General features: G+C 68.1%; 88 protein-coding genes (2 of these 88 running past the window's edge). 33 read left to right on the top strand and 55 right to left on the bottom strand.

Going from position 1 to position 115,343, the window contains the following annotated elements; translation table 11 throughout:
• Window positions 1–927, bottom strand: the 5' portion of a protein-coding gene (alr, locus tag IG65_RS0104300; protein WP_231509049.1) for an alanine racemase. It extends 216 nt beyond the left edge of the window; only the first 927 of its 1,143 coding nucleotides appear in the window; it begins with the start codon at window positions 925–927; its stop codon lies beyond the left edge, outside the window.
• A 161-nt stretch (window positions 928–1,088) separates the two neighbouring features.
• On the opposite strand from alr, the gene IG65_RS0104295 reads away from it, so the two are divergent.
• On the top strand, window positions 1,089–1,907 hold the full coding sequence (locus IG65_RS0104295; RefSeq protein WP_030513498.1) for an SDR family oxidoreductase: 819 nt from the start codon (window positions 1,089–1,091) through the stop codon (window positions 1,905–1,907).
• A 92-nt stretch (window positions 1,908–1,999) separates the two neighbouring features.
• On the opposite strand, the gene IG65_RS0104290 is transcribed toward IG65_RS0104295, so the two are convergent.
• Entirely contained in the window at window positions 2,000–3,484 is a 1,485-nt protein-coding gene (locus IG65_RS0104290) for an NAD(P)H-hydrate dehydratase (RefSeq protein ID WP_030513497.1), read from the bottom strand.
• 189 nt (window positions 3,485–3,673) lie between these two features.
• Between IG65_RS0104290 and IG65_RS0104285 the strand changes: the two genes are divergently transcribed.
• Window positions 3,674–4,105, top strand: coding sequence for a cupredoxin family copper-binding protein (locus tag IG65_RS0104285; RefSeq protein WP_030513496.1), 432 nt, complete (start codon window positions 3,674–3,676; stop codon window positions 4,103–4,105).
• Here the strand turns inward: IG65_RS0104285 and IG65_RS0104280 are convergent.
• Window positions 4,092–4,583, bottom strand: coding sequence for a MarR family winged helix-turn-helix transcriptional regulator (locus IG65_RS0104280; RefSeq protein WP_051755315.1), 492 nt, complete (start codon window positions 4,581–4,583; stop codon window positions 4,092–4,094). The genes IG65_RS0104285 and IG65_RS0104280 overlap by 14 nt on opposite strands.
• A 135-nt stretch (window positions 4,584–4,718) precedes the next feature.
• On the opposite strand from IG65_RS0104280, the gene IG65_RS0104275 reads away from it, so the two are divergent.
• Window positions 4,719–5,909: an MFS transporter gene (locus tag IG65_RS0104275; protein WP_030513494.1), complete on the top strand. Its 1,191-nt coding sequence runs from the start codon at window positions 4,719–4,721 to the stop codon at window positions 5,907–5,909.
• A 15-nt stretch (window positions 5,910–5,924) separates the two neighbouring features.
• Here IG65_RS0104275 and glmS read toward each other — a convergent pair whose 3' ends face one another.
• Entirely contained in the window at window positions 5,925–7,793 is a 1,869-nt protein-coding gene (glmS, locus tag IG65_RS0104270) for a glutamine--fructose-6-phosphate transaminase (isomerizing) (protein ID WP_030513493.1), read from the bottom strand.
• Between the two features lie 130 nt (window positions 7,794–7,923).
• On the opposite strand from glmS, the gene IG65_RS0104265 reads away from it, so the two are divergent.
• The 3 genes from IG65_RS0104265 (at window position 7,924) to IG65_RS0104255 (ending at window position 9,728) form a co-directional block, all read left to right on the top strand.
• Complete coding sequence (locus IG65_RS0104265) at window positions 7,924–8,790, top strand: dienelactone hydrolase family protein (protein ID WP_030513492.1); 867 nt, start codon at window positions 7,924–7,926, stop codon at window positions 8,788–8,790.
• Between the two features lie 99 nt (window positions 8,791–8,889).
• On the top strand, window positions 8,890–9,417 hold the full coding sequence (locus tag IG65_RS0104260) for a YbaB/EbfC family nucleoid-associated protein (RefSeq protein ID WP_030513491.1): 528 nt from the start codon (window positions 8,890–8,892) through the stop codon (window positions 9,415–9,417).
• Complete coding sequence (locus tag IG65_RS0104255; RefSeq protein ID WP_030513490.1) at window positions 9,414–9,728, top strand: WXG100 family type VII secretion target; 315 nt, start codon at window positions 9,414–9,416, stop codon at window positions 9,726–9,728. Before IG65_RS0104260 ends, IG65_RS0104255 begins: the two co-directional genes overlap by 4 nt.
• Here IG65_RS0104255 and IG65_RS37580 read toward each other — a convergent pair.
• Window positions 9,634–10,638, bottom strand: a complete 1,005-nt coding sequence (locus tag IG65_RS37580) for a hypothetical protein (protein WP_156055479.1) — start codon at window positions 10,636–10,638, stop codon at window positions 9,634–9,636. The genes IG65_RS0104255 and IG65_RS37580 overlap by 95 nt on opposite strands.
• 2,796 nt (window positions 10,639–13,434) lie before the next feature.
• Here IG65_RS37580 and IG65_RS37575 point away from each other — a divergent pair.
• The 4 genes from IG65_RS37575 (at window position 13,435) to IG65_RS0104235 (ending at window position 19,076) form a co-directional block, all read left to right on the top strand.
• Window positions 13,435–16,788, top strand: coding sequence for an ADP-ribosyltransferase (locus IG65_RS37575; protein WP_197039780.1), 3,354 nt, complete (start codon window positions 13,435–13,437; stop codon window positions 16,786–16,788).
• Window positions 16,789–17,395: 607 nt separating this feature from the next.
• A complete protein-coding gene (locus tag IG65_RS0104245) occupies window positions 17,396–17,785 on the top strand; it encodes a hypothetical protein (RefSeq protein WP_063833534.1) in 390 nt (129 codons plus the stop codon).
• A gap of 12 nt (window positions 17,786–17,797) precedes the next feature.
• Window positions 17,798–18,100 carry a hypothetical protein gene (locus IG65_RS0104240; RefSeq protein WP_030513487.1) on the top strand — a complete coding sequence of 101 codons (303 nt, stop codon included), beginning with the start codon at window positions 17,798–17,800 and terminating at the stop codon, window positions 18,098–18,100.
• Window positions 18,101–18,341: 241 nt separating this feature from the next.
• Complete coding sequence (locus IG65_RS0104235; RefSeq protein WP_156055477.1) at window positions 18,342–19,076, top strand: hypothetical protein; 735 nt, start codon at window positions 18,342–18,344, stop codon at window positions 19,074–19,076.
• Between the two features lie 622 nt (window positions 19,077–19,698).
• Here the strand turns inward: IG65_RS0104235 and IG65_RS0104230 are convergent.
• The 5 genes from IG65_RS0104230 to IG65_RS0104210 all read right to left on the bottom strand — a co-directional run bounded on the left by IG65_RS0104230 (window position 19,699) and on the right by IG65_RS0104210 (window position 22,895).
• On the bottom strand, window positions 19,699–20,025 hold the full coding sequence (locus IG65_RS0104230; protein ID WP_030513485.1) for a hypothetical protein: 327 nt from the start codon (window positions 20,023–20,025) through the stop codon (window positions 19,699–19,701).
• Window positions 20,026–20,058: 33 nt separating this feature from the next.
• Window positions 20,059–21,726: a WXG100 family type VII secretion target gene (locus IG65_RS0104225; protein ID WP_030513484.1), complete on the bottom strand. Its 1,668-nt coding sequence runs from the start codon at window positions 21,724–21,726 to the stop codon at window positions 20,059–20,061.
• Between the two features lie 40 nt (window positions 21,727–21,766).
• Complete coding sequence (locus IG65_RS0104220) at window positions 21,767–22,117, bottom strand: hypothetical protein (protein ID WP_030513483.1); 351 nt, start codon at window positions 22,115–22,117, stop codon at window positions 21,767–21,769.
• 123 nt (window positions 22,118–22,240) lie between these two features.
• Entirely contained in the window at window positions 22,241–22,549 is a 309-nt protein-coding gene (locus tag IG65_RS0104215; protein ID WP_030513482.1) for a DUF6802 family protein, read from the bottom strand.
• A 154-nt stretch (window positions 22,550–22,703) separates the two neighbouring features.
• Complete coding sequence (locus IG65_RS0104210) at window positions 22,704–22,895, bottom strand: PspC domain-containing protein (RefSeq protein ID WP_030513481.1); 192 nt, start codon at window positions 22,893–22,895, stop codon at window positions 22,704–22,706.
• Between the two features lie 147 nt (window positions 22,896–23,042).
• On the opposite strand from IG65_RS0104210, the gene IG65_RS0104205 reads away from it, so the two are divergent.
• Both IG65_RS0104205 and IG65_RS0104200 read left to right on the top strand, forming a co-directional pair.
• On the top strand, window positions 23,043–24,704 hold the full coding sequence (locus IG65_RS0104205; RefSeq protein WP_030513480.1) for an ABC-F family ATP-binding cassette domain-containing protein: 1,662 nt from the start codon (window positions 23,043–23,045) through the stop codon (window positions 24,702–24,704).
• A 59-nt stretch (window positions 24,705–24,763) separates the two neighbouring features.
• Complete coding sequence (locus tag IG65_RS0104200; protein WP_030513479.1) at window positions 24,764–25,198, top strand: hypothetical protein; 435 nt, start codon at window positions 24,764–24,766, stop codon at window positions 25,196–25,198.
• Window positions 25,199–25,211: 13 nt separating this feature from the next.
• Here IG65_RS0104200 and IG65_RS35695 read toward each other — a convergent pair whose 3' ends face one another.
• From IG65_RS35695 to IG65_RS0104160, 8 genes are all read right to left on the bottom strand, one after another.
• On the bottom strand, window positions 25,212–26,231 hold the full coding sequence (locus tag IG65_RS35695) for a hypothetical protein (RefSeq protein WP_051755311.1): 1,020 nt from the start codon (window positions 26,229–26,231) through the stop codon (window positions 25,212–25,214).
• Window positions 26,218–27,591 carry a hypothetical protein gene (locus IG65_RS0104190; RefSeq protein ID WP_030513477.1) on the bottom strand — a complete coding sequence of 458 codons (1,374 nt, stop codon included), beginning with the start codon at window positions 27,589–27,591 and terminating at the stop codon, window positions 26,218–26,220. The genes IG65_RS35695 and IG65_RS0104190 overlap by 14 nt, the downstream gene beginning before the upstream one ends.
• Window positions 27,588–27,995 (bottom strand): hypothetical protein, encoded by a 408-nt coding sequence (locus IG65_RS0104185; protein WP_231509047.1) that lies wholly within the window; start codon window positions 27,993–27,995, stop codon window positions 27,588–27,590. Before IG65_RS0104185 ends, IG65_RS0104190 begins: the two co-directional genes overlap by 4 nt.
• A gap of 302 nt (window positions 27,996–28,297) precedes the next feature.
• Complete coding sequence (gene glmM / locus IG65_RS0104180; protein WP_030513475.1) at window positions 28,298–29,665, bottom strand: phosphoglucosamine mutase; 1,368 nt, start codon at window positions 29,663–29,665, stop codon at window positions 28,298–28,300.
• Window positions 29,666–29,870: 205 nt separating this feature from the next.
• Window positions 29,871–30,383 (bottom strand): 30S ribosomal protein S9, encoded by a 513-nt coding sequence (gene rpsI, locus IG65_RS0104175; protein WP_030513474.1) that lies wholly within the window; start codon window positions 30,381–30,383, stop codon window positions 29,871–29,873.
• A complete protein-coding gene (rplM, locus tag IG65_RS0104170) occupies window positions 30,380–30,823 on the bottom strand; it encodes a 50S ribosomal protein L13 (protein WP_030513473.1) in 444 nt (147 codons plus the stop codon). The genes rpsI and rplM overlap by 4 nt, the downstream gene beginning before the upstream one ends.
• A gap of 176 nt (window positions 30,824–30,999) precedes the next feature.
• The gene (locus tag IG65_RS38900; RefSeq protein ID WP_030513472.1) at window positions 31,000–32,760 is read right to left on the bottom strand and encodes a hypothetical protein; all 1,761 of its coding nucleotides are present in this window, start codon (window positions 32,758–32,760) and stop codon (window positions 31,000–31,002) included.
• An 85-nt stretch (window positions 32,761–32,845) separates the two neighbouring features.
• Complete coding sequence (locus tag IG65_RS0104160; RefSeq protein ID WP_030513471.1) at window positions 32,846–35,467, bottom strand: FHA domain-containing protein; 2,622 nt, start codon at window positions 35,465–35,467, stop codon at window positions 32,846–32,848.
• Between the two features lie 111 nt (window positions 35,468–35,578).
• Here IG65_RS0104160 and IG65_RS0104155 point away from each other — a divergent pair, with 111 nt between their 5' ends.
• Window positions 35,579–37,024: a metallopeptidase gene (locus tag IG65_RS0104155; RefSeq protein ID WP_030513470.1), complete on the top strand. Its 1,446-nt coding sequence runs from the start codon at window positions 35,579–35,581 to the stop codon at window positions 37,022–37,024.
• 35 nt (window positions 37,025–37,059) lie between these two features.
• Here the strand turns inward: IG65_RS0104155 and IG65_RS0104150 are convergent, their stop codons facing one another.
• Window positions 37,060–38,358, bottom strand: a complete 1,299-nt coding sequence (locus IG65_RS0104150; protein WP_036523107.1) for an FHA domain-containing protein — start codon at window positions 38,356–38,358, stop codon at window positions 37,060–37,062.
• A 153-nt stretch (window positions 38,359–38,511) separates the two neighbouring features.
• Here IG65_RS0104150 and IG65_RS0104145 point away from each other — a divergent pair, with 153 nt between their 5' ends.
• From IG65_RS0104145 to IG65_RS0104115, 7 genes are all read left to right on the top strand, one after another.
• Complete coding sequence (locus tag IG65_RS0104145) at window positions 38,512–39,711, top strand: hypothetical protein (RefSeq protein WP_030513468.1); 1,200 nt, start codon at window positions 38,512–38,514, stop codon at window positions 39,709–39,711.
• A 75-nt stretch (window positions 39,712–39,786) separates the two neighbouring features.
• Window positions 39,787–41,205, top strand: coding sequence for a type VII secretion-associated protein (locus IG65_RS0104140; RefSeq protein ID WP_030513467.1), 1,419 nt, complete (start codon window positions 39,787–39,789; stop codon window positions 41,203–41,205).
• Window positions 41,206–41,345: 140 nt separating this feature from the next.
• Window positions 41,346–42,554 (top strand): hypothetical protein, encoded by a 1,209-nt coding sequence (locus IG65_RS0104135; RefSeq protein WP_030513466.1) that lies wholly within the window; start codon window positions 41,346–41,348, stop codon window positions 42,552–42,554.
• Window positions 42,551–43,795 (top strand): hypothetical protein, encoded by a 1,245-nt coding sequence (locus IG65_RS0104130; RefSeq protein ID WP_030513465.1) that lies wholly within the window; start codon window positions 42,551–42,553, stop codon window positions 43,793–43,795. The genes IG65_RS0104135 and IG65_RS0104130 overlap by 4 nt, the downstream gene beginning before the upstream one ends.
• A gap of 76 nt (window positions 43,796–43,871) precedes the next feature.
• Entirely contained in the window at window positions 43,872–45,482 is a 1,611-nt protein-coding gene (locus tag IG65_RS0104125; RefSeq protein ID WP_030513464.1) for a serine/threonine-protein kinase, read from the top strand.
• Between the two features lie 99 nt (window positions 45,483–45,581).
• A complete protein-coding gene (locus tag IG65_RS0104120; RefSeq protein WP_156055476.1) occupies window positions 45,582–46,802 on the top strand; it encodes a hypothetical protein in 1,221 nt (406 codons plus the stop codon).
• A gap of 12 nt (window positions 46,803–46,814) precedes the next feature.
• Complete coding sequence (locus tag IG65_RS0104115) at window positions 46,815–48,005, top strand: hypothetical protein (protein WP_156055475.1); 1,191 nt, start codon at window positions 46,815–46,817, stop codon at window positions 48,003–48,005.
• A 101-nt stretch (window positions 48,006–48,106) separates the two neighbouring features.
• Here the strand turns inward: IG65_RS0104115 and IG65_RS0104110 are convergent, their stop codons facing one another.
• The 3 genes from IG65_RS0104110 to IG65_RS0104100 all read right to left on the bottom strand — a co-directional run bounded on the left by IG65_RS0104110 (window position 48,107) and on the right by IG65_RS0104100 (window position 53,268).
• Window positions 48,107–48,412, bottom strand: coding sequence for a WXG100 family type VII secretion target (locus tag IG65_RS0104110; protein ID WP_030513461.1), 306 nt, complete (start codon window positions 48,410–48,412; stop codon window positions 48,107–48,109).
• 58 nt (window positions 48,413–48,470) lie between these two features.
• Complete coding sequence (locus IG65_RS34350; protein ID WP_036523104.1) at window positions 48,471–48,785, bottom strand: WXG100 family type VII secretion target; 315 nt, start codon at window positions 48,783–48,785, stop codon at window positions 48,471–48,473.
• 436 nt (window positions 48,786–49,221) lie between these two features.
• Window positions 49,222–53,268, bottom strand: a complete 4,047-nt coding sequence (locus tag IG65_RS0104100; protein WP_030513460.1) for a type VII secretion protein EccC — start codon at window positions 53,266–53,268, stop codon at window positions 49,222–49,224.
• Between the two features lie 159 nt (window positions 53,269–53,427).
• Between IG65_RS0104100 and eccD (IG65_RS0104095) the strand changes: the two genes are divergently transcribed.
• Both eccD (IG65_RS0104095) and mycP (IG65_RS0104090) read left to right on the top strand, forming a co-directional pair.
• A complete protein-coding gene (gene eccD, locus IG65_RS0104095; protein WP_030513459.1) occupies window positions 53,428–54,894 on the top strand; it encodes a type VII secretion integral membrane protein EccD in 1,467 nt (488 codons plus the stop codon).
• A gap of 7 nt (window positions 54,895–54,901) precedes the next feature.
• A complete protein-coding gene (gene mycP / locus IG65_RS0104090; protein WP_231509046.1) occupies window positions 54,902–56,317 on the top strand; it encodes a type VII secretion-associated serine protease mycosin in 1,416 nt (471 codons plus the stop codon).
• Window positions 56,318–56,320: 3 nt separating this feature from the next.
• Here the strand turns inward: mycP (IG65_RS0104090) and IG65_RS0104085 are convergent, their stop codons facing one another.
• Window positions 56,321–56,863, bottom strand: coding sequence for a pyridoxamine 5'-phosphate oxidase family protein (locus IG65_RS0104085; RefSeq protein WP_030513457.1), 543 nt, complete (start codon window positions 56,861–56,863; stop codon window positions 56,321–56,323).
• Window positions 56,864–57,072: 209 nt separating this feature from the next.
• On the opposite strand from IG65_RS0104085, the gene IG65_RS0104075 reads away from it, so the two are divergent.
• On the top strand, window positions 57,073–58,347 hold the full coding sequence (locus tag IG65_RS0104075; RefSeq protein ID WP_030513456.1) for an MFS transporter: 1,275 nt from the start codon (window positions 57,073–57,075) through the stop codon (window positions 58,345–58,347).
• Between the two features lie 9 nt (window positions 58,348–58,356).
• Here the strand turns inward: IG65_RS0104075 and eccB (IG65_RS0104070) are convergent, their stop codons facing one another.
• Entirely contained in the window at window positions 58,357–59,940 is a 1,584-nt protein-coding gene (eccB, locus tag IG65_RS0104070; RefSeq protein WP_324190373.1) for a type VII secretion protein EccB, read from the bottom strand.
• A 38-nt stretch (window positions 59,941–59,978) separates the two neighbouring features.
• Here eccB (IG65_RS0104070) and eccE (IG65_RS0104065) point away from each other — a divergent pair, with 38 nt between their 5' ends.
• Window positions 59,979–61,655: a type VII secretion protein EccE gene (eccE, locus tag IG65_RS0104065; protein ID WP_051755310.1), complete on the top strand. Its 1,677-nt coding sequence runs from the start codon at window positions 59,979–59,981 to the stop codon at window positions 61,653–61,655.
• A 61-nt stretch (window positions 61,656–61,716) separates the two neighbouring features.
• On the opposite strand, the gene IG65_RS0104060 is transcribed toward eccE (IG65_RS0104065), so the two are convergent.
• Window positions 61,717–62,277, bottom strand: coding sequence for an NADPH-dependent FMN reductase (locus IG65_RS0104060; protein ID WP_030513453.1), 561 nt, complete (start codon window positions 62,275–62,277; stop codon window positions 61,717–61,719).
• 121 nt (window positions 62,278–62,398) lie between these two features.
• Between IG65_RS0104060 and IG65_RS0104055 the strand changes: the two genes are divergently transcribed.
• The gene (locus IG65_RS0104055) at window positions 62,399–63,442 is read left to right on the top strand and encodes a GAF domain-containing protein (protein ID WP_231509045.1); all 1,044 of its coding nucleotides are present in this window, start codon (window positions 62,399–62,401) and stop codon (window positions 63,440–63,442) included.
• A 14-nt stretch (window positions 63,443–63,456) separates the two neighbouring features.
• Here IG65_RS0104055 and IG65_RS0104050 read toward each other — a convergent pair whose 3' ends face one another.
• Complete coding sequence (locus IG65_RS0104050) at window positions 63,457–64,266, bottom strand: S-methyl-5'-thioadenosine phosphorylase (protein WP_030513451.1); 810 nt, start codon at window positions 64,264–64,266, stop codon at window positions 63,457–63,459.
• Window positions 64,267–64,365: 99 nt separating this feature from the next.
• On the opposite strand from IG65_RS0104050, the gene IG65_RS0104045 reads away from it, so the two are divergent.
• Window positions 64,366–64,749 (top strand): metal-sensitive transcriptional regulator, encoded by a 384-nt coding sequence (locus IG65_RS0104045; RefSeq protein WP_369801459.1) that lies wholly within the window; start codon window positions 64,366–64,368, stop codon window positions 64,747–64,749.
• Window positions 64,750–64,824: 75 nt separating this feature from the next.
• Here IG65_RS0104045 and IG65_RS0104040 read toward each other — a convergent pair whose 3' ends face one another.
• Entirely contained in the window at window positions 64,825–65,670 is an 846-nt protein-coding gene (locus IG65_RS0104040) for an LLM class F420-dependent oxidoreductase (protein WP_030513449.1), read from the bottom strand.
• A gap of 168 nt (window positions 65,671–65,838) precedes the next feature.
• Between IG65_RS0104040 and IG65_RS0104035 the strand changes: the two genes are divergently transcribed.
• Window positions 65,839–66,291, top strand: coding sequence for an Hsp20/alpha crystallin family protein (locus IG65_RS0104035; protein ID WP_030513448.1), 453 nt, complete (start codon window positions 65,839–65,841; stop codon window positions 66,289–66,291).
• 246 nt (window positions 66,292–66,537) lie between these two features.
• On the opposite strand, the gene truA is transcribed toward IG65_RS0104035, so the two are convergent.
• The 9 genes from truA to IG65_RS0103990 all read right to left on the bottom strand — a co-directional run bounded on the left by truA (window position 66,538) and on the right by IG65_RS0103990 (window position 72,953).
• The gene (gene truA, locus IG65_RS0104030; RefSeq protein WP_051755305.1) at window positions 66,538–67,437 is read right to left on the bottom strand and encodes a tRNA pseudouridine(38-40) synthase TruA; all 900 of its coding nucleotides are present in this window, start codon (window positions 67,435–67,437) and stop codon (window positions 66,538–66,540) included.
• Between the two features lie 105 nt (window positions 67,438–67,542).
• Window positions 67,543–68,076, bottom strand: coding sequence for a 50S ribosomal protein L17 (gene rplQ, locus IG65_RS0104025; RefSeq protein WP_030513446.1), 534 nt, complete (start codon window positions 68,074–68,076; stop codon window positions 67,543–67,545).
• Window positions 68,077–68,125: 49 nt separating this feature from the next.
• Window positions 68,126–69,184 carry a DNA-directed RNA polymerase subunit alpha gene (locus IG65_RS0104020; RefSeq protein ID WP_030513445.1) on the bottom strand — a complete coding sequence of 353 codons (1,059 nt, stop codon included), beginning with the start codon at window positions 69,182–69,184 and terminating at the stop codon, window positions 68,126–68,128.
• A gap of 97 nt (window positions 69,185–69,281) precedes the next feature.
• Window positions 69,282–69,887 carry a 30S ribosomal protein S4 gene (gene rpsD / locus IG65_RS0104015; protein ID WP_030513444.1) on the bottom strand — a complete coding sequence of 202 codons (606 nt, stop codon included), beginning with the start codon at window positions 69,885–69,887 and terminating at the stop codon, window positions 69,282–69,284.
• Between the two features lie 21 nt (window positions 69,888–69,908).
• On the bottom strand, window positions 69,909–70,322 hold the full coding sequence (gene rpsK, locus IG65_RS0104010; RefSeq protein WP_025347281.1) for a 30S ribosomal protein S11: 414 nt from the start codon (window positions 70,320–70,322) through the stop codon (window positions 69,909–69,911).
• Window positions 70,323–70,331: 9 nt separating this feature from the next.
• Entirely contained in the window at window positions 70,332–70,703 is a 372-nt protein-coding gene (gene rpsM / locus IG65_RS0104005) for a 30S ribosomal protein S13 (RefSeq protein ID WP_030513443.1), read from the bottom strand.
• A gap of 223 nt (window positions 70,704–70,926) precedes the next feature.
• A complete protein-coding gene (gene rpmJ, locus IG65_RS0104000) occupies window positions 70,927–71,040 on the bottom strand; it encodes a 50S ribosomal protein L36 (RefSeq protein ID WP_025347279.1) in 114 nt (37 codons plus the stop codon).
• A gap of 157 nt (window positions 71,041–71,197) precedes the next feature.
• Window positions 71,198–71,419, bottom strand: coding sequence for a translation initiation factor IF-1 (gene infA, locus IG65_RS0103995; protein WP_003886926.1), 222 nt, complete (start codon window positions 71,417–71,419; stop codon window positions 71,198–71,200).
• 247 nt (window positions 71,420–71,666) lie between these two features.
• Window positions 71,667–72,953 carry an MFS transporter gene (locus IG65_RS0103990; RefSeq protein WP_030513442.1) on the bottom strand — a complete coding sequence of 429 codons (1,287 nt, stop codon included), beginning with the start codon at window positions 72,951–72,953 and terminating at the stop codon, window positions 71,667–71,669.
• A 264-nt stretch (window positions 72,954–73,217) separates the two neighbouring features.
• On the opposite strand from IG65_RS0103990, the gene IG65_RS39735 reads away from it, so the two are divergent.
• The gene (locus IG65_RS39735) at window positions 73,218–76,259 is read left to right on the top strand and encodes an AAA family ATPase (RefSeq protein ID WP_369801458.1); all 3,042 of its coding nucleotides are present in this window, start codon (window positions 73,218–73,220) and stop codon (window positions 76,257–76,259) included.
• Here IG65_RS39735 and IG65_RS0103975 read toward each other — a convergent pair.
• Window positions 76,253–77,245, bottom strand: coding sequence for a GlxA family transcriptional regulator (locus IG65_RS0103975; RefSeq protein WP_036523099.1), 993 nt, complete (start codon window positions 77,243–77,245; stop codon window positions 76,253–76,255). The genes IG65_RS39735 and IG65_RS0103975 overlap by 7 nt on opposite strands.
• A gap of 109 nt (window positions 77,246–77,354) precedes the next feature.
• Between IG65_RS0103975 and IG65_RS0103970 the strand changes: the two genes are divergently transcribed.
• Entirely contained in the window at window positions 77,355–77,873 is a 519-nt protein-coding gene (locus IG65_RS0103970) for a hypothetical protein (RefSeq protein WP_156055474.1), read from the top strand.
• Window positions 77,874–77,879: 6 nt separating this feature from the next.
• Here the strand turns inward: IG65_RS0103970 and IG65_RS34340 are convergent, their stop codons facing one another.
• On the bottom strand, window positions 77,880–78,401 hold the full coding sequence (locus tag IG65_RS34340; RefSeq protein ID WP_231509044.1) for a DUF4254 domain-containing protein: 522 nt from the start codon (window positions 78,399–78,401) through the stop codon (window positions 77,880–77,882).
• A 151-nt stretch (window positions 78,402–78,552) separates the two neighbouring features.
• On the opposite strand from IG65_RS34340, the gene IG65_RS0103960 reads away from it, so the two are divergent.
• The gene (locus tag IG65_RS0103960) at window positions 78,553–79,392 is read left to right on the top strand and encodes a GntR family transcriptional regulator (RefSeq protein WP_051755303.1); all 840 of its coding nucleotides are present in this window, start codon (window positions 78,553–78,555) and stop codon (window positions 79,390–79,392) included.
• Window positions 79,389–79,973 (top strand): GNAT family N-acetyltransferase, encoded by a 585-nt coding sequence (locus IG65_RS0103955; RefSeq protein WP_051755301.1) that lies wholly within the window; start codon window positions 79,389–79,391, stop codon window positions 79,971–79,973. Before IG65_RS0103960 ends, IG65_RS0103955 begins: the two co-directional genes overlap by 4 nt.
• A gap of 2 nt (window positions 79,974–79,975) precedes the next feature.
• Here the strand turns inward: IG65_RS0103955 and IG65_RS0103950 are convergent, their stop codons facing one another.
• Genes IG65_RS0103950 through eccD (IG65_RS0103940) form a run of 3 tightly spaced genes read right to left on the bottom strand, consistent with a single transcriptional unit; the run spans window position 79,976 to window position 87,032 of the window.
• A complete protein-coding gene (locus tag IG65_RS0103950; RefSeq protein WP_030513435.1) occupies window positions 79,976–84,058 on the bottom strand; it encodes a type VII secretion protein EccC in 4,083 nt (1,360 codons plus the stop codon).
• Window positions 84,059–84,060: 2 nt separating this feature from the next.
• Complete coding sequence (gene mycP / locus IG65_RS0103945) at window positions 84,061–85,554, bottom strand: type VII secretion-associated serine protease mycosin (RefSeq protein ID WP_081879244.1); 1,494 nt, start codon at window positions 85,552–85,554, stop codon at window positions 84,061–84,063.
• 8 nt (window positions 85,555–85,562) lie between these two features.
• Entirely contained in the window at window positions 85,563–87,032 is a 1,470-nt protein-coding gene (gene eccD / locus IG65_RS0103940) for a type VII secretion integral membrane protein EccD (protein WP_030513433.1), read from the bottom strand.
• 129 nt (window positions 87,033–87,161) lie between these two features.
• Between eccD (IG65_RS0103940) and eccA the strand changes: the two genes are divergently transcribed.
• Complete coding sequence (gene eccA / locus IG65_RS0103935; RefSeq protein ID WP_030513432.1) at window positions 87,162–88,979, top strand: type VII secretion AAA-ATPase EccA; 1,818 nt, start codon at window positions 87,162–87,164, stop codon at window positions 88,977–88,979.
• Window positions 88,980–89,028: 49 nt separating this feature from the next.
• On the opposite strand, the gene eccB (IG65_RS0103930) is transcribed toward eccA, so the two are convergent.
• A complete protein-coding gene (eccB, locus tag IG65_RS0103930) occupies window positions 89,029–90,537 on the bottom strand; it encodes a type VII secretion protein EccB (RefSeq protein ID WP_036523096.1) in 1,509 nt (502 codons plus the stop codon).
• Window positions 90,538–90,741: 204 nt separating this feature from the next.
• Here eccB (IG65_RS0103930) and eccE (IG65_RS0103925) point away from each other — a divergent pair, with 204 nt between their 5' ends.
• Window positions 90,742–92,418 (top strand): type VII secretion protein EccE, encoded by a 1,677-nt coding sequence (eccE, locus tag IG65_RS0103925; protein WP_036523289.1) that lies wholly within the window; start codon window positions 90,742–90,744, stop codon window positions 92,416–92,418.
• Between the two features lie 124 nt (window positions 92,419–92,542).
• On the opposite strand, the gene IG65_RS0103920 is transcribed toward eccE (IG65_RS0103925), so the two are convergent.
• The 13 genes from IG65_RS0103920 to IG65_RS34330 form a co-directional block, all read right to left on the bottom strand.
• Window positions 92,543–92,854, bottom strand: a complete 312-nt coding sequence (locus IG65_RS0103920) for a WXG100 family type VII secretion target (RefSeq protein WP_030513429.1) — start codon at window positions 92,852–92,854, stop codon at window positions 92,543–92,545.
• 49 nt (window positions 92,855–92,903) lie between these two features.
• The gene (locus tag IG65_RS0103915; protein WP_030513428.1) at window positions 92,904–93,239 is read right to left on the bottom strand and encodes a WXG100 family type VII secretion target; all 336 of its coding nucleotides are present in this window, start codon (window positions 93,237–93,239) and stop codon (window positions 92,904–92,906) included.
• 78 nt (window positions 93,240–93,317) lie between these two features.
• Complete coding sequence (locus IG65_RS0103910; RefSeq protein ID WP_030513427.1) at window positions 93,318–94,106, bottom strand: ESX secretion-associated protein EspG; 789 nt, start codon at window positions 94,104–94,106, stop codon at window positions 93,318–93,320.
• 8 nt (window positions 94,107–94,114) lie between these two features.
• Entirely contained in the window at window positions 94,115–95,083 is a 969-nt protein-coding gene (locus tag IG65_RS0103905; RefSeq protein ID WP_030513426.1) for a PPE domain-containing protein, read from the bottom strand.
• Window positions 95,084–95,098: 15 nt separating this feature from the next.
• The gene (locus IG65_RS0103900; RefSeq protein WP_030513425.1) at window positions 95,099–95,395 is read right to left on the bottom strand and encodes a PE family protein; all 297 of its coding nucleotides are present in this window, start codon (window positions 95,393–95,395) and stop codon (window positions 95,099–95,101) included.
• Window positions 95,396–95,404: 9 nt separating this feature from the next.
• The gene (locus IG65_RS0103895) at window positions 95,405–96,796 is read right to left on the bottom strand and encodes a hypothetical protein (RefSeq protein ID WP_156055473.1); all 1,392 of its coding nucleotides are present in this window, start codon (window positions 96,794–96,796) and stop codon (window positions 95,405–95,407) included.
• Window positions 96,793–97,107 (bottom strand): type VII secretion target, encoded by a 315-nt coding sequence (locus tag IG65_RS0103890; RefSeq protein ID WP_030513423.1) that lies wholly within the window; start codon window positions 97,105–97,107, stop codon window positions 96,793–96,795. The genes IG65_RS0103895 and IG65_RS0103890 overlap by 4 nt, the downstream gene beginning before the upstream one ends.
• A 124-nt stretch (window positions 97,108–97,231) precedes the next feature.
• Window positions 97,232–97,573, bottom strand: a complete 342-nt coding sequence (locus IG65_RS0103885; RefSeq protein ID WP_227462745.1) for a YbaB/EbfC family nucleoid-associated protein — start codon at window positions 97,571–97,573, stop codon at window positions 97,232–97,234.
• Window positions 97,574–97,611: 38 nt separating this feature from the next.
• Window positions 97,612–97,932: a hypothetical protein gene (locus IG65_RS0103880; protein WP_030513421.1), complete on the bottom strand. Its 321-nt coding sequence runs from the start codon at window positions 97,930–97,932 to the stop codon at window positions 97,612–97,614.
• A 47-nt stretch (window positions 97,933–97,979) separates the two neighbouring features.
• The gene (locus IG65_RS35690) at window positions 97,980–98,792 is read right to left on the bottom strand and encodes an ESX secretion-associated protein EspG (protein ID WP_030513420.1); all 813 of its coding nucleotides are present in this window, start codon (window positions 98,790–98,792) and stop codon (window positions 97,980–97,982) included.
• On the bottom strand, window positions 98,789–100,738 hold the full coding sequence (locus IG65_RS37570) for a hypothetical protein (protein WP_030513419.1): 1,950 nt from the start codon (window positions 100,736–100,738) through the stop codon (window positions 98,789–98,791). The genes IG65_RS35690 and IG65_RS37570 overlap by 4 nt, the downstream gene beginning before the upstream one ends.
• A gap of 196 nt (window positions 100,739–100,934) precedes the next feature.
• Window positions 100,935–102,551 (bottom strand): hypothetical protein, encoded by a 1,617-nt coding sequence (locus tag IG65_RS0103865; RefSeq protein WP_369801457.1) that lies wholly within the window; start codon window positions 102,549–102,551, stop codon window positions 100,935–100,937.
• A gap of 100 nt (window positions 102,552–102,651) precedes the next feature.
• On the bottom strand, window positions 102,652–115,343 hold the 3' portion of the coding sequence (locus tag IG65_RS34330) for a hypothetical protein (protein WP_036523092.1). Its footprint extends 6,040 nt past the window's final position; 12,692 of the gene's 18,732 nt are visible here — the last part of the coding sequence; its start codon lies beyond the right edge, outside the window; its stop codon occupies window positions 102,652–102,654.

The raw sequence follows: 115,343 nt of genomic DNA, 5'->3' as shown, positions 1-115,343 counted from the left end.
GTTCGGATACTCCGCATCCCCGATCCGTAGCGCGATCCGACCGCCCAGGCCGCGCGGCACGCCGTCGGCGTAACCGGCCGGAATCAGTGCCACCGTGGTGTCGTGCGGCGCGATCCACTCGTGCCCGTAGGACACGCCCTCGCCCTGCGCCACCCGTTTGACCAGGGCGACCCGGGCTCGGAAGGTCATGGCCGGGCGCAGGCCGAAGTCGGAGATCTCCGGAATCGGACTCAGGCCGTAGACGGCGATACCGGGCCGCACCATGTCGAACGCCAGATCGGGCCGGGTGAGCGTGGCCGCGGAGTTGGCCAGGTGCACCACCTCGGGCTGCAGCCCGTAGTCCTTGGCGAGGGCGATGGCCTCGACGAATCTGTCCCGCTGCACGTCGATGATCGGATGCTGCGGCTGATCGGCGTGGGCGAGGTGGGAGAACATCGCCCGCAGATGCACCACGCGCTCGGCGACCAGCTCCTGCAGCAGGGTCAGCACGTGCGGATACTCCGTGGAGGAGACGCCGTTGCGGTTCAGGCCGGTATCGAGCTTCAGCGTGACGGTCGCGGTGGTTCCGGTCGCCCGCGCCGCGCGCTCCACCGCCCGCAGGTGGGCGGTCGAGGAGACTCCGATCTCGATATCGGCGGCGATCGCGGCGGCGTAATCCGCGTCGGAGGTGTTGAGCCAGCTGAGGATGGGCGCGGTGATACCGGCCGCGCGCAACTCCAGCGCCTCGGGAATGGTGGTCACGCCGAGTTCGGCCGCGCCCGCGGCCAATGCCGCGCGGGCGACCTGCACCGCTCCGTGGTTGTAGGCGTCGGCTTTCACCACCACCATCACCGCGGCATCGCCCGCGTGTTCGCGCAGTATCCGCACGTTGTGTGCGATGGCATCCAGATCGACGACGGTCTCCACCTGCGGATCAGCGCTACTCACGGCTACCGATCCTGCCACGCGGCGCGCCGCGCCCACCCGGCGCGCCCGGGTGATATCGGATCGAGCCGAAATCAACCCTTGCTTGGAGTGCACTCCAGCTCATTAGCGTGGTTCACGCGGGCATACGCCGCCCGCCACCACCCATCGACCAGAGGGGTTTCATGAGCAAGGTTTGGTTCATCACCGGCGTCTCGCGCGGATTCGGCTGCGAATGGGCTCTGGCGGCCCTCGAGCGCGGCGACCGGGTCGCCGGAACCGCGCGCAAGCTGGAGACACTCGACGACATCATCGCCGCCTACCCCGACACCTTCCTGCCGCTGCAACTCGACGTCACCGACCGCGCGGGCGACTTCGCGGCGGTCGCGGAGGCCGCCGAGCGGTTCGGCCGCCTGGACGTCGTGGTCAACAACGCCGGGTACGGCCATTTCGGCATGATCGAGGAACTGACCGAAGAGGAGATCCGCGCTCAGCTCGAGACCAACGTCTTCGGGGCGCTGTGGGTCACCCAGGCGGCGCTGCCGATTCTGCGCGAGCAGGGCAGCGGGCACATCATCCAGGTGTCGAGCATCGGCGGGATCAGCGCCTTCCCGAATCTGGGCGCCTATCACGCGTCGAAGTGGGCGCTCGAGGGGTTCTCGCAGTCGCTGGCGCAGGAGGTCGCCGGTTTCGGCATCCACGTCACATTGATCGAGCCGGGCGGCTTCAGCACCGATTGGGCCGGCCCGTCGTCGGTGCACAGCACGGAAAACCCCGCCTACGACGAGGTGCGGGCGGCGCGCACTCGGACCCGTTCGGCCCAGCAGCCCGGCGAGCCGACGGCCACGCGGGCGGCGATCCTGGCCGTGGTCGACGCCGACAAGCCGCCCTTGCGGCTGTTCCTGGGGACCGCACCGCTGCAGATCGCGACCGCCGACTACGAGTCGCGACTGTCGACCTGGCGCGAATGGGAGTCGGTCACGCGGGCCGCCCAGGGCGACTGACCGGGCACGTACCGGGAGGACCGGGGCTGTCGGCGCTTCGGTCCCGGCACCCGGCCGTCCACCGTGGTTCCGCCGTGGCGAAGATGGCGCGGTCAGAACGAATCGGCCGGCAGTCCGTCCGCGGCATCGGCGAGACTACGCAGGGTCCGCACCGCGGCTCGTAGGTGATGCAGCAGCGGAGTGGCCGAAATGGGCGCTGCCGCATCACTGTCGGCATGGGCGGCGAGATTCGCGGCGAGGGCGTGGACACGCGCGGCGGCCGCCGCCGCCCACCCCTGGTCCCGTCCCGCCGCCAGCAGTGCGCCGATGACGCCGGACAGTACGTCCCCGGCGCCCGCGGTGGCCGCCCAGGAACCACCCGCCTCGTTGACCAGCGTCGGCTCGCCGGGGGTGGCGACCAGCGTGGACCGCCCCTTCAGCAGGACCGTGACCTGCCACTTCTCGGCGAGTTCGCGCACCGCCGCCACCCGGTCGGGGCCGAGTTCACGGCCGGTCAGACGCGCGAATTCGCCTGCGTGCGGGGTCAATACGGTCGGTGCGCCGCGACCGGTGACCAGCTCCGGCGTGGCGGCCAGCAGAGTCAACCCGTCGGCGTCGATCACCACGGGCAGATCGGTGGCCAGGACTTCCGCCAGGCGCTCGCGCGCGGCGTCGTCGGTACCCGCCCCGGGCCCGAACACCCAGGACTGCACTCGCCCGGTTCCGGAAATATTCTCGGCCGCAATGACTTCCGGGAATTGCGCGAGCACCTGCGCGGCCGCGGTTCCGGCGTAGCGGACCATGCCGGAGGTGGCGGCCACCGCGGCGCCGGTACACAACACCGCGGCACCGGGATAGGTGCCGCTGCCGGCGTGGATGCCGGTGACACCCTGCGTGTATTTGTCGTCGTGCGGTCCGGGCACCGGCCAGTCGCGACCGATCGACACCGGCTCCAACGCGGCCAGCTGCGGCTCGGGCAGGCGTAAACCGATGGGAACCAGCTGAATTCGCCCACACCACGGCGCGGCCAGCGCGTGCACCGGTTTGTACGAACCGAAGGTGACCGTCACCGCGGCCTGTACCGCCGGGCCGTCCACCGCACCGGTATTCGGATCGACACCGCTCGGCAGGTCGGCGGCGACGATCGGCGCCTCGATCGCCGCCACCAACTCGGCGGCCCGGGGTCGCAGCGCACCCCGGCCGGAGATTCCGATGATGCCGTCGACCACCAGGTCCGGCGTGCCGAGCAGTTCGGCGGCCGATCCCGCACCGGCCTCACGAATCCGGCCGCCCGCCCGGCGCAGCGCGGCGAGTCCTTCCGCATGCGCTCGCTCGGGCGACAACAGCACGGCCGTCACCGCCGCCCCGCGCCGGCGCAGCGCCGCGCCCGCCCAGAGCGCATCGCCGCCGTTGTCCCCCGATCCGACGAGCAGTGTCACCGACCGCCCGGCGACGCCGCCGGTCCGTTCCCGCAGTTCGGCCGCAACCACATTCGCCAATCCGTACGCGGCACGGCGCATCGGCACCCCCGCGGCGACCCGCTCGAACAGTTCGGCTTCGGCAGCTCGCACCTCGTCGACGGTGAAATATCCCCGCAGGGCCGGTGCCATCATTCGCCTCCTCGTAGGGATCGCACAGGGATCGCGCTCGAATCGGAACCTCCAGCAGATTACGCCCGGGATCTCCGGTTCCCGCATGCCCGCGGCCCTGCCGCCGGTTGCGACGCGGCCGGAATCGCACGCGGGTGCCGCGAACCGGACGCCACCATTCGGACTAGGCTCGTGATCATGGCCCACAGCACCGTACGCAGCCGCGCAGCGCGTCTCCTCCCGATCGCCGGAGCGCTGGTGGCTGCCGTGCTGATGGCCGGATGTGGTTCGAACACAACAACATCCACTCCCACGACCACGACCGCGGCCACGCCGCCGGGTACCGCGGCTGCCTCGCCGACCTCGGCCCAACCGGCCTCGGTCACCGTGCGCGTCGAGGATATGAAGTTTTCCCCCGACGCCGTCACGGTCCAGGCGGGCGACACCGTCACCTGGAAGTTCTCCGACAAGGTGCCCCATGCCGTGCAGGGCATCGGCGATGCGGCGATGGGCATCAACAGCCCGATCTTCACCGGCGGCGAGTGGAGCCATACCTTCGCCGTGCCCGGCGTCTACCGCTACCTGTGCCCGCTGCATCCCGAAATGCGCGGCACCGTCACGGTGCGGTAGTCGCGACGCCGTCTCCTACCCGCATCTCGCGGCGGTTCAACGCCTCCACGGCCGTCACCAGTGGGGCGAGTTCGGGATCGGCCGCGGCCTCGCGGAGCGCCTGCGACAGAGCGGCGTCGTTGGTGGGCCGCGCCTGTTCGAGGAGGGCAAGACCCGCGGGCGTGACGTCGGTATAGATGCCCCGGCGGTCGTCCGGGCACAGATAACGCTGCAGGAGACCGCGGTCCTCGAGCCGGGTCACCAGCCGCGTGGTCGCGCTCTGACTCAGCGCCACCGAGTCGGCGACCTGGTTCATCCGCAGATGGCCACCGGGCCCGTCGTGTTGCCGGCTCAGCACGGTGAGAAGTGAGTATTCGCGCACGCTGAGCTCGTGGCCGGCCTGCAGGGCGCGTTCGATCCGCGCCTCGATCCGGTCGTGCAGCACCGAGAGCGCATACCAGCCATCCGCCAATCCGGTCAGCGCGGCTTCCGCGGTCATCGGCCCTCCTCATGTCGTCGCCGTCCCCAGGATAACGCGCTCCCGCAATAGCGGGCGCTTGCAATTAACACGCGTATGCAATTATTGTCGACGCCTGTAATGCCCGACTACAACACCGTGTGGAGGCCTGCACCCATGCCACTCGCACTTCTCGCCCTCACCCTCGGCGCATTCGCCATCGGGACGACCGAATTCATCGTGGTCGGATTGCTGCCCGGGGTCGCGGACAGTTACGCGGTCTCGATCCCGACCGCCGGTTGGCTGGTCACCGGCTACGCCCTCGGCGTGCTCGTCGGCGCGCCGGTGATGACCGGACTCGGCACGCGGGTATCCCGCAAGCGCATGCTGCTGATCAGCCTGCTGCTGTTGATCGCCGGCAACGCATTGTCAGCTGCCGCACCGACTTTCGGCTTGATGCTGACCGGCCGCATCATCGCCTCACTGGCGCACGGCGCCTTCTTCGGCATCGGTGCGGTGGTCGCCGGATCGCTCGTCGCCCCGGACCGCCGCGCCGGTGCGATCGCCATGATGTTCACCGGGCTCACCGTCGCGACCGTGGTCGGCGTTCCGCTGAGCACTCTGCTGGGGCAGCATTTCGGTTGGCGGCTCGCCTTCGCGCTGGTCGCCGCCGTCGGCGCGCTCGCCTTCGCCGGAGTGCTGGCGCTGGTGCCCGATCGGCCCGCACCGCGCGACGCCCGGTTCACCCGGGAGCTGGCGGTTCTGCGCAATCCGCAGGTACTGCTCGCGATGGCGATGACCGTGCTCGGCTTCGGCGGTGTCTTCGCCGCCATCACCTACCTCGCGCCGATGATGACCGAGGTCACCGGATTCGCCGAAACCTCGGTCACCTGGATCATGGTGTTGTTCGGCCTCGGATTCCTGATCGGCAATCTGGTCGGCGGCCGCTACGCCGACCGCCACCTGCTGCCGATGCTCTACATCACGCTGGCGGCGCTGGCCGTCGTCCTGGCCCTGTTCACCCTCACCTCACACAACAAGGTCGCGGCGGCGATCACCGTTGTCCTGATCGGAGCGCTGGGCTTCGCCACCGTGCCGCCGCTGCAGAAGCGGGTTCTCGATCAGGCCGCCGCGGCGCCGACGCTGGCCTCCGCGCTGAATATCGGGGCTTTCAACCTGGGCAACGCGCTCGCCGCATGGCTCGGCGGATCGGTCATCGCCGCGGGTTTCGGTTACACGAGCCCCAGCTGGGTCGGCGTGGTCCTGGCCACGAGCGCACTCGGCTTGGCCGTCTGGTCGGGCGCACTGGAACGTCGCACGACACGCTCCAGCACGGCGCCCGAAGAGCTTGTGGCAGTGGGAGATTGACCGGCGCGCCCGCCGCTATTCGACGGTGACCGACTTCGCGAGGTTGCGTGGTTTGTCGATGTCGTAGCCGCGGGTCTGCGCCACCTCGGCGGCGAAGATCTGCAGCGGCACGGTCGACAGCAGCGGCTGGAAGAGGGTCGGGGCGGCCGGGATCTCGATCAGATGATCGGCGAACGGGCGGACCGTGTCGTCGCCCTCCTCCGCGATCACGATGGTGCGGGCACCGCGGGCCTGGATCTCCCGGATGTTGCTGAGCAACTTCGAATGCAGCACCGCGCGTCCCTTCGGGGAGGGCATCACCACGATCACCGGCAGGCCCTCCTCGATCAGCGCGATCGGGCCGTGCTTGAGCTCACCGGCGGCGAAACCCTCGGCGTGCATGTAGGCGAGCTCTTTGAGTTTGAGCGCACCCTCCAGCGCGACCGGGTAGCCGACGTGGCGGCCGAGGAACAGCACCGTCGACTGATGCGCGAACCGGCGGGCGATCTCGCGCACCTGCGGCGCGGTCTCGAGCACCCGCTCCACCAGCTTCGGCATGGCCTCCAGCTCGCCGAATTCGCGGGCCACCTCGTCCGGATACTTGGTGCCGCGCGCCTGCGCGAGGGCAAGGCCCACAAGGTAATTCGCGGTGATCTGGGCGAGGAAGGCCTTGGTCGAGGCGACCCCGATCTCCGGGCCCGTGCGGGTGTAGACCACGGCATCGGATTCACGCGGAATCTGAGCGCCGTTGGTGTTGCAGATGGCGAGCACGCGCGCCTTCTGCTCCTTGGCGTGACGCACCGCCTCCAGCGTGTCGGCCGTCTCACCGGACTGCGAGATCGCGACCACCAGCGTGGACCGGTCCAGGACCGGGTCGCGGTAGCGGAATTCACTGGCCAGCTCCACCTCGACCGGAACCCGGGTCCAATGTTCGATCGCGTACTTGGCCAGCAGTCCGGCATGATACGAACTGCCGCAGGCCACCACGAACACCTTGTCGAATTCGCGAAGTTCCTGATCGGCGAGGCGCTGCTCGTCCAGCACGATGCGGCCGTTGTCGAAATGGCCCATCAGCGTCTCGGCCACCCCGGCGGGCTGCTCCTCGATCTCCTTGAGCATGAAGTAGTCGTGGCCGCCCTTCTCGGCGGCGGCCAGATCCCAGTCGATGATGAACGGCCGGGTCCGCGCGCCCTCGGTGGCGCCGGCGAAGTCGGTGACCACATAGCTGTCCGCGGTGATGACCACGGCTTGGTCCTGACCGAGCTCGACCGCTTCGCGCGTGTGCTCGATGAACGCCGTCACATCCGAGGCGATGAACATCTCCCCCTTGCCCACACCGACCACCAGCGGCGTCGAGCGACGCGCGGCCACGATCGTGCCCGGATGATCGGCATGCGTGAACACCAGCGTGAACGCGCCCTCGAGCCGGCGCAGGACGGCCAGCGCGCTGCCGACGAAATCGCCGGCCGTGGGTCCGGCCGCATAGGCTTGGGCGACCAGGTGCACGGCGACCTCGGTGTCGGTATCGCTGCGCAGTTCGACCCCGGCCTCCTCGAGTTCGCGCCGCAGCGGGGCGAAGTTCTCGATGATGCCGTTGTGCACGACCGCGACCCGGCCCGCGAGGTCGCGATGGGGATGCGCGTTGCGGTCGGTGGGCGCGCCGTGCGTGGCCCACCGCGTATGTCCCATACCGGTCGTACCGGCGAACGCGGCGGGCCCGGCCTCGGCCAGCTCGGCCTCCAGATTGGCCAGCCGACCGGCCTTGCGCTCCACCGCGATAGTGCCCGCGCCGTCCAGGATCGCCACGCCAGCGGAGTCGTAGCCCCGGTACTCCATGCGGCGCAGTGCGTCCACGACGACGCCGAGCGCGTCCCGGTACCCGACGTAGCCAACGATTCCGCACATGGTGTCCCAGCCTACTTGGGCCGCGTGGACACGCGAATCGGCCTGCTATCGAAGCAGGTGGGGGCGTGTCCGGGCCGCTCCGTTCGTGACAGTGCCGCATTCCGGGCGACTCTCGGTAGAGTTCACCCCCGTGTCGGTGTCTGTGAAATCGCTTCTGAGCATTCTGACCAGCCCTGGTCCGCACCGGGTGATGCGCGGCAACCTCGGCATCGCCGGGCAGCCCGGCGTGGTGTACACCCCCGAAGAGGGCCACAACCTGCCCGCGGTCGTCTTCGGACACGGCTGGCTCGCCGGCGCCGGCAACTATCGCCGACTGCTCGAACACCTCGCGTCCTGGGGTTTCGTCGCCGCCGCACCCGACACCGAACGCGGCCCGCTGCCCTCGCACCTGAATCTGGCCACCGACCTGCTGACCACGCTCGACATCTGCGCGGGCGTGCGGCTGGGCAGCGGCGCGATCAGTGTGCACCCGGACAAGCTCGCCCTGGCAGGGCACGGGATGGGCGCGGGCGCCGCCGTCATCGCCGCCTCGCAGCGCAAGGTCGGCGCCGTGGCGGCCCTCTATCCGGCGCCCACCGCCCCGAGCGCGGAAGCGCTGGCCCCCCGGATCGACACCCCGGCCCTCATCGTCGCCGGCGGTGTCGACATCTCCACCGGCAACTGCACCGCGCAGGCCCTCGCCGCCGCCTGGGGCGGGCCGATGTCCCTGCGCACCGTCGACAAGGCCACCCACAACGGCATCGTCGAGGGCCGCCGCGCCCTCGCCGCCCTCGGCGCCGCCAAGTACGAACCCAAGACCGAACGCATCACCCGAGCCCTCCTGGTCGGCTACCTCAGCTACCAACTCCTGGGCGACAAGAAATACCAGCCCTTCGCCGACCCGGAAGCCGACATCCCCCACACCTCGGCCGTCGACCCCCAAGCCACCGAAGAGCCAGAGCCCGAACACGTTTCGCCCTTGCAGCTCGTGCAGGTAGCCCGCGCCCTGCGCAAGTAGAAGGCCGTCGCCCGGGAGCGCACGAGAACGGTGGGAACCGATCGTCGCCGGGCCGCGTCGGATATGTTGACGGCTGGTTTTCGACGGAGGGGTGGACAGATGGCGGACGCCGAGCAGGAGGCCGCGCGGGCGCGGAACGAGGCGTTGCGACTGGAGGTCGATTCCCTTCTGGCGACCTTCGAACAGCAGAAGCGCGAACTCGCCGACGTACAGGAGCGGTTGGCCGCCACGACCGCCGAGGCCTGGTCCGCGGACAATCTGGTCCGGGTCGTCGCCAATGTCGCGGGCGTGGTGGTGGAGGTCCATCTGGAGCCCGAGGCGTTCAAGCGGTCGACCCCGGAGAAACTCGGCAGGTCGATGGCCGAGGCCGCACAGGCCGCCGCTCGCCGGGCCGGCGAGTTGTCGCAGCAGGCGCTGGCGCCTATCCAGGAGGTCGCCGGTGACGTGCCCGACCTCTCCGACATCCTCCCGGGTGCGCCCAGCATCAAGGATCTGATGAACACCCTGCTGCCCGATCCGGCGGGAAGCGCACCGGCGCAACGGGGCTCGTCGGAGCCGGGGGCGTTCGACGACGAGGACGAGGACGACTACTACCGCAACCGCGGCTACCTGCGGGGGGAGCGATGAGCGCGTTCAAGGTCGATCCGGCCGCTCTGCGGGCGACCGAGCCCCGGTACAACGACGTTTCGGACCGGGTGATCACCGCGGTGCAGAACCTGAAGCGGATCGTCGAGGCCGAGGGCGAATGCTGGGGAGACGACGAAATCGGCGAGAAATTCGCGAAGGGGTACGTCGATCCCGCCGGTAAGGCCGTCACGACCGGCAGTAATCTCGGCGCGATCCTCACCAGCATGGCGGGCAATATGCGCTCCGCGGCCGAAACGCTGCAGGCGCAGGACCAAGCCAACGCCGGCGCGATCGCCCAGACCCAATTCTGATTCCGCGCCGCACATGGGCATCGAAATCCCCACCGAACTGCAGTGGGTCGCGAAATATGTTGTGGGTGCCGGTGATTGGCCCAAGGGTGACGAGACCGCGATGCGGCGGCTCGCCCACGGCTGGGACCAGCTCGCCGACGCCCTGACCGAAATTCAGACCGACGCGGGTTCGGTCACCACCTCCGCTTTGGCCGCCGTCGACGGGAAGACCCACGAGGCGATCAAGGAGTTCTGGGATCAGGTCGCGGGCGACAAAGGCCTGTGGCCGGGGCTGATCGAGGAAGTCAAGGGCCTGAGCAAGGACCTCGACGACACCGCCACCGATATCGAACATACGAAATACGTCATCATCGCGACCCTGGTGATCTTCGCGATTCAGATGATCCAGGCGATCGCCACGGCATGTACGGGTATCGGCGCCCCCGCCGCCGCGGCGGAGGAGGCTGCGGCGCAGGTCGCCGCGCGCCTGACCATCCGCCAGATCATCAAGTGGCTGATCCAGAAGATTTCCACCCGGGCGCTGGCCAAGGCCGCGCTCATCGGTGTGGCGCAGGGCGCCGGTGTCGACGCGGGCGCGAGTCTGCTGCAGATGGCGCAGGGCAAGCGCGGCGGCTTCACCGGCGAGGAAGTGAAAGGGCTGGTCGCCGAGAGCGTTTCGGGCGCCGTCGGTGGTGCGGTAGGCGCGAAGCTGGGCTCCGATGGCCTGGCCGAGGGGCTCGTCGACAAGGCCGGGTCGACTGCCGGAAAGTTCGCCGCGCGCACGGCCGCCGATGCTGTCGGTGGCGCGGCCGGATCGGTTGCCGGAACCGCCGCGAGCGTCCCGTTCGGCGGGAAATTCGAGGTCGACCCGACCACACTCGCGACATCGTCGGTCGCCGGGGCGGCTCAGGGTGCGCTCGGCCAGGTGCACGAGGGGCGGACCACGCCCGCGAGCCACGAATCCGGAACGACGGACGCCGGGGATTCGGGAAGTTCCAGTTCCGCTGCGGGACAGTCTCACTCGACCGACAACTCGACCGACACCCATTCGGGGAACGAGACGAGCCCAGCGCAGCCGTCTCCAGCGCACGACAACACAGCCGCACCGTCCACGGCACACGACAGCGCGCCGACCGGTCCCGCGCATGCCGGTGATACCGACGCACAGCCGTCACCCCACACCTCGTCGCCCGCTCCCGCCGGCACCGAGACGGGCACGACTTCACACAGCAACGATGCGGCGCCGGCACCGGACCACACCACCCAACCGGGTAACGGGAACGGCCTTCCCGAACACACGGAATCCGCTGCGCCCCAACACAACACCGCACCCACCGATACGCCGCAAGCCTCGCACACCCCGACTACCGAGACCGCGCCATCCGGCCACCCGACCCCGGCAGAGCATTCGGTACCCGAGCAGCCCCACACCGGGTCGAGCCTGAACTGGGACACCGATTCGCCGTCTCCATCGGAGACCGGCAGCACAGCGCACGACTCCAGCGGCGCGACGAACCACCCGGCGCCGCACGACACGTCGAATCCGGCGAACGACGCGCCGGCAACCTCACAGCCGGCCGGACCCGGGCACACCGCACCGCAGCATCCGGACTCGGCGCCGGCGAATACGCCGGCGCAGCACGATGTCGCTCCGGCAGCACCCGCCGCATCTCCGCATCCGGATGCCGGGGCGCCCGTTCACCACGACGAATCACCGGCGCCGCAACCCGATTCACAGGCCGGGCCCGCACACCCCACAGCGACACCACACGGAAGTTCGGTCGATCCGGCGGCATCGCCACAACCGGTCGGCGACCGGGCCTCGACTCCGGCCGACACCGCCCCGGCGACCACGCACGCCGCTACCGCCGACTCCCCCACCGCCGCGACGCCGTCGGCGGCTCCCTCGATGGGATCGATGGGATCTCTCGGTTCCTCCGGGGGTGAAGGTACACATCGGTCGAGCACCCCCGCCCACACCCCGATCCACCCGGAGACACCGCACTCCGGGCCCGACACCGCGTCGCGCCCGGACAGTTCCCGTTCCCCGCGCGAGAACCTGCGAACCGAAACACCCCCCGCGAGCAGACCCGAGTCACCGCGTCCGGCGCCATCGACCCCGACCACACAGCGCACGACTGCCCGGCCGGAGCCCGGCCGTCACACCCCCGGCTCGACCGCCGCCGGCCACTCCTCCGCGCGGCCCGGACCGGAATCGACGCCACCGCCGGCGCGTACTCCGGAGCCGAACCGCCCGCAGACTCCGCACGTTCGAAACGAACACGCGCAGAACAGACCCAACGGCGAGCGACCGCCCGGCGCTGCCGCGAACCGTTCGGAGACTCAGGCTCCCAACGGAACTCGTCCCGAGTCACCCGTGCCGGCCGATGCGTCCGGTCGTCGTTCCGAACACTCGGACCGCCCGGGTGCCGCAGACGACCCGTCCCGTGCAACCGGCGAGCATCGCCCGTCCGACGATTCGACCGCCGCACCCCACAACCATTCCGACCCGGAACCAGCCGAGGTCCCGCGGACCGGCACCGACGGAGGTGCGGAAGCGGAACCGCCGACGGCACCATCGCAGCCGCCGCACCGCCCGGGCTTCGACCCCGCGGTCCACAACTACGTCGCTCGTCACAACGACGGCCGGATGATCCACATGGATCCGTTCTATTCCGGCCGATACAACCCTCACATCGACCGCTACCAGCCGACGCTGGAGGAAATCTCCGCGGCCCGCGCCCACCCACCCGGGGAAAGCCCGCACGATGTGGAAGTCCGCCGCTGGGAAGAACACCGCGCCGGAGCCGCGGAAGCGCCTGCCGCCCAAGAGCAATCACCTGCCCGCACACCCGAGCACGAAGCTCCGACCGCTCGCGACTCGTCACCGGAGAACACCGCCCGTCCAGAGCGTCCGGCCGAACGCACTCCCACACCGAGGGATCGTGCCGGAACACCGCACGACGGGAACACACCCCCGCACAATCGCACCGGCACCCCCCACGATCACCCCGCCAACGCCCCCGAACACCCGGCCCGGCCGGCCGAACGCCCGGAAACCCCGCCGCTGCGCCGCGAAACCGAACCGGCAACCCCACCCCGCTGGGCCCACCACGACCCGAACTTCCTCGACAACGCCATGCGCCCCCCGGAATGGATGCGGCGCAGCGCAACCCCGTCGCACGGCACCCACCCGGCACCGCATCCCGAATCACCCCGCCCGAACGGCGCCCACCCCCACTCGACACCTCGCCCGGAAGCTCACCGATCGACCGGTCGACCGAACACACCCGAATCATTCCGCCCGAACCACGCCCGCCCGACTCACCCCCACCCGGAAGCCCCACGGCCGAACGGATCCCACCCGGAGACGCCCCGCCCGAACCACCGCCCCGGCGAGCCGGCACCTCGCACGGAGGCAGGACCCCGCCCCGGTCCGGAGGGGACCACACCACGTCCAGAAACACCGCGCACCTCGCATCGCCCCGCCGAGCCGTCACCGGCCCGCCCCGAACCCGCCGCGCGAACACAACCGGAGCGGGCGGGCCGACCACATCCCGACCCCTCGGCCGGTCCGGGACGCCGTCCGGTTCCAGGGCCCGAAGCGCGCAACACGGCCCGACCGACAGGCGCCACAACACATCCCGGCGCCCACGGACCCGCCGCCGACAACCACGCCGTGCACCCCTCGACCCCCCATCCGGCGAACCCGCGACCACACGACGGTGTGCCCCACGAGGGAGGCCATCCCGCTGCGCCAACCGATTCACCGCAGCATCGGCCGAACCACCCCGCGAACGAACACGAGAGCTTCGTCGGACAGGACGGATATCGTCACTTCTCGACCGACGCGGCCGGTGAACAATACGGCGAGCGAGTGCTGGGACACGTCCTCGATAGTCTGCCGCCCGAACTCCGCAATGCCGTCCACGCCTATACCGTGCAGTCGCTGCCCAACGGGTTCCTCCGCGCCGGTGATCCCCTCGGGAGCGTCGGGCGTTACTTCCAGCATCTCGAGAACGAAAGCCACGGCGTCCACGCGTTGGCACCACTCAACGGCGGCAGGATGCCCGGGAGTCGCGCCGACCTCGAGAACATGTTGCGCAACCCGCACGCGACGGACGTACAGCGGGCGTGGATCCAGCACACGCTGGCGGCGCCGGATGTCTTCACGCGCGTGAACGAGATGTGGGGAAACTACCAACGCCACAACCAGCTTCACGGATACTTCGGTGAGCCACCGACTGTCGATGCCTTCCGCCGCAGGATCGCCGCGATCGATGCGGCCTTGAACCGTCCGCTGCCCGAACCGATCAGCGCGATCCGCGGGATGCACGACATCTCTTTCCTCACCGCCGGAGACGGCCGACCGCTCGGCTCACGCGATCCACGCGAGCTCATCGGTGCGTCACAAACCGAACGCGGCTATATGTCGACCTCTCTCGGCGCCAATCCCACTGTGGTGGACGGAAGACCGTTCGAATACCGCATGCGGCTCGAGCTGCCGGAAGGTACACACGGTCTGTGGATGGGGCAGCGCAGTGCCTACCCCGATCAGCGCGAACTGATCCTTCCCCGTGAGACCGAGTACCGCATCGTCAATGTGACGCAGATTGGAACGGCCAACGGGCGCCCCGTTTTCGAGATCCATGCCGAGGTGGTTCCGCACTCGGCACCGCCTCGACCGGACGGACACCCAGCGCAACCTGCTCATCCCGATACCTCGCGACCCCAATCACGCTCAAGCGACGTCACTTCTGCCGGGCGCCACGAAATGCCGACGGCCCGCGATACCAACCCCTCACCCGAAAACGCGCGCGCCGCAAGACAGTCGGAGTCTCCCGCACCGAACCGCGCCGCTGCCGAATCGCCCACGCCGTCACCAACCAGCCACCCTCACCATGAAGCCTCGGCACCTTCACGTCCCGAACAACCTCACCGTCCGAACCCATCCACCACGACAGCGCGCGCTGCCGAAGATGTCGCGCCGGAACGAAGCACCGGCATACGTCCCGATTCGGGAGCACCCGCTTCTCGTGCCGGAGACCGGTTTGCACCGTCGCATTCGGCCGAAGGATCGACACCGTCCGCGCGGCCGGCTCCGCACTCTTCCGATCGTGGTGGCACCGAGCCGACGGCACCTTCGGCACACTCCGACCGCCCGATGCTGGACAGCCGTAACCATTCGCGGGAGAGGCCTTCACGAGAAGACGGGACGACCACCGCGGGCGCGGCACAACCGCGTGGAGAGATGCCACCACGACACGGTGGTGAGACGGCTGCCAGCGGCGACCGCGACACGAGACATCCAGAAGACGTCCGGCGTCCCGAACATATGCGGTCCGACCCTGCACGCCGAGACGAGCAGCCGGGTCGATCGACAGCCGATCGCCCCGAAACGCGTTTGCACGATGACAACGTCCCCCACCGGCACAACGAACCCACCGCCGACCAACGGCGCGCATTGCACGCGTATACCGATCCGGACGCCGGTATCTACACCGACCTGAACAATCGACTGCGCGATAATTCGGAGCTCGACCCCACACAGCATCAACTCGCTCAGGACATCTCTGAAGGACTCGGCAACCTGCCCGCCCACACCGGCACGGTGTGGCGTGGTACGTCGTTGTCCCCCGAAGAGCTGGCGCGCTACGTACCCGGCGAAACCGTCACGGAGGCCGCCTTCACCAGTACGTCCCGCGACCCCAGACGCATCTTCACCGGCAATGTCGAATTCGTCATCCACTCGAGCACCGGGCGCGATATCTCCGGCCTCTCGGCACGCCCCGGCGAACGTGAAGTGCTGTTCGATCGAAACACGACGTTTGAGGTTCGAGGCGTTGTACACGACCCCGGTGCCGGCCTTTTCGGCCGCACACGCATCTACCTCTACGAAGCGCCGCCGCAGCACTCGCAACTTCACGACGAGCACCACGGGAGCCACGACAACCCCGCGACCGAACACCCTGCCGAGCCTTCGGAGCATTCGGCCGAACCGGACCATCAGATCCTGCACGGCACCGACCGAACCGCCATCGGAGACGACCCACAGACCCGCCGGGTCTACGAAAATCTTCGGAACGAAGGCGAACACGACGTCATCGTTCATAGCAACCGCTTCGGCCGCCCCACCCCGGGGAACGAAGGGGAGACAGACCCGCACCACATCGCCGAAGCCATCCGCAACAATCCCGATTACCAACCGGGCACCCCCGTCCGCCTTGTCGCTTGCCACGCAGGCAATGACATCGGCTGGGCACAACGGCTGTCCGACGAACTCGGTGTCCCGGTTCGCGCTCCGTCCGACACCGTCGGCGTTCGCCAAGCCCCGGACTCGCCGGCCGTGGTTCACGACGGCGGGCACTGGGTGACCTTCCACCCGAGCAGCGAAGATTCCCCAACGCCCGTTTCCACGCATCATCCTGAAGAGGCGCGATCGGACAACGCCGCGCGCACAACCGACGGAAGGCGCGATGGCTGGGACATCATGGCCGACTCGGTGCCAGGAAGAGAAGAACCGAGCGATCACGCTGATTCGGCGTCGGAGGACTCGCCTACCAGCCGCGACGACAGCGATGTCAACGATCACGAAATGCCTGCCTCGTTGGCATCGGACCTCCAGCAAATCTTCGACACGAGCTTGGAGACACCGGCCGGTCGCGCCTTCTACGAGCCGGACGACCAAGACATGATCGATTCAGCGATGAACCTCGCGCCTGAGCCAGGCTATTACACGGTTGACATGCATGGGAGCTCGGATGCGACGTATATCGGCGATGAGTCCCTTTCCGCACGACAACTCGCCGACCTCCTCCGAGCTGACCCCAATTGGACGAATGAACCGATCCGATTATTCTCGTGCGAAACCGGCCAGGGAGATAATCCGTTCGCACAGCAATTAGCCAACGAGCTCGGCGTCACGATCGTTGCTCCGACCGAATTGGCCTGGGGGTATCCTAATGGCAGTAATGTGGTCTCTTCGTTGACTGTCGATCACAACGGTACCGAGTTTCCCACTTGGCCGCCCGACGGAGTCTGGCTCGCATTTACACCGAATGAGCAAGGAGACAAACAGTGAAAATTGCGAAATTGTTCGAGCAGCTGGATCCCGAAGGAAAGCCGATATTACCGCTCGATCGGCAGCCATTGAACAGCGATGAGCGGGACTTGGTTCTGCAGTTTCTTCTCGGTGGAAAAATCGCAGCTCGAACCAGCGGACGCAGCATAGATAAACTGGACGAGTCAAGAGGAAAAGTTGTCCCCTCTTCTTTGGCCACAGACGGCACGTGGATATGGTCACGCGCAACTGCATACTATCTGCAGCACCATGGCGTGGCCCCAGAACCAGACTTTCTCAAGCATATAAGAAAATGTAACTACACAGCCGCGCAGCCCGACCCGGACACACTATCGCAGGCTATCGTGACCCTCCAGTCTGCGACGAAGAGGTCGCGGGGGCAGGAACCGGATGACCGACGACAACCTCGTTGATGCATATCGAGAACAGGATGACACTTGATGGGCCGAATCGATATCAACACTGACCCGATCGACTGGGGCGACGACCCGCGCCTCGGGTATCAGGGAGAGCCCTAGCATCGTTGGGACGAGGAAGGCAACAGCTTGAACCAGAGTGGATTTTCAACTAATCCCTCCGAGTGACAAATTGACGGAGGAAGGTTTTCATGACGGAACTGAAGAGTGTAGGAATATTTTCGGAGATGTACAGGAGTGCGGGGCGTGATCTCCCCACATTGCCCGACTCCTATACAACCCGCATCATCGGCGATCGTGAGCAGATCGCGGACTATATGGCGGCCTGCGCGCCGATTTTCGATGTTCTCGAAGATGTTGTCGATCTCGTCGAAGGGCGCGAATGGATCCGAAGTGGCCCGACGCTCGTATCGGATGGCACGTGGATCTGGCGTCTCGACTCGATCCATTACCTACGCCACTATTCGCTCGATATTCCGCAAGAATTTCTCGAGCACGTCCGCAATCGAGAATATCGGCCCGCCACCGATGTCGACGCCTCAGCCCCCGCGTTCGACGATGCGATATCCGCCTATTTCTGAATCGGAGCCACAATGACCGATCAACCGTGGCAACAGTCGGCAAGCCCCGAGGAACAACGCAAGATCGATGAAAAGATCGCGACGCGCATGGGCATCACAGTGGAGCAGCTTCATGAACTCGACCGCCAGGTGGCGGCCGATGTCCGTGCGCGCGATGCGGTGCCTGCGGACGAGCGGGTGACAGACAGCAATCCCAAGTTCACAAAGGGTTTCGGCCCCGACACTTCTGAGAACACCATTCGCCCCGGGGAGATTCGCGAGTACTACCGGAAGTCCGAAGCCGACGACGGCGGCGCGGGCGCGGACCGCACCTGAGGCCGAAAAGCACTGCGAGAGGAATGACCGAGCGATGAACCACCCGTCCTGGCCGGCGGAGCCGTGGAATGCGTATCCGGCGGCTGCGGCTTCCCAACAGCCGCAGGGTCCTTACGAACCTCCGCTGCCACCGACGAATTTCGGCCCGCCCGCTGGCCCACCGGCGCAATACGGCCCGCCAGGCGGCCCTGGCGCACCGATCCCACCTCGAGCCACCTACGAGGGTTGGACCCGACAGCCGGTGCTGTATCTACCCGTCATGCGACGGGGTGAATTCATGGGCTGCCTCTGGGCATCGGTTACCCACAACTCCGCCGGCTTCATTCGCAAGATGTCGGGGGGCGATCCGCTGTCCGACCCCTCATGGACCGCGATCGACACCTGGGCAGACCGCTTGGCCGCCGCCTACGCAGACCGACTCCCGGCACAACAAGCCATACAGCAGTGGATCGGCGCACCGGAACATCCTGAGGGCGGCGGAATCTCCGTCGACACCCAAGTCCAACAAGTAGAAAGCCTGGCCGCCCTTTATGAATTGGTGAATCCGGGTGGCCCACCCCCGCCCAACCCGCTGGTCCAGGACGGCATGTACCCCGACGGCACGCCGGTCGACCGCTCGCAGGGATGGGGCCCACTGGTCAGCGCACCTCTGCGCCGCTATGCGACCACCACATCCAGCGCTGTCCGCTATCTTCCGATAGTCAAAGAAGGCCGACACATCGGCTATCTCTGGGCCTCGGTCGATAACGACGCCGCCGACTACCTCCCCCTCCACTCCGCCGGCAAGACGGCGCAAGTCGCAGCCGGTCTTTGGCAGCTACGACTGAGTCAGGGGTACAGGCAGCGAATCCCGCCACTCCAAATCCTCCGAGACAACCGGCACCATCCCGAGGACCGTCTGTCCGGAATGATTCAGCCGGACGCTGCAGAAGCCGAACTGCCATCACTGGAACACCTGAAGACACTGGCACAGTGACGGCTTGCGGCCGACTTCACGTACAACCCACACAACCGCAGTACATGGATGAAAGGTACGGCTTGTGGTGGCGGCGATCGTCAGTGACACGTTCCCTTTCGTCAATGGGGCTACCGGCGTCGTCCTTGCGATGAACAACGGCGACTTCGTGAGCGGCGGCTCTGTTTCCTGAGCAGATCGGGCGCGGCGATACGATCGAGTCCCGATGACCCATCAGTCCGGGCCGGCCGAGCCGTGGAACACATTCGGCCGGTCGGAACCAGACAGGGCATGCGATCCTCATGTACCTCGCTGCCGCCAATGGACTCCAGCCCATCTGCCGGCCCGCCAGATTATGGACTGGGTGACGTTGTGAGGATTGCCGAGCTGTTCGGGACGTTCGATTCCGAAGGCATGCCCGCACGAGCCCACGCGCGTCCTTTGTTGGATGATGCCGAATGTGAGGCGGTCCTGCGATTCCTCTCGGGTGGGACGACTGCGGCACGAACGAGCGGGCGCACGATCGACAGGATCGATGAACGAGAGGCAAGGTGTGCTGTCGGTAGCTGTTCGAATGCTCCGATCCGCGAAGCGGGACAACGATTTGTGACCGACGCCCCATGCCGGACGGAAGCCTGCCGGTTCAGACCAGCCAGCTCTTGCGGCGGTAGTAGGCGTCGTCCTCGTCTTCGGCGTCGATCGGGGCGACGGCCTGGTTGGCTTTGCGGGCGGCCGCGGCGCGGGCTATCGCTTCGCGTTGCTCGCGGGCCTCTTCCTCTTGGCGCTCGCGCTCCTCGGCTTCGGCGGCGGCCAGGCGTTCGGCTTCGGCGACGCCTCGGTCGATCTCCGCGGCGAGATGTGCGCCGTTGGCGGCGAGTCGGCGTTGAGCTTCCTCGTAATCCTCATTGTGGTTGCGCAGCCAGCGGTTGTGTTCGTACATCACCTCTTCGAGGTGGCGGGCGAGGTCCATCTCAATTCTCCCGGGTGGTCAGCGGTGGACGAGTCAGAGTGGGCCCGCCTCGGCCAGTTCCGCGCCCGAGCCGTTGGGATCGGGCGGCGGCCCCTGCGGCGGGACGGCCGGCGGCTTGTGATCGGTTTCGGAGTCACGGCGAGGCGGCGGGGGTGTAGCCGGCGGGGTGACCGGATTGGCTTGACTACCACCGTTTTCGCTCGACTGACCACCTCCGGCGGGTGGCTGCTGGTCGGTCGGCTTCGGTGGCGGAGGTGCCTGATCATCGTTGCCCGGCTTGCCGACACCGCTGTCCTGCTTCTGCTCGGTGTCATCGGGCTTGCGGCCGTCACCGGGTTGCTGCCCCTCGCCGAAGGGCTGACCATCACCTGCGGGTGAGTCGCCGGGGTGCCCCGCGTCCCCCTCCGCACCCGGCTTCTTGTCCTCGGTGTTGATCACCGGGTTGCCGTGCTCGTCCAGCTTCATGCTGTAGGTCTTCTCGTCGCCCGAACCGTCGGACATCACGACCTTCAGCTCACCGTTCGGACCCATCTCGAACTTCAGATGTCTTCCGGCGATGTCGAATTCGGCATTCGGTTTACCGTCTGCGGCCCCCTTCGCGTCGTGTGGCTGCAACAGCGACTGCACTTGCTGCAGGGCACCGTCGAACCCTTGCTGGATCGCGGTGGACAACGCTGTCGCTCCCTGCGTCAGCGACTGCCCGAGCGTGCTGACCACCGGAGAGAGCTGGGATGCCACCTGACTGATCTGCGCAAGTCCGTCGAGGCCGGAGGTGACCGTCGGCGAGACCGACGACGGGACGGTATTCCCCGGCGTCGATTGATTACTGGGGACCGAATTCGCCGGAGCCGGGCCCGGATTGGCGGGTGCCGGTCCCGGATCGCTCGGAGAAGGCCCCGGGTTGCTCGGCTGGGACGGCTGCGGAGTCCCTGCCGGCATCGGGTACGCCGAGACATCCAATCGGTCGAGGGCGTCCGATATCCCGCCGTAGAGCTGCTCGATCGTTGATTTCGTCCGCGCGCAAAGGTCATTGAAAGACTGGACAGTGTCTTCCACACCCTTGACGAAAACCGTTCGAAGCCAGTCCGTGGCCGTCGGCCCGTACTGCTTGGCAATCTGCATCGACACCACGGGCGCGTACGAACCTGGCTTCTTGTACTCGGCAGCCACCATGATCATCCAGTCGATCTTCTGCCGCCCCGCGCTGCCATCGAAGTCCGGGCCGTCGTCCTTCCAATACTTCTTTACCGCTTCCGCCTTGCCCAAGACCGCATTTCGCAGCGAGCCGGGCGCGAACGCCAAGCCCAACGACACCTGCTTGACCTGGTCGTAGTCCGTCTGCGCGCGCCGGACTTGCTGGTCGAGCAGGGCATGTGCTTCATCTCCGGCAGTGCCCTGCCAGATGGATTGGACGGCGCCGAGTTGCGTCTTCTGAAGTTCCAGTTCGGTATCGGCCTCGCCGACCACGCGGCTGAGATCCTGTGCGACACCGTCCAAGGCGGCAAGGTCCATGCCTCGCTCGGTATCGTATTTGGCACATAAGGATTCGTAGGACGGCATCTCTGCTCGGCCGAATCCGAGAAGTTTGTTGACCTGCGCGTACCGGGGCAGATATTCCTGGAAGAACATCAGCCCGGTGCAACCTTCGTCCAGGATCTTATCCACGGAGGCGTCGGTAGAAACGTTGAGAGTCACCAGCATTCACCACCACGGGCGCGATGCGCACGACATCGGGAACACATCAGACGCGCGCCGCGGCGGGCGTTGTCGGGTTCAGATTCACACCCGTCGCGTTGAACTTTTCGACATTGGAGTCATCGACCGTCGAGTAGGTGTTGGCACTGGTGCTCATCGTTTCCCCCATCTTCGCGATCGCGGTTTGCCAGTTCTTCAACCAGGTGGTCAGGTGCCCCAGCGAGTGGTTGATCTTGACACCGTCGGCAGTGTAGTCACGGCCGGCCTGCGGACCCCCGAAGGTATGCGACGTCAACTCCGTGGTCTTGTTGTCGAGTACACCCGCTGAGCCCTTGAGATTCGTCGCCATCCGCTGAAGCGACACGACGTCCACCTTGACGTGCCCACCCGAAGCCATCGTTAGCTCCCCTCCCTCGCTGACCTGCGGCCGACGCCACAGCCTTCCCGTACTCTCTTGGACGCGCCCGGACAGCAGCCGGTTCCATCACGTACCGGCGGTCGAAAACCGAGGCCACGCCGCTCACTTGCCCATTTTGCCCTTGTCCACCTGAACCCACTCGGTGCGGCCGTCGGGATAGTGGTGGAACTCCCAGGCGGAGTAGTCGCCGCCGTCGTCGACGATGCTGACGTGGTCGGCGTAGCCGTCGTGGTCCATATCGGACCAGACTTCCATCGAGTGGTCGCTGTGGAAGGTTTCGGTGTCCAGGATGCCGTCGGCGTCGATGTCCTGGGACGGGTGGTTCAGCTCCACGGCGCCGATGCCGCCGAGGTCGGAGTGTGCGTCGACTTCCGGCAGGTCCAGGCCCGGCAGATCGCCCGAATGGATCATGTATGTGCTCCTCGAGGGACGTGCGGGAATTTGTTCCATCCTGGCATCCGGAAGCGGCGCTGCGCATCCCCGGCCCGGCATGTTGTGGATAACTTGCCGGCGCCGAGGTGGGCCGCGGGTTTGCCTGTGGATAACTACCGTCGCATCGCGTCCGCTACTGCTTCGGGATGACGATCCACAGCACCAGGTAGACGATGAACTGCGGGCCGGGCAGCAGGCAGGACAGGACGAACAGCAGGCGGATCAGATTGGCGTTCCATCCGAAGTATTCGGCGAGGCCACCGCAGACGCCGCCGATCCACTTGTCGGAGCTCGATCGGGTGAGGCGGCGGGTGGGGGCGGTCATGACGCTCTCCTTCTGTCACGGTCGTGCGTGGTGGTTCCACTGTGCTGTGCGGGCGCCCCCGCGCGCATCGGGCGCGAGACCCATCCCGACCCTGATTTCCACGGCCCGGGCTCAGGGTGGTACCCCCAACCCGGCAGACTCGTGGGTGTGAGTACGACTCTGCATGCGCACGGCCTGTCGGCGGGGCACGGAGACCGGGTGCTGTTCGAGGACCTGGATCTGGTGCTGGCCCCCGGTGATGTGATCGGCCTGGTGGGGGTGAACGGAGCGGGCAAGTCGACGCTGTTGCGGATGCTGGCCGCTCGCACGCCGCAGACGGGCCGGATCACGCTGAGCCCGCCCGATGCGACGATCGGCTACCTCGCGCAGGAGCCGGAACGCCTGGCCGACGAGACGGTGGCCCAATTCCTGGCCCGCCGGACCGGAGTGGCGGCGGCGCAGCGGGCGATGGACGCCGCGGCGGAACAGCTGGCAACCGACGAGACCGCCGCCGAGGACTATTCGGCCGCCCTGGACCGCTGGCTCGCACTGGGCGGTGCCGACCTGGAGCCGCGAGCCGCCGAGGTGGCCGCCGAGTTGGGACTCACCGAAAGTTTGCCGCAGGGCCTCGACACGCCCATGACCGTGCTGTCGGGTGGGCAGGCGGCGCGGGCGGGACTCGCCTCGGTCCTGTTGTCGCGCTTCGACATTCTGCTGTTGGACGAGCCTACGAACGATCTCGACCTGGAGGGCCTGACCCGGCTGGAGAATTTCGTGACCGGGGTGCGGACGCCGTTGATGGTGATCAGCCACGATCGAGAGTTCCTGGCTCGCACCGTCAACCGGATCGTCGAACTCGACCTCGCCCAGCAGCAGGTCGGCAGTTACGACGGCGGTTACGACTCGTATCTGGCCGAACGCGAGATCGCCCGCCGGCACGCGCGGGATGCCTACGAGGAGTACGCCGATACCAAGGCCGGGCTGGAAGCTCGGCAGGTGATGCAACGAAACTGGCTCGAACACGGCGTACGCAATGCGCGCCGGAAGGCTCGCGATCCGCGAAAGGTGGACTCCGACAAGGCCGGTCGCAAGATGCGGGCCGAATCCACCGAGAAACAGGCTTCGAAGGTGCGCCAGACCCAGCGCCGCATCGAACGGCTCGAGGCCGTGGAGGAGCCGCGCAAGGAGTGGGAGCTGCGGATGTCGATCGCATCCGCACCGCGCAGCGGCTCGGTGGTGGCGACGTTGTCCGACGCCGTCGTGTCGCGCGGTGAGTTTACTCTGGGTCCGGTCACCACGCAGGTCGACTGGGGTGATCGGATCGTCCTGACCGGTCCCAACGGTTCCGGCAAATCCACACTGCTGGCGCTGCTGCTGGGCAAGGTGGCTCCGGATGCCGGGGCGGCGTCGCTGGGTTCGGGCGTGGCGATCGGTGAGGTCGATCAGGTGCGTGGCCTGTTCCGTGGAACGGCCACGCTCGCCGACACTTTCGGCGCCGAAGTACCCGACTGGCCGGAGGCGGAGATCCGTACGCTGCTGGCCAAATTCGGGCTCCGCGGCCCGCACGTGCTGCGCGCCAACGACACTCTGTCGCCGGGTGAGCGCACGCGCGCCGCGCTGGCGCTGCTGCAGGCACGCGGGGTCAATCTGCTCGTCCTCGACGAACCGACCAACCATCTGGATCTGCCCGCGATCGAACAGCTGGAGCAGGCCGTCGAATCCTTCGACGGCACGCTGCTGTTGGTCACCCACGACCGCCGCATGCTCGATACGGTGCGCGCGACCCGGCGCTGGCACATGTCCGCCGGACAACTCACCGAGGACCGTTGAATCAGAACTTGCTCGGCGTTGCGATCGCGATGCCTCGTGCGACCGCCCAGGAGACTCGGATGGAACAGATACAACTCGGTGTGGACACCAGGATCACCCTCCTGATCGCCGGCCTTCTCTTCGTCTGGGCCCTGCTGCTGGGCGTGTGGAAGTACCACGGGATGCGGACCTCGGCGGAGGGGCACGCGCACCCCTACGTCGATATCGCACACCGCGCGGCCCTGATGTACAGCTTCGCCGCGCTGCTGCTCGCGGTCTTCGTCGAACTGTCGGACTGGCCGACGGCGGTGAATCTCGTTGCGGCGCTGATCGTTCTCGGCTTCTTCGCCGGTGCCATCGCCTCCTACTGCCTGCACGGGCTGCGGCGGGATACGACCAATCAATTCCGCGGCGACATCGGACTGCCGCTGCGGTCGGCCATGTACGCGTTGATCGTCTGTGAGATCGGCGGCTTCCTCGTGCCGTTCACGGGGTTCGTGCACGCCCGGTTCTGAACCCGGATGTGGTTCAGCCCGCCGCGATGCCGGTGATCAGGGTGCGGCCGGATTCCGCTCGGGTGCTGATGATCTGGGTGAAGGCATGCGGCTGCTCGTCCGGCTTCTGCTGGGTGAGGCGGACCTCCCACTGCCCCTCGTCGCCGGTGCGGGTGATCTGCACGCAGTAGCGGGTGCCGACCGGCACCTGGTTGATACCGCGCTGAATCTGGTCGGCCGGCGGCACCGACGAGTCGTCGGCGACGACGGCGCGCGCGGCATACCCCGACCGCTGGACGTAGTACGCCCGCTCGAAAGCCAGGATGGCGTCCGGGCCGCTCGCGGTGCCTCCGGGGTCGGTACCGGAGACCACTTCCGCGGTGCGCTGTTGCTCGCAGCCGTCGGTGGCGATCGTCGAGGTCGCCGCCGCCGTGGTCGAGGGCGGCGACGGGGTGATGCTCGCCGAGGTGGGCACCGGCACCGCCGCGACCATCGGCGGTTTCGTCGCGGCCGGTTGCGACCGCTTCCCCGTGTGGATGACGGTCAGCACCACCGAGACGACGACGATGCCCACACCGATCAAAGTGAGTGCGGCCAGCAGTTTTTCACCACGCCGATGATCGCGGCGCGGCCCGGCCTGGCGTGGGCGGGGACGTCGCAGCGCAGGGCCGGGGTTACCGCCCGAGCGGTCGACGATGTGCGGAACCAGCGTCGACTTGTCGACCAGGTCGGGATCGGTCAACGGCCCCCCGACCGGGATGCGCCGCGGTTCCGGTTCCGGTTCCGTCTCGGGCTCGGGGTCGGGGTCGGGGATCGTCCGCTGCGCGGGTTCGAGCCACTGTTCCCACTCACCCGACGGATAGACCGCCGGCTCCGGACCGGGCCGCGCCGGCGGCACGGCCACGGCGCCGTGATAGGTCGCCCCGGCCGTTCGGTTCGGGTTCCGCCGGCCCGGCCGCCGCTTGCGGCCCTGCTTACCGACGGGAGTCCGGACCATCGGCAGGCCGAGGTCGAAGGGATTGTCCTGCTGCGGGTCCGGCTCAGACCGTGTCATCGCCGAAGTCGCCGATCACGGCGGCGGGAACCGTTGTCTCGGCCGCCGGCACGGTGACACCGAGCTGACCGTCGCGAGGTTTGTGGTCCTGTCCGCTACCGGCCGGCGGCGGCAATGCCATACCTCCGGCAACCCCGCCCGGATGCGCCGGCTCCGGAGCCGGCGCGGGAGCGGGGGCCGGTGCCGGTGGTTTCGGCATTGGTGCCGGGTCCGCAGGTGGCGGAATGATGGACGACGGTGACGGCGGTGGCGGATCGGATTTGTCGGCCGGGGTCTTGTCGGCGGGCACCTTGTCGGGCGCCGGGGCGCCCGGAATGATCGAGCCCGGCCCGGTCGTTCCGGGAGTCGCCTTGCCGGGGCCGAAGTCGAACAGCTTCGCCGAATCTCCGGAATTACCCGCCGGATTGGTCTTGTCGCCGGTGGCGTGGTCCGGGTTGATCAGCTGCGGTATCGCCTGGTCGACCGAGGAGGCCACCGTGTCGATGGTGTGGGTGCCCACTTCGGCGATCTTGTCGATCAGGTGGGTACCGATATCCACACCGGCATTGATGGCCGAGGTGCCGATCTGCACACCGGCCTGCACCAGCAGCTGCTGCAGTTGCAGCTGCGCGAGCTGAGCCGGATCGATCGGCTGTCCGGGCGCCATCCCGTATTGCGCTGGGACCGTGCCGTATTGGCCCGGAATCGCGCCGTAGGCGCTGGGCAGCACCGTATCGGGGGTATCTCCCCACGACTGCGAGGAGTTCAGTCCGGCGGGCGTGGTTACCGTCAGCGGACCCATCTCGTCCAATCGGCGCGAGTGATCGTCCATTTCGGTGCGCGCGGAGGTGACGGTGGTGATCGCATCGCGCAGCGCCTGGGTGGCTCGGTTGATCACCGCATCGGTATCCGGGGCGGCGGTGGCGTTGCCGAGGATGGTTCGAGCGTCGCGCCGGAAATCGGCGATGATCCGGTCCATCCGGCCGGCCGCCCGTGCGCTGGTCGCGTGGGCATCGGCCAGGACCCCCAGATAGGCCGGGCCCCGATCGGAGATGTCACCGATCTGAGTTTGGGTGGTGCGCAAGGCCGGAACGGCCGCGTCGGAGCCCGGCCCCGTCCAGGTGGATTCCAGCGCGTGGACGCCGTCGCGATGTGGTCCCTCGGTGTCGGCGGCCTGTGTGGACGCGCTGGACAGCGCACCGGTGATGGCCGAAGAAGGTGTCGCGACACCGGTGCCCAGCGAGGCACGCAGCTCCAGCAGCGGCTGGACCAATGTCGCGACGATCGGCGGATCCACGGACGGATCGGATGACGTTGCGGGCGAGGCGGTGTCGTTGCGGGCGGCGGTGGGCCGGCGCCGCAATCCGATCGGACGCCTCATGACCGCGGCTCCGTCCGGGTGATCGTGACGGCCGAGTCCTCGTCGGTGCCCTGCACACCCGCGGTGTAGGTTTTCAGACCCCGCCCGTAGGCCGAGACCAATTTGCCCGCGGTGGACAGCGCCTGTGCGTGTTCGGACACCGCGGCCGCGAATTTGGCGGCGAAATCCGCTCCCACGAGCCCGAGGTCGGTCGCCAGCTGCTGCGGGTCGACCGCGCCGGCCGCCACGGAAGCCGCCGAAGCGAGCTGTTGGGACACGGCATTCGCGATGGACGTATACGCGGCCATCGCCGCGGGATCGACCCGCATCACCGTATCCGGAGCAGGTGCGGTGGCGGTCGGCGGCGGCGCCGGATTCGCGGAGTCGTCGAGCGTCGGAGACTGATCAAGCTTCAGCGGTTCCACTGTTCCCCCTCACGGAAATCAAGCTTCGCTGTCGCGTCATGATGTCCGTCCCACCATACTTCCCGGAGCCGACAGTCGCGCCCCCATCGCCGGGACCGTCGGTGCGCCAACGCCCTTCACGCGACGTGGCGAGGACCCGCGACCGGCCATCGATACCGACTGCGACCAGGCGATATTCGCCGATCGCGTGCGAATGCTGAAGTCGTGGCCGCGGCTCCGGCCCTCGGCAACGGCCTAGACAGCCGCACCCCTAAGCGGCGTACGCACCCCGTCCGTCGCGCCACGCGGCGCGTACGCGGAAGTCAGACCGCGGCGACACACTTGGCGAGATCGTCGGCCAGTTGTTTGGCGCGATGCGAATCGGTCGCCTCGACCATGACCCGGATCAGCTGCTCGGTCCCGCTCGGGCGCAACAGGACTCGGCCGTCGTCGCCGAGGACGCGCTCGGCCTCGGCGACCGCCTCGCGAACCTCCGGCGCGGCCGCGACCGCGGCTTTGTCGGCGACGGGGACATTGACCAGCACCTGCGGCACCGTCGTCATCACGCTCGCCAGATCGGCCAGGCTGCGCCCGGTCTCCACCATCCGCGCCATCAGTTTCAGACCCGTCAGCAGTCCGTCACCCGTGGTGCCGTATCGCGGGAAGACCAGATGTCCGGACTGCTCGCCACCCAGGCTGTAGCCACCGCGGCGCAACTCCTCCAGCACGTAGCGGTCGCCGACGGCGGTGGTGCGCACGGTGATTCCGGCATCGCGCAGCGCGATGTGCAGACCCAGATTGCTCATCACGGTCGCCACCAGGGTGTCCTGGACCAGCTCGCCCGATTCGTGCATCGACAGGGCGAGAATCGCCATGATCGCGTCGCCGTCGACCACGGTGCCGGAGGCATCGACGGCGAGGCAGCGGTCGGCATCGCCGTCGTGGGCCAGGCCCAGATCGGCGCCGTGCTCGAGCACCGCACGCTGGACGTTCTCGAGATGCGTGGATCCGCACCGCTCGTTGATGTTGAGCCCGTTCGGCTCGGCGTTGATCGCGACCACGCGCGCACCCGCCTCGCGGTATGCGGCCGGTCCCACATCGGAGGCCGCGCCGTGCGCGCAGTCGACGACCACGGTGACGCCGGACAGATCGCGGCCGGTGGCCTCCACCAGATGTTCGACGTAGCGCTCATGGGTGCCGGCCAGGCTGTAATGGTCGTCGACACGACCGTCGACGCCGGAGAGGCTGAGCACCCGGCCGATGCCGGCACCGGTCGGACGCACGAAACCCTTGGCGCGGACCAGTTCTTCGATCTTGTCCTCGATGCCGTCGTCGAGTTTGTGCCCGCCCGCGGCGAAGATCTTGATGCCGTTGTCCGGCATGGCGTTGTGCGAGGCGGAGATCATGACGCCCAGGCAGGCGTCGTAGGCGGCGGTCAGATACGCGACCGCCGGGGTCGGCAGGACCCCGACCGAGAGCACACTCATTCCGGCGGCGGTCAGACCGGCGGTCACCGCGGCCTCGAGCATCTCGCCGCTGGCGCGTGGATCGCGGCCGACCACCGCTACCGCGCGCGCTCTGCCCCGGCCCAGCACCTGTGCCGCGGCCGCCGAAATCTGCAGTGCCAGTTCCGGACTCAGCGAGTCGTTGGCAAGGCCGCGGACTCCGTCGGTACCGAACAAACGCCCCATCTATCTCGCCCCTCGAGTTGAATTGCGGTGAGCGCGGAGACCCTGCGTCGCGGACGCAGGCTGCCCGCCCCGGCCTACCGTCGATCGATACAGCACGAGAGCAGGCGCCCGGGAGTGGGCGCCTGCTCTCGTACGGGGTCGCGTCGGCCGTGCTCCCACCGGCACACCGTGTGGGTGCGAGTGGGAGCGGCCGCGCGCTGCAAGATCAGCGCTTCGAGTACTGCGGAGCCTTGCGGGCCTTCTTGAGGCCGTACTTCTTACGCTCGGTGGCACGCGGGTCACGCGTCAGGAAGCCGGCCCGCTTCAGGGCGGGACGGTCGTCCGGGGTGACCTCGATCAGCGCACGGGCGATGGCGAGGCGCAGCGCGCCGGCCTGACCCGACGGGCCGCCGCCGACCAGGCGGGCGTGCACATCGAAGGTTTCGGTGCGCTCGACGGTGACCAGCGGGGACTTCACCAGCTGCTGGTGCACCTTGTTCGGGAAGTAGTCCTCGATGGTGCGGCCGTTGAGCACGAACTGGCCGGAACCCGGGACCAGGCGAACCCGGACCACGGCCTCCTTGCGGCGGCCGACGGTCTGCACCGGGCGGTCGATGACGACCGGCGCGGCGAAGCCCTCGGACTCGGTGTACTCGGCGTCGTAGCCGGCACCCTCGTCGACGACCTCCACGGCGGCGTCTTCGACGTATTCCTCGTTGAATTCCTCAGGAGCGGTCACTGGGCCACCTGCTTGATCTCGAACGGAACGGGCTGCTGGGCCGCGTGCGGATGCGACGGGCCACCGTAGACCTTCAACTTGCGCGCGATCTGGTTGCCCAGCTTGTTCTTCGGGATCATGCCCTTGACGGCACGCTCCACGACGCGCTCCGGCCGGGTGTCGAGCAGCTGCCCGACAGACCGGGACTTCAGGCCACCGGGGTGCCCGGAGTGGGTGTAGAGGAGCTTGTCCTCACGCTTGTTGCCGGAGACGGCAACCTTGTCGGCGTTGATGATGATGACGAAGTCGCCACCATCGACGTTGGGGGCGTAGGTCGGCTTGTTCTTGCCACGCAGCAGATTCGCTGCCTGCACGGCAAGGCGGCCGAGCACTACGTCAGTGGCGTCGATGACGTACCACTGCCGGGTCACGTCACCCGCCTTCGGGCTGTACGTAGGCACAGTGCTTCCCTGTCTGTCGTTGATGTTCTGCCAGCCAGGCGAACGGTCGAGTGATCCCGGCGGCCGGTGGAGACCCGGGGCTCGTGGGACGGCACGGACGAATCCGCGACGTACCGCACGCCGAACGACGACGATACCAGGGTCGGTTCGAGGTCCCGAAATCGCGTCCGGACTCGTCAGATGTGAATGGGCGGTCCCGAGTCGAACACACCGGGGACGGTCGGAACCACGTAGTGCAGATTGTCGACCGCCAGATGCGCACAGGGATGGTCGGCGACCGTCCGCATACCCGGGCCCGGGCGCTCGACGGCGTTCGGTGTGACCGAACAGGCCGGGCTCGGCTCGGGCGCGCGTGAGACCTTGTCCACGGCCGGCCACGAGCCGAAGTCGGATTCCGCGCCGATTCCGGCCGACGATCGCGCATCGACGGCCGCCGCGCCGCCGGGACGCGCATCGGAGTCTCCGGATACCGCCGCCGAGATGTGGTCGGCAAGCGGCCGCGCCATGTGATCCGGTTCACCGTCGGCGTGGATCGCGAGCGCCGCCAGCGCTACCGCTCCGACGATCGTCGGGGCGCCGAACAGATTGTCCTTGACCTTGCTCCACAACTTGCCCTTGTGGGCGTGTTCCTCGTGGTCCGGTTGTTCCCCGGCCGATGACCGACCACCGGATTCGGTGGTCCGCTGATCATCGACCGGGCCGGCCGGGGGGCGGGTGAACCTGCTTTCCACCTGGCCGGCCTCCCGGGTCATCCGGGTGGTCGGCTCACCGGCCGGAAGAGGCTGCGGGCCCGATCCGGGCCCGGCATCACGCGCCGCGTGCCGACCCTGGGCGAGCCCCTGCGGATTCGGCGCCTCAGGACGATCGTGCGGTTCGGCGGGCGGGCGGGCCGGATCCGGCAGCCCCGCATGCCGGCCCGCGTTCTCGCCCCGAAAATCCGATTGCGGCACAACGCGATTCGGGCTGCCCTGATTCGACGCCGCCTGCATCGGGCCGGGTCGCGGCGGACCCGGCTGATTCGGCACAGCCGGATTCGGCTGATTCGGCACCGCCGGGTTCGGCGCGGGAGCCGGACCCTGCTCCGCCTCGGCGTATTCGCTGTCGGTGACCAGCAGATGCGCAGCACCGAGCACCAGGGCGTGCATCGGATGATCGGCGACCCGCAACCGGTTGCCCAGATGGTTCTGGAACGCCAGCCGCAACGCGTCGTTGAAACACACATTGCCGGTGAGCAGCACCGTCGAGGTGTCGGCGCCGATCGAACGGGCCGCGGCCATCACCTCGATGACGACGTTGTCCGCCGAATGCGCGTCCCGCATCGAATCCGGGGTGATCGGGACCCCGACCGATTCGGTGGGCTGCTCGTCGTCCCCGTCGACGGCCACCACCAGGCACACCCGGCCGTCGGAATAGACGCCGGTCGCGCCGACACCGCGGCGGCCGCGCGCGGGCGGCTGTACCAGGCCCAGGGCCCGCACATAACCGGACAACGCCACGGATTCGGGCAGTGGATCGGTGACGACGTCCATCTGCTCGATCAGACGGCAGTACTCCTCGACCTTCTCGTCGGCCCAGTCGTCCGGGAACGGCAACGCCACCACGTCGGGCTTGCCCCGCAACCGGGAGCCGATCGCGGCGAGCGGGTTGTAGAGCCGAGCGCGGAACACCAACTCCGCCGGCCAGGTCGCCCCGGCGATGCGGATCTGCTGATGCCCGAGGATGTCACGCACGTCGGAGACCGCGATGCCCAGATCGGGCCGCTGCCGGTCCACGCCCGCGGTGTGCAGTCGCCCGGACTTGTCCGCCAGCAAATACGCAGGCGGCGTATATGTGCCTTCCACCTGGACCGGGCGGATCGGTATCCCACCGCCACCGGCGGCCACGGACACCACATCCCATCCGAGATGTATCGCCCCAACTCGAGCCGTCACATGCATAAGTGTGCCTGCTGTCGCGTCGGCACGCTCGGGGCAGGGCCGATTAGTGCGGACATCCCTTGTCGACGCTGGTTTCCGGACCCGTTCACGCGGCCGACTTCTTCAGCCGCAGACGCCACCACGTCAGCGTGGACAGCGCCGCGGTGAGCACGATCAACATGCCGGCGTCGAGGAACCAGAAACCGGGTTTGTGCTGCCAGATCGCATCGGGCTGGGCGTTGACGAACAGGGTCCGCAGATCGATGGTCGAGGCGCCGCCGGCGAATCCCCAGCGCGAGGGGAAGACGTACGAAAGCTGTTCCAGCACCACGCGATCGGTCACCGGAATCATGCCGCCGGCCATCACGAGCTGGCACATGATCATGACCACCAGCAACGGCATGACCTGTTCGTTCGACTTGGCCAAGGTCGACAACAACAATCCGACGACCACACACGTCACCGCCGTCAGCGCGATATCGACGTACAACTCGATACCGCCGGACGGGATGAGCGCCCCCTTCCCGGGCGGATTCTTCCCGGCCAGCACGATGGCCACCAGCACGGCCGACTGCAGCAGCGCCGCGACACCGAATACCATCACCTTCGCCAGCAGATATGCCGAGGGCAGCAGGCCGACGGCTCGCTCCCGCAGGAAGATCGGGCGTTCCCCGACCAGGTCGCGGACGGTCAGCGTCGACCCCATGAAGCACGCGCCGAGGATGAGCACGACCAGCAGCTGCTGGGATTCACTTCCTCCGGTGAGCTGCGGATGCAATTGACCGTCCGGCCCGAGAATCGGTGGGGCGGCCGCGAAACCGTTCTTCCCCGGCACGACCAGGCACAGCACACCCAACACGAACGGGAGGACCACCAGGAAGGCCAGGTAGCCGCGGTCGGCGAGGATCAGCCGGACCTGCCGGCGTGACAGTGTCGACAGTTGTTTCCAGCCACTGGATTTCGGCGGCTGCCCCATCACACCGCGCGGCACGGCCGGCGGTGGCGGTGGCAGCGCCGCCTGCCGGGACCGGTAGTTCGCGAAGGCGCGATCCGGTTCGGCGGCGACCCGCGCAAAGATCTCCGCCCAATCGCTGGTCCCGAGAAAGTCGCCGACCCCGGCCGGATGTCCGCAGAACGCGGTCTTGCCGCCGGGCGCCAGCAGCAGCACCTGATCACACATGTCCAGGCAGGCCACCGAGTGGGTGACCACGATGACGGTGCGCCCGGCGTCGGCCAGTTCACGCAGCATGGTCATGACCTGCCGGTCCAGTGCCGGGTCGAGACCCGAGGTGGGTTCATCGAGCAGCAGCAGGGCCGGACCGGTCAGCAGTTCCAGCGCCACGGAGGCGCGCTTGCGCTGACCGCCGGAGAGCCGGTCGACCCGGGTATCGGCATGTTCGGTCAGCGACAGTTCCTTCAGCACGCCGTCGATGACCTGCTGCCGATCGGCCTTCGAGGAGTCCGGCGGCAGCCGCAGTTCGGCGGCGAATCCTAGGGCCTGGCGCACGGTCAGCTGGCGGTGCAGCACATCGTCCTGCGGGACCATGCCGATACGACTGCGCATGGCCTCGTATTCGGCGTGCAGATTGCGGCCCTCGAAGGTGACCACACCGGCCGACGGATGTGTCGTTCCCGCAATGAGTTTCGACAGCGTCGACTTACCGGCGCCCGAGGGTCCGATGAGCGCGGTCAGGGTGCCGCGCCCGGCCTGCATGTTGACGTCCACGAGCAACTGCTTGTTGCCCTCGACGACGAACCCGACGCCGTGCACGCTCAATCCCTGTTCGGTGACCGGCTTCTTGCGGTGCTTCAGCGCGCCTTCCTGCACGACGAAGTCCACGTTGCCGATGGTGACGATATCGCGTTCGCGCAGCGCCACCCGCTGCTCGCGGCGGCCGTTGACGAAGGTGCCGTTGGCCGAGCCCACATCCTCGAGGACGAGGCCCTCGCCGCTCTTGACCAGTCTGGCGTGCCGACGCGAAGCCAGCGGATCGTTGACGACGATCTGGTTGTCGCTGGTACGGCCGATGGTCAGGCCGCCGGCCGGTATGCGGTCGGCCCGCGCGATCGGCGCGGTCGAGGCCCGCGCACGCACCGGCGGCAGTGCCGAGGTGTCGGCCTTGGTGGTCATATTGACGTTCGGCACACCGCCGGAGCCGTGGGCCGTCGGAATCGGTTGAGACGGGCGTTGATTCGGCCGTTGCGCGGGCCGCGACGGCGGCTGCGGCGCAGCCGGGCGGCGCATCTGACCGGATTGCGGTGTGGGTTGGGACGGTTGCCGGCGCTGCTGCTGACCCCCACCGTGCTGATTGCCACCGTGCGGGCCGCTGCCACGCGGCCCCGCGTCCCGAGCAGGCGGATTCGGCGCACGGCCCGGCGACTGCGCCCGGGTGGGCGGTGCGGGCGGCCGGAATTGCGCCTCCGGCAGCAGATGAACCAGCGGGCCCGTGATCGCGTCGCCGAGCCGGACCAGCATCGGCCGATCCACCGGGACGGGACGCGTGATCCGCTGGGCGTCCACGAAAACCCCGTTGGTACTGCCGTTGTCGGCGAGCACCCAGGCGCCCCCCTGCCAGCCAAGTGTCGCGTGCACACGAGAGACCAGCGGACTGTCGACGAACACCGTCACCTCGGGCGCGCGGCCCAGGGTCACCTGCTGAGTGTTTTCGAAGATCCGATCGGTTCCCTCATGGCGCACGGTGATCTTCTGCGCCCCCGGTAATGACATGAGCCGGATAATATGCGATGGCCGTGACATCGGTGGGGCTCGAACGTGCCCCCGATCGCCGGGGGCGGCGCAGGTGACGCAGCGACTACCGGCCCGGGGAGGGATGGGGAGATGGCGAAACGCCCGGTGACGGCGACCCTCGCCGTACTGGTGCTGGCGGTCGGTCTACTGGCCGGGTGCACCATGACGACCGGTGGGCACGCCGTATCCATCTACGACGACCCGTTCCAGGTCGCCGGACTGCCCACCACCAGCGGCCCCAGCGGTCCTCGTTCCGGTGTTCCCGATTCCCCGCTGACCGCGACGGGTGGTGACAAGGGCGCGGTCGACACGTTGGCGCTCAATGCCATCGACGATATCCAAAGTTATTGGCGCGGTGAGTATCACAACGAGTTCGACGGCGACTTCACCCCCGTCACCAAGTTCTATTCCTGGAGTGCGAAGGCGCCGCGCTCGCAGGAGACGCAGTTCTGTAAGGACACGACCTATCACCTGGTCAACGCGGCCTACTGCCGGCTGGACAATTCCGTCGGCTGGGATCGCGGCGTACTGCTGCCCATGATGCAGGACAGCTTCGGGAAGATGGCCGTGGTGATGGTGCTCGCGCACGAATACGGCCACGCCATCCAGACGATGTCGCGCATCGTCACCGCGAAGGATCCGGTCATCGTGAAGGAGCAGCAGGCCGACTGTTTCGCCGGCGCGTTCATGCGTCACGTCGCCGAGGACAAGGCCGCGCATTTCACGATCAACACCTCCGACGGTCTCAACAACGTGCTGGCCGCGACGGTCGCCATCCGCGACGCCAATCCCGAGGATCCGGAATCGGTGCACGGCTCGGCCTTCGAGCGGGTGACCGCGGTGCAGATCGGTTTCACCGACGGCCCCAAGGGCTGCAAGGGGATCGACATGAAGGACATCGATCGCCGCCGCAAGAATCTGCCGCAGTCCTTCGGCGACGACGTCAATCGCGGCGAACTGGCGATCACCAAGGACAGTCTCAAGGAGTTGAGCAAGGCGATGGCGGCGATCATGCCGATCCCGTCCGAACCGACCTACGACTATCACGGCGCCCTCATGCACTGCAGCAACGGCGCCGACACCGTGCCCGTCACCTACTGCCCGGCGACGAATACGATCGGCACCGACATTCCGGCCCTCGCACAGCGCGGCGCGGCGGATACCGATGAGCAGGACGGCTTTCCGACTCGCGTCGGCGGCGACTACAACGCCTACGTCGTGTTCGTTTCCCGCTACGCGCTCGCGGTGCAGCGCAATGCACACCAGCAGTTGACCGGAGCGAAGACCGGTCTGCGGGCCGCCTGTTTGTCGGGCGTGATCACCGCGAAGCTCGCCGATCCGCGTCGCGATGCCGGCCAGGGCGATATCGCGCTGTCTCCAGGCGATCTCGACAAGGCGGTTTCGGGACTGCTCAGCGATGGGCTGGCGGCCAGCGATGTGGAGGGCAAGACCGTGCCGAGCGGCTTTTCCCGGGTGGACGCGTTCCGGGCCGGTGTGCTGGGCACACAGGAGATCTGCGAGGCGCGCTACTCCTGACGCGCTGCCGCCTCCGGCCGCGTCGCTACGGTCGCTCAGCCGAACGGCGGGGGCGCGGCCGGCTCCAACCGCAGTACGCGGTTGCCGAGTTGGATCTCCGAGCCGTGGGCCAGCACCATCGGCTGATTCGGTTGCAGCCGAATCCAATCGCGATATCCGACCGGCTGGGCCCGGGTGCCGTTGGTGGAGCCCCGATCCACGACGGTGATATCCCAGTTCATCAGCCGGATTTCGGCGTGTGCCCGAGACATTCCGCCGGAGGAGTCCTCGATTTTGACCGGCACCAGACCGCGCTGGGCGGCCTCCGAGTTCTCCGGGTCCCGTCCGATCACGGCGTCGGCCGCCAGCAGATAGGTCATGCCGTCGTCGAGTACGAGCATGCCCAGCGGCGGCCGGACGACCTCGACCGGTTGCTGCGTCTGGTCGACCGGCATTCCGCAGACCGTGCAGAACGCCGAGCGCGGATCGCTGGGATGAGCACGAGCGCAGGTGAATCCCATCACCCGCACGGTCAGCGAGGTCGCGCGGGCGGTCGCCTCCATTCGGCGTTCCAGTTCGGGATCGGGACCGGGGGCGGGATTCGTACCGCGCAACCGGGTTTCGGCCAGCCGGGGATCCTCCGCCGGTTCGGGACGCGATATCGCTTGCCGCGCATCGGCTTCCGGCGTCCGATCCGGTCGGGTCGGTGGTGGGGGCAGCTGCGGTTCGGGCCGCTGCGCGTCCAATTGCGACGTGGGCGAAGGCTCGGCGCGATGGTGCGCACCGGCGGCGGGACGGGCGACACGATCACGCGCGCGGGTCCGCTCGCCCTCGAACCAGACCACCGCACCCGCGGCGGCTGCCACGCCCTCCACCAGGGAGCCGATGCCACGTTCGGGCAGTTCCGGAATCCGGCCGCGCTCGTCGTCGATGAACAGCGCCGCCGCGCGGGCCGGCGGTTCGGTGAACCGGTCGACGGTGAAGGCGGCATCCACGCCGCGGTAGTACTCGACACCCCGGGCGCCCGCGAGTACCGCGGTGACCGACCCGTGCAGAAAGATCGCCACCCCACCGGTATCCGAGCCGGACAGAATTCCCAGGTCGACCGGGCTGCCGTCGACCTGTTCGGCCTCCTGCATCAGCCAGCGGGTAGCCTCGCGCGCGATGATCCGCCCGGGTCCTTGTGGGGCATGCTCGGACGCCTCGGACACCAACTGCGCCAACGCCTCGGCGGCCCGCATCGCCGGTGCGTCGGGGTGAACCCGGCCGCGACCACGATGCGCGACGACCACGACGGCCCCCGCGACGCGCACGACGACATGGCTACCGGCGACAACCTCGACCTGCCGATCCATCAACGGAATCGGCCTCCGAGCGAGATCAGCGCAGCGGTCAACACACGGACAAGGTTAAGGCAATCGTTGTCCATGAGTCCCCGCTGTCGGGTCCGGTCCGGTAATTTCGATGTCGGAGAACCGGGAGAGAGCACCGGGAGAAGGGGGCGGTCCATGGGCCGGACGATTCGCAGATCTCTTGTTTTCACCTGCGCCGCACTGCTTGCCGCGCTGACCGGTTGCGGCGTGCAGGGAACCCCGACCGCCGCCGAACTGGATGTCCGCACGCTCGACGTCGGTCCGTATCCGGTCGACCGCCACAGCTACGACGCGACCGCGGGCAGCAAGGGCGCGCTGGCGGAGGGGATGCGGATGTCGCAGGCCGTGGTCCCGGCCGTTCGCATCGACCCGTCGCTGACGGTCGGCGCCGGCGGGCGAGTCGTCGCCGACAGCACCGAGGCCACCCGTCGCCTGCTGGCCGCGGTCTCCAAACCGGTGCTCGACCGCAACAAGATGATCGTCGCCTACGTCGCGGCGGGTTCCGACAAGCCTGGCTCGCTGGACAGCGCGGCAGCGGCAACCTCGGTCACCGATCTGGTGCTGCGTTTCCCGGACGAGTCCGCTGCCCGGCAGGCCGCGCGCGAGCTCGAGGATGTCGACTTCGGCGTGGCACCCGACCTCAATCGCAAACTCGCACTGCCGAAATACCCGGACGCCTATATCCACTACCGTCCCGGGATCCCCACCATCGGCACCTTCATGGCCTACAAGCAGTTCGTGATCTCGCTGTTCGTCGAGCGGCCTCGCTCCGAGGAGGCCGATCTGCTGGCCTGGGTCCAGAAGACCCTCGACGCCGAGGTGCCGGCACTCGATCACTTCCAGTCCACGGCGGCCGGCGGCCTCGACGCGCTGCCGGTGGATCCGGACGGCCTGCTCGCCCGCGCCGTCGTGCGCGACCGCTCGAACCGCACACCCGATGCCGATCGCTTCGCGGTCTATGCCGCACCGGCATTCGTCCACATCTCCTCCGACGAGACCACACGCCAGCGCCTCGTCGACGACACCGGCATGGATGCCATCGCCGTCGCCGACAACAGCTCGGTGCTGCGCGTCCGCGACGCCGATGCGGGTGCGCGCATGATCAAGGGGCTGATCTCCGGTTCCGGTGAGCAGTACGAGCCGGCCGACGCGCCCAAGACGGTGCCCGGGGCCAAATGCCTGACGCTCAACAGTTCGGGAGATCCCCAGAAGGACAGCCGTTTCCGCTGCTACGTGCCCTACCGGCGATACGTGGAGGTCGTCAACGCCAACAGCCGCGACGATATCGATCAACGAGTCGACGCGGCGTATGCGTTGCTGGCCAACAGCTTCTGACCGAGCCCGGGCGGCGCGGGAGCGTCACCGCGCTGGAGTACTATGCCGCGAGACCCAGCCTGGAAGGGGGAGCTGATGTCCACGGTCGATCTGATACTGACCGACAGCCGATTGTGGGCGCGCAGCGAATCCACTCATTGGGACGGCGCTCCCTCGGTGGTCCCCGCCAGCGACGGCGCGAGTCTCGTTGTGGGAGAACCACTTCAACCGCCCTCCCCCGCCGTCTCGGTGGTACGGCTGGCCGCAGCGGACCGCATCGCCTTCGTCCCGATGCTGCCGACCGTCGCCGACGCCTTCGCCGCGATCTTCGGCGCGGTGCTGACGAATCTGCGGCTGCCCAGCGCGTGTGAGCGGCTCACGGTGGTGAGCCCGTCGGAGTGGGGCACGCGCCGCCGCGCCGCGCTCGAGGCCGGCGCCCGCCGTCTGGCCGGCGAGATCAGCGTCGAACCGCTGGCGTTGCGGGTGGCCGGACTGTCCGCGAGCACCTCGCAGCAGCAGCGCATCGCGGTGATGGAACTGAATTCGCTCACCACGACCGTCACCCTCACCGGCCGTTCGGGCACCGAGACCTGGATCGAGGCCTGCGAATACGAGCCGACGATCGGCTCCGCCGACCTGGCCGAGGGACGCGGCGTGGAGGCCGTCGTCGATGTCGTCGATCGACTGCTCGGCGGCCGCAAACCCAGCTATCTCGTGGTCGTCGGTGCTGCCGAACCCGCACTGCTCGACGCGATGCGCGCGGAACTGTCCCGGCGCTACGGCTTCGGTGTCGACCTACGCGCGATGTCCGGTGTGGACCTGGTCCGGGGCGGACCCGCGATGTCCCCCGCGGCTCACCCCGCGCAGTTCGCCCCGCAGACACCGTGGGTCGGCTCGCTGCACGAGCATGCGGCCGCGACCGCGCCGCCACCGAAGCGCCGCACTCCCCTCTTCATCGGCGCCGCTGTGTTCGCGGTGATCGTCGCCGCGGTGGCGGCCGCCGTCGTGCTGACCCGATCCGGCGGCGAGTCGCAGACGGCCGAATCCACCGGTACGCACCCGTCCGCCGTCGCCTCACCGACCGCGGCGGCGGCACCACCCGCGGAGTCCTTCGGGCGGGTCGAGGCGGTGGTCCCGGCGGGCTGGCATATCACCAATCGCTCCGGCGCCCGGGTCGACCTCTCCCCGAACGACGGTGCGCGCGAACGTATTTCGCTGGTCCAGAAGGATCTCGCCGCGGGTTCCGGCATCGAGGACGTCGCCGCCACGCTCGAAACCCAGATCGCCAAACGACCGGCCGGCACGGTCGGGCCGCTGCAGCGCAACGTGATCTTCGGCGGCCGCCCCGGGTTGTCCTACGAGGAAACTCCCGGCGGCGGCACCACGGTGCGCTGGCAGGTTCTGGTGGATTCCGGCCTGCAGGTCAGCGTCGGCTGCCAATATCCTGCCGGCGGCTGGCAGCCCATGGCCGCGGTGTGCGAGAAGTTCGTCGGCGATCTGCGGACGGGGGCCTGACACCTCGGCCCACGGCGACGCCCGCACATCGGGTACCGCCGCCGGTGAAGGGCACCCGTCGGAGACGGGTGCTATCTTCTTCGCAGCGTCGGCCGAGCAGGCACCTGTGTTCACCGGCGTGGAGCCTGTGGGAGGGGACTATGCGAAATTCCGTGCGTGTGCTGGCCGCTGCCGTGGCCGCGCTGGCGCTGGCCGCGACGGGATGCGGCTCCGATCCGGCTCCCCCTCCGGCCGCCGAACCGACCGTCGATCTCAGCGGTCTCGACGTGGGACCGTACGACGCCACACCGCGCGATATGGGCAAGCCCGCCAATCCGGGTCAGGCCGCATTCTTCGAGGCGGAGCGACTCGGCAGCGCGATGCCCCTGCCGATGGATATCGACCCGGCCTTCACCCACACCGGCAAACTCGACACCCTGGTCTTCCTCGATCCGAAAACGTCGGTGATGAAGGACTTCACCGACCTGAGCAACTTCGCCGAAGACGCCCCGGACCTGATCGGCGGCTTCGCGTCCTACGGCCGCGACGACCCGGACAACCTGGGAAGCGAGCTGGTCAACGCGGCCATGATCTTCCCGACCGAGCAGCGCGCGACCGAGGTCGCCGCGGCCCTGGAGCGGCGCGATTTCGGCCGGGACCCGCAGACCCAAGCGGTCGCCATCCCCAATTATCCGCTGGCGCATGCACATTGGGTGCCCACCAAACAGGCGATCAGCAACTGGTATCCGGCGGGTCGGCTGGTCGTCTTCACCGCGGTCTACGACCAGGCCAAGAACTGGTTCAACAAGGTCGATCTCCCGGCGCTCGTCTCGCGCGTGCAGAAAAGTCTCGACACCGTCGTGCCCGCGCTCGCGAAGTTTCAGCCGACACCCCCGGACAAACTGATGGACCACCCGATCGACATCGACGGGATGCTCGGCCGGACCATGATCCGGCCGAAGGAGGCGACCGGCGAATGGCTCAACCCGCCCGGTGTCTACCTCGGACATGCCGGGCTGCACTTCAGTAGCGATCCGGGCGAGTCCCGGGCGTGGTACGACCGCGACGGCGTCGACCGCTTCGCCGATTACGGCAACGAACTGTACCGAGCCCGCGATGCCGTGGCCGCCGCGGATATTCGCGACGAATTGGGCGGAGCGGAAAAACATTTCAAGCAGGCGGCGTCCCCGCGGAATCTTCCGGTCGCGAAATGCCGGGAATACAACGGCAAGGAAACGTTGGCCGTCCGCTTCTACTGCTCGGTGTACTACGGCCGATATGCCTCGCTGGCCTGGGGCGAGCAGTTACTGGATGCGCAGCAACGCATTTCGGCCCAGTACACCATCCTGGTGAAGGCGGATCCGAAATGACCACACGATTCGTCCGGGCGGCGGCCGCCGTGGCCTGTCTCGGCGGACTTCTGGCAGCGACCGGGTGCGGCGCGACCGTCGGCGGCTGGGCCGGCCCGTCGGAAATAGATGTCCGGAAGCTCGATGTCGGCAACTACGATGTGCGGCCACTCGATATCCACGTGGACTATCGGCCGGGCTTCGTCAACGCACCCGAGGCCGCCGGCATGCGCCTCGCCGAGTACGTGGTGACCGCGGATCAGGTCGACCCTTCGCTGACGAAACGCGAGAAGGCGGGCAGCTTCTCCGCCGGCGTCCTGCCCGATGCGCTCGGCAACGAAAACGATATGGAGGCCGTCGCCAAGCGCGACCACATGGTGTACGGGTTCTCGACCGCAGCCAGTGACAAGGACGCGGGCTGGGGTTTCGCCGGCTGGCCGAAGCCCGAGAAGCCCTATTCCATCGTGCTCGCCCTGTCGGTCATGCAGTTCGACGACGCCGCAAGCGCCACCCGGGCCGCCACCGATTTCTACAACGCCGATTTCAACGCCTACAAAGACCAGAACCAGCCGGTGCCACTCGCGAAATACCCTGATGCGCACGCACATTGGCTCCCAGGAACACCGTCGATCCGCTCCTTCCTCGCGCACGGCCCCTATGTGGTGTCGGTACTGGCCCTCACTCCGACACCGAACCTGAACAGCCTCACCTCGCTCACCGAGAAGGCACTGGACGTCGAATTCCCCCTGCTGGACCGGCTGCCGCCGATTTCCGACGAGGACACGGTCAAACTTCCCTGGGATCCGGATTACCTGCTCAGCCGGGCGCTCAACACCGGTCAGTCCGGGCGTCCCCAATACGGCGACGACAACGGCGTATTCGGTCCGCACGGAATTCTGCACTACATGTCCGATCGCAAGGCCGCCGCGCAGAGCGTCGCCGCCCTGAAGGCCGCCGAATTCGCCAAAACCTCCGATGCTCTGGTGTTGCGCGCCGCCGACCCCGCATCGGCGAAAAAGGCTGTCACCGATCGCATCATCTTCCAGGGTGGTGGCCCGGCCGTCGATCCGGTTCCCCAGCTCACGGATTCGGCATGCGTAGAGAACGGTACGAAGAACGTCGACAGCGGGCTGAAGCGCTATACCTGCATCGTCGCCTACCGCAACTACGTCGGCTATGTGACCTCGAATCAGCTGGTCGACGTGCATCAACGCGCGGCCGCGCAGTACGCCCTGTTCGCCAACAGCCAGTGGCAGCCGTGACTCGACCGCCCACCTCGAAGTCCAGTAAGCTCCGCGACGATACGCGGCCCGCCGAACTACCAGGAGTTTGTTACTGATGGTGATGAGTCCCGGCACCATCGTCGGTGGGTATCGGATCGTTCGCCAGCTGGGCGCCGGTGGGATGGGCACGGTGTATCTCGCCAAACATCCCAGCCTCCCCCGCATGGACGCCATCAAGGTGCTCAGCGGTGAACTGTCGTCCAACCACGAATTCCGGGGCAGATTCGAACGCGAGGCCAATCTCGCTGCCGGCCTGGATCATCCGAATATCGTCTCGGTCTACAACCGCGGTGAAGAGCACGGCCAGTTGTGGATCGCCATGCAGTACGTCGACGGCACCGACGCCTCGGCCGAACTGGCCCGTGACCCGCATTCGATGACTCCGCTGCGCGCCCTGCGCATCGGCACCGAGGTCGGTAAGGGCCTGGACTACGCGCACCGCCGCGGACTCCTGCACCGCGACGTCAAACCCGCGAACTTCCTGCTGTCGACCCCCGAGGACGATGACGAGGAACGCGTCCTGCTCACCGATTTCGGTGTCGCCAAATCCGCCGACGACGCCACCGAACTCACCCAGACCGGCAGCTTCGTCGCGACGATCGCCTATGCGCCGCCGGAACAACTCCAAGGCATGGCGGTCGACAGCCGAGCCGACATCTACAGCCTGGGTTGCGCGTTCTACAAGCTCATCACCGGCCAGAACCCGTATCCCGCAACCCAACCCGCGATGGTCATGATGGGGCACCTCTACGAGCCGCCGCCTCGTGCCACCGCCGTCAATTCCGGGCTACCACCGGCGATCGACCACGTCTTCGCGCGCGCCCTGGCGAAGAATCCCGCCGACCGCTTCAGCAGCTGCCGCGAGCTCACCGACGCCGCCGCGAACGCCCTCACCCCCGGCCACAGCCCGATCCGCACCACCACCTCCCCGACCTACCCCATCCAGGTCTTCGCCCCCCGCCCCCAGACCGACCCTCGCACCCCGATCCCCCACCGGACCCAATCCGCAATCCCCACCCAAACCGGCCACCGCCCCGACCCCGACCTCTCCCGCCTCCTCGAACCGAAACCCAAGAGCCGCAAACCCTTGCTCCTCGGCGGAGTCGGAGCACTCGTCGCCGTAGCCTTGGCCGCCGGCATCGGAGTGTGGGCAACCCAGGGCAATTCGGGCGGGACGGGGCCGGCGACCACCTCGGCAGCGGCGGCAGCGACGACGACAGTCACTGCCTATACGTCACTGCCCCAAGCGCGTGCGGCGAATCCTTCCTTCGCGGGAAAGACCATCACGATGCTGGATGTGACAGGCGAGAAGACTTTCAGCGTCTATCTCGGCGGCACCTCACAATCCAAGTTCATGGAAGACCTCGGCTTCGTCTACAACCTGCAGTATCAGAAGAACGGCGACGAAACTTCCCCGCGTCCCATCACGGACCCGTACCCGGAGCTCCAGGCTTCGGCAGACAGCTACATCCTTGCCGTGCGCAGCGACCCGAAGGCAGGCGGCGGAGGCCTGCTGGGTTTGCCGTACAGCATCGCGAGTGCACGAGCAACAGTGATTCCTCTCGATGACCCCGTTGCCGTCTCCGCCATGCGGAACTGGACACCGGCCTCGGAGCAGACACTGTTGGAGAAGCTGGTCCCGATTCTCCACAACCAGGTGAAGTAGGTCCGGTGCCGACCTGAAAAGTCCGGTCGGTCACAGTCGTACGCCTCGAATTGCGGCTGGATCATCGGCCGTGCAAGATCCGAAAAAGAGGGGGGAGCATTGAAATCATTGACAGTTGCCGCCAAGATCATCGCGGCGATCGGGTTGGCCGCCGCCGCCACAACGTCTGCGGCATGCGGAACCGACACGGACACAACGAAAGTCACCGACCCGGTTGTCGATCTCGCACAACTCGACGTCGGCGGATACAGCACCAAACCGGCCGACCTCGGTCTGCCCAAGAACATGTATGTCGCACGCTTCATGGAGGCCAACCGGCTGGGGAGTGCTCTGCCACTGCCGTACGAGGTGGATCCGAAGCTCACTGTGGGGCAAAGCTCCGGAACACACGCATTTCTCGATGTCGGGCCGCAGTTCCACCTCAGCTCGATGTTTCGATGGCTTCACGAAGAGAATTTCAACGCAGCGGCGAAGAACTATGTCGGCGGATTCACCGCATTGGGCAGTTCCAACGAAGCCTATTCGCTCTCATACGAACTTGCGAATTCGGTGCTTCTATTTTCCGATGCCGAATCCGCCCGAAACGCGGCCGGTGAATTATCTAAAGCGGACTTCTACGACGACGGACCGGTTGAGCCGACGACGTTGGCGAAGTATCCGGATACCGTTGCGAGGTGGAAGCCGGCCAAGCAAACGTTGGCAACATGGACAGCATACGACAAATACGTCATAGTGACGATCGTCGACAACTTCGAGAATACCGAACTCGGAGTCTCGGATCTGCCGTCTCTTACAGATCTAGCTCAGAAATCCATTGCCGCTACCACCGACAAGTTACGAAGTTTCACTCCCACACCGGTTGATCAGCTCATGAAGGTCCCCGTCGATCCGGATGGCGTCCGCTCCCGAGCGTTGCGCCGGCCCGAGGGAGACTCTTTTCAAAATGTGCCCGGTACTTTCGATTTACATGGCGCTATGCAGTTGATCGACGAACCGCAGGCTATCGAAAAGCTATATCGTGACAACGGTGTGGACCGTGTCGCCTACGATGCCGGCGAGGTGGTACGCGCCAAGGACAAAACAGCAGCTGAGCGGATATTCGAGCTTCGGAGCGCGCCGGGAAAATTCATGCGCCGAGTGGATTCACCACCCCATCTTCCCAACGCAAAATGCCTCAATTACAAGGGCCCGGACACGAATATCCGATACTACTGCCATGTTCGGTACGACCGGTATTCCGCTATTGTCTGGTCTCAGCAACTTCGAGACGCACAACAGCGCATATCGGCACAGTACTCCATTCTGGCGAACAGCAAATAGGGAGATCGAACGATGCACATTATGCGAGCATCCGGCTGCCTATCGGTCATCGCAGCATTAGCACTGACCCTCTCATCGTGCGGAGCGAGCGTCGGAGGAACTCCGACACCGGGGGAGATCGATGTCCGCAAACTGGACGTGGGCAGCTATTCAACGGACCCGATCGATATGCAATATCGGTACATCCCTCAACTCTATTTCGGAAAACAATTGGCCGCAATGCGGTTGCTCGACAAAATTGCAATCGGTACCGAGATCGAACCCAAATTGACCAGCAACAGCGCGGGCGCAATCGTGGAACCGAAGGACGGGCTGAATAAAGACATGTCCGACGGGCTCGTGACTGCTCTCGAAAGAAACGGCATGCTGTACGGAGTCATGACGGAGAAGCGGCAACAAAAAGAAAACGAGGTGTTCGACGCCGATGAGCTCGTCGATATCTCGGTATACCAGTTCCCGGACAAACAGTCGGCCGATGCCGCCGCCAAAGCCTTCGAAGACGCGGATTTCGCAATAGCGGGAGATCAAAATCAGTCCGTTCAGCTGGACAAGTATCCCACTGCCCGGTCGCATTGGCGCCCCGGGATAAGAACGATCGGTTCGAGAATGGCTGAAGGCAACTACCTTCTGGACGTATTCGCCCGCGCGCCACAACCGGAACTACCGCAGCTCACCTCATTTATCGAGCATATTTACGACGTCCAGATTCCGCTGCTGCGCGATTTTCCACCACTGTCCAAGCGCGATATTCTGCATCTCCCGTACGACCCGAACGGAATGTATCGCAAGACGCTCGCAGCGAAAGGTTTCTATGGCCCCAGCCTGCTCACGTCGGGGTCGTTTACGACGCGTGGATTTCTGAACGTCTCCAATTCGGACGGCAAGATATTGGCCGACAAAGGCAAGATCGAGGCGGTATCCACAACAGAAGGTTCTACAACGCTCTTTCGCTCAGCGGATGCAGCGAGCGCACAGGCACTGGCCGAGGAGTTGCGTCGAAGAGTAAGAAGCTCAATCGATCCTCCACAGGGCGTGCCGGATGCGTTTTGCGAGGAAAATACCGAACAGCAGGTGTTCACCGACAACAGATTCCGCTGTGTTGTTCGGTACGGCCGCTACGCTGCCAGAGTAGCCAGCTCACAAATCAAGGACGCTCAACAACGCGCCGCAGCGCAATACGCGGTACTCGCCACCAGCTGGTAGAGCGACCGCTACGGCTCCCACACCGCGAAAGACGAACGGCCGCACCGCCCGAATTTTCGGGTGTGCGGCCGTTGCCGTCTCGATCGATCGGATACTTCCTGTCAGCCGGCGATCAGCTTGGCCGCCAGAACGTCTGCGCCCTGCATCTGCTCCCCGGCGCCGACAGTGTGGGCACCGAGCTGAGCCAGCGAAGCGCTGAGCTCATCGGACTGCTGACGCCAATTCTGCTGCACGCTCTGGAACGCGTGGGCGGCATCACTACCGGTCCAGTGCGCGGTAATGAAGTCCTGAAACTTCTTTTCCATATCCTCGAGCGCAGCGGTGATGTTCATCGCCTCGGTCTTGATACCGCTACCGGCATCGTCGATCGTTCCGAAGTCGTAGGAAATCTGGCCGAAGTCACCCATCGTTCTTCTCCTTAGGGTCTTCTAGGAATGATGTGATGAGCCGAGCGAGCTGGGTCGGTCAGGCCCAGTTCAGGCTGTCGGAGGTCTTCTGAAGAGTGCTCAAGTTGCCCTCTTCCATCTCCGCATATTTCTTGCCGGCGCTCTCGAGATTCTGCGAATTCTGCATCAGCGCCTCGTTCATCTTGTTGGCCGAGGTCAAGAACTGATCGAAGGTGTTCTGGAAGGCCGTTCCGGCGCTACCCTGGAACGCAGGACCCTGGAGAGTGGTCGCGTGATTGTGCGCGTTGGTAATCATGCGGCCGATCTGGTCGTGCTTGTCTTGCATCTCGCGGACGAAACTCGCGAGCTGCTCGGCGTCGGCGTGAAAGGGCATCGTGGCTCCTTCTATCGGTCACCGCGGGCCGCGGCGAGGAATGGTCTTTATCCTGCTAGTGGTTTGGACGCATGACGGGCGTCCTCGGTTCCATCGTCATGTCCCGCGCATCGGCGCAGTTCGACAGTCGATCGCATGGCTCGAATGCCTGCGGTGTGGATGTCTTGCACCTCCCCCTCTCGTGTTGAACAGCCCGTGTGCCGTCAGTCGGTCCCGCTCAGCGATGAGCATCGCGCCCCCGAGCGTTCCTGTCCTGTCGGCCGGTGGTACCTGGGGCGACGGTCCTGCTGGATATCGCGCATCAGACGTTCACACTGTCCGGATTCTGAGCCTGCCATCTTCTGCGCGGAATTTCCAGCGCCTTCGGATTTTCCGCTGTGGCCGACGGTGATGACCTCGGCCACAGCGGTTTCGACACAGGCGCCGGTGCCCGTCATCAGGGTGCCGGGGTCCAGGCGGTCTGGATCAGGCTGTTTCCGGAACGGGCGACCAATGTGCCGCGGCCGGGCGGCATTTCGCTGAGCCTGACGTTGCCGAGCAGCGCCCCCTCGTCGCGGTTGCCGCTCATCAGCAGGCCGATGGTGCCGATATCCTTCATCCGGCCGATCAGCGGCTCGTACAGCGCTCGTGACGCACCACCCGAGCGCCGGGCGATGATCAGGTGGAAGCCGATGTCCTTGGCCTGCGCGAGATATTCGGTGAGGATCGACAGCGGGTTGCCCGACGGAGTGGACACCAGGTCGTAGTCGTCGACGATGACGTAGACCTCGGGGCCCGACCACCACGAACGCTCACGCAACTGCTGCTGGGTGATGTCGGGGCCGGGCATGCGTGCCTTCAGCACACCGACCAGATCGCGCATCATGGTGTCCAGCATTTCCGCCGACGGCGCATATCCCGCGACATGGCGGCCCTCGACCACGCCGAGCAGCGTCCGGCGGTAGTCACCGATGATCAGCTTGGCATTCTCCGGCGTATTCGAGGCGACGATGTTCAGGATGATGTTGCGCAGCACATTCGTCTTACCGCATTCGGTGTCGCCGAAGATCAGTACGTGCGGTTGCTCGGCCATGTTGAGGAAGACCGGCGCGAGCTCGGATTCGTTGAGGCCGATCGGGATCTGCACGCACCGCGTGTACTGATCCACCGCGCCCGGCCAGCCACCGAGAACGTTGTGTACCAGCTCGTCGCGGTTGAGGACCTCGGGGAGCATGCGCACGCGCGGCGCCGGCCGGCCCGGGGTCGAGGCGACCAAACGTTGCACGGCATCGGCGACACCGGCGCCGAGGGTCTCGGGATTCGAATTCCCGTCCACGCGAGGCAGTGCCGTGAGCATATGCAGCGCGTCCGGGGTCATACCGCGGCCCGGACGGCCCTGCGGTACCAGCGAGGCCACCTTGCGGCCGAGATCGGAATCCATCGGGTCGCCGAGGCGCAGTTCGATGCGGGTGCCGATCTGGTCCTTGAGGGCGGGCCGCGCTTCGGCCCAGCGGTTCAGCGCGATCACGATGTGCACACCGTACGAAAGACCTTGCGTCGCAAGGTTCATGATCGGCTGTTCGAGCGAATCGAAATCCTGGCGAATGGAGCCGAAGCCGTCGACGACCAGGAAGACGTCACCGAAGGGGTCTTCGTGCGCGCCGGCCGCGGCGGGACTGCTCGCCGGGTCGGTGCCGCGCAGGCGACGGAAGTCGGCCATCGATTCGATACCGAGTTGGCGGAACCGCATTTCGCGCTGACGGACGATGGTCGTCATCTCCGAGATGGTGCGGCGCACCTTGTCCACATCCAGGCGGCCTGCGACGGAACCGACGTGCGGCAGGCCCTCCAGGCCCGACAGGGTGCCACCACCGAAGTCGAGGCAGTAGAACTGAACCTGTTCGGCGGTGTGGGTCAGTGACATGCCCATGACCAGCGACCGCAGGGCCGTGGACTTACCGGACTGCGGACCACCGACGACGGCGACGTTGCCGCGGGCGCCGGACAGGTCGACCACCATCGGATCGCGGCGCTGGTCGTAGGGCCGGTCGACGATGCCGATCGCGGTGCGCAGGCTCGCGACCGGGTTGTATTCGCCGGTGAGGATCGAGCGGGGAATGAGCTGATCGAGGGTCGGCGCCGCGTCGAGCGGCGGCAGCCAGATCTCGTGGGCGGTGCGACCGTGGCCCTGGATGCGCGAGACCAGCATGCCGAGGTTGGAGATCTTCTCGGTGCTCTCGTCCTGCTGCACCTCTTCGACCGCACTGGGCTCGGGCGGCAACGGAATTCGGTCGCTCTTGCGGAACGCCACATGGCCGGCGACGAAAGGCCGGGCGTTGATATCGATTTCGCCACCGACGATGCCGGCCTGGGTGACCTCACGCTGAGCGCCACCACCCACATACGCCCCGGAAACATAGGAGGCCTGGAAGCGCTGGATCTCACCGGAGTCCGACTTCAGATATCCGCCACCGGGACTGTTCGGCAGATTGTAGGCATCGGGCACGCCGAGAACCTGACGAGATTCGTTGGCCGAGAACGTCTTCAGGCCGATGCGATAAGACAGATGTGATTCCAGGCCCTTGAGCTTGCCCTCTTCCAAACGCTGCGAGGCGAGCAGCAGATGCACGTGCAGCGACCGGCCCAGACGGCCGATCATCACGAACAGCTCGGCGAAATCCGGGTGCTGACTGAGCAATTCGGAGAACTCGTCGAGCACCACGAACAGGGCGGGCAGCGGATCCAGGTCGGCGCCGGCCGCGCGCGCCTTCTCGTATTCGGAGACGTTGGCGAAGTTGCCGGCCTGCCGCAGGACCTCCTGACGGCGGTTCATCTCACCGGCCAGCGCGTCCTTCATACGATCGACGAGATCGGCCTCTTCCTCGAGGTTGGTGATCACGGCCGCGACGTGCGGGACGCCCTCCAGGCCGAGGAAGGTCGCACCACCCTTGAAGTCGACCAGCACCAGGTTCAGCTGGTCGGGCGAATGCGTCGCCAGCAGCGAAAGCACCAGTGTGCGAAGGAATTCCGATTTACCCGAACCGGTGGCGCCGATGCACAGACCGTGCGGGCCCATACCGTTCTCGGCGGCCTCCTTGATATCGAGGTAGACCGGCAGGCCGTCGGCGCCCACACCGAACGGCACGCGCAGCCGGTCCCGGCCGTACCGCGGCTTCCACCCGTTCTCCGGGTTGAAGGTGCCGATATCGCCGAGCCCCATGAGTTGCGCCCATGAGCTGATGACCTCGGCGTTCTCCTCGACCACGGATTCGCCACCGCGCTGGACGGCCGCCACCCGGAACGGCGCCAACCGCCGCGCGACCTGTTCGGCCTGCCGCGCGCTGATGCGGTCGATGAGGGCGAAGCGTTCCATATTGCCGGTGGCGCCGCGGCCGACGCATTCACCGTTCTCGACGACCATCTGAATGCCGCGCGAAACCGCCAGGCGCGGAGCGTAACTGCACAGATCGATGATGGTGACGCCCTCGTAGCCGGATTCGCGCAGCGAATCCTCTTCGGCCTCGAGCAGACCACCGTCGACGATGATGACGATGTGGACCAGATTCTGATTGGCCGGTTGGTTGCGGGAGTAGCGAACGCGGTTGTGCAGCAACGGATTCAGACCGTCGGCGAGTTCGCGGATGGAACCGTAGACCATGCGCTCGGTGCCCACGCCGTCCTGGGAATCCGGGTGCTGGGTGTGCGGGAGCCATTTGGTCCACTCCCATTCGGCGGCGGTGTCGGGACCGCAGACCACCGCGACCAGCACCTGGTCCGGCGCCTGAAACATGCACAGCTGCAACAACATCGCGCGGGTCATATCGCGCGCCTGGGCGCGGTCGCCGTTGAGCTGGATGGTGGCGAAGCCCTTGACCGCGATGGCGGTGGGCAGGTCCGGGACCGTGGAATGCGTACGTACGAAACGACGCAGCGATACGGCCGCGATCGGCTCGAGCTCCTCGACCGGGCCGGTCTCCGGCGAGACCAGCCGGGTGGCCAGGCGCTGCCCGCCCAGGCCGATGCGCGCGTGGCAGAAGTCCTTGTCCCCCGGACGGCGTTCCCACATGCGGCTGGTGCCGGCCAGCATCCACACCAAACCCGGTTCCGGATGGCTCCATTCGACCGCCGCGCGCTGCTGAGAGGCGGTTTCGTCGACGTCCTTGCGGACCTGGTCCAGGTAGCGCAGATAGTCCTTGCGGTCCTCATTGGCCTCGGCGGCCTTCTGCCCCTTACCCCCCTGACCGGCGAACATGCCGACCATGGAGAAGACCATCATCATCGGGAACATCATGCTCATCGGGTTGGAGGCGATACCTCCACCGCGCGTGAACATGATGGCCATCATTCCGACCATGCCGACGACCATCACGACGGGCATCAGTTTGCCCAGTAAACTGCCAGGTATCGCGCGTGGAATCTCCGGCGGCGGTTGCAGTGTCACTTCGCCGCCCGGTGACCTCGGAACCTCCCGGCGCGCACGACGCTGGAACCTGACAGTGCTCATCGACGGAAGATCCCCCTTCGGCGGCTGTACTGCGGACTCAGTGTAGAGGCAGCGGCCGACATGTCGTACAGTTCGACCAGCATTCTGCACGGATCGGCCGCGCGACCGCAAACCGGAGCGCATGCTGAAACACCTGGTAGAGACGGAGTTGGGGGAAGCGTGACGCACGCGCGACTGGACCATATCGAAGAGGATTCGAGCCGCGGAATCGTCCGGGCGCCCGATCTGGCGCGGGTGACAATTCTGGCCAAGCACACGCAGGTCGATATGGCGATTCCGGTCGACGTTCCGGTCGCACTGGTCATTCCGAGCGTGGTCGACATGGTGGCGCAGCACAGCCGCACCAACGATTTCGACAACAGCGGCGAACAGTTCCAGCCGGCCGAATGGGTGCTGGCGCGTATCGGGCAGCCGCCGTTCTCCAATTCGCTCAGCCTGGGCGAGCAGGGGGTGCGCGACGGCGAGCTGCTCATGCTGGAAAGCGCCGATCACGTCGCGCCCAGTCCGCTGTTCGACGACATCATGTATAACGTCGCGATCGCCGACACCGACCATTTCCGCAGCTGGTCGCCGCAGGTCGCGCGGATCACCGGATCGATCATCGCGGTGCTGACCATGCTCGCCGGATGCACCGGCCTGCTGGCCGCGCCGGATGCGATGGCGGGCTGGATCACCGGGTCCATCGCCGCGGTGCTGACGATTCTGCTGGTGGTGGCCGGCACGGTGATGAGCCGCATGTACGGCGACACCGCCTCCGCGCTGGTTCTCGGTGGTTGTGCGCTGCCGAGCGCGTTCGCCGCGGGCATGTTGATCGTGCCCGACCATTACGGCTGGGCGAATCTGCTGCTCGGCTCGGTACTCGTCGGCGCGACGGCACTGCTGGCCTGGCGGGTCAGCGGGGTCGGTCTGGCCCTGTTCATCGGCGCCACAACGCTTTCCGTCTTCGCCATCCCCGCCGCGCTGGTCGGCCTGCTCACCTCGCAGCCGGTCAAGGCCATCGGCGCGGTCGCCGCCGCGCTCGCGCTCGGCGCCCTGTCGCTGGCACCGCGAGTGTCGATGCTGCTGGCGAAACTGCCGCTGCCGCCGGTGCCTTCGCCCGGCACCCCGATCGATCCCACCGAGGACGATCCCGACGACCACCGCGCGCTGCCCACGATGGACGTGCTGCGCACGAAATCCGAACGCGCGCGGATGTATCTGGCCGGCCTCGTCGGCGCGACCACACTGGTGACCGTGATCGGAGCGCTCGCCTCGACCGATCCGTCCGCGGACAGCCCCTACTGGCCCGGCATCGCGCTGGCGCTGGTCTGCGCGGTGGTGCTGATGTTCCGCAGCCGCACCTACGTCAGTGCCGAGCTGGCGGTGGTGCTGCTCGCCGGCGGTGCGGCCATCCTGCTGATCATGACGGTCGGCGCGGCCTTCGTGGTGGAACAGCCGCTCGCGGTGTTCGGCGCCGCCATGGTGATGCTCATCGCCGCGCTGATCCTGGGCACCATCGTGCCGAACCAGTCGGCGACGCCGCCGATGCGCCGCGCGGTGGAGCTGCTGGAGTACGGGTTCGTCGCCGCCGTCCTGCCCCTGGTGTTCTGGGTAGCCGAGCTGTACACGCTCGTTCGATCGCTCTGAGCCGCGCATGAATCCGAAAATGTTCGGGCGCAGAGCAATTCGAGTCGCGGCGGTCGTCGCGGTGCTGGGGCTGAGCGCCTCGACCGGTGCGGGGGCCGCGATCGCGGACAAACCGGTGGTGAACCCGGGGGCGCTGCCGTCCGGCGGTAACCCGGCGCCGCCGGACGCCACCGAGCAGCCGGCGAATTCACCCTGTGCCAGCACGAGCACCGGCGGTGACGGCCCGACCGTGCCGACCGCGCAGCGCAGTCTGGAACTGGACAAGGCGTGGCAGTTCAGTAGGGGCGCAGGGCAATTGGTAGCGGTGATCGACACCGGCGTGATGCGCCATCCCCGGCTGCCGGGCATCATCCCGGGCGGCGACTATGTCTCCGCCGGCGACGGCACCGACGACTGCGATGCGCACGGAACCTTCGTGGCGGGCATCATCGCCGCGACTCAGATTGCGGGACAAGGTTTTTCGGGAGTCGCGCCGCAGGCGCAGATCCTGAGCATCCGGCAGACCTCGAGCTATTTCCAGAAGAAGGGCGCCGGCCGCGACAAGGGGCCCGACGCCATGCCCGAGGGGTACGGCACCACCCACACCCTGGCGCAGGCGGTGCGCCGGGCGGCCGATATGGGCGCGACGGTCATCAACATGTCCGAGGTGGCCTGCCAGGCCGGGGCGATTCCCGACGACGACCTCGGCGCCGCGGTACATTACGCCGCCGTCGAGAAGAACGTCGTGGTCGTCACGGCCGCGGGTAACAACGACAAGTGCAAGGGGACCAACCCGGTCATCGATCCGCTGGATCCGAGTGCGGATCCGTGGACGAAGGTCGATCTGAACGTCTCGCCCGCGCGGTGGGACGACTATGTGCTGCCGGTGGGCTCGATCGACGACAACGGCCAGCCCTCGAAGTTCACCGTGCCGGGCCCGTGGGTCGGCGTCGCGGCACCGGGTGAGAATCTGACCTCGCTCGATCCGCACTGGGACGATCCGCGCAGCAAGGGGACCGCCGTCGCGAAGGTGGATCAGCAGGGCAAGGCCGAGCCGATCTCCGGAACCAGTTTCGCCTCACCGTATGTCGCGGGGGTGGCCGCGCTCGTCCGTGCCCGCTACCCGGAACTGAGCGCGCTCGACGTCATCAAGCGGATCGAGGCCACCGCCCACGCGCCCGCCGAGGGGTGGAACCCGTATGTCGGATACGGCGCGGTCGACCCGGTGGCCGCGCTCACCGCACAGGTCCCGAACTCGTTGCCGCCCAAGCGGCCCAGTGCCGCCAAGAGCTGGCAACTCCCGGTGCCGACCACTCCCCCGGCCCCCGACCACACCTCCCGCAATGTGGCGCTGATCGGAACCGGTGTCATCGGCGTGCTCGCCGTGCTCGGATATCTCGCCTCGTTCCCGCTGCGCCGCCGCTTCGGTGATCGCGGCGAGTGAGGCTCAGCGCGGCTCGTCGAACCGCCAGCGCGTCGCGCCGCCCGGTTCGACGGTCGACAGCGCCGTCGCCGCGCGCACCGCGATGCGGTAGACGTACCAGGGCGGCGGGCCGGCCGCCGGCGCACTGAAATCGGCGGTCAGGGCCGTGCCCGACTCGTCGACCCGGCACGGCCATCCCTCGCCGGCCCAGTCGACGGCCCGCTGTGCCACCGTCGCCGGGTCGGTGACGCGTTCGGCGGTGCCGTTCACACTGAGGTCGAAGGTATCCAATGCGACGCCGATCGTGCAGCGCGGATCGCGAGAGATGTTGCGGGCCTTGCGTGTTCGCGGGCCGGTTTCGAACCAGAACGCACCGTCGACCCAGAGCGCGCCCACCGCGGTCATATGCGGACTGCCGTCCGGATCGATCGTGGCCAGCCAGCAGGTGTGGCGATCGGGGCCGCCCGTACCGGGCGCCTGCGGGAATCCGGCGTCCAGACCGGCCACGACGGCGGACCAGTCCAGCGGATCCAGCTCGTACAGTTCGGCGAGGTTGGTCGTCTGCATAGTGTCCATGATGGTGCGACGAGGCGCGGCGACCGGATTCATCGGTGCGCGTGCCATCGATTCGTCCGTTATAGGCGATATGCCCTGGTCGGTGCGGGTCAATCCGTCCAAGATCGACACGGGCTGCCCGGCGATGACTCAATATTTCTGACAGCGGCGGTCCAGCGGTACGGCCGTCGCGGGTCGTCGCACGAGGGGCAGGAACAGCCATGACAGTCGCCGGCAGGCAACGTCTCACTCCCGATCAGCGCAATTCGTTCATCGCGGCCCAACTGGGCTGGACGATGGACGCTTTCGACTTCTTTCTGGTCGTCTTCGTCTATGCCGATATCGCCGCTTCCTTCGATATGCCGAAATCCGACGTCGCGTTCATCACCACCGCGACGCTGATCATGCGCCCGGTGGGCGCGCTGCTGTTCGGTCTGTGGGCCGACCGGGTGGGCCGGCGTATTCCGCTGATGGTCGACGTCGCCTTCTACTCGGTGATCGGGTTCCTGTGCGCTTTCGCACCGAATTTCACTGTGCTGCTGATACTTCGGTTGCTCTACGGCATCGGCATGGGTGGGGAATGGGGCCTCGGCGCCGCGCTGGCGATGGAGAAGATCCCCGCCGAACGGCGCGGCTTCTTCTCCGGACTCCTGCAGGAGGGCTACTCGTTCGGCTACCTACTCGCCTCGCTGGCCTCACTGCTGGTGATGAACTGGCTCGGCCTGTCCTGGCGCTGGCTGTTCGCGCTCTCGGTGATTCCGGCCCTGATCATCCTCGTGATCCGGACCCGCGTGGGTGAATCGGAAGCGTGGGAGAGCAGCCGCGAACATATGCGGCTCACCCAGACCTCGTTGCGAGATGTGCTGATGAACCCGGTCGTGATCCGCCGCTTCGCCTACCTCGTCCTGCTGATGACCGCGTTCAACTGGATGAGCCACGGCACCCAGGACGTCTACCCGACCTTCCTGTCCGCGGTCGACAACGGCGGCGCCGGGTTGTCCTCGGCGACCGCCAAATGGATTGCGGTGGTGTACAACATCGGCGCCATCATCGGTGGTCTGGTGTTCGGCAGCCTGTCGCAGAAGTACGGTCGCCGCTACACCATCATCTTCTGCGCACTGCTCGGACTGCCGATCGTGCCGCTGTTCGCGTATTCGACGACCGCGGCCATGCTGTGCCTGGGATCGTTCCTGATGCAACTGGTCGTGCAGGGCGCCTGGGGTGTCATCCCGGCACATCTGACCGAACTGTCGCCCGACGCTATCCGCGGCTTCTATCCGGGCGTGACCTACCAGCTGGGCAATCTGCTCGCCTCGCTCAATCTGCCGATCCAGGAGCGGGTGGCCGAAAGCCACGGATATCCGTTCGCCCTGGCCGTCACCATCGTGCCGGTGCTGATCGCGGTGGCCTTCCTGACCCTGATCGGCAAGGAGGCCAAGGGAATTCGCTTCGGTTCGAACGAGAGCGCACTACCCGAAACGCCCGCCCGGCAATAGCCGGGCCGGCTAGTTCTGCGGTTGCTGCGCCGACTGGTCCTGCTTGGAACGCACCAGCTGCTTGGCCGGATTCGGATCCGGCGCCACGCCGTCGTGGGCCACCATGGCCTCCTGACGACCGAGCGTCGGACCGGCGGCGAGCAGGCCGACGATCTGATACGGCGCGAGTTCGGGTTTGGCCTTGTCGGCGTCCATTCCCAGCGCCTTCTGCGCCGCGGCGTCCTTGATGCCGTAGCGCACGCCGGTGTCGGCGATGAAGAACATGCTGTCGCGGCGCTGGCTGTCGGCCTCGATACCCGTGGTCTGGACGAAAAATCCCGAGCCGGGTGTGGAGTAGAAGGCATCGACGTTCGGGCCGGACCCGTCGGCCTGCGCCAGCGGCGTGGTCTGCGCGCTGTCCGGAATCGGCAGCGAATGTCCGGTCAGCACAGCCAATTCCGCGCGCTTACTGCCGTCGGCCTTTTCGGCCGCACCGGACAGTGGCTTCCAGGACATGCATTCCACCGGCTGATCCTTCGAATCGACGATGGCCGGCGCGGACGTCGGATACTGCTGCACCGGAAGGTCGTTCGACGGCGGCGCCTGGGTGCTGTCGTACTGGCTGATCTCGGGATTTTCCGAAGCCGTCGGGTTGGAGTTGCGGATGATGTCGGCGGTCAGCGGCGAGATGGGCTGCAAACCGTCGTGCAGGACCACGTAGTACTGATCCTTGGTGTCGACATGCACCACATCGCCGATGCGGTGATTGCTCAGCGAATACGCCGGGGTGCCACCGGGATCGACGATTTTCGGCGGCGTGATGGGCAGGACCTCGGGCACCGCGTTCAGCAGACCGGCACTGATCGGACGGGGAGTCATCCCGCGGATCTTCAGCGCCTCGGTCACTTTCGGATCGTTCATATCGACCCGCGCGCGCTGATTGTCGTAGATCAGATAGGCGGCGTCGCGGCCCTGCACCAGCAGCGCCTTACCCGAATCCAGCTTGGTGGCCTTGGAACCCAGCGACGGATCGCCGGCGAGCACCGTGGTGGTCAGCTCGCGGCTGCCGTCGTTCTTCAGCTCGTCGCAGATCGACCATGCGCGCCCCTTGCCGTTGCTGTCGAAATTCAGCGACGACGGCGCGCCCGGAATGCCGATCAGCGCCCCCCGGGGCTTCTTCGACAGCTCGGATTCCTTGATGGACACCGCTTTTGCGGGCTCGCCGACCGCGAGCCGCGCCGACGCGAGGTTCAGCGACGGGTGCACGACGCCGTCGATGACGGCGTAGACGGCGCCGGAATCCTTGCCCAGCAGGATCTTGTTGTCGCCGATCGACCCCTGCGGCCGCAGCAGCGCGAGCACGCCGCAGCCGGCCAGCGCGACGACACCCAGTACCAGCCCGGCGGCATAGGCACGCGATTGCGAGCGCATCGGATCGTGCAGCATCCGCACGTCCCGGCGTACCAGGGCGTGCTCCATTCGCCTGACCAGGAAGCGATAGCCGCTCACCTGCCAGCGCGTAGTGGGCTTTGAAGGCATGAGTCCTCCCCCGAACAGTGCTCGCGTTCGCCCAACACAGTACAGTTCAGCAGGACTGAAGTTCAGCTCGGCCATCGAGGAATCGGCCGACACCGGGTACTTGGGGGACGACGATGGCCGAATCCAGCGGCACCAACAGCCGCCCGCTCCTCGGACGGATCTCGCTGCCGAATCTGCTGGCCGCACAGTTACTGGGACTGCTCGTCGGCGTCGTCGTGCTCGCGGTGGGGGTACCCGGCTGGTACGCACTGGGTGCCGCGATCGTGGCCGGCCTGGTGCTGTTCATCCCGATCGGCAAGCGCACCCTCGCCTCGTGGATCGCGACGGCGTGGCGCTATGTCACCCGCCAGGACTACGACCTCGGTGACACAGTCGATTTCCGTGGCCCGGACGGCCGCTCGCTCGGTCTGTACTGGGAAGGCAGCCGCGTCGTCGCCGTCGTCGAGGTGCTGCCGCCCAAGGGCGGTCTGACCCGGATCGACCGCAACACCGTGCACGCGTCGCATCTGCTGCCGCTGCCCGAACTGGCGCAGTGCCTGAGCCAGCACGACATCCTGCTGTCCGGTATCGACATCATCAGCCACGGCCACCGCAGCCGCTCCGGCACGCCCGCGGGGCCGATCTACGAATCGCTGCTCGGTCCGCTGCCCGCGACCGCACACCGAACCGTCTGGCTCGCAATCAGTTTCGACGCACTGGCCTGTCCGGAGGCCGCGGCCCGGCGTGGCGGCGGCACGGAGGGCGCGGGCCGGGCGGTCACCATCGCCACCCAGCGCATCGTGCGCGCACTCGAGGATGCCGACTGCGCGTCGCGCGTGCTCACCGCGCCCGAGATCCGCAAGGCCGTCTGGCAGATCAGCGCCGGTGTCGACCCGCGGGCGCTCACCCATCGCTGGCGCTACGCGGAACTGGGCAACAGCGTGAACATCGGCGCGGCGGTCGATCCCAAGCAGCTCGGCTCGGATCTGCTGGCCCAGCTGTGGGTCGCGCCGTCGCGGGGAACCACCGTGGCGGTCCGCCTGCGGCCGGGTAGTTCGCCCGAGACGGTGAATATCGGCGCGGCCTGGCGACTGACCGCCCGGGAGCTGCCGGAGAAGACCAAGCGCAAGGGCATGGTGTCGCTGAGCGGCCGGCATCGCCAGAGCCTGCTGGCCCACCTGCCGATCGCGATTCCCGGCGTGGACGACACCGTCCCGATGAGCCAGTACCCGATCGACGTGGTGGGCGTGCTACATCTGCCCTCCTCCGGCTGCGGTCAGCTGATCGGCTCCGACGAGGACGGCAACGGTGTCGCGGTTCGCCTTGTCGGACAAGGCATTTCGACCGTCTACGTAGCGGGCGAGCTGTATCTGGCGCAGCAGCTGGTGTTCCGCGCACTGGCCGTCGGCGAGCGCATCCTCATCCGCACCGATCGCCCGCACGCGTGGGAACAGCTGGTCACCACCATCGGCAATCCCGAGCGGCTCACCATCGCGGTGGAAACCCATCAGAGCGATGCCGGGTTCACCGCGGCCGTGGTCGACGGTGTGCTCGCGCCCGCACCGCACGCCGGTGTCACCACGATCTACGTCACCGGCGATCCGATGGGCTGGCCGGCCACCAATCCGGATCTGTCGATCCACCAGCCGGGCGCGATCGGCAACCACGTGGTGATGCGGACCGGAACCACTCAGGTCGATCTGACGCTGGTCTCGATTCCCCGGGAGACCACCTATATCGGCAGCCCGCGGGGCCGCCGCCCGATGCCGCAGCAGGATCCCCGGCAGCGAGTCGCGCAGGCGCACGGATAATTTCGCCCCACCGGGGCCGAGTCCGGGGCACTGCTTACGTCGGCGCGGCGGCGCGACCCGCTCAGCCCGGATACGGGTCGGTTCTGCGTGCCGTGCGCAAATGACGTGCCCACCAAGCCCATTGCCGCAGGAGCCGCTGCGCGGCGTCGACGGCGGCCCCGTCGGCGGTGTTGCCGTCCGCGTCGAATTTGCGTTTGGCCTCGTGGAAACTCACGGTCTCGCGAATCGACACCATATGGATTTCCGCGACAACCTGGCGCAATTGCTCGACAGCCCGCAGACCGCCCGACAGCCCGCCGTAACCGACGAATCCGATCGGCTTGGCCCGCCACTCGCGCTTGGCGCTGTCGAGCGCCGTCTTCAGCGAGGCGGGGTAGCCGTGGTTGTACTCGGAGGTGACCGCGACGAATCCGTCCGCGGCGCCGATCCGCTCGCGGAATGCCTCGACCTGCGGCGTCGTCGTCAGGTCGGTGGGCAGGGGGGTGTCTGCCAGATCGATGACCCCGACGTCGAGGCCGGCGTCGGCACGGGCCGTGCGCAGGAACCAGTCGGCCACCACGGGCGCGAACCGCTCGGGCCGCACACTGGCGACGATGACCTCCAATCGCAGCGGATCGTCCATGGCGTCAGCCTAGTCGGCACACTCGCCGCAGCGACGGCCTGCTCGCCGCCCGCGCCGGCGGCACCGATACCCTGTGCCCCGGGCGAAAATCTTCGAGCACCATATTGGACGGCTATGGCCGATGGCCGCGACTGACGGGGCGCCGCGGATCGATCAGGAGGGGGCGAAATTCGTGATTCTCGGACATTGGCTGCTGATCGAAACACTCGACGTTCCGCCCACCTGGTCGGTCCTGGCCGTCGACACCGCACCGCGGCGATGGAAGTCGTTGGCGCGCACCGTTCCCACCCGGCTGATGCCGATCCTCACCGCCGCCGCCGCGAGCGGTGAGAGGGTCGAGCGACAGCTGCCGAAGTCCAGACATGCCTGGTCCGGACATCGCGCCTGCGCGATCGCGCTGACCGGACCCGACGACCGGGTGCACGCGGTACAGCTGTGGGTGGGCCCCGGCGAGCCACCCGCGCCACCGCCGGTCGCGACCCACCTGCTCGACGGGCGCACCCGGCGCACGGAAGTGCGTTCCGCGGGTCTGGGCCCGGCGTTCGACCGCAAGCGCAGCGTCTGGATCGGAGCCGAATCCTTCGAACATGTCGAACGTTTCGACGATGCCCTGGATCTGGCCGCGATCGTGGCACGCGCCACACCCGGATCGCGCTGGTGCGGCGAAATCTGCGTGCGCACGCCGGACGGGCTGCGCACGTTGATGATGGCGACACGCAACTCCGCCGCCGATCCCTACCTGTGGCGCGGCATTCTGGCCGATGTCACCGACAGCGTTGCGCCGCAACCCAAGTCGTTCGAGGCGGCCACGGTCGAGACGCTGGTCAGCCGCAATCCCGGAATGTATCTGGCGGTGGTCGACACCGAGCGGGTCCGGGTGATTCGCTGGATCAGCGCGCCGGTGCCGGGACTGGACTGGTCCGGTGGCACGGACGAACGCACGCTGCCACATCCCGGCGACCGGGAGCGAATCAACGCCGCGCGCACGGCGATCCGGGCCGGCGCGCCGTCGTGGACGCTGCCGAACCTCCGGCTCGCGGATACGAGCGGAGGCTGGATCACCGTGGACGTGGAGGTTTCACCCCTACCCCACGGCCCGGACGGGACCGGCGTTCCCCATTTCGCGCTGGCCCGGATCGATCTGCGTGAACCCGCCACTCCCTAGCGGTCGATGCGACGTCAGGGCAGTTCGAACGGCAGCGCCATCCCCGCGTGCACGGTGCAGTGTTCGCAGGTATCCACGCCCTCGACACCGGCGACCGCGCGACGTACGAGGGTTTTGAACGGCACCAGGTTTCGCTCGAATTCGGCGAAGACGGCGGCCGCACTGACACCGTCTCCGGCCTCCAGACCGGCATCGAGATCGGTCACCAAAGCGATGGCGGCATAACACATTTCGAGTTCGCGAGCGAGAACGGCTTCCGGATATCCGGTCATGTTCACCAGTTCCCAGCCCTGTCCGGCGAACCAGCGGCTCTCGGCCCGGGTGGAAAAGCGCGGGCCCTGCACCACGACCATGGTGGCGGCCGGTTGCATCGGCAACTCGGGCACCGCCGCGCGGGTAGCGACCGCACGCAGGTCGTCGCAGTACGGATCGGCGAAGGAGACGTGGATGCCGCCGTTGTCGAAGTAGGTCTGCGCGCGGCCGGAGGTCCGGTCCACCAGCTGGTCGGGGACCGCCACGGTGCCCGGTCCCCAGTCGGCCCGCAGGCTGCCCACCGCGCACGGCGCGAAGATCCGCCGCACGCCGATCGAGCGCAGGGCCCACATATTGGCCTGATACGGCACGGTGTGCGGGGAATACTCGTGCTTGCGCCCGTGCCGCGGCAGGAAGGCGACCTGGCGGCCCTCGACCTCTCCGACGGTGATCGGCGCGCTCGGCACACCATAGGGTGTCTCGACCTCGAGGGTGGTCGCATCGTCGCCGAAGAAATCGTAGAAGCCGCTACCGCCGATGATGGCCAGTGCGGGGCGGGGATCCGAACTCATGCCCGCAATTCTCGCGTACGCCGCGACGGCGGCCCCCGCCGCCTCACCCCGCACCCGCTACCCTGACAGTGCCCCTCGAATAATGTACCCTAGGGGGGTATGGACCATCAGGGCGGGAGCGAGGAACAGCCGGTGACCGAGGATCAGAGCAACACGGTTCGGACCGTCGAGGCGGCCGTGCAGCCCGGGCACGACCACGCCACCCACGGCTATATCACCGCCAAGGACGACTACCTCAAGCGGCTGCGCCGGATCGAGGGGCAGGCGCGCGGCCTGCAGCGCATGGTCGAAGAGGAGAAGTACTGCATCGATATCCTCACGCAGGTTTCGGCCATGACCAAAGCCCTGCAGGCGGTGGCCATGGGCCTGCTGGAGGATCACATCAGTCACTGCGTGGTCGATGCCGCGGTCCAGGGCGGTCCCGAGGCCGAGGCGAAGATCAAGGAGGCCACCGACGCCATCGCGCGGTTGGTCCGTTCCTGAGCCGCGACGACATCCCCGCACGACCGCCGCACCGCTCCGGTTACCGGATGCGGCCGGCGGTCGCGTGAACGACGATCAGACTCGCGCGGGCAGCGCCGGCGCCAGCGCGCGCAGCACCCCGATGTGGTCCTCGTCGGTGACCTGGATGGCGACCTGATCGGCGCCCGCCTTCAGGTGTTCGACCAGCGCGTCGGCGATCTGATCGGCCGAGCCGTGCAGCGCGAGCGCGTCGATCAGCCGATCGCTGCCGGGCGGGGTCAGGTCCTCGTCGCTGAAGCCGAGCCGACGCAGATTCGCCACATAATTGCGCAGGTTCAGGTAGAACTCCGTGCGCGGGCGGGCGGTCAGGCGCGCCTGGACCGGGTCGGTGTTGAACGAGATCTTGTGTTCGGGCACGAGCAGCGCATCGGGACCCAGGATTTCGCGCGCCTGCCGGGTGTGTTCGGCGGTCACGAGGTAGGGCAGCGCTCCCGCGGTGCGGTCGGCGGCCAGCTTCAGTACCCGCGGTCCGAGCGCCGCCAGCGCGAGCTGCTGTTTCGGGACTCCGTTGGCGTCGAGCACGTCGACATAGTCGACGAGCGCGTCGTAGGGCTTGCGGAAATCCGAATCCTGCTCCGGATGTCCGGCGCCGAAGCCGAGGATGAACCGGCCCGGAAAGCGGCGGTCGATGCGATGGAAGGACTCGGCCACCTGTTCGGCGGGCGCCGACCAGATGTTGACGATGCTGGTTCCGACCGTCAGCGTCTCGGTCTCCTCGAGCAGCGCCTCCACGGCCGGTAGATCCGCCGGGGGCGAGCCGCCCAGCCACAGCGTGCTGTAACCGAGACCCTCCAGCTCACGGGCCTGCCCCGGTTCGAAGCCGGCGTAGTACCGCCAGACGCCGAATTTGCCGATACTCGTGGTTCGCGCAGCCTCAGTCATATTCGTTGCGAACTCCGTTGCGCGGGCGACTATTCCGCCCGGCGCCGGAAAAAAATCCCGGTCGCACAATCTGGCACTCGCACCGTGAGAGTGCTAAATTGGGCATCGAACAGCTTACGGCGCTCGCCGCCGAGGCGGGCGTCACCACTGGATATGGAGGTGATTCCTGTGCTGAGGTTCGACCCGTTCCACGACATCGACACCGTCGCCCGGCAGCTCCTGGGGGATGCCGCCGGAACCACGCGCGCGCCACGTTTCATGCCGATGGATCTGTTCAAGGCCGGTGACCACTACGTCCTCAATGCCGATCTCCCGGGCGTCGATCCCGGCTCGGTCGACGTGAGCGTGGACAACGGCACCCTGACGCTGAAGGCGCAGCGCAGCCTGCCCGGTGACGAACATGTGCAATGGATCGCGTCGGAACGATTCGCGGGAACGTACATGCGTCAGCTGTCGCTCGGTGAGGGCATCGACACCGACAACATCAGCGCCACCTACAACGACGGCGTGCTGTCGGTGACCCTGCCGATCGCCGAGAAGGCCAAGCCGCGGCGCATCGAGATCGGCGGTATGGGACAGGGCCCGAAGACCATCGAGGCCGGCCACACCGAGAGCAGCTGACCGGTCGCGGCAGGGATGTGCCCGCGCCCATCGGCGACAGATGAGAGTGCAAGCAGCACACCACCATTCACCGGTGCAAGGCGGCCGGGTGCGCGGGCGGAACCGAGGATCGTCGCAGCGAGAAGGAGGTGAGAGCGCGCAACCCTCGAATAGCGACTGCGTGCGGCCCCGCGATCTCGCGGGGTCGCCGCCTTGTCCGGGCGCGGCGAAGACCGGTGGACGACCGGAGCATCGCCCGTAGGCGGTTCAGTCGCCGCAGCAGCCCTCGGCGGACGGAATCGTCCGCATCTCGCGGGTTTCGGCGTTGCGGGCGGCCAGGTCCGCATCGGCCGGATAGTCGACGGCGATCAAGCTCAGGCCGTGCGCGGGGGCCACGGTGACGGAACTGGACCGTTCCCGTTCCGCGAGAAGACCTTCCACCCATTCGGGAGTGCGGCGTCCCTCCCCCACCGCGAGCACCGCGCCGACCAAGCTGCGGACCATCGACCAGCAGAAGGCGTCGGCGCTGACGTGAGCGGTGAGCATGGCGGCTCCGCCGGCACCGTCCGGGGCCACGCCGGGACCATCGATCGGCGTCACGGCCCAATCGAACCGCTGCAATTCCCGGACCGTCGTCGCCCCTTCGCGCCGACGGCAGAATGCGGCGAAATCGTGCAGTCCCAACAGCTTTCGCGACGCTTCCCGCATGGCGTCGAGATCGACACCGGGGCGGCATGCCACCACACTGCGAGCCAGCAGGGGCGGGGCTCCGTAGGGAGCCGTGGTGAGCCGATACGCGTAGTGACGGCGGATCGCGGAGAAGCGGGCGTCGAATTGCGGTGGCGCCGGGCGGATTCCGGTGACCCGCACATCCTTCGGCAGGAACCGTGCCAGCCGGTGCAGCAGCTTGTCGTGATCGGGCGGCGTGGTCGCGTCGAAATGTGCGACCTGCCCCTCGGCATGAACTCCGGCATCGGTGCGGCCGGCCACCGTCAGCTGAATCGGTTCGCGCAGGACCTTGCTCAGCGACTCCTCCAGCACACCCTGCACGGTCCGCAGACCGGGCTGGCGGGCCCAGCCGGTGAAATCGGTGCCGTCGTAGGCGATATCGAGCCGTACTCGAACCGCAACCGAGGTTGCCGCCGGATCCTGCATGGTCACAGCCATTTCCTGGTTAACATGAGCGAAGCCCGCCGACCCGGAGGGGACGGCGGGCTCACTCGTGAATTCCCGACGCAGATCGAGAGGTCCCCGCACGTGGCGGGGACCAACTCATTCCGCCTTGTCCTCGGCAGGAGCCTCGGTGGACTCCGCCTCGGCAGCCTCGTCGGCCTTCGCCTCCGCAGCCTCGTCGGCCTTCGCCTCGGTGGCCTCTTCGGCCTCGGCAGCCTCGGTCTTGGCCTGCTGGGCGGCGACCCGGCGAGCGCGATCGGCCTCGTTGGTCACGGTCTTCTCCCGGACCAGCTCGATGATCGCCATCGGCGCGTTGTCACCCTTGCGGGGCACGGTCTTGATGATCCGGGTGTAGCCACCCTCGCGACCCTCGAACGACGGTCCGATGTTCGCGAAGAGTTCGTGCACCACGTCCTTGTTGCGGATCACCTTGAGCACCTCGCGGCGGTCGGCCAGCGAACCGGCCTTGGCCTTGGTGACCAGCTTCTCGGCGTAGGGGCGCAGCGCCTTGGCCTTGGCCTCGGTGGTCGTGATCCGACCGTGCTCGAAGAGCGCCGTGGCCAGATTGGCGAAGATCGCCTTCTGGTGCGACGCCGACCCGCCGAAGCGAGCACCCTTCTTGGGCTTGGGCATTGGTTGTTCTCCTTAGGAAAGGCCGAACGGGGCTGCCACCCCGGAAGGCCTAGAGCTGTTCGGTCTCGGCGTAGTCCTGCTCGCCGTTGTCTGCATCGCCGAAGGAGCCGCTGTCACTCCAGGTTCCGGTGGCGGCGTCGTAGCCGACGACGCTCGACGGATCGAAGGAGGCCGGGCTGTCCTTCAACGACAGGCCGAGCGAATGCAGCTTGACCTTGACCTCGTCGATGGACTTCTGGCCGAAGTTGCGGATGTCCAGCAGATCCGATTCGGTCCGCGCAACCAGCTCGCCGACGGTGTGCACACCCTCGCGCTTGAGGCAGTTGTACGAGCGCACGGTGAGGTCCAGGTCCTCGATCGGCAGCGCGAACGAGGCGATGTGGTCCGCCTCGGCCGGGCTGGGCCCGATCTCGATACCCTCGGCCTCCACGTTCAGCTCGCGCGCCAGGCCGAACAGCTCGACCAGGGTCTTACCGGCCGACGCCAGCGCATCCCGCGGGGAGATCGAGTTCTTGGTCTCGACGTCCAGGATGAGCCGGTCGAAGTCGGTGCGCTGCTCGACACGGGTGGCCTCGACCTTGTAGGTCACCTTCAGCACCGGCGAGTAGATCGAATCCACCGGGATCCGGCCGATTTCCGCACCCGAGGCCTTGTTCTGCACGGCCGGGACGTAACCGCGACCGCGCTCGACGACGAGCTCGATCTCCAGCTTGCCCTTGTCGTTCAGGGTGGCGATGTGCATATCCGGGTTGTGCACGGTCACACCGGCCGGGGGAACGATGTCACCGGCGGTGACGGTGCCCGGGCCCTGCTTGCGCACGTACATGGTGACCGGCTCGTCCTCTTCGGACGACACGACCAGGCCCTTGAGGTTCAGGATGATGTCGGTGACGTCTTCCTTCACACCCGGGACGGTGGTGAACTCGTGCAGCACGCCGTCGATGCGGATGCTGGTCACCGCGGCCCCCGGAATCGAGGACAGCAGGGTACGGCGCAGCGAATTGCCGAGGGTGTAACCGAAGCCCGGCTCGAGGGGTTCGATGGTGAACTTCGAGCGGTTCTCGGCCAGTACCTCTTCGGCCAGTGTGGGTCGCTGTGAAATCAGCATGAGGATCTCCTCCTTCAGGGGCGCCCGCTATTTGACGCCCACGAACTGGGGTGTGGATGAGCACGGAAAGTGCTCACCCACCAGCAGCACGAACGGCTTACTTCGAGTAGTACTCGACGATGAGCTGTTCGTTCAGCGGCACATCGATCTGCGCGCGTTCCGGGAGCTGGTGGACCAGGATCCGCAGCCGGTTCGGAACGACCTGCAGCCAGCCCGGGATCGGGCGATCGCCCTGGGTCTCACGGGCGACCTGGAACGGCAGCGTCGGCAGCGACTTCTCCTTGACATCGATGATGTCGTACTGGGAGACCTGGAAGCTGGGGACGTCGACCTTGCGGTTGTTCACCAGGAAGTGGCCGTGCGAGACCAGCTGACGGGCCTGGCGGCGGGTCCGGGCCAGACCGGCGCGGTACACGACGTTGTCCAGACGCGACTCGAGCAGCTGCAGCATGTTGTCGCCGGTCTTACCCTTGCGACGGTTCGCCTCTTCGTAGTAGCGGCGGAACTGCTTCTCCATGACGCCGTAGGTGAAGCGGGCCTTCTGCTTCTCCTGCAGCTGGAGCAGGTACTCGCTCTCCTTGATCCGCGCGCGGCCGTGCTGGCCGGGCGGGTAGGGACGACGCTCGAACGCCTGGTCGCCTCCGACGAGGTCGACACGCAGACGACGCGACTTGCGGGTGATGGGGCCTGTATAACGAGCCATTTTTCGCTAAATCCTTTCCCGCTAGACGCGACGCCGCTTGGGCGGACGGCAGCCGTTGTGCGGCTGCGGGGTGACGTCGGAGATCGTGCCCACCTCGAGGCCCGCGGCCTGCAGCGAGCGGATCGCGGTCTCACGGCCCGAACCCGGACCCTTGACGAACACGTCGACCTTCTTGACGCCGTTCTCCTGCGCCTTGCGGGCGGCGTTCTCGGCGGCGAGCTGCGCGGCGAACGGGGTCGACTTACGCGAACCCTTGAAGCCGACGTGACCCGACGACGCCCACGAGATCACGTTGCCCTCGGGGTCGGTGATCGAGACGATCGTGTTGTTGAACGTGGACTTGATGTGCGCGTGGCCGTGCGGAACGTTCTTCTTGTCCCGGCGACGCGCCTTCTGGGACTTCTTGGGGCCGGAGGCCCGACTCTTCGGAGGCATCGGTTATCCCTACTTCTTCTTGCCGGCGACGGTCTTCTTCGGACCCTTGCGCGTGCGCGCATTGGTCTTGGTCCGCTGTCCGCGCACCGGCAGGTGGCGGCGGTGGCGGATGCCCTGGTAGCAGCCGATCTCGATCTTGCGGCGGATGTCGGCCTGCACCTCACGGCGCAGGTCACCTTCGACCTTGAACTCCGACGCCTCGATGTAATCGCGCAACCGGGTGACGTCGTCGTCGCTGAGATCCTTCGACCGCAGGTCGGGGCTGACGCCGGTGGCGTCCAGGATCTCCTTGGCGCGGGTACGACCGATGCCGAAAATGTAGGTCAGCGCGATCTCCATGCGCTTCTCGCGCGGGAGATCGACGCCCATCAGACGTGCCATGTGGCAGCTTCCTTAACTGTTGCGGAGGTCTGCTCCCTGTCCGTCCCCTCGAATGGGGCCCCGGCCTCCGTTCCGGGGGTAGGTCGTCCGTCCGCTCTCCGCTCGTTTCCGAGGCGGCGAGCTCGCCGACGGCGACTGGCGCTGGGAGGTCTTCTTTTCTGTGCCAATCCGAACTGCGTTCGGTGCTTGGCTGGTGAACCCCTGCGTCGGGGCACAGTCCAGGTCAGCCCTGACGCTGCTTGTGACGCAGGTTGTCGCAGATCACCATGACCCGGCCGTTACGGCGGATCACCTTGCACTTCTCGCAGATCTTCTTGACGCTCGGCTGAACCTTCACGTCCGTCCAATCTGGTTGTGGTCCACACCGGGTGTGAACACAGCTTTTCCCCAGCCGTGTGACTGGGGAAATCTTGGGTGCGGATTCCGGGGTGAATCCACCCCTGAACCTCGCGAGTCCGGCGTCCGGACTCTCCCGGGAATCGCTTCCCGGAAACTCACTTGTAGCGGTAGACGATGCGACCGCGGGACAGGTCGTAAGGAGAAAGCTCCACGACCACGCGGTCCTCGGGCAGGATGCGGATGTAGTGCTGACGCATCTTGCCGCTGATGTGCGCGAGAACCTTGTGACCGTTCTCCAGCTCGATGCGGAACATCGCATTCGGCAGTGGCTCGATAACTCGACCCTCGACCTCGATGGCCCCGTCTTTCTTCGCCATATCCTCCGCGATCCCGCTTACGCTGAAACCCTGTGTGGTCTCAACTCTTCGGCTAGCTTGTCACTGCAGTTACCGGTGCACTCCAGTCGACCCGGTGCCATACTCTTCGTAGTCCCATGCGGACATGCATTCGCATGAGCACAGACGTCGGGTGGGTGCACCGCCGACCAAGCTTACCCGTGCGCTCGCGATCCGGCCAAATGCGGTCCCCTCGCGGCGGTCCTGCACACCGTTCGCGCCGCTTCGGTCAGTGGTCGGCGAGCGGGCCGCGCCCGGTCAGCGGGCCCCACGCCCCGATCAATCCGAGCATCAGCACCAGCGCGACCGTGATCACCGTGAACACCGCACCGGGTCCGTGGTTGTCCAGCAGCGGGAGCAGCACGAACGGCTGCACGGCGGTGCTCAGTTTCGACAGCGAATAGGCCGTACCCGAGGCGGTGCCGCGCACGGTCGTGGGGAACGATTCCGGCAGATACGTGTGCAGGGCGTTGGAGAAGATGTTGCTGGCCAGGGTGAACAGGCCGCCCGACAGCAGAATCAGCGACACGCTCGTCGCGAAGCCGAAGATCAGACCGAACACCGCCATCAGCGCGGCCGACGCCAGCACCAGGTATTTGCGCTCGATGCGCTCGATCAGCGGAATCGACAGCAGCGAACCCAGCGGATAGCCCAGATAGGTAATGGTCAGGTAACCCAGCGAGTTCACCACCGTGAACCCCTTGTGCTGTAAGACCAGCACCGCCAGCGTGCCGAAGCCGTAGTAGCCGAACACCTGCAGGATCATCACCGCGGAGAACAGCAGGGTGCGGCCGCGATTGGCACCGCGCAGAATATCGGCGAACGGCACCTTCGCCCGTCCGTTCGCAGCCGCGGTGTCGCTCGTGACCTTGTCGTGCCGGGCCTGCCAGCGCGGGGACTCGGGCATGTGCCGGCGGGCGACGAACACCAGGGCGGCGCCGAGTCCGCCGAAGACGAACAGCCAGCGCCAGCCGTCCGTGCCGAACGGTTCCAGCGGAACCAGCCACCGAGCCAGGAATCCGACGGTCGGGACGGCGCAGAATCCGATGGTGTAGGCGATGGCGATCATCCGCCCGCGGACCTGCGGCGGCATCGTCTCCGACAGATAGGTGTCGGAGACGGTCATCTCCGCACCGATACCGAGGCCCGCGAAGACCCGCGTCGCCATCAGGAACCAGACGTTGGGGCTGAACGCGCCGAGCAGCGTGAATCCCGCGTACACCCCGATATTGATCATGAACATCCGGCGACGGCCGAAGAGGTCCGAGAGCCGTCCGATGAGCAGCGCGCCGAGGAACTGGCCGACGAAGGCCGAGGCGAGAATGCCGCTCAGCTGATAGGTCGACAGCGCGAGCTGCTGTTTCAGCACGCCGGTGATGGTGCCGGCGAGGAACAGTTCGTAGAGATCGAAGAACAGGCCCAGGCCGACCAGAGCGACAAGTTTGCGGTGGACCGGCCGGACGGGAAGTTCGTCCAACCGGGCCGCGCGGGGATCATCGCCCGCGGTGATTGCCATTTCGATACGCTCCCGACCTCGCAAATAAGGGGCAACCGAACCACGCGGCGCGTCGGCCGACCGGCTTGTCGGCTGTGGGTAGGACGCCCGTCACTGCCGAGAGCCCTCGCGTAAACTACCGGCTGTCCAGGAAATCGGTCCAGCAGATCCCAGGGGGACACCCGTGAGCGTGCGCAGCGAGCGAATTACGGACGCAGCGCCCTCGAACCCGATCGGCACGATCCTCGGCGAGGCCCCGACCACGAACCGCGGTGAGGTACAGCCGTGAGTCGCAACAACAACGATCTGCCCATGCTGCCCCCGTGGCTGTCGGAGAGCGACGTCACGCAAACGGGATACGAAGCGCCGGTCGAGAACCTCCCGCACGAGGAGTACATCCCGGAGGACAGCGGTCCGCGACGGTTGTTCTCCCGCAAATCCGACGACCGGGCGGAGTCCGACAAGAAGGAGTCCGACCGGAAGTGGCGGAAATCCCGCCGCAAGGACAAGGCCGACGCCGAGCCGGCCGCCGGTGAGACGTCACCCTCGTGGGGGCCGCCGGGAACCGCCGGGCCGCACGGCGATGCGCAGCCGGGGCCGGAATCGTTGCGCGGCAACGGTGTTCAGGGCTCCGAGCCGATGCCGTGGCAGCCGTCCGAGGGCTACGGTTCGGACGGCGTCCAGGGTGTGATCCCGGCCGACTTCCGTCCGCAGCAACAGAATCAGTTCGCGCAGCCGCCGGCTCAGCAGGCGCAGGCGTGGAATTCGTCGCCATCCGCAGCGTCCTCGGGCCACGACTTCGGCCGCCCGCCCGCTACCGCACAGCCGATTCCCGCTCCGGCGCCGCAGCAACCGCAGCCGACCACGCCGGGCCCGGACCAGGCGTCCGGCCCGCTGTCCTCCGCGCCGCTGTCCGGCGACTTTCCGGCGGCGCCGCCGCAGACCCCGGCCCGCCCGCCGATTCCGCCCGCACCGCAACATCTGTCGAACACTCCCCTTCCGGCCGCCGAAGGCGCGGATGCGGACCTGACCGTGCGGGTGACCCGGCGGCCCGACCTGCCGCCCCCGCCCCAGCAGTCGGCCCCGACTCCGCCGCCGCTGCCCGAGTGGCCGGACCCGACGCCCCCCGCCCGTTCCGGACCGCCGCCGCGGCTGGGCGTGCCACAAGGGTATGAGGACGCGCCGCCGGGCCCGAACAACGCCGGCGCACAGCAGTTTTCACTGCCCGACACTCCCGTCGCACCGACAACAACCGCGCCCGGCCTGCCGCAGCAGGAGGCGGATGCCCGCCCCGCCTCGGCCGAGATGCCGCCGACCGGAACCACTCCTCCCGCTCCGACGCACGGATCGGCGGCAGGTCCGTTCGGTTCGGGCCCGGACGCGAGTGAACGGGCTGGGAACGTGGGCGGCGGGGCTTCCGGCGTCACCGAGGAGGCGCCCGCCTGGCTCGGCCGCGTGACGGAACAGTCGGCCGCGCAGGCCGATTCCGCGCCCGCGCGCGACGAGGCCGAGGCTTCGGTCGCGCCGACCTCGGATTCGGGTGCGCCCGGCGGGACCGCCGTATCGAATACTTCCGGCGCGGACCTCCCCGCCGCAGCGGATGTGACGGGGAACGGTGGCGCCGGCACGTGGGATGCCTTCGCAACCGGCACTGCCGCAGTTCGGCACGGTGGCGCAGCTTCCGGACCGCGGTCTCTCGACCCGCCGACGGTGGGAACCCATGCGCCGGAGAGCGATTCGGGCGCCTCGTCGGTCGTCGGCGGTGTCGGCTTCTACGGCTCCGGAGATGCCGGCGCCGGTTCGGCAGATCAGCAGTGGAGCGGGCGACATCGGCTCGACTCCGAGCCGGTGCCGGCTCAGGAACCTGTCGTGCGACCCGGACCGGATGCCGGGGCCGCCTGGAACGGACCGGATGCGCCGGCACCGCGCCCCGACACGCATCAGCAACTGCCCGAAGGCACCGGTCCGCAGTACGGCGCGGCGCGGCAGACGACGCAGTACCAGCAGCCACCTGCTCCGGACTTCGCAACGCACACACCGCATTCCGGCCCGATGCCGCAGGCGCCGAATTCCGAATCGACGATGATCGTCGGCCCGCAGGGGGTTTCGCAGCCTCGGATCCCACAGCCGGCCCCGGACGCCCAGTGGCACAGCGCACCGCAACCGCCGCCGCAGGTGCCGGGCCCGGCGACCGGTCCCGAACAGCAGTGGGCCGCACGGCAGGCGGATCAGTATTCCCAGCCGCAGCAGTACGCGCAGCCGAATCCGTATATGCCGGGGCAGCAGGCCCATTCGCCCGAGCAGTATCAGCAGGCCCCCAACCCGCAGGCCCACCAGCCGCAGCCGCAGCAGTACCAGCAGGGTCAGCCGCCGCAGCAGTACCCACCCAACGGCGTGACGCCCTCACTGGAGGATGTGCCGATGCGCCGGGCGAAGAAGGCCCCCGGTTCGGGGTGGCGGCGCGCGGTGCACCACATGTCGGGCGGTGCCATCAATCCGGGTATGTCCGCGGAGGAGCGGCGCCTGCAGGAACTGGTGGCTCGCATCCGGCAGCCGGTGCGCGGCGACTACCGGATCGCCACCCTGTCGTTGAAAGGCGGCGTCGGCAAGACGACCACCACCATGGGCATCGGCTCGATCTTCGCCTCCATCCGCGGCGACCGCGTGATCGCCGTCGACGCCAACCCGGACTTCGGCACGCTGTCGCAGCGGGTGCCGCTGCAGACCCGGTCCACGGTGCGAGATCTGTTGCTCGATCAGCAGATTCGCAGTTACGGCGACGTGCGGCGGCACACCTCGCAGGCCACCAGCCGGTTGGAGGTGCTGGCCAGTGAGCGTGATCCGGCGGCGTCGGAATCGTTCAGCGAGGACGAGTACCGCCAGGTGCTGCGCGTCCTGCAGCGGTTCTACAACATCATCCTGACCGACTGCGGTACCGGACTGATGCATTCGGCCATGGCGGGTGTGCTGGATCTGGCGCATTCGCTGGTGCTGATCTCGTCGTCGGCGATCGATGGCGCCCGTAGTGCGGCGGCGACGCTGGACTGGCTCTCCCTGCACGGGCACGATCACCTGGTGCGCAACGCCGTGGTCGTGATCAATCTGCCGCGCGAGGGGTCGCCGAATGTGGCGATTCAGCATCTGCGCGAATACTTCCTGGCCCGCTGCCGCGCCGTGCACGTCATCCCCTACGACCCGCATCTGGCCGAGGGCGCCGAGATCGATCTGGCCCGGCTGCACAAGAACACCAAGCGGGCGCTGGTCGAACTGGCCGCGACGGTGGCCGACGATTTCGCCACCGACCATCGGCGGTTCGGCGGTTACTGAGTGCCGCGGTCCTGCCAGGTGAGCGGGGTCGCCCGGACTTCGGCGATACTGCGTCCACGGCGGCGCCGGAACAGGCTTCGCAGGGTGCCCGCGTTGAGGTAGCCGACCCGCGCGGCCACCGTCTCCACGGTGGCGTTGGTGGTGCGCAGCAGCCGGGTGGCGCGCTCGAGGCGGATCTCGTTCACGAAATCCCGTGGTGACATCCCGATTTCGGCCTGGGTCGCGCGCTGCAGGCTGCGCACGGTGACGCCGAGTTCGCGGGCGGCGTCGGTGATCCGGAACTGCTCGGCGATATGGCCGCGCACCCAGCGTTCGAACGCCGCCACCAGCGAGTTCCCGCGCGCGATCACCTGCGGGACGATGTAGTCGCGTTGCTCGCCCCCGCTGCCGGCCAACAGCATCCGGGCCGCGCGTTCGGCTTGGGCGGGACTGCGACCGGCCACCGTGGCCAATGCGAGGTCGAGGTGCGCCAGGGCCGCCGCGGCCGTCGCGATATGACCGGAACGGCACAGGATGCGCCCCTCGTCCAGGTCGACGTTCGGATAGCGGCGGCGGAAGGCCGGGCCGAGCCACCAGCTCGTCGTCGCGGGGAGCCCGTCGAGCACCCCGGCCTCGGCGAGGAAGAAGGTTCCGGTGCACGCGGCGGCCAGCCCGGTCCCCGCCAGGTGCGCCTGCGAAATGCGTTCCAGTACCGGCCTGTTGGCGGGCGCGGCGATGAGGTCGACCACCGCGTCGGCATCCATGGCCAGCACGGCGGGCACGATGATCGGGCCGATGTCGGCGGGTACCTCGGCCAACGGTGTGGTGGGAATCAGATGGCCGTGGCCCGAGCGGACGCTGCCGCCGAGCGCGACGGTGTGCACCCGCCACGGCTCGGGTTCCAACTCCGGATCGTCGACGAGCGAGTTCGCCGTGTTGAAGACCTCCAGGACGGCGGCGAGACCGAGGTCTCCGACGCCGTCCACGACGAAGACCGCGACATCCATGTCGCAAACAGTACTGAATGCGTCGGATACGACACTGATATTGCGCGTATCCACCGCTTAAGGTTTCCGGTATGACGGTGTGGGCGAACAGAGGTGCACGATGCGCATCGTGAGCAGTGCGTGTCACCTCTTCGAATACGAGGTCACCGCGGCGGGGCCGTGCGCGGTCGCGCTGGATCCGGCGGCCGTGCGCGCCCGGAAGATGTTCGTGGACTGCCTGGTCCTGCAGGTCGCGGTCGAGCCGGGCGATGCCGCGGTACTTCCGGCGGCGGTCGAGGTCGTGAAAACCATTGCGCTACACAACAACGCCGGCTACATCGTCGTCGAGAGCGTGGCGCCGTGGGCACGAAGCGATCGACGCGCCGGCGGTGGAGCACCCGACGACGTACTCACCGGCCTGGCGGATGCGCTGGACGTCGTGTCCGAGCTGACCGAGCGCCTGGAGGAACGCGGCGAACCGGTCCACCTGATGCCGTTCGGCTGGAACACGATTCGCTTCACCGAACTGGCCGGTGGATCACGACCACGGCGGGTGACCCGGTTGAATCCAGCACCGCTGCCGGCGGATCGGTCACGCCTCAGCCGCGCACCGCGGATGGCGGGCTCGTGCCGATCGCTGGGCTACTAGACAGACTCACCAGGTCGGCAGGCGACGCCGTCCGGCAAGGACCTCACGCACCAGATCGTCGTAACCGTCGGCCAATTCGGCCAGGTGATGCCAGGCACTGTGCAGCGCATCGTCGTTCGCGTCGAGGGTCATCAGCGCGTGGTGCGCGCGGACCGACGCTTCGGCCAGCCGGTCGATGACGGCGCCGATCGTTTCGGTGTGCAAGGTGGCGCCGGAGCCCTGCTGCGGCACGGCGCGGACGATCCAATCGTCGATCGCCATCACCAATTCCATTCGCCGTCTACCGATTTCGATCATCAGGGCGGAGTCCGGATCCGGAGTGGAACCGCCGCGGCCGAGCTGGCGTTCGAACAGCACCGCCAGGTCGCGTGCGAACCACAGGATCGGGCCGCCGATCACGCGGTGCCCCCGGCACGCACGCAACAACAGATCCGAACTCGGCAGAACTTCGGTCGTCAGGAACTCGACGGCCGTCGGTGTGTGTGGTGTGCCGGGCAATGCCACGACCACCATCGGGGACGTCTCCAAACCAGCCACGTTGCCTCGCCGTCGTCGCCGTACAACCAATGGTCAGGACGTTCATTACAATAAACCCCTGAATGTGTGTGTCAAGGGTCACACTGCCCCGTCAACCAGCAGAGTAAACTTTCTTTCCTTGAAGGTACAACCGAGGAGCGAGATGGCCGCCGGTCCGAGGTACCAGCGCATCGCCGACGTCCTACGGGAGGCGATTCGCGACGGCACGTACAAACCTGGTGATCGCCTGCCCAGCCACAACGAGCTGGCCGCACAGATGCATGTCTCGATCACCACCGCGCGCAACGCGATTCAGGTTCTCGTTGCCGAAAACCTGCTGTTCACAGCGACTTCCCGGGGCACGATCGTGCGCAGCCAGGAGGTCCTGGAATCCGTGGTGACCAGCCATATTCGGCGCGACCGCCCCAAGTCGGCACACGACATCTTCTCCGAGACCGCCCGTGCCGCCGGGCGGGAACCGGCCAAGCAGTTCAGCGCCCGGATGGAACCGGCCGGTACGGACGTCGCGCACTGGCTCGGCGTGCCGAAAGACTCCTGGGTCGTCGCCCGCACCGTGGTGCAGTACCTCGACAACGAACCGTGGTCGTGGGAGGTCAGCTACTATCCGCGTGACCTCGCCGAACTCACCGGAATCGACTCCCCGCACGACATTCCGGAGGGCACCACGCGGCGGCTGGCCGCACGCGGATATCCCGAAACGGCCCATCGGGATACGGTCGTCGCGCGCCCCGCGAGTGCCGAGGAGGCCGCCGTCCTGGGTGTCGGAGCCGGCACCATGCTGCTCGACCATCTGCGCATCGGCGCCAGCAACACCCGCGTCATGCGGGTCACCCGCCAGCGGTCGCTGGCCGCGCGCAACCGGCTGGCCTACGAACTCGGTGACGACGAGGGCACCGCCCTCATCCGCAAGACCCTGGGAGCGCCGCCTCCTCCGGGCAACTCCCATTCCTTCGGTAACTCGCTGGTTCCCGGTTCACCATGACGATCCGCATCCGCCGGGCCCGCTCGGCCGACCTCGGCAGCATCTGCCGACTACGGCTCCAACGGACGGCCTGGCTTGCGGCACGCGGGTCGGACCAGTGGACCCGGCAGGGCCGGGGGCTGCCGATCGAACGGTTTGCCCACGCGGTCGGCCGGTCGGTCTCGGCCGGGGAGACCTGGGTGGCGGAGGTGAACGGCGAATTCGCGGGAACCGTCACCGTGAACGATCGCGCCGACCCCGGTTTGTGGTCATCGCGGGAGATCGCCGACGCGGTGATCGTGCACTACATGATCGTCGATCTGCGCTTCGCCGGCTGCGGTGTCGGCCGCGCGCTGCTCGCCCATGCCGCCGCGGTGGCCGTTGCGCGGCAACGCAATTGGGTGCGATTGGACGCCTGGACCAGGAATACCGACCTGCACCGGTACTACCGCGCGGCCGGATTCCGGCTGGCCCGCATCGCCAACCCGGCGGTCAGCGGACCGTCGGCCGCGCTGTTCGAACGCCGCACCGACAGCTGGGACTTACCGGAACCGATAGTGCGGCGGCATCTGCACGCCGACCGGGGCGATCCGGTGCCCTGACCTCAGACCGGCGGCAGATAGCTCACCTGCACCATTTCGTTCTCCCTGGCACGGGATACGAGCGTGCCCCGGCCCGGTGCCAGCTTGCCCGACCGCACGTCGCCGAGCAGTTTGCCCTCGTCCTTGGGCGCCGACATCAGCAGCGCGTCGACCGACAGGTCCTTCATCATGCCCAGCACCTTGTCGTACAGCGCCCGCGAGGCACCGCCGGAGCGGCGCGCCACGATCAGGTGCATACCGATATCGCGGGCCTGCGGGATGAATTCCAGCAGCGGTTCGAGCGGATTGCCCGCACCGGTGGCGACCATGTCGTAGTCGTCGACCACGATGTAGATCTCCGGTCCGGTCCACCAGCTGCGGTCGCGCAGCTGCTGCGGGGTGATGTCCGAACCCGGGATCCGCTGTCGCAGATAGGCGGCGACCTCCTTGATCATGTCGAACGACGTCTGGCCCGAGGTGGAGTAGCCGGCCAGCTGCTGGCCCTCCAGGACGCCGAGCATCGTGCGCCGGTAGTCGATCAGGATGACGCGCGCCTGCTCGGCCGTCGAATTCTCGGTGATGCCGAGCACGATGTTGCGCAGCAGCGTGGTCTTGCCGCACTCCACGTCGGCGAAGGCCATCAGATGCGGCTGGGCGTCGAAATCCATGACCAGCGGCGCCAATTCGTTCTCGCCGAGGCCGACCACCACCCGGGTGGCGCTGCATTCGATCCCGTGCTTCGCGGCCTCGGCGAGCACCTGTTCGCGCGGCACCCGCAGCGGCAGCATGCGGACCGCGGGTGCGCGGCGATCACCGTAGAGCTCGGCGAACTGGCTGCGCGCCAGCGCGATACCGTCGGAGAGAGTCGCCGGATCGGAGCTGGAATCCAGGCGCGGCAGGGCGACCAGCATATGCAGCTTCTCCGGTGTCAGACCGCGGCCGGGGCGGCCCACCGGTACCAGCACCGCGGTGCGACGGTCCATTTCGGAATCGCTGGGGTCGCCGAGGCGCAGTTCCAGCCGGGTGCCGACGAGATCCTTGACCGCCGGGCGGATCTCGCCCCAGCGGGTGGCGCCGATCATGAGGTGGATGCCGTAGGACAGACCCTGCGCGGCCAGTGCGTTGAAGGCCGGTTCCAGCACGTCGAATTCGGCGCGGATGGTCGCCCAGCCGTCGACGACCAGGAAGACGTCGCCGAACAGATCCTGCGACAGCGGGTCCGCCGCCTGTTCGGCCGGACTCCGCTGTGCCAGTTCGGCTTTACGGCGGCGGAATTCGTGGATCGACTCGATGCCCAGCTCCCGGAACCGCTCCTCGCGCTGGTGCAGCAGGGTCACCATCTCGGCGACGGTGCGGCGCACCCGGTCGATATCCATGCGCCCGGCCACCGAGCCGACGTGCGGGATGTCGGACAGCCCCGCCAGCGTGCCACCACCGAAGTCCAGGCAGTAGAACTGCACCTGCTCCGGCGTGTGGGTGGCCGCGGCCGCCATGATGATCGAACGCAGCGTGGTCGACTTGCCCGACTGCGGACCGCCGACCACGGCCAGATTGCCCTGTCCCGCCGACAGATCCACGATCAGCACATCGCGGCGCTGCTCGTAGGGCTTGTCGATCACACCGATCGGCCACCACAACCGGCCGTGCCGGTTCACCGGCGAGCGCCAGTCCGGATCGGGTAGCAGCATGTCCACCGACGGTGATTCGTCCAGCGGAGGCAGCCACACCTCGTGGGCCGGGCGGCCGTGACCGCGCAATCGATCCACGACCACATTGAGCAGTGTCTTGGGCACGGTTTCGGCGGGGGTGCCGGGCGGCAGCTCCAGCTCCGCTTCCGGTGAGCCGGGCGGCGGCGGAAGTTCGGGCCGGCCCAGCGGTCCGCGCGCCGGAGCGGCGGCGACCGGTGTGCGCACCGGGACCGGCGCCGCGGTGAACACCACCGGCTCCTGTCCGCCGCCGCGCTGCCCACCGCCGGTGCGGCCGGGCGCGTTGCCCGCGGGTGATTCGTAGGCGCCGGAGACGTAGCAGGCGTTGAACCGCAGCGGATCGTCGGCATCGCTTTTGAGGTAGCCCGAGCCCGGCACACTCGGCAGGTGATAGGCGTCGGTGATGCCGAGCACCGCGCGCGACTCGTTGGCGGAGAAGGTGCGCAGGCCGATCCGGTAGGACAGGTGCGAGTCCAGGCCGCGCAGCTTGTTCTCCTCGAGCCGCTGCGAGGCCAGCAGCAGGTGGACGCGCAGGGACCGGCCCAGACGGCCGATCATGACGAACAGGTCCGCGAAATCAGGCTTCTGCGAGAGCAATTCGGAGAACTCGTCGACGATGATGAACAGCGCGGGCAGCGGATCCAGCGCCGCGCCGGCCGCGCGGGCTCGCTCGTACTCGGTGACGTTGGCGAAGTTGCCGGCCGAGCGGAGCAGTTCCTGGCGCCGGGTCATCTCACCCGACAGCGCGTCCTTCATGCGGTCGACGAGGGCGATCTCCTCTTCCAGGTTGGTGATCACCGCGGCGACGTGCGCGAGCGATTCGAGTCCGAGGAAGGTGGCGCCACCCTTGAAGTCGACCAGCACCATGTTCAGCTGGTCCGGCGAATGGGTCGTCACCATGGACAGCACCAGGGTGCGCAGGAATTCGGACTTACCCGAACCCGTTGCGCCGATGCACAATCCGTGCGGGCCCATGCCGTTCTCGGCCGACTCCTTGATGTCGATCTCGACGGGAGTGCCGTCGGGCGTGATGCCGATCGGGACACGCAGCCGCTCGCGGTCGTTGCGCGGGCGCCACACCGACGCCGGATCGATCTGCGCGGCATCGGGAATTTTCAACAGCTCCATCAGGCCGGGCACGGCTCGCGATTCGTCGCCGAGGCTCACGATCTGGGCCGCGGTGGCCACCCGATAGCGGGCCAGCGCCCGCGCCAGGGTCTGCGCTTCGGCGATCGTCACCGGGTCGGAGGTGGCGAATTGCTCCACGCCCGCAGCGGATCTCGCCGCGACGGTACCGTCGGCGACCACCAGTTGCAGACCGCGGCGCACCGCGAGCCCGGCCTGCGGCGCGGTGAGGTCGAGCACGGTGACCGAGTCCAGGCCGGCGTCGCTGACGATCCGCTCGGTACCGCTGACATAGCCGTCGTCGATGATGACCAGCAGATGGATGCGCCCGGCGGTGGGCTGGGCGTTGCGCATGAACCGGCCGCGCTCGAGCAGTTCGGCCGCCATGGAGGTCTCGAGTTCGGCCAGCGAGCGATACATCATCCGGGCCGCGCCCATGCCGTCGCGGTCCACCGGATGTTGCAGGTGCGGAAGCCATTTCGCCCACGACCAGGCCTCGGCGTCCGGGTCGGCGCAGATGATCGCGACCGCGGCGTGGTCGGGGCCGTGGAAGGTCACGTATTCCATCAGCATGGCGCGCACCAGCATGCGCGTCTCGTCCGGCCGGCCTTCGATGTTGATCGCGGGGAACGCACGCAGCGACAGGGCCGTGGGCAGGCCGTGCACCACCGAATGGGTGCGCACGAAGCGGCGCAGCGCCACCGTGGAGACCGGCTCGAGGTCCTCGAGCGGACCGGTCTCCGGGCGGGCCAGTTTGGTGGCCAGCCGGTGACTGCCGACCCCGACGCGCACATGCCCGAAATCCGGGTCGTTGGGGCGGCGTTCCCACATCCGGCGGGTGCCGGCCACCGCGCGCAGATCGGCCGGTTCCGGATGGCTCCAGATCAGCGATTGCAACTGGGCGCCACCGGTTTTGCGCACATCGCGGCGGACCTGGTCGAGGTAGCGGAAGTAGTCCTTGCGTTCCTCGTTCAGTTCGGCGGCGCGCTTGGGGCCGCCCGAGCCGCGCATCCCCGCCATCATCCCGACCATCGACATCAGCATCATCATCGGGAACATCAGCATGAAGGGGTTGGCGAGCAGATTGCGCCCCATCATCACCATCATCGCGAGCATGCCGACCACCGCGACCACCATGACCACGGGCATGAGCCGCATCAGCAGGGCGGGCGGCACCGGCCGCGGAATCTCCGGCGGCGCGGTCAGCGCCACCTCCCCGCCCGGTGCCCGCGGCGGGGCGATCCGCGGTCGGCGCACGAATCCGTCGGTGGACATGCCTACTCTCCTCGAGGCGAGTCGGTCCCGGTGGGAGCCGGGGTGGCGGACAGGTATCCGGCGGCCGGATCGTCGGCGACCGCTTGGGGTCGCCTGCGCCGGTAGGGAAGGGCGGCGGCCCAGCCGACGGCCAGCAGGGCCAGCAACGCACCGGAGCCGATGATCGCCACCCGGCGCGGCAGCGGATCGGGCCCCGGATCCGGGGCGGGGGGCGCGATCGCCCGTGGCACCTGCGCGGCCTGGCCGGGTGGCGGCGGCAGCTGCGCGGTGAGCGCCGCCAGCGGGTCGATGAGGCCGAATCCGACCCGATCGTCGCGGCCCGCACCGGGGTTGTGCGCGGTTCGCTCGATCCGGTCGATCACCTGCGCCGCGCTCAGTTCGGGAAATCTGCTGCGCACCAAGGCCGCCAGACCCGAGACGAAGGCCGCCGAGAAGCTGGTGCCGTCGATGGTGAGCGGTCCGTCGTCACCGTGTTCGGTGTCGACCAGGCCGGTTCCGCCCGGCTTGCTGTCGAGGGAGATGATCGACCGGCCGGGTGCGGCGACCCCCACCCACGGGCCGTGGATCGAGAACGGCGAGGTCGCACCGTCCGGATCGGTCGAGGCGACCGAGAGTACGTACGGGGTGAACCAGGCCGGGCTGATGACGGTGCGCACTCCGTTCCAGCCGCTGGTGTCGTTCTGGGCCGAGCAGGCCGACTGGTCGAGATTGCCCGCCGCGGCGACCACTACGACATTGCGGTCGGCGGCGTATTCGACCGCCGCGCCCAGTGCGCCGTCGGCGGTCTCGGAACCGGCTGGGCTGCAGGACACTTCGGAGATGTTGATCACGGTGGCGCCCATGTCGACCGCGCGCACCACGGCGGCCGCCATCGTCAGCACGTCACCGTATCCGCCGGCGGCGACCTTGCCGGTCTCGTCGTTGTTGCGGTTCTTCGCCTCGTACTGCAGGCTCAGCTGCCGGATGGCCAGGATCTGCGCCTCCGGGGCGACGCCGGAGAAGGCGTCGGCGGGACTCGGGCGCGCGGCGATCAAGCCGGCGACCAGGGTGCCGTGGCCGTCGCAGTCCTCGGTGCCGTCGCCGGCGGTCACGAAGTCGCCGCCGGGTTGCAGATCCGGCAGGCGCGGATGGCGGTTCACCCCGGTGTCGATGACGGCGACCTTCTGTCCGGCGCCGCGACTGAACTTCCAGGCCCGGTCCAGATCGAGAATCCGCTGGGGCAGTGGCGGATCCCGCGGAATCGCCCCGGTCAGATACGGCTCGGCGCAGACCGCGCGCTTCTCGGTCTGGTCCGGCGGACCGTTCTTCGCGTTGACGGCCAGCGCCTGCCCGAGGGCGCCCTCGTCGATCGCCGGCGGGGCGACCGCGGTCGCGGGACCACCGCCGAGCAGCGACGCGCCGAGTACCGCCGCGGCAGCGGCCACGCGCAGCCGGCGAGCCGCCCCGCGCGCGAAACCCGCTACCGGACAATCTCTTCCGTAGCGCAGCACAGTCATCGGCCCGATCAGATGTTCCGGGCGGCCGAATAGACGTCCATCAGCCACAGCGACAGCGGCACGATGGCGATGATCAGCAGGTATTCGAAGATCTCGATCGCCCGCCGCACCACCGGCGACACGTCCGCGCGAGGTCCGAGCACACCGAAGGCGACCACCGCCGCGGCGACGATCAGCAACAGACCCGCACCGACCGCGCGCCAATCCTCGTGGGCCACAGCGGCTCCCGCGGTGACGGCGAGCGCCACCGCGGTGCCGCCCGCGATCATCGTCGACGCCTGGGTGAGATCGGCGTACGCCCGGCCACGCAGGCACAGCACCACCGCGGTGATCGCCGCCAGCGCCAACCCCTGCCAGCGCGCCTCGCCCAGCGGATCGGCCCCCAGGACGGCGCCGAAACCCGCTGCGAGCGTGGCGCCCACCAGGACTCCGGACTGGTACCGATTGGCCGCGTGGGCCCGGCGCTCCAGCGCGGCCGCCGAGGGCAGCGCGGTCGCGCCGATGACGCCGATATCGGCGATGGTCGGGCGCGGTTCGTGATCGGTGGGGTCGATCGCGCCCCCGGCGGTCGGCACCGGGGGAACCGGCAGGCGCGCCGCGGCGACGGCCGCCCGGGGAGCCATCGTGATCAGCACCAGCCCGGCGATCAGCACGCCGACGGCGATCTTCGCGATGTCGAAGTCCCACACCATCCGTACCGCCGCGGCGACCGCGAGCACCGCGGCGCTGGTGACCACCGCGGCCACCACGAGCGACCCGGCGCGGGTCATCGAATACAGCGCCAGCGCCACCACCAGAGCCGCCACCGCCGCGAACAGGACGTGCGGTGATCCCACCCGGCCCGGTGTGAGCAGGCCCGCACTCGCGGCCAGCAGCGCAATCGCGAACAACGACAACACGTTCGCGGTGGTGCGCTCGGCCGGATAGCGGCGCGCGACGATCACCGCGGCGCCGGCGGCGAGCACGCCCGCGCCGAGCGCGATGAATCCGTTCCAGATGCCGGCGCCCTTACCGGACACCAGGACCGCGACCGCGACGAGTACCGCGATCAGCCCGGCGCCCAACCCCATTCGGCGCGCCGCCGTCGGTGACCAGGCGTTTCCCGATTCGGCGGTGAGCCGCGAGACGGCGTCGATCACATCGTCGAAGAGCGCGGGCGCCTCCTTGGCGGTCACCGAGCGCAACACCAGCAACTCGCCGTCGAAAACCTCTGCGTCGGTGAGTGATTGGTGCGGCGGGATCGGATCGCGGCCGATCCGCGCCAGCGTCCAGTGCTGTGCGCGCACGGGCGCGCCCTCGTCGTGTTCGGTCAGGTCGGGATTGCGGGAATCGATCAGCTCGACCAGGTCGGTGATGTAGGCCGCGACCGGCACGGTCGCGGGCAGGCCCACATCGAGTTGAGTATTTCCGCCGATCACCGACACTCGGCACAATTCCGGGTCAACGGCCCCCACGCCGCTGCTCGACGACTCGGTCACGGATTACAGAACTCCCTACGATTTTCGTCGCTGTATTGCGACGTTCCAAACTTAACCGAGATCGGCTGTCACGGCAGCCGGTATGCTGAGCGAGAATTAGCACATTCACGCGTTTAGGGGACTGTCCGTATGACCGGCAACCGCCAAGCACAACGCGCCTTCGATGCCGGCGTATTGTCATTGGGCATCGCTATCGACGGCCAGGAATCCACGCCCGATCTCGAATATGCGAAGCTCGCATTCCAGCGCGCCACCGAATGGGATCCGGGCATGTGCGACGCCTGGCTGGGCCGGGCCGCGGCCGGGGAGATCACCCCCGAGGTGGTGTTCAACCTCTACAAGACCAGCGGCTCCACCCTCTACCGCGAGCAGCGCCGGCTCGGCCTGGCGCCGCGGCAACTGGCGGGCCGGTTCGTGGTGGGCCAGTACATCGACTATCCGCTGGCCGGATACACCGAGATCTGGCTGGCGCAGGCGACCCAGCTGATCTCCGCCGGCGATTACGACGAGGCCGAGCAGGTGCTCGACGAGCTGGCCCGGCATCGCGCGGGTCTGCTGTCGCAGCCGGATCAGGATCTCGACGACCGGATCTGCCAGTACGTTCGCGGCCTGCTGCACTACACGACGCAGCGCTGGCCGGATGTGATGACCGTGCTGGCCGGTTCGGCGGACTGGCAGGACTCCTACCTGGCCGCGGGCGCGCACGTGATGGTCGGCACGGCCTGTGCGCAACTCGGCCTGTTCGGCGAGGCGATCCGCCGGATGGAGGCCGCCGAGAGCGGTCCGATTCCGGCAGCGGCCACCACCGCCCGATTCTGCCGCGGACTGTGCCTGCGCGAGATGGGCCGCGAGGACGAGGCACAGGCCCTGTTCGAGAAGGTGTTCTCCGAGGCGCCGGACTTCGCCGCGAACACCCAGGCCATGCGCGACCGCAAGTACCGCCTCACGGTGACCTCGAAAGAACTGATCGACGCGCGCACCGACCGCTGGGATCCGGCCTCGGCGCCCACCGCCGAGCAGGTCGAGACCGAGGAGCGCGGCGATCGGGCCAAGCGCCTGCTCGAGGTCGCCCGCGCGGAGCTGGACGAGCAGATCGGCCTGGCCGCGGTGAAAACTCAGGTGGCGAAACTCCAGGCCACCGCGCAATTGGCGAAGATTCGAGCCGAGAAAGGTATGTCCAGCGCGCCACGCGGACAACACCTTGCGTTCACCGGCCCGCCAGGAACCGGTAAGACGACGATTGCCCGAGTGGTGGCAAAAATTTACTGTGGGTTGGGTTTGTTGAAAACCGATCGACTGGTAGAGGTAAAGCGTTCGGATTTCGTCGGTGAACATTTGGGAAGCACCGCGATAAAAACAAATAAATTGATCGATTCCGCGATGGACGGAGTGCTGTTCGTCGACGAGGCGTACACACTCATTCAGACCGGCCTGTCCGGCGGTGACGCGTTCGGCCGCGAGGCGGTGGACACCCTGCTGGCCCGGATGGAGAACGACCGCGATCGGCTGATCGTCATCATCGCCGGCTACGACGGCGAGATCGACCGGTTCCTGGCCTCCAACGACGGTCTGGCGTCCCGCTTCGCCAAGCGTGTGAAGTTCGAGTCCTACACTCCCGAGGAACTCGGCCGGATCGGTCAGTTCATTGCGAGCAAACGGGATTCGGAGGTCGCCGAAGATGCGCTGGAACTGCTCCAGGCCGCGTGCCGGGAGCTCTACGAGCGCCAGGTGGTGGACCAGAGCGGTGAGCAGCGGCGGGCGGTGGACCTCGCCGGTAACGGCCGGTTCATTCGCAATGTGATCGAAGCCGCCGAGGAGGAGCGCGAATTCCGGCTGGCCACAGACGAATCCATCGACCTGTCGGCGGTGGACGAGACGGTGCTCATGCGGATCGAGGGCGCCGATATGGCCAAGGCGCTGGAGGGTGTGCTCGGCGGATTGCGCTGAGCCGCAACATGATCGGCGGACCGGTCGCCGTGTCGGCGGCCGGTGGCGATCAGTTGTTCTTGCCCGGCGGTGGGATCGGCCGGGCGCAGGCTACCGCGCTCGCGCCCGCGTCCGGGCACTGCGGCAGGCTGTCGTGACTCATCAGAGCGTCCTGCCGGGTCAGCGCCGGGCCCGCCGACAAGGCCTCCACGATCGGCTTCGGCGCCGGCTTCGGAGTCTTCGGCATTCCGAGGACCTTGGCGGTGTCGGCATCCGGGATGCCGTACCGAATCCCGTTGTCGCCCACATAGAACAGCGGGCCGTTGCTCACCGCGCCCGGCTCCGCCCCGACCGACCGCACGAACTCCCCCGTGCCCGGGCGCAGATAGACGCCGTCGATCCGATCGCCGGCGCCGTCCGCGGTCGCCGGGACGACCGGCTCCGCATCCGCGGGCAGGGGCAGCGCGCGGCCGGCGAGCAGGGTGACCGTGGCGCGCGCGTCGTCGGCGGCACGGGTCCACGACAGACAGGCCACCGGATCGGCGTCGGGCGCGAGCACGGACGGAACCTGGTGCGGGAAATCGTCGATCGGCAGCCGGTGCAGAACCGGGATGCCGACGATGCGGTCCGGCGGGACGGTCGAGATCTCGTTCATCCCTTGCGAATTCGCGTCGCGGATCAGGCCCGCGGCGAACGGCGTGACCCGTTGCACGCCGTCGGCGAGGACCACGTACAACTCGTCGGCGTCCACGCCGTGTACTCGGATCACACCGCCGACCGGCACATCCGACAGCTTGCCCGGACCCGGCGTCCCGTGCCGGTCGATGTCCGGAACCGCCAGCGGCGGAACGGGTTCGGTGGCGTCGAGCAGCGCACCGCCGATCGGCCGTGGACGCTGATCCCGCAAACCGAGGGAGCGGACCAGAACGGAATCGCCGGGATCTATCTCGGCCCGCTTACCGTCGTAGACGAGGAAGGTCTTACCGCCGTGGGTGGCCAGCAGCGCCTGGTCCGCGCGCACCGGCACCGCGCGGGCGCCACCGGCCGGATTGTCCAGCGGCCCGGCGATCACCGTGGTGAGCGGGCCCGTCGCGGCCGCACCACCCGTCGCGGAGGGCAGCAGGTTGTCACACATCGTCCAGGTGGACCGCCGGGGATCGCCCGATCCGGGCAGGGCGCCGGGCGCGCCGGGAATGCCCAGTAGCGGACCGCGCGGCTGGGTCAGTTTGCTGTCCTTGACCGAGGCCGGCGAGGCGTCGGCCCCGGAGATGAGACGCGCCGAGGCGAGGTTGAGCACCGGATGCAAGGTTCCGTCCACGAGGACGTAGAGCGCACCGGAATCCTTGCCCATCACGATCTTCGAGTCACCCACGGAGCCCTGCGGGTGCAGGAAGGCCAGGATCGCCGCACCCGCCACGCCCAAAAGTCCCAGTACGGCGCCGATGACGAGCGAACGGAACTGGGTCCGCATGGGGTCGTGCAGCATCCGGACGTCGCGCCGCACGAGCGCGTGCTCGTAACGCTTGAGCAGGAACCGGTAACCGTTGACTTGGGCACGGGTCGTCAACTGCGCCGGCACAACCGCCTCCCGATACCCACTAGCTGATTCCGATGACCCGATTCGAGGGCGCGAACCGATTCCGGCCGCGCTTCGACAGACTAGCGAAGCCGAACGAGTTCGGTCCATTATGTGCGCATGAACTCCACCGCGCGCGGAGAAAAAGTCACACCGCCTCAGGACGATTCATCCGACGCTTCCGAATCGCGCTCGAACGCACCGCAATTGCGTTCGACGGAATTCTGGCTCTTCCACCTGCTGCCCCTGCGCCTGGTGCTTCCGGTGCTGGTCACGGCGGCTGTGAGCGCCTTCGTGGCACGGGTTTTCACACCGCTGTGGTGGGTTCCGGTCGTTGTCGCCGCGGTGGTGGTGATCGTCGCGCTGGCGCCGATTCGAGGCACTTCTCTCGCGCAATCCGTGGCGCGCGGAATTACCTTTCGTTGGCAATTGTTTCGTAATCGTTCCACCGCCGTTCAACATTCGCCATTCAATGTTCCACTGGCCGAAGGCGGAAGTTACGGAATGCGCTGGGACGGTGACCGGCTCATCACCATGTTGCGGATCGACGCGCAGCCGCGAACGGTCACCCGGCTCAGCCCGAGCGGTCTGCTCGGCGACGATATGCTGCCGCTCGCCGAGATCGCACGCTGTCTCGATCAGTTCGACATCCGGCTGGCCGGCATCGATGTGATCAGCACCGGATCACGCAGTGCCGGCACCGGTGCGGTGGCGCGCGCCTACGAGAGCATCCTCGGGCCGCTGCCGGCCGTGGCGCATCGGACGGTCTGGGTGGTCCTGCGGCTGGATCCGCTGGCCAACGCCGCCGCCGTGGATCGGCGCGGCGGCGGGGCGGAGGGGACCTTGCGCTCGGCGGTCGTGGCCACGCGGCGGGTGGCCAATCGGCTCGCCGCGCGCGGTCTGTCGGCGGTCGCGCTCTCGGCGACCGAGATGAATCAGGCGGTCGCCCAGCTGACCCTCGGCGCGACGCCGGAGGAATTCGAGGAGACGACGGACAGTCTGATCCACAACGGTTTTCACCACACCACCTACCGGATGACCCCCGAGGCCCTGGGCTCTCGCGGCATCGCGGAGGTGTGGTCGACGCCGACGGTGACCTCCACGATCACCGTGCGGCTGCAGCGGGTGCCGGATGCCGGGCCCAATACGTCCGCGACCACCGACACCTCGATCGCCGTGACGGCGACCGCACGCTTCGCGACCCGCGACGCGCCGTGCCGGGTGCGCTCCGCCGGACTGATTCCGCTGCCCGGAAAGCAGCGGCGCGCAATGCTTTTCAGCCTGCCGCTGGGCACCGGAGTGCCGGCGCTGCCGCTGGACAGCTACCTCGGACCACCGGACGCCCTGGATCGGGTGCCGATGCCGATCGCCGGCTGCGGACAGCTCATCGGCGCCGACAACTCGGGCCAGGGCGTGGCGCTGCCGCTGGTGAGCCGGCACGTACGTCGGGTCGAGGTCATCGGCTCCCCGCTGGTCGCCAAACAGGTCATCCTGCGCGCGATCGCGTTGGGCGCCAGTGTGGTGGTGCACACCAATCGGCACGACGAATGGCGGCCGATGGTCGGTTACGTCGATATGCCGCAGGCGCTCACGCTCGCCACCTGGTCTGCCGGTTCCCAGCAGGCCAGTTCGTATCGGTTCGCGACCATGGTGGTCTTCGACGGCGTCGCGCCGAGCGGGCACCACTCCGACGCGACGGTGATGCTGCTGCGCCGGCCCGGGCAGGCAGCGGACGGATTCGAACCCGACGTCACCCTGATCGAGGATCCCGAGACGGCCAACCTGGTCACGGTGCGCACCGAGGCCGGGGAGACCCGGGTGTACATGGTGGCGACACCGGAGGAACTGCGCTACGTCGGCGCACACCCCGCCGTTCCGGCCTGACGCCGGCCGAGCCCGCCTCCGGCATGTGAAGCGGCTGCCCGCCGAACCCGGGCGACGACAGCGAAAGGCCCGCCCGATCTGGGACATCGGACGGGCCCTCCGTGGTGAAAACTGCTTACGGGACTCAGCCGCCGAAGCCGTTGGCGACAACCTTGTCGGCGGCGGTCGCGTTGTTCATCGCCGCGGCGACGGCCTTGGACAGCGCCGACACCTTGCCCATGGCGGTGCTGGGGTCGCTGTCGCCGTTGATGTCGCCGAACTGCTGGTCCCACTTCTGCTTCGACTGCTGGAACGCCTCGAGACCGGCGTTGCCCTCCCATGCCTGGGCCAGCTTGGCCGCGCAGTCCTGCAGGTTGCTCGCCTCGGACTGCAGATCCTTGTGGAAGCCGTTCAGCAGGTCGGAGAGCTCCTGGAGAACTGTTCTTTCGTAAAGCATGTCGCTACCTTTCGTACGTGTGCGGTGGAACGGTTGTGCTGGATTCGCCTCAGACGCCGAGGTTGGTCAGACCGCCGGTCTGCGAGATGAGCTGACGGAACTCGTTCTCGTTCTCGCTCTCCAGGCCGGTGTAGGTCTTGTTACCGTGGCCGACCTCCTCGGTCATCTCGTTGAGGATCTGGTTCAGCTTGGCCGCTTCCTCGTCCCAGTCCTGGGCGGCCTTGTTGCACGCCGAGAACGCGTCGCCCTGCCAGCCGCGCTTGGCGGAGTCGACCGCCTCGGTCACGCGGGCGATGGTGGCGCGGATGCGATCGACCGAGTTGGCCATATCGGTCTGCGCCTGCGAAGTACTCGCTGCATCGTTACTGATTTGCTGTCCGGCCATCGTCAGGCCCCTCTCTGTGTTTTCCGGTAATGCGGGTGGTCGGTACTACAGGTGGTCACTGGCACGGGATTTCGCGAGCTAGGGCATCCACCTTCCCCCGGGCAAGGTGCCGATCAGCGCCGTAATCGCCTGTGCGACGCGGTGATCGGATCCCGGCGTGAAGGTGGTCCACATCCGCTGGTCGGATGCGGTGCCCGGGCTGGCCGCGATCCGGCCCCGGGCGGTGTCGTACACCGTCGCGGCGCCGGAGGATCGGGTGGTGATGCCGTCGGCGTGGAGGTAGGCGACGATCTCGGCGTGCGCGTGGCACTGCGAGAGCGCCATGCCGAATTCGATCGCCGCGCGTTCCGCGACGTCCAGTCCGTACAGCGCCTCGGCGAATTCCGTTGCCGCCGTGGCGTTGTCCAGCCGCTGCGCCAGCTCGTCGGTGGCGGCGCTGAAGCTCGCGATATCCGCGGGTTCGGCGGGACCTAGGACCTCCAGCACGGGACGGGCCAGTGCCGCACCGTCGTCGTCCGCCCAGATGGTGCGGACGTCGATCTGGTCGCCGGTGCGGACGGCGACCGCGTGCCCGGCGCCGCGCCGCGCCACCGACACTCGATGCACCCCGGCCGCAGTGACGATCCGCGCCGCGAGTTCGGACTCGGGCCGGGCCAGAATCGACAGGGCCGCACCGAGTTCCGGCTCGACGTCGTCGTAGCGGTCCACGAGCCCGGCGCCGCGCAACCCGCGCAGTGCCTCGGCTCGCGCCGCGGTGAAGGCGTCGATCGAGTCCTGTCGTGGTCCGACCTCCAGCACCAGCGGCAACGTCTGCACGCCGAGCAGTTCGGCGACGGCCAGGACGGCGTCGTTGGTCAGGGTCGCCATAACACTCCTTACGCGGGACTCGCGGTTCCGGACGCGGGCGGCGTCTCGACGCCACCGAGAACCGCTGGGGCGGCGGCCAATCCGGCGTCGATCTCGAATTCGCCGGCGGCGGGTGCGTCCGCCGCCCCCGCCCGGGCGACGCGTTCCTCCTCGGACTGCACGGCGGCGGGGCCGGCCGCGGCGGGAACCGCTTGGCCGGTGGCCGTCCCGGTCTGCGCGGGCGAGGCCTGCAGCGCGGTGAATTCGGTGGGCCGGGTCACCTGGGCGACGGTCTGGACACGGGTGCCGGTGAGGGTGCGCGGCATATCGAAGGCGGCCAGGTTCGGCATGGCGGGCATCCCGGGAATGGCGGGCATCGCGGGTGCCGATTCGGCGGCCACCGCGGCGGCCGCCTGCTCCCCCGCCAGGGCGTCGCCAGTGGCCAGCACCGGCGGCTCGATCTGCTGCCACGGCATCGCGAGCGGTTCGGTGGCGGCCTCGTAGGTGCGCATCACCCGGGCCGCGCCTGCCTTGGCCACGTCCTGATCGGCGCTGATATCGGCGGCGGCGCCGACCAGCGGCGCGCCCATCGCGGCCCCGATGGCCTGCACCGTGTGCATCGCCTGTTCCAGCGCCGCGATCTCCGCGATATGCGGCATCGCCAGCCGGGCCACCTCGTATGCCGCGGCCTGTTCGGCGGCGTGGGCGGCGTTGCGGCCGGCGGCCGTCGCGGCGTCGAGCAGCCAATCCCGCATCCGCGCGATGCGTTCCAGCACTTCGTCACTGCGGTCGGACTGCCAGTGGCCGCGGATCTCGGCGACGATCCGGTCGTAATCCACCACGGCGGCACCGAAGTTCGCGGCCAGCCGCCCCCAGGCCGAAGCGGCCTCGGCCATCGGCACCGATCCCGGGCCGGTCGTCAGTTCGCGTGCCAGCCGCTCGGTCGGCCTGGCTTCCCAGACCACCCCGGTGAAGCCGTCACCCGGCGGTTCGACCATGTCGTCGCGCCCCGATCAGGCCGTGGCGCCGAGGTCGGCGGCGTTGTCGCTGTCCATCCGGGACAGCCCGCGCGACTGCGCCCGCAGGGTGGCGGCCAGTTTGCGCAGCTCCCGCACGCCGAGGTTGCCCGACGAGTCGAACGACGCGCCGACCTCGGTCAGGGTCGTCGCCGCACGCAGCGACACCTCGTCGATACCGGGAGCGGCGACCGACAGCGCCGGGGTGTCGGCCTGCAGGCCCGCCTCCAGACGGTCGGCGAGTGCGTCGAGATCGGCGGCGGTGCGCGCCGCGACTACGGGATCGAATTCCATCGCGAACTCCTAGAGGGTGAGAGCTTTGTCCGGCGGCTCGGTGTCCGGTGTGGTGGTGACCGCGTCGGCGGCGCCGACCACGGGGAGAGAGACTCCGGCGATATCGCCCACGACGTCGTTACCGTGCGCGGCCGTGACGAGCTGTCCGCGCACCGCGTCGCTCGCGCTGCTGGAATCCGAAGCGGCGCGGGCCATTCCGGCCGCGCCCGCGCCCGGCGTCATCGGCATCATGCCCGGGCTACCCGCCGTGCCGGACGAGGCGATCGCGGATTCGGTGCTCGCGGTGACGGCCGCCTCCGTCATGATCGACGGGGTGCGCGCGGCCTGCAGGGATGAGGACATCTCGGATGGCCCGGCGGCCGGTGCGCCGATGCCCCCGGGTGCGCCGGCCGCGGATCCGGATCCGGCCGCCGCCGGAGTTCCACCCGCCGCCGGAACCGGGGCCGCGATCGGTTTCGCGGCGCGGCCGGTGAGGCCCGTGGCCGCCTGCGCGCCCGCCCCGCCGACGGCCGACAACGACTGCACCATCTGCAGTGCCTGCGAAACGTATTGCGTCGCATTGCCCGCCGCGCTACTCGAGCTCGACGCGTTGGTCGCGAGCGACATACCGGACGGTGTGTTGCTGAGCCGGGACGTGGTGCCGGCCACGGACTTCAGCGAAGCCTGCGGCACCGCGACCCGCTGCGCGGCGACATTCGACACCCCGTGCGGCACATTGGTGATCTTGACCTTCTGGCCGGTGTGCGCCATCTTCGCGCTGTGCGCGGTCAGCTCGACCCGCGTCTTGGTGACCACGGCGAGCGCCTCGGCCAGTGTCTGCGCCGACATCGCCAGTACGAACACCTGCCCCGGCGGGGTCACGATGAACGGCGCGGCCGCCGCCAGCGAGGTCAGGTACTTCGAGGTGATGCCCGTCATCAGCGCGTTTCCGGTGAATACGCTGCCGGCCGCGGCGGTCGTGCCCAGCGACATCTGCGCGCCCTGACCCGCCACCGCGGTACCGTCGGCGGCCGCCTGGGTCGATTTGGCCGCCGCCGACAGCGCGCCCGCGCCCTGCCACAGCGACATCGCCGTCTGCATCGCCGTGGTGCCCAGTTGCACCACGGTCTGCAACACGGCCGAGATCTGGGAGAGCACCTGCGTCGGGTCCGCGCCCGGGCCGCCGCCGAGTTTTCCGGTGCCGAAACTGCTGGCCAGATCCGTGATCGGTTTGGTCAGCGCGTGCAGGTCGAGCACCGGCAGCGGCGGCAACTGCGGCAGCGGTGGTGCCGGCGGCAGCTGCGGCAGGCCCGGCAGCCCCATCTCCCGCAGTACGTCGTTGACCGGCCGGTCCACGATCGACCCCATCGCGCTCTGGCGCAACAGGTCGACGATCGACCGGTCCAGGCCCGGTTCCATCACGCGCGGCCGATTCCGCCGAGCAGGTCGGCGTTGTCCTGGTCGGTCGTCGCGTAGGTGGCGGCACTCTGATGCGCGGTCACCGCGGTACCGGCGTGCACCGTCGCCAGCTCGACCACCGAACTCAGGTGATTCGCCTGCGCCAGCGCGTATGTCGCGAGAAAGTCCTGACCGATCAAACCGAAGACCGGAACGGCCGCGGCGATGGCCACCGCCTGGTTCACCGTGCCCGCGGAGAGTGTTTCGGTGGCCATAGCGGCCGCCGTGTCCCCGTAGCGACGGATCGCCTCCGGTACTGCTACCAACTCGCCCATCTGAAAGCCCCTGCCCGGTAAGCCGATTCGCGCTCGCGTAACCGGCGGATCGAACATCTACCGAGCAATTGCAACAGGCGTCGACGTAGATTGGCACGCGGGCAGCTTAAGAACGCGTTACGCGTCAGTGAATCTCGCGCGTACCGGCGCCGTTCTCCTCGTTGAATGCGGCGATCAGATCACCGCGTTGCGCGAACGCACGGGCGGCGGCGCTGCGCGCGGTGGACACTACCACCTGCTCGAACTCCGCTGGGGTGAGCCGATTCACCAACGGTGAGAAAACGAGATCGAGTAATGCGCCGTTACCGTCGACCTCCACCGTGACGGCGCCGTCCGGTGAGGTTTCGCGGGCCCGCACCCCCGCCATCCGGTCACCCAGATCGCGCATGCGTTCCAGTTGCCGCTCCGTGCGGGCGACCAGCTCGTCCATCACCGAAACACCGGACAGATCAGGCATATTCGCCATCGGCTCCCCCTCCTTCGCGTCGTCTCCGGCGTCGTGGGCTACCACTTCACCGACCTCAGCCAGCTCTGCGGTTCCGTGTCGTACTCCTGCTCGTCGATCAGTTCCTGCCGTTCGACCTGCTCCGCCGTGGGCAGTCCGGTCAAGGCGAGCAGGTCGCTGCTCAGCCCGGCCTCGGCGAGTTGGCGCCGCCGTGCGAGTCCGGCCCGATCGGCCGCGCGTGAACACATCCGGAGCAGTTCGGCGGCCAATTCGGCTGGATCGCGGCGCAATTCGCTCGCCTCGATCGAAATCCGCAGCGGCAGGCCCTGTTCGGTTGTTTCGACCGCGATCGAACCCGATCGCGTTGTCGCGGTGGACATCATGCTCCTCGTTGTCGGTCGGAATCGGGCACCGTGGCGGCGGCCGGTCAGACGCGCTCGTCCTTGATCGCGCGGACGACGGTGATGATCTCGGCGTTGATCGCGGCGATCAGTCCCTGCCGGTCCACTCCGGCGGCGGTGCGCGGCGGGCCCGCCTGGATCACGTAGCGGCCGTCGCCGGACAGGTCGCGCCAGTCCAGATGCCGGACGGTACGACCCCGCGGGCCGAAACGCGATACGCCCTGGGCGATTTCGATGGAGCCGGAACGCTCCGGGACGATATCGAGAAAGCGCTGCCCGGCCGCGTCGTCGGGCTCGTCGTAGCTGTCCCAGAGTTGCGGGGCACCGCCCGCACTGTCGGCCGATACGTAGTGCGCTTCGGTGACGCCTGCCGCCGATTCCGGATCGGGCGGTAACAGAATGTGCCCGGAGCCACCGGCCTCGACCGGTGGCAGGGCATCCGCGACCATATCTGCCAGCCGCAGCGGATCGCACTGCACCATGGTGAATCCACCGGCGTGCAACAGGGTGCGGCCGGGCAGTTGGGTGAGCAGGTAGCCGCGATCCTCTCGCCGGGCGGCCAGCAGCCGGACCGCTCCCTCGCCGCGATGCGGGTCGTGGCCGTCGAATCCTGTGACCAGGACGGCGAGATCGGGCCGGGTGCAGTCGCGCACGGCGTCGAACAGGGTGTGGTCGGGACGGGCCAGCATCCGGTCGCGCAGGCGCGTGCATTCGCGCTGGAAGTCGTCCTCCAGCGGAATGTCGGTGGTGTAGACGAACGGACGCGGTGGCCCCTCGTCACCGAAATGCCGCCACATGACGACGAATTCGAGATCGGTGAAGCTCCAGCTGCGGTTCATTTCTCGACGACCGGCTTCACGACCACGGGCGCATCGCCGAGTGCGTCCTCGAGATGCTCGACCGAGTCCAGATAGGCGGGCCGCTTGTGCTCCTTGCCCTGCTGGTTCTGCGCGCCCGCCCCGGCCGCACCCGGTGAGCCGGGAGTGCCCGCCATCGGCGCGGCGCCGGCCCGGCCGGTCGCGGAGTCGACGGTGGTGGCACTCAACGCCGTGCTGAGCGTGCTCGCCCGCGGGAACAACTTGGAGGCCTGCGCCAGATCGCGATTGAGCGCGGGCAATCCCGGCACCCCGGCACCGCCGCCGGGCACACCGCCACCGCCGCCACCCGCACCGCCCCCGGCGCCCGCCAGTGCGGACAGCGGATCCGAGCCGTCCATGCCCGGAATGCCCAGTCCCGGAATATCGCCCAGCCCGGCCTTGGCCAGCGCGTCCTGCTGCTGTTGCTGCGTCAGGGTCTGGGCGACCTGCTGGAACGCCTGCATCAGCTGCTGCGCACCCTGCTGCGCGGCCGACATCAGTTGCTGGACAGCGGACATCACCTGCTGCTGCTCCTGCTGTTGCTGTGCGGCCGCCTGCTGCTGCTCCTGTTGCTTCTGCAGTTGTTCCTGCTGCTTCTGTTGCTGTTGCTGTTCCTTCTGTTGCTGCTGCTGGGCTTCCTTCTGCTGCTTCTCGTATTCCGCGGCCTGTTTCTGCTGCTGCGCCAAGGCCTCGCGCTGCCGCCGGGCCGCGGCCTCCTGCGCGGCCTTGGCCTGTGCGTCGTTGGGTGAGCCGCCCGGAGTCGTACCGCCCGGCGGGGTCGCGCCGCCGGGCGGGGTCGCGCCCCCCGGAGGATTCTGGCTGCCGGGCGGGTTCTGACTTCCGGGGGGATTCTGGCTGCCCGGCGGGTTCTGACTGCCCGGTGGGTTCTGGCCCGTCGGGTCGTACGGATTGGTGGGAATCTGGCCGAATGCCGCCGCGGCCGCGGGCAGTACCGGAACATGCGACGAAGACTGGTTCATCCCGAAGACATAGGTACGCCGGAAACTCTCGCGCACCGTTTGGATCCACTGCTGCTGCGTCTTCGCGTCGGCATCGTTGTTCGGCGGCATGCTGTACTGGGTCTCGTTCAGCCACCCCGAGGTGTAGACGAGCAGATCGCCGGTGCCCCTGATGGCGGTGGACAGCCCCGGAATGCTCTTGCCGTAGGCCTGCACCGCCGCGACCGCGGTCTCCTTACCCGGTCCGCTCCACTTGTCGACGGTCACCGAGTCGATCTTGTTGAGCAGATCCGAGTAGACCTTGTTCACCTCGGTCGCCATCCACCACCAGGTGCCCGCGTGGTTGGCGAGGTTCTCGGCCACCTTGTTGACCCGGATGTAGTTGCCGACCTGAAACAGGTCGTACCAGCTCATGTAGTCCGGCGCTTCGGGGCTGATGGTCGAGGATTGGAACGACTGCAGTCCCGCCTTGTTGTCCATCGCGTTGACGGGATTCTTCAGATCGTCGTTGGTGGCAGGCACTTTCGGCGGGTCGCCCATCGGGTCCAGGCCGTCGGCGTCCCACATGTAATCCGGTTTGCCGCTGACATTGTCCAGCAGCGCGGAGTTGAAGCCGTCCATCTTCCCGTAGGCCTTGCCGGCCGCGATGAAGGTGTCGATCATCTGGCCGAGGATCGTCTTGTGGTCCTCGAAGACCGTCTTCAGATCGGTGGCTTCGGTACCGAACTTCTTGCCCAGCGCGGTGCCCGACGCGAGATTCGAGACCGGCGAACCGGCGGTGAGGTCGTCGGTGTAGAGCTGCAACGTCTTCAGCGCGGCGATCGTGTTCTCCGCGGCCGCGGCCACCTCCAGGGCCACGTCCGGCTCGAATTTCAGCGCATCCTTGCCGGAGGTGTGGTTCTTCGTATAGTCACTCAACGCCGGCCACGGATTGCCCGTAGCGACGGGCGTAGTCGGATCGGGCGCCATCGATCGTGCTCCTCGAATTCGGTAGCAGCGGAAGCTGCGCGTTCACCCCGTCGGCGATACCGTCCGCAGGTCGTCCCCCGCCCGCGCCGATATGCCGAATAGCAAGTCCCACATCATCTTTCGAACATTCTGCGACCTGCGAGCAACACCGGCGGCAACGGCGGTTGAACGCGGGGTGAAACACCGGCGGCGAGTGTCACCCCGCCCGCAATGCGCCGCGCCGCTCCCGGAACCGCTGTTCGAAACCCTCGACGTACACCGACGGCGCGATCGAGGACGAGGACTGTTCCAGCACACCGTCGTCGGCGACGTAGAACACGGCCCGCCCGATCGCCACCTCGTCGGGTTCGGCGGGCACGTACACCATCCAGCCGACCGAGATCCGGTCCGCGTGCAGTCGATCCAGCGGATATCCGTCGGTATCGATCCCGGCCTCGCCGATGTGACCACGCACCCGCTCGAGCGCCTCGGGCTGCGGCAGCGGCGCCGGGCCCGTCGGCGTCGCACCGGCCAAGGTGAGCTGGTTGAATGCGCCGTCGACGTCGAACCCACCGTCGTCGCCGAAGACGGCGACGAGGGTTTCTCGGGTGACCACATTGGCCTCGGCCGCGGCGACCAGAGTGTCCACCGCGGAGCGCAATTCGTCGTCGGCCTCGCCGTCGATCAGGCCGCGGATCACCTGCGCGACGGTGGCCGAGGTCCAGACACCCGGCAACGCGTCGCTGAGGTGATCGGCCGAGGGCGACTCACCGCGATACCACCGCCCGTCCTCCCACCAGTAGCAGAACGACAGCAGCCCGTCGCCGAAGCGCGGATTGAGCACCGAATTCGACACCCATTCCGGTGCGCCGGCATACAGCCGCGGCAGCGGTGCACCGCCGTTGTAGGCGGCATCGAGCGCCGGCGCCTCCCACACCCCGCCGGAGAGCACGGCACGGCCGCCGGGCAGGAGATACAGCGTGCTGCCGCCGCGCCGGGCGCCCTCGAACCAGCCCAGCGAGGGCAACACGCGCGGGCCCCACTGCGATCCGGCGGCGACGAAAGCCGCCGCCATCACCGCCCACCGGCTCCACAGCGTGGGCAGATCGGGAAAGTCGTCGTCCGACAGCACGGGAACCACACCCTCGGCTCGATCGGCGCGCGCCTGCCGGGCCGCGACGGCCGGCGGGCGAGACTGCCGGTCGCCGTGCCCGATGTAGGCGCCCAGCCAGACCGGCACCCGATCGCGCGGATATGCCTGCAGGTCGGCTAGATACGCCTCCGGCGCCAGCAGTTGATCGTCGGGGAACGGTTCGTCACCGTAGTCGTAGTCGACCTGCAGGTGTCCGGCCCGGTCCAATCGGACGAACAGGCGCCACCAGGGACCGCTGTCGAAGGCCGCGGACAGGTCGCGGTGCTCGCGCACCAACTCCAGGACCGACTCGGGCGGATCGGCACGCAGCACGCGGTCCTGGTCGTCGGTGAAGACGACCTCGCCGCCACCGACCACCACCGTGAGGGCGAAGACGGCCGTCAGCTCGTGCCACCCCTCGGGCGCGACCGCCGCCAGTTCGCGCGCGATCCCGTGTGCCAATTCCCTGGCGCGCGCCTCCGGATCGACTGCCGCCGCGATGGATTCGGGCATTCCGCCGCCGAGAGTGAAGCCTACGTCCGGCTCGTCCTCGGCGGCGGAACCCGCGGTGTCGTGCGACGGAAGATCGGCCCGGTCGTCGAGTGCGGGATCCGGCGCGGCGGCCGCGGGTGCGCTGTCCGGTCGGGCCGGCACCGGTGTGGCGTCCTGCGGGTCCGGGGTGTGGTCATCGGGGCGGGTCACGTCGCGGTGTTCTCCTCGTTCGCGTCCACCGTCCGGCGCGGCCGGCTGCGGACATCCTCATCGATGCGATGCTCGGTAACAGTGTGCGGTGCTGCGCTTTTCACCGCACACCCCGGACTTCGGCGAAGATCTGCGTTCGGCGGGCGGGATTGTCGAGCACATCGCGGATCCACAAGCCGAGGTCGAGTTCCGGTTTGCGCCGGCGATAGCGCACCGTGCACACCGCCAAACCCGCTCGGGTCACGGTGAAGTCGGTATGCCGGCGGCCCGCACGCTGCCAGTGCACGATCACCGCCAGATCGTCGGCATCGATCAACTGGCCGGCGACGCGCAGGAAAAGCCGATCGTCGGTGCGGAAGAAGACGAACTCCACGCCGTCGAGATCGCCGTACACCCCGCTGAACGGACCCATCGGCTCGGCGGCCTCGTGCAGCGATCCGGTGAGCGGATCGACCTCCGCGCAACGGTGACCGTTGAACTCCTGCACCAGAATGCGGGGCGCGGCGGGAGTCGGCGAGCCGGTCGGGTGCGCGGGGTGACGTGCCGGAGTGGAGGCGGAGGCCGGGTTGTTGCCGTGCGGCATCGGTGGGGCGAGCGGTGGGAAACCGTTCTGCGGAAAGTTGTTCTGCGGCTGAGCCGAGGGAACCGGTTGTACCCCAGGATGTCCCGTTGCGTCCGCTGCCGGATCACCGAGGGAGAACGGGCGATCGACCGAGAATTGCCGATCGTGGACGTTTCCGTATCCGGCTCCCGGATCGTATCCGGTGCCGTGGCCGTTCCCATTGCCGTACCCGGCGCCGTACCGGTCGGCACCGCCAGGGCCCTGCCCGACGCCATGATCCGGTGGGATCGCTGCGTGTGAACCGTCGGATCCACGCGGTTCAGGGGCCGGCTGCGACGGAAGCTGCTGTGGGACAGCAGGTGCAGACATGTGAGGGATCGCCCCCAGCGGTTCACCGAACGGGTTGAGCCCGGTTGCAGCGGGGTTCACATTCCGCTCGATACCCGCGCCCGGCAGCGGGAACGGTTGTGGGGCGGCATTGCCCGGGGCGCTCGAGTCCGAAAGCCACGGCGGTACCGGGATGCTCGGCTGAGCCTGCGAACCCGGCAGATGGTGGTCGTGGTCGTGATGGTGGTGGTCACCATCCTCGTGGCCGCCGTGCTCGTGATCCCCATTGTGGCCGTGGCCGTCGTGATGATGGTCATGGCCGTGGCCGCCGTGGTCGTGATCATTTCCGTCATGGGCGTGGTGACCGTGGTGACCGTGTTCATGCCCGAGGCCGTGCCCTCGGTGATCGCCGTGGTGATCGGGGTCGTGACCGTGATGGTCGTGGTGGCCACCGTCTGGGTCGTGATGGCCTACGCCGGGCTGTCCCGGGCCGGGCATTCGCGGTGGCTGATGCGGCGGCTGGTGCGGCGGCGGCTGATGCGGCGGCGGCTGATGCGGCGGGGGCGGGGGCTGATGCGGCGGCGGGGTCGGAATCGGCGCTGGCGGGAGGTTGACGTCGATGCGCTTCGGTGTGTAATCCGGCCACTCGAATTCGGCGTTGTGCGGGACGTGCGGGACCGGCGTGATGTACGGCTTGCGTGGATCGCGAGCACGCGGGTTCGCGCCACCCGCACGATCGGGCTCACCACCGTCCGGCGGCTCCTGCCCCGCCCGCCGGCCGGTACCCGTCCCGTCTTCGGACTCCGAATCCGTTCCGTCTCCGTCCGAGCCGGACGCACGCCGACCACCCCCGTGCGGTTGCGTGGTCCGCGGTTCCTCGGCCCGGTCCCCTGGGGATTCTCCCTTCTCTCCGGATTCCCCGGCATCGGCATCGCCCGACGACCCGCGCGCCGTATCCGGTTCGCTCCCTTCACCTTCCGAAGGGATGCCGGGACGCACCGGTGTCACCGGCCGCTCTCCACCGGCGTCGGCACGCCCCGGCGTGCTCCGACTGCCTTCCGGAGCTTCGCCGGTTCCCGGCTTACCGGCCTCGGTGTCGTCCTCATTCGGCCGACTCTCCGCTTCGTCGAGAACACCGTCGGCAGCACCAAGTTCCCGATGCTCGCCGCCGACCGCACCGTCGGCACCACGCGGCTCGACAAGCCCGGTCTTGATCTCACCGTCGGCACCAGGCGGCTCATCGCCTCCAGTCTCCGCAGCACCGTCGGCACCACGCGGTGCGCGGGGCGCACTGTCGACACCACCGGCCCCGCCGGACTCCCGACGCCCACCGTCGACAGCGAGGCTCGGCGTATTCGCTTGGTTCGCACTATTTTTCGCGGAACCGCCCTGTTCGGCACCGGCTTCTCCAGGCGGAGGATCGGCGGGGGCCTGCTGGTCCGGTCGTTGCGGTGCGGCACCGGTCTCCTCCGAAGCGGGGGGAATGCGGTGGGCATTCGATTCCGCGACGGGCGGCGTGGATTCGGAGCCCGGCTGCTGCGGACGAGGGGCCTGGGGCGGCGCTTCCAGGGCGGCGACGAAGGCTCGGCCCTGGGAATCCACGGTCAGGCGGATGTAGCGGATCTCCGCGTCCGGATGGGCCAGGGCCTGTGCCAGTTCCGGATGAGCGTCGACGGCGGCATCGAGTTCGGCACGGTGCGGAGACCCCCCGGAACCGTCGGAGCGCAGGCCGACCACGATCACGATCGGATGGTCGCCCTCGATGATTCCGACCCGGTTCGTCACCGGCCGCGCGCCCTGCGCCGCGAGGAAATCGGGTCCGGCCGCATCGGTGATTCGCTCGGTGAGGGCGATGACCCGGGTGCGTACCTCCTCGTAGGCTCGTGCGGCACGCTCCCGCTCGCTGCCGGTGGCGGCGTCCCGTTCCGCGCGCAACCGGCCCAGGTCGTCGGCGAGACGGGCACGTTCGGTCGCCAGCCGCTCGACTTCGGTTCGGCCCGAGGTCAATTCGTGTGGCTCCATCGGCCCGGGCTGTCGCAGCGGGCCGTCACCGGATGCAGGCCCGGCCCGATTCGCCTCACGGGCCTGTTCGTCGGGCCCGGCCGCGCCGAGGTCGTCCAGCCGGCGGGTGAGATCGCCGCGCAGCCGCCGCAGCGTGTCGGGCAGTTGCCTCGGCTCCACCGCAGCTTCGGGTTCGCCGAGGCGTTCCGCCCAGACGAAGTGCTCACCCGGGTCGGCATCGGCGAGCTGTTCCACGCGGCCCGCACGCAGCAGTAGATCCAGCAGCGGGTCGCGCGCACCGGGGGCGGGCAGGGCACGCAGCGGCCCCGCCTCCCGCGCCGCCACCTCCTTCAGAGCCTCGACCGGGTTGCGGGGCAATCCGGGGAAGCGTGGCCGCGCACCGGTTTCGGCGAGGATCTCGGCGGCGCGGCGTTCGCGCGGCGAAAGCCACGAGGGATCGGGCGCGGGCGCGTCGACCGCATACGGAATCCGCGACATCCGCAGGGTCTTGTCGCCGTCGCGCTCGGGCGCATCGGGCGGCAATTCGTCCGGATGGACCGGCACCCCGTCACGGATCACGAGATGTCCGCTCAGGCGGCGCCGGTTGGTGTCCCAGTCGTAGCCGTACCGGGCCGCTTCCAGGTCCGCGTCGTGCCAGGTGGCGTCGTCGTGGTCGGCGAGGTACCTGGCTTCGACGTAGGCGTCGTCGAGCAGCAGCAGATCTTCGTTGTACGGCGTGGTCCGGCCGTCGCCGTCGCCCTCGCCGGTGAGCCGCAACCAGGCGTCGGCCACATGCGGGAGCCGGTCGTAGGTCTTCTTGACCATCCTGCCGGTCGGGTCGGCGTGGTCGCGCACCCACATCTCGTTGCGCATGAGGTGGTCCTTGACCAACTGGATGCGCTCGGTCAGTTCCGCGCGGGTGAGCGCAGTGCCGTCCGGATGCCGTGCCAGGTTCAGCGTCTCCAGCCGGGCCCCGCCGGGGTCGGCGGGGTCCAGCAGCGGATCGCGGGCCCGGGTCAGCAGGTCGACGATCCGGTGCACATCGGCATTGCCGGCGTCGTCGGCGAATTCGCCGATCACCCGATCCGCCCAGCGCTGCACCGCATCCCAGCGCGCGACATCGCGGTCCTGGCGCGGCGTGGACCACTCCACCCGATCGCGCGGCGGCACGTGATCGGCGGCCGACCACGGCCGATGCGGCGGCTGCAGATCGATCCGCGGCCCGGCACGCCAGCCCTTCCAGCCACGGAACGAGCGCACGACGGGGATCTTGCGCAGCACCGGATGATCCGGATCGAACGCGCCGTCGGGCAGCCAGGTGGTGTGCCCGCGCACCCATTCCCCGATCTCCGGCCGGCGCTGCAGCGGACCCAGCACCCACGGGTGTTTGCGCGCCATGTCGTAGAGCTGCACCCAACGCTTTCCGATGGTGTACAGCGCGCCGTCGAGCGGCATGCCGTGATGGGCTTCCTCGTCCCAGCCCGGCGGCGGCTCCGGTTTCGGCCCCGGACCCTGATGCCACCACAATTCGGCGCGGCCGGCTTCGCTCAGTGTCAGGATCTGCTCGTAGCTCAGCTCCGGCCAGTGATCGGTCAGGAGCCGAAGTACCAACGGCTCCACCATGTTCTGGAACGGTTCGGCGCCCAGGGTGCCGCTGAACCCGTCCGGCATTTTCTCCTCACGCTGCCGATACGGGATGTGGGAGTTGTCCGTACCGCCGAACGCCGCCCACCCCTTGGGCGGCAGCCGCCAGCCGTCGACTTCCTTCTGCCAGTATTTGTCCAGTTTCGTGCCGCGCGGCAGTTCCGGCTGGTAGGCGCGGAAACCGCGGGCCTGGCGCTCCCGGGTGTCGTGCCAGTGTCCGTCCGCGCCGCGCCAGCGCACCATCGTGTCGCCCGCGAACGGCAGCGCGTCTCGACCCAGGCGGCCGTGCGCCGGCAGCCCCGTGCGCTCGACCTCCACCGGCGCCATGGTCTCGACCCGCGCGCGGATCTGACCGGCGCCGTCGCGATCGCCGCCGGCCAGCTCACCGGTGACCGTCAGCCGATCGACGGTGGTGGCCGGATCTTTCAGCAGCGCGGCCAGATCGGGATGCTGTGCCAGCGCATCCAGCAGCGGAGCGTCGAATCGGTCGTCGGCCGGCCGTCGCGGTCCGTCCGGATCGTCGGCGCGGACCGGCACGTCCGGATGGTCGAATGCGGCGCGCCCGGCGACGACGATGAAACGGGCCGGGCGGCCGCCGTTTCCGTCCTCGTCGGGCGCGCGACCGTGGTCCACCCACACGTTCTCGCTGATCCGGCGCACCGCCGGCGTCTCGTCCGTACCCACCGCGGCCCGCCAGTGGTCGGCGACGGCATCGGGCCACGCCCCCGTGAGAGCGACCCGCTCGTCGTTGAAGCGGTCGATCTCGTGTTCGGCGCGCTCCACCGCTTCCTCGGCATCGGCGAGCCGGCGCAGGTTCTCGGGGGTGCGCTGCGCGGGGTCGTCCAGGAGCCGGGACAGCTCATCCCTGATGCGCCGCAACGGTTTCGCCCGCTGGACCGCGGCCCGGTGCTCGTCGGCCACCCGGCCCAGTTCGTCGCGGACCGCTTCGGCCTGCGACGCGTCGTGGCGGGCGCCCTGTTGTTCCAGGTCGTGGATCTCGCGGTCGATGGCGTCGAGCCGGTCCTCGAAATGGAACAGCCGGTCCAGCGCCTCGGCCAGCTTGTCGACGTGGTCGGTCTGCTCCCGCTCCTGCTCCGGATTGAGCTGCTCGTGCCGCGCGACGTCGGGACTGTCCGGGCCCGCGCTGTCGCTGACGTAGCGCCCGGTGTCTCCGCGCAACTGACGCAACGTCTCCGACCAGCGGTTGCGGCTCAGATCCACATCCCCGAACGGGTCGGCGCGATGGTCGACCTTACTGCGCCAGAACTCGAGATCGGCTGCCACATGGGCACGTTCGCCCACCTTCGCGTCGAGTGCCGCCTGCGGATCCGCCGCCGGCTCGGGGTTGCCCGCCGGACGAGGCCCGTCCGCGTGCGGCTCGCCGGATTCCGGCGCGTGCGGCTCGGTTCCGGCTCGACGCGGCTGCTCGAGTTCGGCCGGGCGGTGCGCGGCTCCGCCGAGTTCCGTTGGGGGCCGACGCATATCGCTGAGCCGAACGTGTCCGTCGGCGTCGACACGAACCTGCTGGAACACGAATTCGCCGTCGTCGCCGAGCAACGCGCGGCGGACAGCGGGGTCGAGCACATGATCCGGATTCGCGCCCGGCGCCACCACGACGAGCCGGTCCGGTGCGCCGTCGCGGCCCGGAACCAGCCGCGCCACTTCCGGTTTCGGATTCGCCGGGTCCACTGGGCGTCCGTCGGCACCCAGCGGAAGGCCCTCGTGACCGGCCAGGACGTCGCGGGCAGCGAGTAGCGCGGCGTCGGCCGCCACTCGGTCGCGGGCGGCGACCAACGTCTGATCGTGCACCCGCAACAGCCCCAGCAGGGCCTTACCGAGCGATTCGGTCTCCTCTGCCCGCGCCTCCTCGGCGCGGCGGTCCTCGAAGAACTTCTGCAGGTCGGCCCGTGGGATATCCGCGCGATTCCACAGTTCGTCGGCACGGGCCCGGCGCTGGACGATCAGATCGCGCACCGCTCCGGCCAGCTCGCGCGGCCGCATCCGCCAGGCGTCGTCGATACCCAGATGTTCGGCGAGCCGGACGATCTTGGCGAAGTTCTTGTCCACCTGATCGTTGCGGCGATCCAGTTCCGCGCCGAGGTCGCGCAGCTGTCTGCGCAGTGCCCGGGTGCCCGGGTCGTGTTCGTGCTCGTCGCCGCCGGCGATCCAGTCACCGGGGCGACGCGCCGGATCCGGCCGCACGGCAACGGGTTCCGTCGATGCCGGATGGTGCTCGCTCACCCAGATGCGGCCGTTGTGGTCCAGCTCGAGCCGGTAGTAGACGGCGTCGAACCCCTCGGCCGCATGCCGGATCCGCTCCCGCGCGGGCAACCGGAGCTCGGGATCACGGCCCGATCCGACCCCGACCCACCGGCCGCGCTCGCCGGGGGCGCCGTCCACTCGCATGTGGTTGGGGGCGTCGAACCGGAAGCGGCGGTAGGAGACTCCGGAGATTCGCGGGCCGCGATCGTCGAAACCGGCTCGCAACTGCAGCATTTCGCGTTCGGCGGCATGCTGGGCAGCGGCCCGGCGGGCGGATTCGTTCGCCGACGCCGTGCGGTACCGGTCCACCAGCTCGACGGCCGCGCGCCGCCGCCGCTCGGAGATGGTGTCGCGATGGTTGTTCACCGCGTCCCGGACCGCACGTTGCAGTTCCGGCCGCGACAGCCCCTCCGGATCGACGTCGAACTCGCGGGCGAGCCGCTCCAGCCGGGGCAGATCGACGGTGCGGCGATCGCCGAGTTCGATGGACAGTTCGGCACGCCGCTGGGCCGGCGGTGCCAATCGGTCGCGGATCGCGTCGGCGACCTGATGATCGGACGGCAGCGGCACACCCAGGAGCGCGGCGCGGCGGTCCACCTCCAGCCGCGGTGCGCCGCGGTCGAGATCGCCGATCAGATCACGCAATTCGTTCCGAACCGCCGGCGCGGTGTCGGCGGCATCGGCGGTGCGGGCGATCGTCTCGCGCAGGATCTCACGCCGTATCTCGTCCGGCCGCAGGCCCAGATCGTGAGCGCGCGCGGTCATTCGCGTCCAGGCGCGGACTCGGGTGGTACCGGCATCCGCCAGATCCCGCAGCGCCTTTCGCAAGGCACGCGTCACCGGACGGTGCTCCCGCTGTGGGCCGTCCTGATGCCATGTCTCGCGTGCGGGCCGTTCGCCGCCGGGCGGTGCGGGCGGCTCGGTCCGGTGCGGAAGCGCCACGCTACTCGGATCCTGTTGCGCCGGAACGTTTTCGGATTTGTCGCCCCCTTCCTGCGGCGGGCTGGCGTCGTCCGAACCCCCATTCGTCGGGGGCTTACCGCCGGTCCCACCACCGGCCGCATCGGGTGCCGGTTGCGCGCCGGGTTCCGCCTCGGCCCGCGGCGCGGCACCACCGGGCCGGTCACCGCCCGGCTTCGCGGGTGACCCACCTGTGCCGTCGTCCCCACCACCGGAATCGGCACCCGGCTCCTCGCCGCCGGGTTCGCCGGCGGAGCCCTCGTCACCGGACGGCAGTTGTTCTGCGGGTTTCGCGGTGGGACGCTCCTCGCCGACCGCCGGCTGCTCACCAGCCTTCGCACCAGAACCCTGAGCGCCGGCTGCCGACTGGTCACCAGGCCTCGCGACAGAACCCTCCGCACCAGCAGCCGGCTGCTCACCAGGCCTTTCACCAGGCCCCTCAGCACCGGGACTGTTCCGGCCGCCGCGCTGGGCGGAACCTTGATCACCGCGTGCGGTGGGGTCGGCGGCGGGGCGGCGACCGTCGGCGGACGCCCGTTCGCCGGGAGCCGGCGCGCTGTGGGGATTCGCGGCACGCAGTTGCCGTTCCTCGATCCGGGCGGCCTGGTAATCCCGGGCGGCGCACATCATCTCGCGGCGCAGGCCGTACAGCTCGTTCAAACGCTGCTGGGCGCGGTCGCGGGCGGCGGCCCACTGGTCCGGGCGCAGATCGTTGCGCGCGATGGTGGCCTGATGTTCGGCCGACTCGTCCTCGATCCGGCGCTGGATCGCGGCCTCCAGATCACGCGCGTTGCCGTGGTCCGGAAGGCCGAGTTCTCGTGCGATCCTGCGCAATTCGGCATGTGCGGCGTCCTGTCGAGCAAGCGCGGCGTCGATCGGATCCGGCTGCGCGCCCTCGACTCTCGACGCCCCGTCCCGCGGTTCTCGGCTCCCCGGCGTCTGCTGCGATTCCGGTGCCGGCCCTGCCGGCTGTTTCGTCTGCCCCGTCCCCGGCGACTGCTCGCGGTTCTCGGCCCCGGGCTCGGCGTTCTCCGCCTCGGATCCTGTTTCCGGCTTCGGTGCCCCAGCACCCGAGCGCGGCTGCCGCAGCGGCTTTTCGACTCCGTTCGCCGGATCCGTGGCCGGGTCGCCAGGCACGCTCTCCTGCCCCGGCTCCGAGATTCCGGTGACGCCGTCCTGTTTCGGCGTCCCAGCGTCTTCTCCGTTGCGAGCAGACGGGTCGAGCGGTGCAGTATCGGGCCGTTCGACGGACACCGGCTGGGACGCCTCGGCCTCGGGTTTCGGCTCCGCCTCTCGGCTCCGCTCGCCGGTTTCCGGCGTGCGGCCACCGGCATCGGACTCGGGCGCGGAGTTGTCACCGGTCTCCGCCTCCGCGGCATCCGGCTTCGGCGAGGCGGTCGGCGATTCCGGTTCGGGCGCAGCGGGTTTCGGCTCGTGTGCTCCGGCAGGCGATGGTGTCGGTTCGGTGGGTCCGCGGTGGTCGCCGACGATCTTCCACAGCCAGTCGGCGTGCTGGGCGGCTTGCCGGGCCTCCCATTCCGCTTGATCGGCGCGCATCCGAGCGGCCCAGGTTGTGGGACCTTCGGGACCGTCCGGATCGCGGGCGACCATCTCGTCGGCGAGTTCGCGCATGCGGATGGCATGCCGGGCCGCCATCCGCGCGTCCCAGCTCGCATTCTCCGCGCGCATCCGCATGCCCCATTCGGTGGGGGACTCGATGCGCGGTGCGGTGGCACCGGAATCGGCTGCGGGGCCGTCGTTGTCGCCCGGACGCGGTGGTTCCGAGGGAGTCGAGGCGGACTCGCCCTCGTCGCGGCCGCCAGGCGTCTGCGAAGAGGTTCCATCGGGGTCCCCGCCTCCGGGCTCCGGCGGTGGCGCACCCTCCCCCGGTGAGCTGGGCGGCTTCGACGGCGGTCCCTGCGGCGGGGCGGCCGCCGCGCCGTCGTCGCCCTCCTCGCCTTCGGACAGCTCCACATCGCGTGCCACGGCCGCGCGCAGTTCGGCGTCCAGATCCGCCACCCGCACGTCGTTGTCGTGGAATCTGCGCGTCGCCTCGAACAGCGCGTCGTGCCGGCGGCTGAATTCCTCGAACCGCCTCCGGTAGTCGGCGAGATTCTCGCCCCGGACGGTGCGCGACCCCAGTTCGCCGAACAGATCGTGCAGGGCCGAGCCGTTTTTCAGGTCGTCGGACAGCAACTCCTCCGGCGTGACGCGGAGTTCGTAGGCATGGGCCTCGATATAGCTGCGGACCCGTTCGCGCTCGGTCCAGGCAGCCGCCCATTCCCGGCTGAGCCGATCGATGGTCGCCTGCCGGTTCTCCGGCAGATCGGCGACCGCCTGGTGATAGCGATCGTTCAGTTCCGCCAGCGCCTTCAGATCGGCGGCCCGCTGTCGCAACTCCTCGCGCAGTTCGCGGTGCACCTGCTCCCGCTGCGCCGGAGTGAGCCGCTCGTGCTTTTCGATCTTGCCGTCCCGATAGGCCTCGTAGGCCCGCACGTACTGCTCCGGGGTGGCATCGGTGAGGTCGTGGCCGAGCAGCCGGGCCCAATCGCGATTCGGCCGCGATCCGGACGCGACCGGCCGATCCGGGTCGGGCGTGCCGAACAGCCGCTGCCCGTCACCGATGATCTCCCGCAGGTGGGTCAACGCGTCCGGATCGTGCATCGGCACTTCACCGTCGAATACCCGCGGGTCGGTCGCGGGATCGAAACGCAGACCGTTCGTGAACGGATCCGTGTCCGCGAGGGTCCGGATGAAATCGGTCAGCGCCGCACCGGTGCCGGGGTCGCGGAGCCGGCCGCGGATCAGCGAGGTCAGCTCGCCGGGATCGATGCCCTGTGGATTGCGCTGATAGTCGAGTTCCTTCGAGTACTTCTTCGGGAACACGTCCTCCGGTTCGCCGCCCAGCGCGCGCACGAGATCGTCGCGGGCCTCGACCAGATGCGCCGGATCCTCACCCCGCCCCTTCAGGTAGCTCGCCAGCTTGTCGTAGTACTTGACCAGCTGCTCGACCTGCTGTTTGCGCAGCGCGTTGCGGGTGCCGCGATCGGCGATCGACTCGGCGACCCGCTCCGGCGTCGCGTGTTGCGCATCGTCGATGCCGGTGGTCTGCGCGAGCCGGTCGCGCGCATTGGCCAGATCGTGGAAGGACTCGATGGCGTCGCTGGTGCGCGCGTGGTCCAGCAGCGCCTCGATCTGCAGTGCGCGCAGGTCGTTGGCGCGCAGCTCGTGTTCGATGAGTTCGGGGGTGATCTGGTCGGGGTCCAGGCCGAGCTCGCGCGCGAGATCGTCTCGGACGGAACGTATCTGCTCCGGTGTGCGGGCGTGCGGCGCGACCGGGGCCGGCTCGCCGGGCGGCTGGGTGACGTGCCAGGTGCCGTCGGCGTCGCGGACCAGCAGTCCGTCCAGATGCCGGCCCTCGACGTCCACCGAGATCGCCCGGCCCTCGATATCGCCGACGTGGCGGACGTGCGCCTGGTTGTTCGCGTCGACGACGACCGTCCACTTCTCCGCCCGCACCTCACCGTTGTTGAGGCGGGCGGCGAGCCCGGGATGGCGATCGAGGGCCCCGGCGAGCGTCTGTTCGTGGTCGCCGTGCACATCCAGGACCACCAGCCGGCCCGGCTCACCCGGACGCTGCGGCGGCAGCTCGCGAATATCGTTGGCGGGGAAACGTTCCCGGAACGCCGCCACCCGGTCGGCGAAATCGCGGATCTCCCCCGCACGTTCGTGCACTCCGTCACGCAGGTCGTTCAATGCGCGGTCGAGCTGGTCCGGTTCGAGCCGGGACAGTTCGGCCGCGAGCAGATCCGCCCAGGTAGCCCGCTCGTCGCGGATCTGGTCGCGCCGCAGCGCATTCTCGAAATAGGTCCGCAGGCCCTGGTCGCGGCCCGACTCGTCCTCGGGGTCGTATTCGATACGCTCGTCGGGGTTTTCGACGTTCAGCACATCGAAGTCGCGGCCGGATTCGGCGCCGTTGTTCACGCCGCGCCAGTTCAGCAGGCCGGGATCGTCGCCCTGGGCGATGATCACTTCCTTGAGGAACCGGCCGAGCGGATTGTGGTCGGTGATCGACTGCGGCCGGTACGGGATATCGGCGTGCTCGGCGTTGTAGCGGTGCGCCGCCTCACGCAGGGCCTCGATGACGGCGGCCCGGCGCAGATTCTGGTATTCGGCGGTATCGAGTGCGCGGCGCAGCGTCTCCGGGCTGATATCGGTCAGGTCGATGCCCAATCGATCGGCGGCGGCCCGCAACTCGTCGGCCGGATTGTCGTGCGGCGCTTCGGCTTCGCCGTGCTGGGGCGCGGAATGGCCGGGCAGGTCATGGGGCTGCGATTCATCGACCAGGTGGCCCAGCCCGATATCGCGCAGATACTTGTGCATCGCCGCGACCTCGGCCGGGTCCGCGTCCTCGTTCCAATACGCGTACTCCCGCCCGTCGCGGGTGCGCATCGGAATATGTTCACCCGCTTGCAGATCCATGCGAGCGGTGAGGTGGTTCAGCAGCGGTGCGTGTTCCCGGTTGATCCAGAGCGTGAACGACTCCTTCAGCAACCGCGCGTAATTGATGCTGATGTCGTGGTCACCGAGGGTCTCGAGCACGTGGATGTCGAACAGATGCCCGAAATCCTCGGTCATCTCGGTCTGATATTTGCCGTCCTGACCACTGCCCGACGGATATTTCGGATAGTGCCCCTCGTACCCGCCGGTGAACCGCTGCCACAGCGAACGCAGCCGCCCCGGCTTCGCCGGTTCGACCTCACCGCCGGGCGTGTGCTCACCTTCACCGACCGGCTCGACGGATTCGACCCGCCACCGCCCGCCGCCGTCGGCGACCAGCCGCAACCGCACATGCTCACCGTCGACGGTCACGACGACCTCGCCCCGCCGCGGCGGCTCGCCCGGGGCCGCGCCCGGCGTGGGCGGCTCGCCGGGTGGACGACCCGCACCACCGGCACCGTCGGGCAACTCGGGACTGTCCACGTGCGGTGCGCCATCGAACCCTTCGGGGCGCCGGAAAAGGACTGTGACGCCGG

This window comes from Nocardia sp. NRRL WC-3656, assembly GCF_000720265.1.
Lineage (GTDB): Bacteria > Actinomycetota > Actinomycetes > Mycobacteriales > Mycobacteriaceae > Nocardia > Nocardia nova.
This window is presented reverse-complemented; position numbering and strand designations above follow the sequence as displayed.

Bases quoted from the DNA above. Each gene is read 5' to 3' on its own strand.
- IG65_RS0104295 (WP_030513498.1), top strand. From the start codon at position 1,089: ATGAGCAAGGTTTGGTTCATCACCGGCGTCTCGCGCGGATTCGGCTGC.
- IG65_RS0104285 (WP_030513496.1), top strand. From the start codon at position 3,674: ATGGCCCACAGCACCGTACGCAGCCGCGCAGCGCGTCTCCTCCCGATC.
- IG65_RS0104280 (WP_051755315.1), bottom strand. From the start codon at position 4,583: ATGACCGCGGAAGCCGCGCTGACCGGATTGGCGGATGGCTGGTATGCG.
- IG65_RS0104275 (WP_030513494.1), top strand. From the start codon at position 4,719: ATGCCACTCGCACTTCTCGCCCTCACCCTCGGCGCATTCGCCATCGGG.
- glmS (WP_030513493.1), bottom strand. From the start codon at position 7,793: ATGTGCGGAATCGTTGGCTACGTCGGGTACCGGGACGCGCTCGGCGTC.
- IG65_RS0104260 (WP_030513491.1), top strand. From the start codon at position 8,890: ATGGCGGACGCCGAGCAGGAGGCCGCGCGGGCGCGGAACGAGGCGTTG.
- IG65_RS0104255 (WP_030513490.1), top strand. From the start codon at position 9,414: ATGAGCGCGTTCAAGGTCGATCCGGCCGCTCTGCGGGCGACCGAGCCC.
- IG65_RS0104245 (WP_063833534.1), top strand. From the start codon at position 17,396: ATGACGGAACTGAAGAGTGTAGGAATATTTTCGGAGATGTACAGGAGT.
- IG65_RS0104240 (WP_030513487.1), top strand. From the start codon at position 17,798: ATGACCGATCAACCGTGGCAACAGTCGGCAAGCCCCGAGGAACAACGC.
- IG65_RS0104230 (WP_030513485.1), bottom strand. From the start codon at position 20,025: ATGGACCTCGCCCGCCACCTCGAAGAGGTGATGTACGAACACAACCGC.
- IG65_RS0104225 (WP_030513484.1), bottom strand. From the start codon at position 21,726: ATGCTGGTGACTCTCAACGTTTCTACCGACGCCTCCGTGGATAAGATC.
- IG65_RS0104220 (WP_030513483.1), bottom strand. From the start codon at position 22,117: ATGGCTTCGGGTGGGCACGTCAAGGTGGACGTCGTGTCGCTTCAGCGG.
- IG65_RS0104215 (WP_030513482.1), bottom strand. From the start codon at position 22,549: ATGATCCATTCGGGCGATCTGCCGGGCCTGGACCTGCCGGAAGTCGAC.
- IG65_RS0104210 (WP_030513481.1), bottom strand. From the start codon at position 22,895: ATGACCGCCCCCACCCGCCGCCTCACCCGATCGAGCTCCGACAAGTGG.
- IG65_RS0104200 (WP_030513479.1), top strand. From the start codon at position 24,764: ATGGAACAGATACAACTCGGTGTGGACACCAGGATCACCCTCCTGATC.
- IG65_RS35695 (WP_051755311.1), bottom strand. From the start codon at position 26,231: ATGACACGGTCTGAGCCGGACCCGCAGCAGGACAATCCCTTCGACCTC.
- IG65_RS0104190 (WP_030513477.1), bottom strand. From the start codon at position 27,591: ATGAGGCGTCCGATCGGATTGCGGCGCCGGCCCACCGCCGCCCGCAAC.
- glmM (WP_030513475.1), bottom strand. From the start codon at position 29,665: ATGGGGCGTTTGTTCGGTACCGACGGAGTCCGCGGCCTTGCCAACGAC.
- IG65_RS38900 (WP_030513472.1), bottom strand. From the start codon at position 32,760: ATGCATGTGACGGCTCGAGTTGGGGCGATACATCTCGGATGGGATGTG.
- IG65_RS0104160 (WP_030513471.1), bottom strand. From the start codon at position 35,467: ATGTCATTACCGGGGGCGCAGAAGATCACCGTGCGCCATGAGGGAACC.
- IG65_RS0104155 (WP_030513470.1), top strand. From the start codon at position 35,579: ATGGCGAAACGCCCGGTGACGGCGACCCTCGCCGTACTGGTGCTGGCG.
- IG65_RS0104150 (WP_036523107.1), bottom strand. From the start codon at position 38,358: ATGGATCGGCAGGTCGAGGTTGTCGCCGGTAGCCATGTCGTCGTGCGC.
- IG65_RS0104145 (WP_030513468.1), top strand. From the start codon at position 38,512: ATGGGCCGGACGATTCGCAGATCTCTTGTTTTCACCTGCGCCGCACTG.
- IG65_RS0104140 (WP_030513467.1), top strand. From the start codon at position 39,787: ATGTCCACGGTCGATCTGATACTGACCGACAGCCGATTGTGGGCGCGC.
- IG65_RS0104135 (WP_030513466.1), top strand. From the start codon at position 41,346: ATGCGAAATTCCGTGCGTGTGCTGGCCGCTGCCGTGGCCGCGCTGGCG.
- IG65_RS0104130 (WP_030513465.1), top strand. From the start codon at position 42,551: ATGACCACACGATTCGTCCGGGCGGCGGCCGCCGTGGCCTGTCTCGGC.
- IG65_RS0104125 (WP_030513464.1), top strand. From the start codon at position 43,872: ATGGTGATGAGTCCCGGCACCATCGTCGGTGGGTATCGGATCGTTCGC.
- IG65_RS0104115 (WP_156055475.1), top strand. From the start codon at position 46,815: ATGCACATTATGCGAGCATCCGGCTGCCTATCGGTCATCGCAGCATTA.
- IG65_RS0104110 (WP_030513461.1), bottom strand. From the start codon at position 48,412: ATGGGTGACTTCGGCCAGATTTCCTACGACTTCGGAACGATCGACGAT.
- IG65_RS34350 (WP_036523104.1), bottom strand. From the start codon at position 48,785: ATGCCCTTTCACGCCGACGCCGAGCAGCTCGCGAGTTTCGTCCGCGAG.
- IG65_RS0104100 (WP_030513460.1), bottom strand. From the start codon at position 53,268: ATGAGCACTGTCAGGTTCCAGCGTCGTGCGCGCCGGGAGGTTCCGAGG.
- mycP (WP_231509046.1), top strand. From the start codon at position 54,902: ATGAATCCGAAAATGTTCGGGCGCAGAGCAATTCGAGTCGCGGCGGTC.
- IG65_RS0104085 (WP_030513457.1), bottom strand. From the start codon at position 56,863: ATGCAGACGACCAACCTCGCCGAACTGTACGAGCTGGATCCGCTGGAC.
- IG65_RS0104075 (WP_030513456.1), top strand. From the start codon at position 57,073: ATGACAGTCGCCGGCAGGCAACGTCTCACTCCCGATCAGCGCAATTCG.
- eccB (WP_324190373.1), bottom strand. From the start codon at position 59,940: ATGGCCGAGCTGAACTTCAGTCCTGCTGAACTGTACTGTGTTGGGCGA.
- eccE (WP_051755310.1), top strand. From the start codon at position 59,979: ATGGCCGAATCCAGCGGCACCAACAGCCGCCCGCTCCTCGGACGGATC.
- IG65_RS0104060 (WP_030513453.1), bottom strand. From the start codon at position 62,277: ATGGACGATCCGCTGCGATTGGAGGTCATCGTCGCCAGTGTGCGGCCC.
- IG65_RS0104055 (WP_231509045.1), top strand. From the start codon at position 62,399: ATGGCCGCGACTGACGGGGCGCCGCGGATCGATCAGGAGGGGGCGAAA.
- IG65_RS0104050 (WP_030513451.1), bottom strand. From the start codon at position 64,266: ATGAGTTCGGATCCCCGCCCCGCACTGGCCATCATCGGCGGTAGCGGC.
- IG65_RS0104045 (WP_369801459.1), top strand. From the start codon at position 64,366: ATGGACCATCAGGGCGGGAGCGAGGAACAGCCGGTGACCGAGGATCAG.
- IG65_RS0104040 (WP_030513449.1), bottom strand. From the start codon at position 65,670: ATGACTGAGGCTGCGCGAACCACGAGTATCGGCAAATTCGGCGTCTGG.
- truA (WP_051755305.1), bottom strand. From the start codon at position 67,437: ATGGCTGTGACCATGCAGGATCCGGCGGCAACCTCGGTTGCGGTTCGA.
- rplQ (WP_030513446.1), bottom strand. From the start codon at position 68,076: ATGCCCAAGCCCAAGAAGGGTGCTCGCTTCGGCGGGTCGGCGTCGCAC.
- IG65_RS0104020 (WP_030513445.1), bottom strand. From the start codon at position 69,184: ATGCTGATTTCACAGCGACCCACACTGGCCGAAGAGGTACTGGCCGAG.
- rpsD (WP_030513444.1), bottom strand. From the start codon at position 69,887: ATGGCTCGTTATACAGGCCCCATCACCCGCAAGTCGCGTCGTCTGCGT.
- rpsK (WP_025347281.1), bottom strand. From the start codon at position 70,322: ATGCCTCCGAAGAGTCGGGCCTCCGGCCCCAAGAAGTCCCAGAAGGCG.
- rpsM (WP_030513443.1), bottom strand. From the start codon at position 70,703: ATGGCACGTCTGATGGGCGTCGATCTCCCGCGCGAGAAGCGCATGGAG.
- infA (WP_003886926.1), bottom strand. From the start codon at position 71,419: ATGGCGAAGAAAGACGGGGCCATCGAGGTCGAGGGTCGAGTTATCGAG.
- IG65_RS0103990 (WP_030513442.1), bottom strand. From the start codon at position 72,953: ATGGCAATCACCGCGGGCGATGATCCCCGCGCGGCCCGGTTGGACGAA.
- IG65_RS0103975 (WP_036523099.1), bottom strand. From the start codon at position 77,245: ATGGATGTCGCGGTCTTCGTCGTGGACGGCGTCGGAGACCTCGGTCTC.
- IG65_RS0103960 (WP_051755303.1), top strand. From the start codon at position 78,553: ATGGCCGCCGGTCCGAGGTACCAGCGCATCGCCGACGTCCTACGGGAG.
- IG65_RS0103955 (WP_051755301.1), top strand. From the start codon at position 79,389: ATGACGATCCGCATCCGCCGGGCCCGCTCGGCCGACCTCGGCAGCATC.
- IG65_RS0103950 (WP_030513435.1), bottom strand. From the start codon at position 84,058: ATGTCCACCGACGGATTCGTGCGCCGACCGCGGATCGCCCCGCCGCGG.
- mycP (WP_081879244.1), bottom strand. From the start codon at position 85,554: ATGACTGTGCTGCGCTACGGAAGAGATTGTCCGGTAGCGGGTTTCGCG.
- eccA (WP_030513432.1), top strand. From the start codon at position 87,162: ATGACCGGCAACCGCCAAGCACAACGCGCCTTCGATGCCGGCGTATTG.
- IG65_RS0103920 (WP_030513429.1), bottom strand. From the start codon at position 92,854: ATGCTTTACGAAAGAACAGTTCTCCAGGAGCTCTCCGACCTGCTGAAC.
- IG65_RS0103915 (WP_030513428.1), bottom strand. From the start codon at position 93,239: ATGGCCGGACAGCAAATCAGTAACGATGCAGCGAGTACTTCGCAGGCG.
- IG65_RS0103910 (WP_030513427.1), bottom strand. From the start codon at position 94,106: ATGGCGACCCTGACCAACGACGCCGTCCTGGCCGTCGCCGAACTGCTC.
- IG65_RS0103905 (WP_030513426.1), bottom strand. From the start codon at position 95,083: ATGGTCGAACCGCCGGGTGACGGCTTCACCGGGGTGGTCTGGGAAGCC.
- IG65_RS0103900 (WP_030513425.1), bottom strand. From the start codon at position 95,395: ATGGAATTCGATCCCGTAGTCGCGGCGCGCACCGCCGCCGATCTCGAC.
- IG65_RS0103890 (WP_030513423.1), bottom strand. From the start codon at position 97,107: ATGGGCGAGTTGGTAGCAGTACCGGAGGCGATCCGTCGCTACGGGGAC.
- IG65_RS0103885 (WP_227462745.1), bottom strand. From the start codon at position 97,573: ATGGCGAATATGCCTGATCTGTCCGGTGTTTCGGTGATGGACGAGCTG.
- IG65_RS0103880 (WP_030513421.1), bottom strand. From the start codon at position 97,932: ATGTCCACCGCGACAACGCGATCGGGTTCGATCGCGGTCGAAACAACC.
- IG65_RS35690 (WP_030513420.1), bottom strand. From the start codon at position 98,792: ATGAACCGCAGCTGGAGCTTCACCGATCTCGAATTCGTCGTCATGTGG.
- IG65_RS37570 (WP_030513419.1), bottom strand. From the start codon at position 100,738: ATGGCGCCCGATCCGACTACGCCCGTCGCTACGGGCAATCCGTGGCCG.